The sequence below is a fragment of the Bacillus sp. IS1 genome (assembly GCF_032461585.1).
Taxonomy (GTDB): domain Bacteria; phylum Bacillota; class Bacilli; order Bacillales; family Bacillaceae; genus Bacillus; species Bacillus velezensis.
Genome location: NZ_JAWCWR010000005.1, coordinates 1 through 110,154, shown reverse-complemented (window position 1 = coordinate 110,154; position 110,154 = coordinate 1). Strand labels below are relative to the sequence as shown.

Annotated in this window: 145 protein-coding genes, 2 tRNA genes, 4 pseudogenes and 2 other annotated features (1 of these 153 only partly in view); of the genes and pseudogenes, 136 read left to right on the top strand and 15 right to left on the bottom strand. The window is 44.7% G+C overall.

Features of this window, described 5'->3' with window-relative positions; translation table 11 throughout:
• Positions 1-356, top strand: the end of a protein-coding gene (locus RUW00_RS17435) for an aspartate kinase (RefSeq protein ID WP_032873773.1). It extends 874 nt beyond the left edge of the window; only the last 356 of its 1,230 coding nucleotides appear in the window; the start codon falls outside the window, past its left edge; it ends in the stop codon at positions 354-356.
• A 46-nt stretch (positions 357-402) separates the two neighbouring features.
• Here the strand turns inward: RUW00_RS17435 and RUW00_RS17430 are convergent, their stop codons facing one another.
• Entirely contained in the window at positions 403-849 is a 447-nt protein-coding gene (locus tag RUW00_RS17430; RefSeq protein WP_007612940.1) for a YslB family protein, read from the bottom strand.
• A 296-nt stretch (positions 850-1,145) separates the two neighbouring features.
• Here RUW00_RS17430 and sdhC point away from each other — a divergent pair, with 296 nt between their 5' ends.
• The 5 genes from sdhC to RUW00_RS17405 all read left to right on the top strand — a co-directional run bounded on the left by sdhC (position 1,146) and on the right by RUW00_RS17405 (position 5,106).
• Entirely contained in the window at positions 1,146-1,754 is a 609-nt protein-coding gene (gene sdhC, locus RUW00_RS17425; protein ID WP_003152571.1) for a succinate dehydrogenase cytochrome B558, read from the top strand.
• A gap of 33 nt (positions 1,755-1,787) precedes the next feature.
• Entirely contained in the window at positions 1,788-3,548 is a 1,761-nt protein-coding gene (gene sdhA, locus RUW00_RS17420; protein ID WP_003152573.1) for a succinate dehydrogenase flavoprotein subunit, read from the top strand.
• Between the two features lie 2 nt (positions 3,549-3,550).
• Complete coding sequence (sdhB, locus tag RUW00_RS17415) at positions 3,551-4,309, top strand: succinate dehydrogenase iron-sulfur subunit (protein ID WP_003152575.1); 759 nt, start codon at positions 3,551-3,553, stop codon at positions 4,307-4,309.
• A gap of 59 nt (positions 4,310-4,368) precedes the next feature.
• Positions 4,369-4,806 (top strand): acyl-CoA thioesterase, encoded by a 438-nt coding sequence (locus RUW00_RS17410; RefSeq protein ID WP_012118126.1) that lies wholly within the window; start codon positions 4,369-4,371, stop codon positions 4,804-4,806.
• 120 nt (positions 4,807-4,926) lie between these two features.
• A complete protein-coding gene (locus tag RUW00_RS17405) occupies positions 4,927-5,106 on the top strand; it encodes a helix-turn-helix domain-containing protein (protein ID WP_016938666.1) in 180 nt (59 codons plus the stop codon).
• A gap of 11 nt (positions 5,107-5,117) precedes the next feature.
• On the opposite strand, the gene RUW00_RS17400 is transcribed toward RUW00_RS17405, so the two are convergent.
• From RUW00_RS17400 to RUW00_RS17390, 3 genes are all read right to left on the bottom strand, one after another.
• Positions 5,118-5,594: an ImmA/IrrE family metallo-endopeptidase gene (locus tag RUW00_RS17400; RefSeq protein ID WP_016938667.1), complete on the bottom strand. Its 477-nt coding sequence runs from the start codon at positions 5,592-5,594 to the stop codon at positions 5,118-5,120.
• A gap of 144 nt (positions 5,595-5,738) precedes the next feature.
• Positions 5,739-6,776 carry a hypothetical protein gene (locus RUW00_RS17395; protein WP_315956712.1) on the bottom strand — a complete coding sequence of 346 codons (1,038 nt, stop codon included), beginning with the start codon at positions 6,774-6,776 and terminating at the stop codon, positions 5,739-5,741.
• Positions 6,777-7,217: 441 nt separating this feature from the next.
• The gene (locus RUW00_RS17390; RefSeq protein WP_315956711.1) at positions 7,218-7,622 is read right to left on the bottom strand and encodes a helix-turn-helix domain-containing protein; all 405 of its coding nucleotides are present in this window, start codon (positions 7,620-7,622) and stop codon (positions 7,218-7,220) included.
• Between the two features lie 270 nt (positions 7,623-7,892).
• On the opposite strand from RUW00_RS17390, the gene RUW00_RS17385 reads away from it, so the two are divergent.
• From RUW00_RS17385 to RUW00_RS17050, 68 genes are all read left to right on the top strand, one after another.
• Positions 7,893-8,123, top strand: coding sequence for a helix-turn-helix transcriptional regulator (locus RUW00_RS17385; protein WP_315956710.1), 231 nt, complete (start codon positions 7,893-7,895; stop codon positions 8,121-8,123).
• A 54-nt stretch (positions 8,124-8,177) separates the two neighbouring features.
• A complete protein-coding gene (locus RUW00_RS17380; RefSeq protein WP_016938671.1) occupies positions 8,178-8,318 on the top strand; it encodes a hypothetical protein in 141 nt (46 codons plus the stop codon).
• 52 nt (positions 8,319-8,370) lie between these two features.
• Positions 8,371-9,069: a BRO family protein gene (locus RUW00_RS17375; protein ID WP_127010347.1), complete on the top strand. Its 699-nt coding sequence runs from the start codon at positions 8,371-8,373 to the stop codon at positions 9,067-9,069.
• Between the two features lie 68 nt (positions 9,070-9,137).
• On the top strand, positions 9,138-9,710 hold the full coding sequence (locus RUW00_RS17370; RefSeq protein WP_127010345.1) for a helix-turn-helix domain-containing protein: 573 nt from the start codon (positions 9,138-9,140) through the stop codon (positions 9,708-9,710).
• Positions 9,707-9,985, top strand: coding sequence for a hypothetical protein (locus tag RUW00_RS17365; RefSeq protein ID WP_315956709.1), 279 nt, complete (start codon positions 9,707-9,709; stop codon positions 9,983-9,985). Before RUW00_RS17370 ends, RUW00_RS17365 begins: the two co-directional genes overlap by 4 nt.
• Complete coding sequence (locus tag RUW00_RS17360; RefSeq protein WP_315956708.1) at positions 9,972-10,172, top strand: YqaI family protein; 201 nt, start codon at positions 9,972-9,974, stop codon at positions 10,170-10,172. Before RUW00_RS17365 ends, RUW00_RS17360 begins: the two co-directional genes overlap by 14 nt.
• A 111-nt stretch (positions 10,173-10,283) precedes the next feature.
• Positions 10,284-10,901: a hypothetical protein gene (locus RUW00_RS17355; protein ID WP_315956707.1), complete on the top strand. Its 618-nt coding sequence runs from the start codon at positions 10,284-10,286 to the stop codon at positions 10,899-10,901.
• On the top strand, positions 10,894-11,079 hold the full coding sequence (locus tag RUW00_RS17350; RefSeq protein WP_103041985.1) for a hypothetical protein: 186 nt from the start codon (positions 10,894-10,896) through the stop codon (positions 11,077-11,079). Before RUW00_RS17355 ends, RUW00_RS17350 begins: the two co-directional genes overlap by 8 nt.
• On the top strand, positions 11,079-12,029 hold the full coding sequence (locus tag RUW00_RS17345) for a YqaJ viral recombinase family nuclease (RefSeq protein WP_315956706.1): 951 nt from the start codon (positions 11,079-11,081) through the stop codon (positions 12,027-12,029). Before RUW00_RS17350 ends, RUW00_RS17345 begins: the two co-directional genes overlap by 1 nt.
• 2 nt (positions 12,030-12,031) lie before the next feature.
• Positions 12,032-12,871 (top strand): recombinase RecT, encoded by an 840-nt coding sequence (locus RUW00_RS17340; protein WP_315956705.1) that lies wholly within the window; start codon positions 12,032-12,034, stop codon positions 12,869-12,871.
• 166 nt (positions 12,872-13,037) lie between these two features.
• A complete protein-coding gene (locus tag RUW00_RS17335) occupies positions 13,038-14,012 on the top strand; it encodes a hypothetical protein (protein WP_315956704.1) in 975 nt (324 codons plus the stop codon).
• Positions 14,002-14,784, top strand: a complete 783-nt coding sequence (locus RUW00_RS17330; RefSeq protein ID WP_175291452.1) for an ATP-binding protein — start codon at positions 14,002-14,004, stop codon at positions 14,782-14,784. The genes RUW00_RS17335 and RUW00_RS17330 overlap by 11 nt, the downstream gene beginning before the upstream one ends.
• Before the next feature lie 9 nt (positions 14,785-14,793).
• Entirely contained in the window at positions 14,794-14,937 is a 144-nt protein-coding gene (locus RUW00_RS17325; protein ID WP_185855137.1) for a hypothetical protein, read from the top strand.
• A 145-nt stretch (positions 14,938-15,082) separates the two neighbouring features.
• A complete protein-coding gene (locus tag RUW00_RS17320) occupies positions 15,083-15,535 on the top strand; it encodes a YopX family protein (RefSeq protein WP_013351201.1) in 453 nt (150 codons plus the stop codon).
• Positions 15,522-15,980 carry a DUF1064 domain-containing protein gene (locus RUW00_RS17315; protein WP_161512396.1) on the top strand — a complete coding sequence of 153 codons (459 nt, stop codon included), beginning with the start codon at positions 15,522-15,524 and terminating at the stop codon, positions 15,978-15,980. The genes RUW00_RS17320 and RUW00_RS17315 overlap by 14 nt, the downstream gene beginning before the upstream one ends.
• A gap of 119 nt (positions 15,981-16,099) precedes the next feature.
• Entirely contained in the window at positions 16,100-16,252 is a 153-nt protein-coding gene (locus RUW00_RS17310; RefSeq protein WP_315956703.1) for a hypothetical protein, read from the top strand.
• An 80-nt stretch (positions 16,253-16,332) separates the two neighbouring features.
• Positions 16,333-16,536, top strand: coding sequence for an XtrA/YqaO family protein (locus tag RUW00_RS17305; RefSeq protein ID WP_003155894.1), 204 nt, complete (start codon positions 16,333-16,335; stop codon positions 16,534-16,536).
• Between the two features lie 31 nt (positions 16,537-16,567).
• Complete coding sequence (locus tag RUW00_RS17300) at positions 16,568-16,954, top strand: hypothetical protein (protein ID WP_315956702.1); 387 nt, start codon at positions 16,568-16,570, stop codon at positions 16,952-16,954.
• Entirely contained in the window at positions 16,951-17,211 is a 261-nt protein-coding gene (locus tag RUW00_RS17295; protein WP_017417489.1) for a hypothetical protein, read from the top strand. Before RUW00_RS17300 ends, RUW00_RS17295 begins: the two co-directional genes overlap by 4 nt.
• A gap of 3 nt (positions 17,212-17,214) precedes the next feature.
• On the top strand, positions 17,215-18,591 hold the full coding sequence (locus RUW00_RS17290) for a DNA cytosine methyltransferase (RefSeq protein WP_315956701.1): 1,377 nt from the start codon (positions 17,215-17,217) through the stop codon (positions 18,589-18,591).
• Between the two features lie 11 nt (positions 18,592-18,602).
• Positions 18,603-18,740, top strand: coding sequence for a hypothetical protein (locus tag RUW00_RS17285; RefSeq protein ID WP_016938691.1), 138 nt, complete (start codon positions 18,603-18,605; stop codon positions 18,738-18,740).
• 250 nt (positions 18,741-18,990) lie between these two features.
• Positions 18,991-19,674 (top strand): dUTP diphosphatase, encoded by a 684-nt coding sequence (locus RUW00_RS17280; protein WP_315956700.1) that lies wholly within the window; start codon positions 18,991-18,993, stop codon positions 19,672-19,674.
• Positions 19,674-19,991 carry a hypothetical protein gene (locus tag RUW00_RS17275; protein ID WP_315956699.1) on the top strand — a complete coding sequence of 106 codons (318 nt, stop codon included), beginning with the start codon at positions 19,674-19,676 and terminating at the stop codon, positions 19,989-19,991. Before RUW00_RS17280 ends, RUW00_RS17275 begins: the two co-directional genes overlap by 1 nt.
• Positions 19,991-20,353 (top strand): hypothetical protein, encoded by a 363-nt coding sequence (locus RUW00_RS17270; protein WP_315956698.1) that lies wholly within the window; start codon positions 19,991-19,993, stop codon positions 20,351-20,353. Before RUW00_RS17275 ends, RUW00_RS17270 begins: the two co-directional genes overlap by 1 nt.
• Positions 20,350-20,625: a hypothetical protein gene (locus RUW00_RS17265; RefSeq protein ID WP_216119332.1), complete on the top strand. Its 276-nt coding sequence runs from the start codon at positions 20,350-20,352 to the stop codon at positions 20,623-20,625. Before RUW00_RS17270 ends, RUW00_RS17265 begins: the two co-directional genes overlap by 4 nt.
• Positions 20,622-21,056 (top strand): YopX family protein, encoded by a 435-nt coding sequence (locus RUW00_RS17260; protein ID WP_315956697.1) that lies wholly within the window; start codon positions 20,622-20,624, stop codon positions 21,054-21,056. The genes RUW00_RS17265 and RUW00_RS17260 overlap by 4 nt, the downstream gene beginning before the upstream one ends.
• Complete coding sequence (locus RUW00_RS17255) at positions 21,056-21,274, top strand: hypothetical protein (RefSeq protein WP_017417270.1); 219 nt, start codon at positions 21,056-21,058, stop codon at positions 21,272-21,274. The genes RUW00_RS17260 and RUW00_RS17255 overlap by 1 nt, the downstream gene beginning before the upstream one ends.
• A complete protein-coding gene (locus tag RUW00_RS17250) occupies positions 21,262-21,447 on the top strand; it encodes a hypothetical protein (protein WP_315956696.1) in 186 nt (61 codons plus the stop codon). Before RUW00_RS17255 ends, RUW00_RS17250 begins: the two co-directional genes overlap by 13 nt.
• Entirely contained in the window at positions 21,444-21,647 is a 204-nt protein-coding gene (locus tag RUW00_RS17245) for a coiled-coil domain-containing protein (protein ID WP_315956695.1), read from the top strand. The genes RUW00_RS17250 and RUW00_RS17245 overlap by 4 nt, the downstream gene beginning before the upstream one ends.
• Before the next feature lie 189 nt (positions 21,648-21,836).
• Positions 21,837-22,205, top strand: a complete 369-nt coding sequence (locus tag RUW00_RS17240) for a hypothetical protein (protein WP_315956694.1) — start codon at positions 21,837-21,839, stop codon at positions 22,203-22,205.
• A complete protein-coding gene (locus RUW00_RS17235) occupies positions 22,202-22,576 on the top strand; it encodes a hypothetical protein (RefSeq protein WP_223257598.1) in 375 nt (124 codons plus the stop codon). Before RUW00_RS17240 ends, RUW00_RS17235 begins: the two co-directional genes overlap by 4 nt.
• Positions 22,573-22,791 carry a hypothetical protein gene (locus RUW00_RS17230; protein ID WP_110085342.1) on the top strand — a complete coding sequence of 73 codons (219 nt, stop codon included), beginning with the start codon at positions 22,573-22,575 and terminating at the stop codon, positions 22,789-22,791. The genes RUW00_RS17235 and RUW00_RS17230 overlap by 4 nt, the downstream gene beginning before the upstream one ends.
• A gap of 5 nt (positions 22,792-22,796) precedes the next feature.
• Positions 22,797-23,231, top strand: coding sequence for a hypothetical protein (locus RUW00_RS17225; protein WP_110085341.1), 435 nt, complete (start codon positions 22,797-22,799; stop codon positions 23,229-23,231).
• Positions 23,232-23,264: 33 nt separating this feature from the next.
• Positions 23,265-23,555: an alpha/beta hydrolase family protein gene (locus RUW00_RS17220; RefSeq protein WP_103041999.1), complete on the top strand. Its 291-nt coding sequence runs from the start codon at positions 23,265-23,267 to the stop codon at positions 23,553-23,555.
• A 200-nt stretch (positions 23,556-23,755) separates the two neighbouring features.
• Positions 23,756-23,884 carry a hypothetical protein gene (locus RUW00_RS17215; protein ID WP_014470571.1) on the top strand — a complete coding sequence of 43 codons (129 nt, stop codon included), beginning with the start codon at positions 23,756-23,758 and terminating at the stop codon, positions 23,882-23,884.
• A 14-nt stretch (positions 23,885-23,898) separates the two neighbouring features.
• The gene (locus RUW00_RS17210) at positions 23,899-24,105 is read left to right on the top strand and encodes a hypothetical protein (RefSeq protein WP_315956693.1); all 207 of its coding nucleotides are present in this window, start codon (positions 23,899-23,901) and stop codon (positions 24,103-24,105) included.
• Entirely contained in the window at positions 24,105-24,566 is a 462-nt protein-coding gene (locus tag RUW00_RS17205; protein WP_315956692.1) for a sigma factor-like helix-turn-helix DNA-binding protein, read from the top strand. Before RUW00_RS17210 ends, RUW00_RS17205 begins: the two co-directional genes overlap by 1 nt.
• A 225-nt stretch (positions 24,567-24,791) precedes the next feature.
• On the top strand, positions 24,792-24,983 hold the full coding sequence (locus tag RUW00_RS17200) for a hypothetical protein (protein ID WP_315956691.1): 192 nt from the start codon (positions 24,792-24,794) through the stop codon (positions 24,981-24,983).
• Positions 24,984-25,050: 67 nt separating this feature from the next.
• On the top strand, positions 25,051-25,806 hold the full coding sequence (gene terS, locus RUW00_RS17195; RefSeq protein WP_315956690.1) for a phage terminase small subunit: 756 nt from the start codon (positions 25,051-25,053) through the stop codon (positions 25,804-25,806).
• On the top strand, positions 25,793-26,998 hold the full coding sequence (locus tag RUW00_RS17190; protein WP_315956689.1) for a PBSX family phage terminase large subunit: 1,206 nt from the start codon (positions 25,793-25,795) through the stop codon (positions 26,996-26,998). Before terS ends, RUW00_RS17190 begins: the two co-directional genes overlap by 14 nt.
• 3 nt (positions 26,999-27,001) lie before the next feature.
• Positions 27,002-28,414 carry a phage portal protein gene (locus tag RUW00_RS17185; RefSeq protein WP_315956688.1) on the top strand — a complete coding sequence of 471 codons (1,413 nt, stop codon included), beginning with the start codon at positions 27,002-27,004 and terminating at the stop codon, positions 28,412-28,414.
• A complete protein-coding gene (locus RUW00_RS17180) occupies positions 28,386-28,865 on the top strand; it encodes a hypothetical protein (RefSeq protein WP_073982188.1) in 480 nt (159 codons plus the stop codon). Before RUW00_RS17185 ends, RUW00_RS17180 begins: the two co-directional genes overlap by 29 nt.
• A gap of 48 nt (positions 28,866-28,913) precedes the next feature.
• Positions 28,914-29,186, top strand: coding sequence for a DUF2829 domain-containing protein (locus tag RUW00_RS17175; protein ID WP_127010303.1), 273 nt, complete (start codon positions 28,914-28,916; stop codon positions 29,184-29,186).
• 122 nt (positions 29,187-29,308) lie between these two features.
• Positions 29,309-30,028, top strand: coding sequence for a DUF4355 domain-containing protein (locus tag RUW00_RS17170; RefSeq protein ID WP_103042004.1), 720 nt, complete (start codon positions 29,309-29,311; stop codon positions 30,026-30,028).
• Positions 30,029-30,042: 14 nt separating this feature from the next.
• Positions 30,043-30,903, top strand: a complete 861-nt coding sequence (locus tag RUW00_RS17165; RefSeq protein ID WP_014470561.1) for a phage capsid protein — start codon at positions 30,043-30,045, stop codon at positions 30,901-30,903.
• A 13-nt stretch (positions 30,904-30,916) separates the two neighbouring features.
• Complete coding sequence (locus RUW00_RS17160; protein ID WP_014470560.1) at positions 30,917-31,120, top strand: DUF7302 family protein; 204 nt, start codon at positions 30,917-30,919, stop codon at positions 31,118-31,120.
• Positions 31,121-31,131: 11 nt separating this feature from the next.
• Positions 31,132-32,001, top strand: a complete 870-nt coding sequence (locus RUW00_RS17155) for a phage minor head protein (protein WP_315956687.1) — start codon at positions 31,132-31,134, stop codon at positions 31,999-32,001.
• Between the two features lie 14 nt (positions 32,002-32,015).
• Positions 32,016-32,351, top strand: coding sequence for a phage head-tail connector protein (locus tag RUW00_RS17150; RefSeq protein WP_029575357.1), 336 nt, complete (start codon positions 32,016-32,018; stop codon positions 32,349-32,351).
• A gap of 4 nt (positions 32,352-32,355) precedes the next feature.
• Complete coding sequence (locus RUW00_RS17145; protein WP_016938715.1) at positions 32,356-32,859, top strand: hypothetical protein; 504 nt, start codon at positions 32,356-32,358, stop codon at positions 32,857-32,859.
• Positions 32,859-33,248, top strand: coding sequence for a hypothetical protein (locus tag RUW00_RS17140; RefSeq protein ID WP_014470556.1), 390 nt, complete (start codon positions 32,859-32,861; stop codon positions 33,246-33,248). The genes RUW00_RS17145 and RUW00_RS17140 overlap by 1 nt, the downstream gene beginning before the upstream one ends.
• Complete coding sequence (locus tag RUW00_RS17135; protein ID WP_073982182.1) at positions 33,205-33,675, top strand: phage neck terminator protein; 471 nt, start codon at positions 33,205-33,207, stop codon at positions 33,673-33,675. The genes RUW00_RS17140 and RUW00_RS17135 overlap by 44 nt, the downstream gene beginning before the upstream one ends.
• A gap of 4 nt (positions 33,676-33,679) precedes the next feature.
• Complete coding sequence (locus RUW00_RS17130; protein WP_073982181.1) at positions 33,680-34,714, top strand: DUF3383 family protein; 1,035 nt, start codon at positions 33,680-33,682, stop codon at positions 34,712-34,714.
• A gap of 16 nt (positions 34,715-34,730) precedes the next feature.
• Positions 34,731-35,126, top strand: coding sequence for a phage structural protein (locus RUW00_RS17125; RefSeq protein WP_315956686.1), 396 nt, complete (start codon positions 34,731-34,733; stop codon positions 35,124-35,126).
• 100 nt (positions 35,127-35,226) lie between these two features.
• On the top strand, positions 35,227-35,526 hold the full coding sequence (locus tag RUW00_RS17120) for a hypothetical protein (protein ID WP_014470552.1): 300 nt from the start codon (positions 35,227-35,229) through the stop codon (positions 35,524-35,526).
• Positions 35,527-35,684: 158 nt separating this feature from the next.
• Positions 35,685-40,340, top strand: a complete 4,656-nt coding sequence (locus tag RUW00_RS17115) for a transglycosylase SLT domain-containing protein (RefSeq protein ID WP_073982180.1) — start codon at positions 35,685-35,687, stop codon at positions 40,338-40,340.
• Entirely contained in the window at positions 40,341-40,898 is a 558-nt protein-coding gene (locus tag RUW00_RS17110; RefSeq protein ID WP_073982179.1) for a LysM peptidoglycan-binding domain-containing protein, read from the top strand. It abuts the gene before it with no gap.
• Between the two features lie 14 nt (positions 40,899-40,912).
• On the top strand, positions 40,913-41,272 hold the full coding sequence (locus tag RUW00_RS17105; protein ID WP_014470549.1) for a phage baseplate plug family protein: 360 nt from the start codon (positions 40,913-40,915) through the stop codon (positions 41,270-41,272).
• Complete coding sequence (locus RUW00_RS17100) at positions 41,256-42,224, top strand: phage protein (RefSeq protein ID WP_073982178.1); 969 nt, start codon at positions 41,256-41,258, stop codon at positions 42,222-42,224. Before RUW00_RS17105 ends, RUW00_RS17100 begins: the two co-directional genes overlap by 17 nt.
• Positions 42,224-42,571: a Gp138 family membrane-puncturing spike protein gene (locus RUW00_RS17095; protein ID WP_073982193.1), complete on the top strand. Its 348-nt coding sequence runs from the start codon at positions 42,224-42,226 to the stop codon at positions 42,569-42,571. Before RUW00_RS17100 ends, RUW00_RS17095 begins: the two co-directional genes overlap by 1 nt.
• Positions 42,568-42,924, top strand: a complete 357-nt coding sequence (locus RUW00_RS17090; RefSeq protein WP_073982177.1) for a DUF2634 domain-containing protein — start codon at positions 42,568-42,570, stop codon at positions 42,922-42,924. Before RUW00_RS17095 ends, RUW00_RS17090 begins: the two co-directional genes overlap by 4 nt.
• Positions 42,908-44,092 (top strand): baseplate J/gp47 family protein, encoded by a 1,185-nt coding sequence (locus RUW00_RS17085; RefSeq protein ID WP_254654634.1) that lies wholly within the window; start codon positions 42,908-42,910, stop codon positions 44,090-44,092. The genes RUW00_RS17090 and RUW00_RS17085 overlap by 17 nt, the downstream gene beginning before the upstream one ends.
• Entirely contained in the window at positions 44,089-44,718 is a 630-nt protein-coding gene (locus RUW00_RS17080) for a hypothetical protein (RefSeq protein WP_073982175.1), read from the top strand. Before RUW00_RS17085 ends, RUW00_RS17080 begins: the two co-directional genes overlap by 4 nt.
• 14 nt (positions 44,719-44,732) lie before the next feature.
• Positions 44,733-45,953, top strand: a complete 1,221-nt coding sequence (locus RUW00_RS17075) for a hypothetical protein (protein ID WP_073982174.1) — start codon at positions 44,733-44,735, stop codon at positions 45,951-45,953.
• An 18-nt stretch (positions 45,954-45,971) separates the two neighbouring features.
• Positions 45,972-46,436 (top strand): hypothetical protein, encoded by a 465-nt coding sequence (locus RUW00_RS17070; RefSeq protein ID WP_073982173.1) that lies wholly within the window; start codon positions 45,972-45,974, stop codon positions 46,434-46,436.
• The gene (locus tag RUW00_RS17065) at positions 46,426-46,620 is read left to right on the top strand and encodes an XkdX family protein (RefSeq protein WP_014470541.1); all 195 of its coding nucleotides are present in this window, start codon (positions 46,426-46,428) and stop codon (positions 46,618-46,620) included. The genes RUW00_RS17070 and RUW00_RS17065 overlap by 11 nt, the downstream gene beginning before the upstream one ends.
• Before the next feature lie 72 nt (positions 46,621-46,692).
• Positions 46,693-46,962 (top strand): hemolysin XhlA family protein, encoded by a 270-nt coding sequence (locus tag RUW00_RS17060; RefSeq protein ID WP_014470540.1) that lies wholly within the window; start codon positions 46,693-46,695, stop codon positions 46,960-46,962.
• A gap of 15 nt (positions 46,963-46,977) precedes the next feature.
• Positions 46,978-47,241 carry a phage holin gene (locus RUW00_RS17055; RefSeq protein ID WP_017417521.1) on the top strand — a complete coding sequence of 88 codons (264 nt, stop codon included), beginning with the start codon at positions 46,978-46,980 and terminating at the stop codon, positions 47,239-47,241.
• A 54-nt stretch (positions 47,242-47,295) separates the two neighbouring features.
• Positions 47,296-48,453 carry a peptidoglycan-binding protein gene (locus RUW00_RS17050; protein WP_315956685.1) on the top strand — a complete coding sequence of 386 codons (1,158 nt, stop codon included), beginning with the start codon at positions 47,296-47,298 and terminating at the stop codon, positions 48,451-48,453.
• 13 nt (positions 48,454-48,466) lie between these two features.
• Here the strand turns inward: RUW00_RS17050 and RUW00_RS17045 are convergent, their stop codons facing one another.
• Positions 48,467-48,682, bottom strand: a complete 216-nt coding sequence (locus tag RUW00_RS17045) for a hypothetical protein (protein ID WP_017417298.1) — start codon at positions 48,680-48,682, stop codon at positions 48,467-48,469.
• Between the two features lie 81 nt (positions 48,683-48,763).
• Here RUW00_RS17045 and RUW00_RS17040 point away from each other — a divergent pair, with 81 nt between their 5' ends.
• The 3 genes and pseudogenes from RUW00_RS17040 to RUW00_RS17030 all read left to right on the top strand — a co-directional run bounded on the left by RUW00_RS17040 (position 48,764) and on the right by RUW00_RS17030 (position 50,389).
• Positions 48,764-49,264 (top strand): hypothetical protein, encoded by a 501-nt coding sequence (locus tag RUW00_RS17040; protein WP_073982311.1) that lies wholly within the window; start codon positions 48,764-48,766, stop codon positions 49,262-49,264.
• A 127-nt stretch (positions 49,265-49,391) separates the two neighbouring features.
• Positions 49,392-49,472 (top strand): annotated as a pseudogene (locus tag RUW00_RS17035) (peptidoglycan-binding domain-containing protein); the annotation flags it as partial.
• Between the two features lie 194 nt (positions 49,473-49,666).
• Positions 49,667-50,389, top strand: a complete 723-nt coding sequence (locus RUW00_RS17030) for an NPP1 family protein (RefSeq protein WP_073982310.1) — start codon at positions 49,667-49,669, stop codon at positions 50,387-50,389.
• Between the two features lie 157 nt (positions 50,390-50,546).
• On the opposite strand, the gene RUW00_RS17025 is transcribed toward RUW00_RS17030, so the two are convergent.
• Together RUW00_RS17025 and RUW00_RS17020 are read right to left on the bottom strand one after the other, a co-directional pair.
• On the bottom strand, positions 50,547-50,987 hold the full coding sequence (locus RUW00_RS17025) for an SMI1/KNR4 family protein (protein ID WP_073982309.1): 441 nt from the start codon (positions 50,985-50,987) through the stop codon (positions 50,547-50,549).
• Positions 50,988-50,999: 12 nt separating this feature from the next.
• Positions 51,000-52,820, bottom strand: a complete 1,821-nt coding sequence (locus tag RUW00_RS17020; RefSeq protein WP_315956719.1) for a T7SS effector LXG polymorphic toxin — start codon at positions 52,818-52,820, stop codon at positions 51,000-51,002.
• 272 nt (positions 52,821-53,092) lie between these two features.
• Here RUW00_RS17020 and RUW00_RS17015 point away from each other — a divergent pair, with 272 nt between their 5' ends.
• From RUW00_RS17015 to RUW00_RS17000, 4 genes are all read left to right on the top strand, one after another.
• Positions 53,093-53,227, top strand: coding sequence for a hypothetical protein (locus RUW00_RS17015; protein WP_262975063.1), 135 nt, complete (start codon positions 53,093-53,095; stop codon positions 53,225-53,227).
• A 676-nt stretch (positions 53,228-53,903) separates the two neighbouring features.
• On the top strand, positions 53,904-54,986 hold the full coding sequence (locus RUW00_RS17010; protein ID WP_073982292.1) for a hypothetical protein: 1,083 nt from the start codon (positions 53,904-53,906) through the stop codon (positions 54,984-54,986).
• Between the two features lie 40 nt (positions 54,987-55,026).
• On the top strand, positions 55,027-55,440 hold the full coding sequence (locus tag RUW00_RS17005; protein WP_073982291.1) for a hypothetical protein: 414 nt from the start codon (positions 55,027-55,029) through the stop codon (positions 55,438-55,440).
• A 119-nt stretch (positions 55,441-55,559) separates the two neighbouring features.
• Positions 55,560-55,883, top strand: a complete 324-nt coding sequence (locus RUW00_RS17000; RefSeq protein WP_073982290.1) for a hypothetical protein — start codon at positions 55,560-55,562, stop codon at positions 55,881-55,883.
• Positions 55,884-55,900: 17 nt separating this feature from the next.
• Here RUW00_RS17000 and RUW00_RS16995 read toward each other — a convergent pair whose 3' ends face one another.
• A complete protein-coding gene (locus RUW00_RS16995; protein WP_073982289.1) occupies positions 55,901-56,089 on the bottom strand; it encodes a hypothetical protein in 189 nt (62 codons plus the stop codon).
• Between the two features lie 107 nt (positions 56,090-56,196).
• On the opposite strand from RUW00_RS16995, the gene RUW00_RS16990 reads away from it, so the two are divergent.
• The 13 genes and pseudogenes from RUW00_RS16990 (at position 56,197) to RUW00_RS16930 (ending at position 63,859) form a co-directional block, all read left to right on the top strand.
• A complete protein-coding gene (locus RUW00_RS16990) occupies positions 56,197-56,424 on the top strand; it encodes a WYL domain-containing protein (RefSeq protein WP_069013557.1) in 228 nt (75 codons plus the stop codon).
• The gene (locus RUW00_RS16985; protein ID WP_073982288.1) at positions 56,417-56,644 is read left to right on the top strand and encodes a LexA family protein; all 228 of its coding nucleotides are present in this window, start codon (positions 56,417-56,419) and stop codon (positions 56,642-56,644) included. Before RUW00_RS16990 ends, RUW00_RS16985 begins: the two co-directional genes overlap by 8 nt.
• Positions 56,645-56,783: 139 nt before the next feature.
• Complete coding sequence (locus tag RUW00_RS16980) at positions 56,784-58,310, top strand: recombinase family protein (protein WP_315956684.1); 1,527 nt, start codon at positions 56,784-56,786, stop codon at positions 58,308-58,310.
• A 31-nt stretch (positions 58,311-58,341) separates the two neighbouring features.
• Positions 58,342-58,428, top strand: a pseudogene (gerE, locus tag RUW00_RS16975) (spore germination transcription factor GerE); the annotation flags it as partial.
• Positions 58,429-58,614: 186 nt separating this feature from the next.
• On the top strand, positions 58,615-59,055 hold the full coding sequence (locus RUW00_RS16970) for a MarR family winged helix-turn-helix transcriptional regulator (protein ID WP_014418574.1): 441 nt from the start codon (positions 58,615-58,617) through the stop codon (positions 59,053-59,055).
• A 7-nt stretch (positions 59,056-59,062) separates the two neighbouring features.
• Complete coding sequence (gene racE / locus RUW00_RS16965) at positions 59,063-59,881, top strand: glutamate racemase (protein WP_012118125.1); 819 nt, start codon at positions 59,063-59,065, stop codon at positions 59,879-59,881.
• 105 nt (positions 59,882-59,986) lie between these two features.
• Positions 59,987-61,072 (top strand): GerMN domain-containing protein, encoded by a 1,086-nt coding sequence (locus tag RUW00_RS16960; RefSeq protein ID WP_014418573.1) that lies wholly within the window; start codon positions 59,987-59,989, stop codon positions 61,070-61,072.
• Positions 61,073-61,181: 109 nt separating this feature from the next.
• Entirely contained in the window at positions 61,182-61,919 is a 738-nt protein-coding gene (rph, locus tag RUW00_RS16955) for a ribonuclease PH (protein ID WP_007612934.1), read from the top strand.
• A gap of 11 nt (positions 61,920-61,930) precedes the next feature.
• Positions 61,931-62,527, top strand: coding sequence for an XTP/dITP diphosphatase (locus RUW00_RS16950; RefSeq protein ID WP_087920775.1), 597 nt, complete (start codon positions 61,931-61,933; stop codon positions 62,525-62,527).
• Positions 62,528-62,542: 15 nt separating this feature from the next.
• Positions 62,543-63,052, top strand: coding sequence for a YfcE family phosphodiesterase (locus RUW00_RS16945; protein ID WP_101670113.1), 510 nt, complete (start codon positions 62,543-62,545; stop codon positions 63,050-63,052).
• A gap of 113 nt (positions 63,053-63,165) precedes the next feature.
• Positions 63,166-63,239 (top strand) — tRNA-Arg (locus RUW00_RS16940).
• Positions 63,240-63,349: 110 nt separating this feature from the next.
• Positions 63,350-63,423 (top strand) — tRNA-Arg (locus RUW00_RS16935).
• 250 nt (positions 63,424-63,673) lie between these two features.
• Positions 63,674-63,859 carry a hypothetical protein gene (locus RUW00_RS16930; protein WP_007408136.1) on the top strand — a complete coding sequence of 62 codons (186 nt, stop codon included), beginning with the start codon at positions 63,674-63,676 and terminating at the stop codon, positions 63,857-63,859.
• Positions 63,860-63,898: 39 nt separating this feature from the next.
• Here the strand turns inward: RUW00_RS16930 and RUW00_RS16925 are convergent, their stop codons facing one another.
• The gene (locus RUW00_RS16925) at positions 63,899-64,249 is read right to left on the bottom strand and encodes a hypothetical protein (protein ID WP_061862445.1); all 351 of its coding nucleotides are present in this window, start codon (positions 64,247-64,249) and stop codon (positions 63,899-63,901) included.
• A 422-nt stretch (positions 64,250-64,671) separates the two neighbouring features.
• Positions 64,672-64,923, top strand: a binding site (T-box leader).
• A 119-nt stretch (positions 64,924-65,042) separates the two neighbouring features.
• Between RUW00_RS16925 and ilvB the strand changes: the two genes are divergently transcribed.
• The 13 genes from ilvB to yihA all read left to right on the top strand — a co-directional run bounded on the left by ilvB (position 65,043) and on the right by yihA (position 82,141).
• Complete coding sequence (gene ilvB, locus RUW00_RS16920; RefSeq protein ID WP_159354435.1) at positions 65,043-66,767, top strand: acetolactate synthase large subunit; 1,725 nt, start codon at positions 65,043-65,045, stop codon at positions 66,765-66,767.
• Entirely contained in the window at positions 66,764-67,282 is a 519-nt protein-coding gene (ilvN, locus tag RUW00_RS16915; RefSeq protein WP_003152598.1) for an acetolactate synthase small subunit, read from the top strand. The genes ilvB and ilvN overlap by 4 nt, the downstream gene beginning before the upstream one ends.
• A gap of 22 nt (positions 67,283-67,304) precedes the next feature.
• Positions 67,305-68,333: a ketol-acid reductoisomerase gene (ilvC, locus tag RUW00_RS16910; RefSeq protein WP_003152600.1), complete on the top strand. Its 1,029-nt coding sequence runs from the start codon at positions 67,305-67,307 to the stop codon at positions 68,331-68,333.
• On the top strand, positions 68,320-69,876 hold the full coding sequence (locus tag RUW00_RS16905) for a 2-isopropylmalate synthase (RefSeq protein ID WP_280145357.1): 1,557 nt from the start codon (positions 68,320-68,322) through the stop codon (positions 69,874-69,876). Before ilvC ends, RUW00_RS16905 begins: the two co-directional genes overlap by 14 nt.
• A gap of 20 nt (positions 69,877-69,896) precedes the next feature.
• On the top strand, positions 69,897-70,994 hold the full coding sequence (leuB, locus tag RUW00_RS16900; RefSeq protein ID WP_014418560.1) for a 3-isopropylmalate dehydrogenase: 1,098 nt from the start codon (positions 69,897-69,899) through the stop codon (positions 70,992-70,994).
• A gap of 49 nt (positions 70,995-71,043) precedes the next feature.
• Positions 71,044-72,462 (top strand): 3-isopropylmalate dehydratase large subunit, encoded by a 1,419-nt coding sequence (gene leuC, locus RUW00_RS16895; RefSeq protein ID WP_014418559.1) that lies wholly within the window; start codon positions 71,044-71,046, stop codon positions 72,460-72,462.
• A gap of 15 nt (positions 72,463-72,477) precedes the next feature.
• Positions 72,478-73,077: a 3-isopropylmalate dehydratase small subunit gene (leuD, locus tag RUW00_RS16890; RefSeq protein WP_007408146.1), complete on the top strand. Its 600-nt coding sequence runs from the start codon at positions 72,478-72,480 to the stop codon at positions 73,075-73,077.
• 118 nt (positions 73,078-73,195) lie between these two features.
• Complete coding sequence (gene ddcA / locus RUW00_RS16885) at positions 73,196-74,200, top strand: DNA damage checkpoint antagonist DdcA (RefSeq protein WP_021494396.1); 1,005 nt, start codon at positions 73,196-73,198, stop codon at positions 74,198-74,200.
• Positions 74,201-74,416: 216 nt separating this feature from the next.
• Positions 74,417-75,691, top strand: a complete 1,275-nt coding sequence (gene tig, locus RUW00_RS16880) for a trigger factor (protein WP_003152618.1) — start codon at positions 74,417-74,419, stop codon at positions 75,689-75,691.
• A 271-nt stretch (positions 75,692-75,962) separates the two neighbouring features.
• Entirely contained in the window at positions 75,963-77,225 is a 1,263-nt protein-coding gene (gene clpX, locus RUW00_RS16875; RefSeq protein ID WP_007408149.1) for an ATP-dependent protease ATP-binding subunit ClpX, read from the top strand.
• Positions 77,226-77,375: 150 nt separating this feature from the next.
• Positions 77,376-79,034, top strand: a complete 1,659-nt coding sequence (gene lonB / locus RUW00_RS16870) for an ATP-dependent protease LonB (RefSeq protein ID WP_095272550.1) — start codon at positions 77,376-77,378, stop codon at positions 79,032-79,034.
• Between the two features lie 198 nt (positions 79,035-79,232).
• A complete protein-coding gene (lon, locus tag RUW00_RS16865; protein ID WP_007612896.1) occupies positions 79,233-81,557 on the top strand; it encodes an endopeptidase La in 2,325 nt (774 codons plus the stop codon).
• Complete coding sequence (gene yihA, locus RUW00_RS16860) at positions 81,554-82,141, top strand: ribosome biogenesis GTP-binding protein YihA/YsxC (protein WP_003152626.1); 588 nt, start codon at positions 81,554-81,556, stop codon at positions 82,139-82,141. The genes lon and yihA overlap by 4 nt, the downstream gene beginning before the upstream one ends.
• Positions 82,142-82,173: 32 nt before the next feature.
• On the opposite strand, the gene RUW00_RS16855 is transcribed toward yihA, so the two are convergent.
• Positions 82,174-82,665, bottom strand: a complete 492-nt coding sequence (locus RUW00_RS16855; RefSeq protein WP_015240316.1) for a hypothetical protein — start codon at positions 82,663-82,665, stop codon at positions 82,174-82,176.
• 193 nt (positions 82,666-82,858) lie between these two features.
• Between RUW00_RS16855 and hemA the strand changes: the two genes are divergently transcribed.
• The 8 genes from hemA (at position 82,859) to ysxE (ending at position 92,182) form a co-directional block, all read left to right on the top strand.
• Positions 82,859-84,226, top strand: coding sequence for a glutamyl-tRNA reductase (gene hemA, locus RUW00_RS16850; protein WP_280145449.1), 1,368 nt, complete (start codon positions 82,859-82,861; stop codon positions 84,224-84,226).
• Between the two features lie 7 nt (positions 84,227-84,233).
• Positions 84,234-85,064 carry a cytochrome c biogenesis protein gene (locus RUW00_RS16845; protein WP_007408154.1) on the top strand — a complete coding sequence of 277 codons (831 nt, stop codon included), beginning with the start codon at positions 84,234-84,236 and terminating at the stop codon, positions 85,062-85,064.
• A 34-nt stretch (positions 85,065-85,098) separates the two neighbouring features.
• Complete coding sequence (gene hemC, locus RUW00_RS16840) at positions 85,099-86,040, top strand: hydroxymethylbilane synthase (protein WP_012118114.1); 942 nt, start codon at positions 85,099-85,101, stop codon at positions 86,038-86,040.
• Entirely contained in the window at positions 86,030-86,809 is a 780-nt protein-coding gene (locus tag RUW00_RS16835; protein WP_280145356.1) for a uroporphyrinogen-III synthase, read from the top strand. The genes hemC and RUW00_RS16835 overlap by 11 nt, the downstream gene beginning before the upstream one ends.
• 5 nt (positions 86,810-86,814) lie before the next feature.
• Positions 86,815-87,789 carry a porphobilinogen synthase gene (gene hemB / locus RUW00_RS16830; protein WP_029326045.1) on the top strand — a complete coding sequence of 325 codons (975 nt, stop codon included), beginning with the start codon at positions 86,815-86,817 and terminating at the stop codon, positions 87,787-87,789.
• Positions 87,790-87,817: 28 nt separating this feature from the next.
• Positions 87,818-89,107 carry a glutamate-1-semialdehyde 2,1-aminomutase gene (gene hemL / locus RUW00_RS16825; protein ID WP_014418553.1) on the top strand — a complete coding sequence of 430 codons (1,290 nt, stop codon included), beginning with the start codon at positions 87,818-87,820 and terminating at the stop codon, positions 89,105-89,107.
• Between the two features lie 132 nt (positions 89,108-89,239).
• Complete coding sequence (locus RUW00_RS16820; RefSeq protein WP_280145355.1) at positions 89,240-91,126, top strand: LysM peptidoglycan-binding domain-containing protein; 1,887 nt, start codon at positions 89,240-89,242, stop codon at positions 91,124-91,126.
• Positions 91,127-91,159: 33 nt separating this feature from the next.
• Positions 91,160-92,182, top strand: a complete 1,023-nt coding sequence (gene ysxE / locus RUW00_RS16815; protein WP_029973368.1) for a spore coat protein YsxE — start codon at positions 91,160-91,162, stop codon at positions 92,180-92,182.
• A gap of 14 nt (positions 92,183-92,196) precedes the next feature.
• Here ysxE and RUW00_RS16810 read toward each other — a convergent pair whose 3' ends face one another.
• Positions 92,197-92,388 carry a hypothetical protein gene (locus tag RUW00_RS16810; RefSeq protein WP_007612879.1) on the bottom strand — a complete coding sequence of 64 codons (192 nt, stop codon included), beginning with the start codon at positions 92,386-92,388 and terminating at the stop codon, positions 92,197-92,199.
• A gap of 172 nt (positions 92,389-92,560) precedes the next feature.
• Positions 92,561-92,782, top strand: a binding site (T-box leader).
• A 58-nt stretch (positions 92,783-92,840) separates the two neighbouring features.
• Here RUW00_RS16810 and RUW00_RS16805 point away from each other — a divergent pair.
• The 6 genes and pseudogenes from RUW00_RS16805 to RUW00_RS16780 form a co-directional block, all read left to right on the top strand.
• Positions 92,841-95,483, top strand: coding sequence for a valine--tRNA ligase (locus RUW00_RS16805; protein ID WP_014418550.1), 2,643 nt, complete (start codon positions 92,841-92,843; stop codon positions 95,481-95,483).
• Between the two features lie 58 nt (positions 95,484-95,541).
• Complete coding sequence (locus RUW00_RS16800) at positions 95,542-96,834, top strand: bifunctional folylpolyglutamate synthase/dihydrofolate synthase (RefSeq protein ID WP_014418549.1); 1,293 nt, start codon at positions 95,542-95,544, stop codon at positions 96,832-96,834.
• A gap of 139 nt (positions 96,835-96,973) precedes the next feature.
• A complete protein-coding gene (locus RUW00_RS16795; RefSeq protein ID WP_017418284.1) occupies positions 96,974-97,726 on the top strand; it encodes a prepilin peptidase in 753 nt (250 codons plus the stop codon).
• Positions 97,727-97,852: 126 nt separating this feature from the next.
• Positions 97,853-98,854, top strand: a complete 1,002-nt coding sequence (locus RUW00_RS16790) for an SPOR domain-containing protein (RefSeq protein ID WP_095272527.1) — start codon at positions 97,853-97,855, stop codon at positions 98,852-98,854.
• Between the two features lie 140 nt (positions 98,855-98,994).
• Complete coding sequence (locus tag RUW00_RS16785) at positions 98,995-99,564, top strand: Maf family protein (RefSeq protein ID WP_280145354.1); 570 nt, start codon at positions 98,995-98,997, stop codon at positions 99,562-99,564.
• Between the two features lie 31 nt (positions 99,565-99,595).
• Positions 99,596-100,003 (top strand): annotated as a pseudogene (locus RUW00_RS16780) (UPF0758 domain-containing protein); the annotation flags it as partial.
• A gap of 12 nt (positions 100,004-100,015) precedes the next feature.
• On the opposite strand, the gene RUW00_RS16775 reads toward RUW00_RS16780, so the two are convergent.
• Genes RUW00_RS16775 through RUW00_RS16765 form a run of 3 tightly spaced genes read right to left on the bottom strand, consistent with a single transcriptional unit; the run spans position 100,016 to position 102,380 of the window.
• A complete protein-coding gene (locus RUW00_RS16775; protein ID WP_172870003.1) occupies positions 100,016-101,440 on the bottom strand; it encodes a recombinase family protein in 1,425 nt (474 codons plus the stop codon).
• Between the two features lie 45 nt (positions 101,441-101,485).
• Entirely contained in the window at positions 101,486-101,932 is a 447-nt protein-coding gene (locus RUW00_RS16770; RefSeq protein ID WP_015968241.1) for an ImmA/IrrE family metallo-endopeptidase, read from the bottom strand.
• Between the two features lie 13 nt (positions 101,933-101,945).
• Positions 101,946-102,380 (bottom strand): helix-turn-helix domain-containing protein, encoded by a 435-nt coding sequence (locus RUW00_RS16765; RefSeq protein ID WP_046559964.1) that lies wholly within the window; start codon positions 102,378-102,380, stop codon positions 101,946-101,948.
• A 261-nt stretch (positions 102,381-102,641) separates the two neighbouring features.
• Here RUW00_RS16765 and RUW00_RS16760 point away from each other — a divergent pair, with 261 nt between their 5' ends.
• The 15 genes from RUW00_RS16760 to RUW00_RS16690 all read left to right on the top strand — a co-directional run bounded on the left by RUW00_RS16760 (position 102,642) and on the right by RUW00_RS16690 (position 110,029).
• On the top strand, positions 102,642-102,914 hold the full coding sequence (locus tag RUW00_RS16760) for a helix-turn-helix transcriptional regulator (RefSeq protein WP_265987833.1): 273 nt from the start codon (positions 102,642-102,644) through the stop codon (positions 102,912-102,914).
• Between the two features lie 225 nt (positions 102,915-103,139).
• Entirely contained in the window at positions 103,140-103,421 is a 282-nt protein-coding gene (locus tag RUW00_RS16755; protein WP_265987832.1) for a YqaH family protein, read from the top strand.
• Positions 103,408-103,716, top strand: coding sequence for a hypothetical protein (locus RUW00_RS16750; RefSeq protein ID WP_104679009.1), 309 nt, complete (start codon positions 103,408-103,410; stop codon positions 103,714-103,716). Before RUW00_RS16755 ends, RUW00_RS16750 begins: the two co-directional genes overlap by 14 nt.
• Complete coding sequence (locus RUW00_RS16745) at positions 103,707-104,354, top strand: Rha family transcriptional regulator (RefSeq protein ID WP_104679008.1); 648 nt, start codon at positions 103,707-103,709, stop codon at positions 104,352-104,354. Before RUW00_RS16750 ends, RUW00_RS16745 begins: the two co-directional genes overlap by 10 nt.
• A 12-nt stretch (positions 104,355-104,366) precedes the next feature.
• Positions 104,367-105,212, top strand: a complete 846-nt coding sequence (locus tag RUW00_RS16740) for a hypothetical protein (RefSeq protein ID WP_315956683.1) — start codon at positions 104,367-104,369, stop codon at positions 105,210-105,212.
• 134 nt (positions 105,213-105,346) lie between these two features.
• Positions 105,347-105,742: a DUF6809 family protein gene (locus tag RUW00_RS16735; RefSeq protein WP_048367380.1), complete on the top strand. Its 396-nt coding sequence runs from the start codon at positions 105,347-105,349 to the stop codon at positions 105,740-105,742.
• 11 nt (positions 105,743-105,753) lie between these two features.
• On the top strand, positions 105,754-106,527 hold the full coding sequence (locus RUW00_RS16730; RefSeq protein WP_045510156.1) for a hypothetical protein: 774 nt from the start codon (positions 105,754-105,756) through the stop codon (positions 106,525-106,527).
• Positions 106,520-106,876 (top strand): replicative helicase loader/inhibitor, encoded by a 357-nt coding sequence (locus RUW00_RS16725; protein WP_104679006.1) that lies wholly within the window; start codon positions 106,520-106,522, stop codon positions 106,874-106,876. Before RUW00_RS16730 ends, RUW00_RS16725 begins: the two co-directional genes overlap by 8 nt.
• A 1-nt stretch (position 106,877) precedes the next feature.
• Entirely contained in the window at positions 106,878-108,206 is a 1,329-nt protein-coding gene (dnaB, locus tag RUW00_RS16720; RefSeq protein ID WP_315956682.1) for a replicative DNA helicase, read from the top strand.
• Complete coding sequence (locus tag RUW00_RS16715) at positions 108,196-108,408, top strand: hypothetical protein (RefSeq protein ID WP_104679004.1); 213 nt, start codon at positions 108,196-108,198, stop codon at positions 108,406-108,408. The genes dnaB and RUW00_RS16715 overlap by 11 nt, the downstream gene beginning before the upstream one ends.
• Positions 108,409-108,557: 149 nt before the next feature.
• Entirely contained in the window at positions 108,558-108,686 is a 129-nt protein-coding gene (locus RUW00_RS16710; RefSeq protein WP_257791813.1) for a hypothetical protein, read from the top strand.
• Positions 108,683-108,883: a hypothetical protein gene (locus tag RUW00_RS16705; protein ID WP_032867706.1), complete on the top strand. Its 201-nt coding sequence runs from the start codon at positions 108,683-108,685 to the stop codon at positions 108,881-108,883. Before RUW00_RS16710 ends, RUW00_RS16705 begins: the two co-directional genes overlap by 4 nt.
• Positions 108,880-109,107 carry a hypothetical protein gene (locus tag RUW00_RS16700; protein ID WP_013351461.1) on the top strand — a complete coding sequence of 76 codons (228 nt, stop codon included), beginning with the start codon at positions 108,880-108,882 and terminating at the stop codon, positions 109,105-109,107. Before RUW00_RS16705 ends, RUW00_RS16700 begins: the two co-directional genes overlap by 4 nt.
• Positions 109,094-109,294, top strand: coding sequence for an XtrA/YqaO family protein (locus RUW00_RS16695; protein WP_013351462.1), 201 nt, complete (start codon positions 109,094-109,096; stop codon positions 109,292-109,294). Before RUW00_RS16700 ends, RUW00_RS16695 begins: the two co-directional genes overlap by 14 nt.
• Before the next feature lie 219 nt (positions 109,295-109,513).
• Positions 109,514-110,029 (top strand): sigma-70 family RNA polymerase sigma factor, encoded by a 516-nt coding sequence (locus tag RUW00_RS16690; protein WP_095272619.1) that lies wholly within the window; start codon positions 109,514-109,516, stop codon positions 110,027-110,029.
• 14 nt (positions 110,030-110,043) lie between these two features.
• Here RUW00_RS16690 and RUW00_RS16685 read toward each other — a convergent pair.
• Positions 110,044-110,154: pseudogene (locus RUW00_RS16685) on the bottom strand (type II toxin-antitoxin system HicB family antitoxin); the annotation flags it as partial.

Below are 110,154 nucleotides of genomic sequence, written 5' to 3'. Positions count from 1 at the left end.
TTATTATTCAGACTCAGTCGGACGATGGGGAAGCGGATATTTCTTTCTCAGTGAAAACGGAAGATGCCGCGCAAACGGTCGCCGTGCTTGAAGAATATAAAAACGCGCTTGACTATGAAAAAATTGAAACCGAAAGAAAACTGGCGAAAGTCTCTATTGTCGGGTCGGGCATGGTTTCAAATCCCGGCGTCGCCGCGGACATGTTTGCCGTACTGGCGGAAAAAAATGTACAAGTCAAAATGGTGAGCACATCTGAAATAAAAGTATCAGCGGTTGTCAGTGAAAATGATATGGTGAAAGCGGTCGAAGCGCTTCATGATGCGTTTGAGCTTTCTAAACAGCCGTCTGCCGTATAAACAGGCAGGCAAAAAGGCGGGACTTGGAGTCACCGCCTTTTTTCAATTATACAGGGTCCTTCATATCCCATTTTACGGTCAGGACGACTTTATCCGCTCTCTTTTTTACCTGTTCATAAGATTCTGCAATCTGATCGTTCATCAATTGAATCTGTTCGGCTATAAAACCGGCTTCAAGCTGAAAACAAGGCTCTTTCTGATGTTTGAGCCTGCTGGATACGAGCGGTCCTTCCAGTTCAAATTCCAGTTCTTGTTTTTTTGATCCTGCGTTTGTCAAAGTTCCCCAGCCGGCTTTTTCAAAAAAGGCGGGGATTTCTTCCCACGATTGAAGAGGAAATTTGCGGGCGAGGCGTTTTCCCGCCCAATACATCATGGATGAATGTTCCGGGCCGAGGATATCCGGAAGCACGATTTCCCGGATTAATTCGTAGCCGTATGCGCTGACGTCGAGTTCAGTTAAAGGTTCTAAAGCTGCTTCATAATTATTCTTCATATTATGTATTCCCCTCTCTCCTTCGTTTATTATAGCTTAAACAGGGGGGAGGATTACAGGATGATCCTATAAAACACGCGAAAAAATGTGAGAAAGATATCGCAGGAAAATAAAATTTTCCCTCCAGATAATCAATTCCGAAAATTATAATTTATGTACACGTTTTCTTGACGCCCTTTTGAGGGAGGAGTAAAATGAAATTGTCAATAAATTTTAATAAAGTGCTTACAATTGAAACGAAGTGGGGGCAGAGATTTTAGTACATTTCGCACTTAAATCAAACAGGGGGTAAAGTAATGTCTGGGAACAGAGAGTTTTATTTTCGAAGATTGCATTCCTTGCTCGGTGTTATTCCGGTCGGCATCTTTTTGATCCAGCATTTAGTCGTCAACCAATTTGCCGCAAGGGGAGCGGATGCGTTTAACAAGGCGGCCGGCTTTATGGACAGTCTGCCGTTCAGGTATGCGTTAGAAATTTTTATTATTTTCTTACCTTTAATTTATCATGCGGTTTACGGTGTGTACATAGCATTTACTGCGAAAAACAACGCTGGCCACTACAGTTATTTCAGAAACTGGATGTTTGTGCTTCAGCGTGTCACTGGTATTCTCACCCTTATTTTCGTCAGCTGGCATGTGTGGCAGACGCGGATTGCCGCGCAGATGGGCGCTGAAGTCAACTTCGATATGATGGCGAATATTTTGAGCTCGCCGTTTATGCTCGGCTTTTACATTGTAGGCGTTTTATCGGTCATTTTTCACTTTTCAAACGGCTTATGGTCTTTTGCGGTCACATGGGGGATCACGGTCACGCCGCGTTCTCAAAGAATTTCGACTTACGTGACGCTGATTATATTTTTAGCGCTTTCATACGTAGGTTTAAAAGCGATTTTTGCGTTTGTGTAAGAGAACTAGATTACTAGAGGGAGAGGGGCTATCATGAGTCAATCAAGCATTATCGTAGTCGGCGGGGGTCTTGCCGGCCTCATGGCGACAATTAAAGCAGCGGAATCAGGCACGGCCGTTAAATTGTTTTCCATCGTTCCGGTCAAACGCTCTCACTCGGTCTGCGCGCAGGGCGGGATAAACGGAGCTGTCAACACAAAAGGGGAAGGAGACTCTCCGTTTGAGCATTTTGATGACACGGTATACGGAGGCGACTTTTTGGCAAACCAGCCTCCTGTAAAAGCGATGTGTGAAGCGGCGCCGTCCATTATCCACTTATTGGACCGCATGGGGGTTATGTTTAACAGAACGCCGGAAGGGCTCTTGGACTTCCGCCGTTTCGGGGGTACACAGCATCACAGAACCGCATACGCGGGAGCGACGACGGGTCAGCAGCTTCTTTACGCACTGGACGAGCAGGTGCGCAGATATGAAGTGGCGGGTCTCGTCACAAAATACGAAGGCTGGGAATTCCTCGGCGCCGTTCTTGACGATGAGCGCACGTGCCGCGGTATCGTAGCCCAAAATCTGACCAATATGCAAATCGAGTCATTCCGTTCTGACGCCGTTATTATGGCGACGGGAGGACCCGGAATCGTATTCGGAAAATCAACAAACAGCATGATCAACACGGGATCTGCCGCATCAATCGTTTATCAGCAGGGCGCTTATTATGCAAACGGCGAATTTATCCAAATTCACCCGACAGCAATCCCGGGGGACGATAAACTGCGTCTGATGAGTGAATCGGCGCGCGGCGAGGGCGGAAGAGTCTGGACGTACAAAGACGGAAAACCTTGGTACTTCCTTGAGGAAAAATATCCGGCATACGGAAACCTCGTGCCGCGGGATATTGCGACACGTGAAATCTTTGACGTGTGCGTGAATCAGAAACTCGGCATCAACGGTGAAAACATGGTGTATCTCGATCTGTCGCACAAAGATCCGAAAGAGCTTGACGTTAAGCTTGGCGGCATTATCGAAATCTATGAAAAATTCATGGGCGATGACCCGCGCAAGCTTCCGATGAAAATTTTCCCTGCCGTTCACTATTCAATGGGCGGACTGTGGGTTGATTATGATCAGATGACAAGCATCCGCGGACTGTTCGCGGCGGGAGAATGTGATTATTCAATGCACGGAGGAAACCGTTTAGGGGCGAACTCTCTGCTTTCCGCCATCTACGGAGGAATGGTGGCCGGACCGAATGCGGTGAAATATGTTTCCGGACTTGAAACATCAGCGGAAGACCTGTCTTCTTCATTATTTGATTCCTATGTGAAAAAAGAAGAAGAAAAATGGGCCGATATCATGAAGATGGACGGCGACGAAAATGCCTACGTGCTTCACCGTGAGCTCGGAGAATGGATGACGGCCAACGTCACGGTGGTCCGCCACAACGACAAGCTTTTGAAAACGGATGACAAAATCCAAGAGCTGATGGAACGCTTTAAGAAAATCAATATCAACGATACGACAAAATGGAGCAACCAAGGGGCGATGTTCACCCGCCAGTTCTCCAATATGCTTCAGCTTGCCAGAGTCATCACGCTCGGCGCATATAACCGAAATGAAAGCCGGGGAGCGCACTATAAACCGGATTTCCCTGAAAGAAATGACGATGAGTGGCTCAAAACGACGATGGCTAAACATGCCGGTCCGTTTGAAGCTCCGGAATTTGAATATCAGGATGTCGATGTATCACTGATTGCGCCCCGTAAACGCGACTACTCGAAGAAGAAGGTGGCGAAATAATCATGAGTGAGAAAAAGATACGGTTTATCATTACACGTCAGGATACGCCCGAAAGCGCGCCATACGATGAAGAATTCGAAATCAATTACCGCCCGAATCTGAACGTGATTTCCGCCCTGATGGAAATCCGCAGAAATCCCGTGAATGCAAAAGGAGAGAAAACCACTCCGGTCGCATGGGACATGAACTGTCTTGAAGAAGTATGCGGCGCCTGCTCCATGGTCATCAACGGGAGACCGCGCCAGTCATGTACGGCGCTGATTGATAAGCTGGAACAGCCGATCCGTCTGAAGCCGATGAAAACATTCCCGGTTGTCCGTGACCTTCAGGTTGACCGCAGCAGAATGTTTGATTCACTGAAAAAAGTGAAAGCATGGGTGCCGATTGACGGAACTTACGATTTGGGGCCGGGGCCGAGAATGCCGGAAAAACGCCGCCAGTGGGCATATGAATTGTCTAAATGCATGACATGCGGCGTCTGCCTCGAAGCCTGCCCGAACGTCAACAGCAAGTCGAAATTCATGGGGCCTGCCCCGATGTCACAAGTGCGTCTGTTTAACGCCCATCCGACCGGCGCGATGAACAAAGCAGAACGTTTAGAAGCGTTAATGACAGACGGCGGCCTCGGAGATTGCGGGAATTCACAAAACTGTGTGCAATCCTGCCCGAAAGGCATTCCGCTTACGACTTCAATCGCTGCTTTGAACAGAGATACCAATTTACAAGCATTCCGTAATTTCTTCGGAAGCGACAGAGTATAAGAAAGAGAAAAAGAGCCTCTTCCGTACGGGAGAGGTTTTTTTATAAGGAGCTGAAGATGATGAAACAACCGCAATATATTGATATTCCGTTTGAAGAATGGAGACAGTCGTTTTCTTTCTTTACTGAAGTATCGGTTCGTTTTTCAGAAACGGATATGTTCGGCCATATGAATAATGTAACCCCTTTCATCTATTTTGAAGAAGCACGGATCGCTTATTTTAAACAGCGAGGCATAACGGCGCAAAACTCGGAAACGATGACGGTCGTCGCAAGCCAGCAGTGCGACTATATGCGTCAGGTGATGCCGTATGAAAATCTGCGGATTTATGTGAAAGCAAGCGCTGCCGGAAATGCGTCCGTCACCCTTCATTACCTTGGAGAAAATGAGTCGGGCCTGCCGTGCTTTACAGGTTCCGTCGTTATGGTTCAAGTGTCGAAGAAAAGCGGCAAAGCGGTCAGCTGGACGGAGCGGGAGAAAGGCATTCTGCTCGCCTGAACGGATAACTATTTCTCTAAGAGACGTCACCTCCGAAGCGCCCTTTACATATGATATCTTGACTATATAAACCCATTCGTTTCAGATTCGCTCTCACCTTAGCAAGGAGGGTTACAATACTTGAAGGAGAAAGATTTTCAATCAAAGCCGCTGCTGACCAAAAGAGAAAGAGAAGTATTCGAATTGCTCGTTCAAGACAAGACAACAAAGGAAATTGCAAGCGAGCTATTTATCAGTGAAAAAACTGTACGGAATCACATTTCAAATGAGATGCATACCTGTTGCAAACAAAGAGCCTGAAAAGGCTCTTTTTATATGATCAGCCTGGCTTTGTTTAAGTACATATTTAAGCGGAGATACGCAAATGATTCAGGCACTTTGAATATGTCGGCAATGACTTGCGCCGCGAAGTATTGATTATGAGGGATTTCAATTTGCCGGAGCATAAATGTAGGAATGCAGAAATGATATGCAAAATAATTCGCCTGACACTCTAAGTATTCTTTCCAATAAATCGGCATGATCTTATCATTATTTTCATGTCTGAACTCGTGGCAGACCTCATGTGAAAAATCAAGCCATTGTTCTTTTCTGGACTTTCGGGAATCTAAAGAAATGGTGAACATTCCCTTGAAGCGCAGCGCAAAACTGGTTACCGGATTGTATACGATTAAAATATCCAGCGCATGAGCGATATGATCAAAATTAATGTCAGATGGATGGAGAATGTTTATTTCCCTATACAGCCTTTCAATCCAATCTTCCAGATGACTTTTTGTGTATACCAAGATGAACGCCCCCTTAAATGTGTGGAAATTAAAATGTGTACAATCTTCCTATGGTAAATGTGTCCAATAGCCTATTGAAAATTATGGATCAAACATATGTTCTATTTTAAGCGAAAAAGAAATGCCCCCGCAAGAGGGCAATTATTATTTTTCGTCCTTTTTCTTCGCATCCTCAAAACTAAGAATGTTGAAATCGATCCTTTTTTCTGTCCCGAGCTCATCAAATGTTTTGGAATCGGTCGGAGCTGGAATAATCATTTTAATATTTTTAATATCCTTTGAATTATCCTTTAAAACCCACCATGTCTGATCTTCTTTCTTTACTTTTCCTAAAAAGTCTCCGCCTACTTCGCCCATTAAGCCCATATCAGTTTCGACTTGTTCGCCTGTGTTTGTTACAATGACAGATTGATTCGGATGGAATGTAATATCCTTTGAAGAAGTGTTTTCGGCCTTCAATTCCATTACAACTGATCGTACCTTGTCTTGATCATTAAAATAAAGGGACTTGGCGTCTTCCGTTGGCGTAATCTCCAAGACTCTGACGCTTTCGATATACAGTTTCATATCACCCATTTTAACAGGCTTCAGTGGTGTGTCTTTTCCGTCAATACCTACTTCATCGCTGTACCCGATGCCAATAGTCTTTACATGTCCTAATCCTTCAATATCGCCTTCGCCTGTTTTTTGGAATTTGTCTTTAATTGCAGCGTCTTTTTTTGCTTGCTCTTTTTTCTTATCGACTTTTTCCACTACAACGGCTTTGACTTTAGGCATGGAGGTGCCTGATTCACGCCCCTCGTATGTACCATAGATTTTAACAGTATCTTGCAGTTTGAATTTGTCAGAGCTTTTATTGCTGACAGTGTAAGCCTCTGAACCATCACTGTTTTTGCTCACAGTGAACGCTACATTCTTTGAAACTGTCTTCCCGTCATCATCCACGTTATCTGCATATGTTACGTCACCTTCAATTACAATCTTGGTGCCCTTTTTTATTCCAGCGCTATTAACTTGAGCGTAATCATATGACTTTGCATCTTTTTTTAACTGGTCTTCTAAAGAAAGTGACTTTGTTTTATTCGAAGAGTCATCCCCTTTATAAGATGTTGAGTCAGAATTGCATGCAGCTAATGAAAAACTTAATGTTAAAGCCCCAATACCTAACAACCATTTTTTCAAAGCAATTTCCCCTTTTTATAGAAATGAATACACTTTATTTATATCGGCAGAAGCCAGGATTTTTTATTGTTTTCTCTGTATAAAAGCGGCAATTTTCTCTCTATATAAGCGCTTTTTAATGCGATTTAAGACCGTATTTTCCTCTGATTTTTTTGGTACTACTCTGGTATACCATTGGGACACGGGAGGGACACGATTGGGATACGGGATATTTCGCGAACCCTTGATAAACGTAAGTTTACACGCTTGTAATATTTAACATTGGGACACGGATTGGATTACATTAGTTTCCATTCGTTTTTGTTGGGTTTCTTCTATTAGATAACTAAATAACTAAAGATAACTAAAATAACAAAGACGTCGTTTTTTGATAAACAAAAGATCGGTTTATCAAGGTGATGAAATTATGTAATTATTTGTATCACTACAGACTAAAAAAAATCAACTTTCATCAGTTGGCTTGTCCGGCTTATATTTGTTGTTCCGAATATCCCCCGGTTTGCGGCCTGCCTCTAATTGCTGCGCAATAATCTTCTGTGCTGCCTTTAGGATAGAATCAGTGATCTTACCATCAGCAGCGGCAATTAATGTGTCGGGGTCTTCAAGGATTTTTCTTGCCTGCTCATTGAAGATTAAATCCTGAGTTTCCTTGCTTTCTCCCTTCAAGAGATAATCAGTAGTGACGCCATAATATTCAGCAAGCTTTATTAAAGTGTCATAATCAGGCTTTCTTTTATTTATTTCGTAATGAGCGTATGTGCCCCGTGAAATATCAAGGATTTCAGCTAACTTTCCCTGAGTAAGTTTTCTGGATTCCCTGAGCACTCTTAAACGATCACCTAGCATTTTCTTCCCTACTTTCTTTATGAACATTTGGAAAAGGTGCCTTCCACATATTCTTTTGTTTTCTTGAAACAATCCATGTAGGCACACGCAGGCACGTGCAGGCACGTGCAGGCACACACAGGCACACGCAGGCACATCCGTATTATAACGTAGCAAATTGCTACAATAAAAAAATGTAGCGAAAAAGTACAAAAAACACTTGATTGTAGCGAATGGCTACAGTATACTGTACATATCAAGTAGCAAAACGCTACAAAAGGAGGTGCGAAGATGAATCAACGGACTTGGTTGCTGCATATTCGAACCCAAGCTGAAATGACTCAAGAAGAAGTTGCTATGAAGGCAGATATAAAAAGGCCATACTATAGCCAAATTGAATCTGGAGCGAGAAGACCCAGTGTTCAGGTAGCGAAGAAGATATCCAAAGTTTTAAAGTTCGATTGGGCTCTTTTTTTTGAAAATGAATGTAGCGAAAAGCTACAAAGTGCTCATTCTGCTTAATTCCTTGGGTAGTCCATCTGTCCAACATGAATACACTGTCGTGAGGTGAGCGCAATGGCTAAACAAACAAAGACTAAAACAACGAACATCAAAATCGGCAAAGAGTATTACGGAACAATGGACAGAGAAGAATGCTTCCGTAAAGCTCTGGAACCGTATTTCACTTCAAAAAAAGACCTGAAGTTAAACGCTTAAAATTTTCTGCTTCACCTTTTTTTGGTGGACAAGCAAAGGAGGCCACAACAACATGAATCAACTGCAAAACTTCTCCCATAAGCAGTTTGGAGAGCTGCCAATCATTCAAATTAACAACAAAGACTATTTCGGCGCAACTGAAGCTGCTGAGGCACTCGGCTACGCAAATCCACATGACGCCATATCAAAACATTGCTTGGTAAGTGGGGTCGCGTTTCACGAGGTCACCGATTCAATGGATCGGACACAACAGAAAAAATTTATCAACGAAGGAAATTTGTATCGGCTGATCGTAAAATCAAGGCTTCCCGCCGCAACTCAGTTCGAATCATGGGTGTTTGATGACTTGTTACCAACATTACGCAAAACAGGCCAGTACGGCGGACCGAGAGTATTATCCGATGAAGAACAGCGAATCGAATCGCTAAAACTCACTTTAAGTACAGCAGAACAACAGCAAAAAATGCAAAAAGTGTTGTTCCATCATGAAAAACAGATCGGTGAGCTCAGTCAAAAAGTGGACGAGCAAATCACCCTGGATTCCGGAGAACAGCGCCGGTTTCAAAAAGTAGTCGCGCGCCGGGTTTATAGCATCACGGAAGGTAAGGAAGAAGCGGCCAGGCTTTTCAGAGAAATACACCGTGAGATAAAAGACCGGTTCGGCGTTGCAAGCTACAAAGACATAAAGCGCCGGGAGCTGTTATCCGCAATCAAATATATAGAAAATTGGATTCCTCGGAAGGTTTCCTAAATCCTTTCGAGTTCCTTCATTAATTAAATTTTACCAGTGAACAACTGGATATATCAGGAGGCAAACATATGGAGAACAACCCATACAATTTGCATAATCTACCCCGGATCATGCGTAGTGTTCGCAAAGCGGCAGGGCTTGCACAATACCAGATCGGTAATTTGATAGGCGGGAAGGATCAGCGGTATGTTTCAGACGTTGAAAATGGATTCAGCAAGCTTACTCCGGAATTATGCATCAAGTGGTTTGAAGCGTGCGGCGCATACGAACATATTGATCTCGTACATTACCTCTTCAAACTGCATCCGACAGCGGCGGCGCCAATTGACCCGGCTCTTAACGAGAGCGCAAGCGCGGCGGTAATTAACATGATCCATCAGCTTGAAGAAGCATTGCAAGCAACACGGCAGTTATCGCGCTGGCTGGCGAACGATAGGCCGGGCCGACAGTCGGAAGAACTGCCAATGGCTGATATTAAGCAGATTTTCGATCTTATCCCGGCAAACAAAACGTTGATATATTCGCTGGTCCGCAGTCATGGTTTGAATATGAAGGACCTGGCCGACAGGTGGACGCGTAAGGCGCTAATGAGTCAGGTTGCAATGGCAAAACAAGAGGGAAGGCAGGCGGTGCTGGTGTGATTGATGACAAAGTGCTGGTTAAGCGGCGTAACGCGGCCAAATTAGAAATGATAGTGATTGAAGAATATTCGAAAATTCTCAGCAAATCTTTAATAAGCGGTGACCTTGAACAAGCAGATAAAGCATATGCGAGGATGCAACAAGCAAGCGCGAGACTGGAAGATTATAAGGCCGAAAAAAGAGAGTTTCTTCGGATGGTACAACCAGTTAAGTATATGAGTCCTGCAACTGCTCAGGAATTTCAAAGGAGGTTTTTGGTTGATGCAGCATATTGAAAATCCGATGGTTCTGAACAACTGGCATGACAAGGCGACTGAACTGGAAACAAAAAAGGACTTTTTCGGGGACGAAGTAACGTCAGCAGATAATTATGTAATCGACTGCGGCGAGATAATTCTACAAGACAATCTCAAACGCTACTTAAAGGAGCAACTTGGATTTAAATTTCATTCAGCACAATAAAAAAAGCCCACTTTGCAGAGTGGACTTCAAAAGGTCTTTTGGTAAAGAAATGTTCCTTTAATTATACCAAATTACCTGTCTAAAAACAATTAGAAATCGGGGGAAATAACAATGATCAAATTAAACCTTGAAAACAATATCGGTAAAAAAGCGAATTTTGAAGCTGACAGTTTAACAGCTCGGGAAGCAGGCTCAATTATCCATCAAATTATTACTTACATGAATGCCGATGAAATGCCTGGCCGCATCCGTCCCGAACAAATATCTACGGCAGCCCGTCAAACAGCAGAGTCTATTACTGCTATTCCTCAAAAGGATGACGTAGAAAAAAACACCGATAAGGCAGGCGCGGCAGATGCGAGAGAGGCAACAAATACAGTGACAAATCGGCTTGCTGAAAAAGCTGAACCTGCCGAAAAAATCAATTCAAGACCAAGACAGGTTCAATTGTTGAACAGTGAACGCCGTTTGGCGACGCCAATTGTTTTCCCTACAAACGACAAGGGGGAGCGTGAAAAGTGGAAAACAAGATTTTCGTGCCCTTCATGTGGATTAAGTGAAACAAAACACGTCCCCCAAGGATTCCGTTTTACACCATGTGATAACTGCGGAACGCGTGTTCAAATCAAACCTGCAAACGATGCGTGGGGGCAGGAAGATTCAGAGGGATTCGTATACAGAGCCAATAACTTCTACGAGGAAAAAAAGGAGGGAAGATACGATGCCTAAACCAGTAACAGCATCTTTCAGTGACCGGGTGGACGATCAGAAGCGCCTGAGAGAAGTCGGCGGCTCAATCATGTTCAGTAAGGGAAAACCGGTATTTTCCTTCCCATCAATGGACGCATACCGAGAATGGCAGCGGCTTGGTGCGGAAGCATACAAAAGAAAGGTAGGGATTATTTAATGCAAGCAGAGGTTTTCGCTTCGACAGCGGACATGAGTCGGGACGAATGGCTTCTTGAGCGACGGAAGGGCATCGGCGGTTCAGATGCCTCCGTAATCTTGGGGTTAAACAAATGGAGAACCGCATTTGAATTATGGCTGGACAAAACGGGACAAGTCCCGGTCAGTGAGTCAGCCAGTGAGGCGGCTTACTTCGGCTCAATCCTTGAGGACATTGTCGCAAAAGAATTTGAAGTACGGAGCGGGAAAAAAGTTAGGCGTAAAAAGTCCATGCTGAAGCATCCTGAACATGATTTCATTTTGGCGAATGTTGACCGAATGATCGTTGGCGAAAAAGCCATATTGGAGTGCAAAACCACGTCAGCATACAACTTGAAAGAATGGGAGAATGACGAGATCCCTGCTGACTATATTGTTCAGGTCCAGCACTATCTTGGCGTGCTTGGTCCCCAGTATAAAAAAGCATACTTTGCTGTTCTGATAGGCGGCAATAAATTCGTCTGGAAAGAAATTGAGCGGGATGATGAATTAATCGAAATGATATTCACTGCCGAAGTCGAGTTTTGGAATACTGCGGTGTTGGGTGGGGTTGCTCCCGCATTGGACGGATCAAGCGCAGCAGAAGAATATCTGAAAAAACGGTATGCGGAAACGGAAAGCAACAAGGTTATTGATCTTACCGCGGTAAACCGTGAACGGATAAAGCAGTATTTGCAATTAAAGGAAAGCATCGCTGAATTGCAATTGCAGGCGAAAGAATTAGAAAACCAAATCAAGCACGAAATGAAGGAAGCAGAATACGGATTCATTGGAAACTATCAGACTAGCTGGAAACCGGTTGTAACTAACCGGATCGACACTAATAAACTGAAAGAGCAGTTTCCAGATGTATATGAGAAAGTCACAAAAGAAGTGCAATACAGACGCTTTGGAATTAAGGAGGTTAGCTAAATATGGCTACAAATGAATCACTTAAAAATAACATTCAAAAACAAAATAACGTGCCAGGGCAGCCGCAGGGAACAACGATGAAGGGCCTGCTTTCTTCACCTGCTGTAATCAATCGGTTTGAAACGGTCTTAGGGAAAAGGGCGCCCCAGTTCACTGCATCCATTCTGAGTCTGTACACAAGCGAGAAGATGCTTCAGAAGGCAGAGCCAATGTCTGTTATCTCTGCGGCTATGGTGGCGGCTACGCTTGATCTACCGGTTGATAAAAATTTAGGCTATGCGTGGATAGTTCCGTATAGCGGCAAAGCGCAATTCCAGCTTGGATACAAAGGATATATCCAGCTTGCGTTGCGGACAGGTCAATACAAATCTATTAACTGCATAGCAATTCACGAGGGTGAGCTTCAGAAGTGGAATCCGTTAACAGAAGAAATCGAAATTGATTTTGAAAAGCGAGCATCTGAGAAAGTGGAGGGCTACGCCGCCTACTTCGAATTACTGAACGGTTTCAGCAAAACAGTCTACTGGACAAAAGCGCAAGTAGAGAAACACAAAAAGAAATTCAGTAAATCAGATTTTGGATGGGGTAAGGATTGGGATGCAATGGCGCTTAAAACCGTTCTGAAATCTATGCTTAGTAAATGGGGGATTCTCTCAGTTGAAATGCAGAAGGCAGTTATAGAGGATGACGAGGAACGTGAGCGGGTTGATATTACTGACGAAATGGCAGAGCCGGAAATCATTGATGTCGAAGTGTCAGAAGAAAAGCCAAGCGCGCAGGATGTCGATCCCTTTGACGGTAAGCCTGTAGACATTAGCGAAAATGACCTGCCATTTGATTGAGGTTAGCATACCCTTCTGTTACAAGTGGATGACAGAAGGGGCGCCTAATCGGGCGCAACTGTTCCGTGATTATGTTCAGGGTTATATCCGAACAAATGAACCGGGCTTGCGTTTAGTCCGCATCAGCGGCATGACAGCACTGTGTGAAAGGAAGTAGGTGAGCGGCTTGGAAATGAAAGGCATGGGGTATGTTATTCAGCCCCGCCAGCAGTTTGCAAATAGGCGCGAAAAGATTCTTTATATGTGTTTGCTCGAAGAGGCCGTTTTCGCTCCCGTTGGATCATTAAAAACAGGTGAAGCAATGATTAATGTGGCGGAGCTTGCGAGGGACCTATCTATTGATCTTAAAAAAATGCGGTACTCTCTCGGCAAACTTGAGACAGCAGGATTGATCAAAACAAGACGAATGAAGCAGAACAAAGCAACTATTATCACGATTGTTGATTATGAGAAGCTTCAAAACATAAAGAATTACGGAAAGAAAGCAGATTCATTTCCGCCAGTGGAAACCGGGGATTCGGAACAAGAACATAAAAAGGGTGAGGACATGCAAGACCAAGGTAAATTCAAAAACATTCCTGATTACGCTGATCACTTAATGCCGCAACAGATCAGCAACGAAGACACATTGAAGGACGCATTAAGTGCAGCAGAATTAAAAAATATGAATCTGGCGAGTGAAAAAGAAATTGAAAAATTCGCTGACATGGTTATTAAAATGGGCGCGCTTCCGGAAGGCATCAAAAAAGGCATACTCGTTCAATATCTTGACTGCATCCGGCTTACACGTTCACATTGCAAAATTTCCGCGAAGTTGCTTGCGAACCATATTGAAAAAATGAGTAAGTACAGCGTCGATCAGCTTCATTACGCTATGTGGGAGCATGCCGAGAAATACGACGACCGCAAAGAAGCGTACACACTCGGTATTCTGCGGGGAACGAGTGACCATAAAGCGCGGCAGGGACTTATGAAATTAATGAACCGGGGAGGACGAGGAAATCATGAACAGTTTAGCAACCGCCCTAAAGCAGTTGGAGAAAGCCAATCCACATCTAGCGCAGAAGTTGAAAGACTCGAAGCGCTTGCCCGTGAAAAGGGCCTCTCAGGAAAGATACGAGACACTCACTGTGATTTCTGAGGAAAACTGCATTTATAAACAATGCGACGGCTCAGGGCTCATATGGGTGAAGGATCACAAAGAAAACACTGAGTTTATGAAAGAGTGCCCTTGTAAAGCTGTTAAGGCGCTAGAAAATAAACTGCTCAGCGCCCGGCTGCCGGAAGAATTTAAGGATGTCACTTTAAACTCTTTTGAAATTGATGTTTACGATCAGGATATTTCTAAAGAGCGGGCAGCCAATGCCAAAAGGGCCTCAAAAAACTATGTGCTTAAATTCGATATGATGCGCGAGCAAGGAAAAGGACTTTATTTCCACAGTCATGAGAAGGGCAGCGGGAAGACGCGGCTTGCTGCAAGTATCCTACAGGCCATCATAAAAATGCATGATAAGCCGGAAAGCCCTATGAAGATTCTTTATTCGTCTACTGCTGATCTAATCGGTGAAATCAAAAAAACCTTTGATGGAGAATCAAAGGTGAAAAGCTCGGACATTATCGAGGCTGTCAAAACGGCTGATCTTGCCATTTTGGACGATATAGGCGTTGAGAAAGTCAGCGATTGGGTTGAGGAAACGTTCACACGCATTCTTGATTACAGACTGCAAAATAAGAAACCGACCATCTTCACAAGTAATCTGAGCATTGATGAATTAGACCTTAAATATCCTGAAGGGCGTATCAGCAGCCGGATTGAGAAAATGACATTTCCAATTCGTATGCCAGATGAAAAAATCAGGAGCAAAAAAGCCAAGCAGGAAAATGATCTACTGCTCCAATCACTATACGAATAGGAGATTGCTATGAAAGAGAAAACAAACGTTATGATATCCGGCGGTATGTATCTGTTCGGGCCCGCCGAGCAAACGGCCGGCCAGGACCTTACCCCGGCGATCCGGGTGCTTGAGGAAAAAATCAAACAAATGGAGCTGATGCACAGTGCTTAAAGCGGTTATTCTGCTTTCGGCCATCATCTTCACGGCGCCATACAAGGAAAAGCAGATTCAGCACTGGGAACAAATTGACGGTAGGTAACGAACGCACGCGGGAACGGGCCGATAAGGAAATAGTCAGAGATATGGAGGCGGAAGAATGAGAGAAGTTAAGTTTCGAGGAATGGGCATCAACGGAGAATGGTATTGCGGGAACCTATCAATCATTAAACAAAGAATTAAGAGCATGGGCATTGATCCTGGTTCTTATATCTCTAATAAAGCTGGGGTTCCATTCGCTTACAGTGTGAGGCAGGAAACAGTTGGGCAATTCACTGGATTAAAGGACAAAAACGGCCGGGAGATTTATGAGGGAGACATTGTAAGGAACCACCGTGATAATTCAAATGAGCTATTAGAAGTTTTATGGCAGGAAGAAGTGGCTGAACATGCTTCAGACGGGATCTATTGGACAAAAGAGGTGCCAGGTTTTAGATTCAAGCGAATAAAGCGAGGCTTGACTACTGTATTTGTAGCTCATGTTGATTTAGAAGTCATCGGCAATATTCACCAAAATCCTGAGCTTTTGGAGGCATCGCATGCCAGCAAATAAGTACGGCGCCAGAAAAACGCAGATGGACGGCATCACGTTCGATAGCCGGGCCGAAGCCAAATACTATGAGCAGCTGAAATGGCTCAAGATGAGCAAGCAGATCAAAGATTTCAAGCTGCAGCCGCGGTTCCTGCTTCAAGAAGCATTCAAAAAGAACGACAAGACTTTTCGGAAGATTGAATATATTGCAGATTTTGAGGTTCATAACTTGGATGGCAGCATCGAGATCATTGACATCAAGGGCGTTGAAACAAAGGAATTTGCCATCAAACGCAAGTTGTATGAGCGGCTTTACGATACGCCACTCAAGGTGCTGGCACTGGATAAGTCACTCGGCTTCATTGAGCTGGACGAGCTGAAAAAACTCAAAAGAAAGGCGGGGAAGACCACTGCAAAACGTGGTAATCGCAGACGATCGGCCGTTGTGGGTGCAGGAAGAAGATAAGCTCATGGCCTGCATGACGCTCTGTTCCAGTTACAAGCGATGCGCTAGCCGCATAGGAGCGGATTGCAAAAAGCTTGGAGGTTCAGAAATTCCCAAAATCAATTCAGGAGGTTATCGCTATGCAAGAAAAAATCGATCCATACAAGCCTGGTCCAGTTAAGGGGTGGAAAATGACGGCGGAGCAGTTGGCGGCATACGTCGAAAAGCATCCGATCATCTACCGCGAGGAATTAAAGCCATCTGCCGGTTTAACGATGCGCCTGCCGTCATAAAACGAAAAAAGCACCGAAGCCGAGGCCCCGGAGCTTTGATATGAACTGGTACTTCTATCATAGCACAGGGGGCGGCCAGAGTGAACAAGCCAACAGAAATAAAAAATCATGAAACAACTATTCAGCAAAGCATCGAGCCGGGGAAAGTCCGCATCATCGTTTTAGATGGCACCGAAGGGACTGCTCATCTAATGGACGCCCCGGAACATGGTAAAACAATCATTCAAACAATAAAAGGCGGCCTGGCTCGTTGTGATTACGAGATCGGCCATAAATTCAAATAGCAGGGGTTTCCCCTGCGGGGGAGGAACGGGCATGGATAAATTACAGGAAATTATAAGCGACTTGTCATTGTGGCATTTAGCTTCAAAAGAGGAATTGAAGCCACTCGATATAAATGCAGGACCTTGCTACATCATTGAGCAGAGTTATGTCAAAGACATAATGATCGGCTACATGAGAAAACAGCAGGCAATCATTGAGGAACACCAGCGCCAGCAGGATGTCACGGTCATTCAGTTTCGGCAGGCGCAGGAAGAGATTCAGCGGCTTACAAAAGAGAATGACAGGTTCAGAAAAGCCTTTCATCAGTTCGCAAATATGAAAATAGAGAGAACGGCGCCTGAATTGGTAATTCAAAGGTATTCCCGATATGCGAAGGAGCTTCTTGAAGGCAGAGGATTGGAGGGTGATGCGGAATGATGCCATTACAAGTAGAACTCCAGCGGAACGTGAAGGCCACGAAGGACGAAGCAATGACCGTCGAGCAGGCGGCCGAGCTTTTAAAGGTTCACCCGGACTACATCCCGACGCTTGTCGCTCGGTCTGACGATCTGAAAATGATTGGCGATCATACCATTATCGCTAAACGGGATAAAACAAATATCTGGCTTGTCGGGGCATGCGTGGGACTCATCTTCTTCACTATCTCCGTGCTGCCGAATTTGATCGGGGGTTAAGGGATGATTAAACAGCAACTGGGACTTTTCAGAGAAATCATTGTCGATAACTTCGCGGGCGGAGGCGGGGCCAGTACCGGAATTGAATTGGCTACCGGGCTTTCGGTGGACATTGCGATTAACCATGATCCGGCGGCCATCGCCATGCACCAAGTAAACCACCCTGATACAGAACATTATTGTGAGTCTGTTTGGGAAGTAGACCCGAGGGAAGCAGCCAAGGGGCGGCCGATTGGTTTAGCCTGGTTCTCCCCGGACTGCAAGCATTTTTCAAAAGCCAAGGGCGGCAAACCCGTCGAGAAGAGCATCCGGGGGCTTGCATGGGTAGCGGTCAGGTGGGCGGCAACGGTAAGCCCGCGGGTAATCATTCTTGAAAACGTCGAGGAATTTCAGACGTGGGGGCCTCTTGGGAAAGACGGAAGGCCGGACCCGGACAAAAAGGGGTATACGTTCCGTTCTTTTGTCAGAGCGTTAAACAGACACGGATACAAAGTCGAATGGAAAGAGCTGAAGGCGTGCGACTACGGCGCCCCAACAATTCGGAAAAGGCTGTTCTTAATCGCACGGCGGGACGGGCGGCCGATCATATGGCCCGAGCCGACACATGGCGACCCAAAAAGCGCAGCAGTGAAATCCGGAAAGCTTAAACCGTGGCGGACTGCCTCCGAGATCATGGACTGGTCATTGGAAACACCGTCGATTTTCAACAGGAAAAAGCCTCTTTCTGAAAATACAATGCGGCGCATCGCCCGAGGCATACAACGTTTTGTCGTTGACAGTAAAAAACCTTTTGTTATAGGGGAGCGCGGTAATTCACTCATTCAAATGGGATACGGCGATCCGGAAGGCCGGCGGGTACTCGATCTGAAAAAACCACTCGGCACCATAACGGCCGGCGGCAATAAATTCGCCATTGCCACAAGTCACTTGATCAAGCTCCGCGGCACATGCAGAGACGGCCAAACGGTGACGAACCCAATGCCTACAATAACGGCGGGCGGCTTGCACGTTGGCGAAGTCAGGGCTTTCCTGACGAAATATTACGGGTCAGATACGGGGCAGGCTCTCAGTGACCCTCTGCATACAGTCACCACAAAAGACAGATTCGGCCTGGTCACGATTAAAGGCGAAAACTATCAGATCGCTGACATCGGAATGCGGATGCTTCAGCCTCATGAATTATTTGCGGCTCAGGGATTCCCGACTAATTACGTGATTGATAGAGATATAAACGGCGTAGCGTATTCGAAAAAGAAACAGATTGAGCGATGTGGCAACGCAGTTCCGCCGCCCTTCGCCGAGCAGCTTGTCAGGGCAAACCTTCCTGAATTCTGCGTAAGTGAACATATGACCAAGTTTACAAGACTAAAGGCTAATTAGGAGGGAAGGCCATGAAACAGGATTACAGGCAGGCTTTCGAACAAGCATTGGCTGTCTTCCGTGAAAAGCACGGACCGGAAACAGGCGGCATGCTACTTATGTGTCATGTGCATGAATTTCTACAAAATACCGTCGGCGGGCGGAAATAAGGGAGCGAAAAATCATTATGGAAAGCTTATGTTGTGAAACGTGCGGATTAGATACCCATGAAAATACTGCACCTATCTTTGAAAAGCCTTTAAGGTTTGCTCTGCGATCAGACATTAAAAAGCTAAAACAAAACACTGGCGATCATCGAAAACAAGAAAATATTTGTCTTGACTGTTTCACTGCTGAATTGCAACAGGTCAGCAAGGATTGTAAAACACGGCTCACAATTAAATCAAAGGAGAGCGGACAATGAATCTACAAAAAATGTTTGAAATGCAAAAGGTGCTTGATGATCGGATCATCAAAGAAAAGGGGCTTGAGGGACAGGACTTGCTACCGAACCTCATTCTTGCTCTACAAGTGGAACTGGCCGAGTGTGCGAATGAATGGCGCGGCTTTAAGCATTGGAGTAATAATCAAAAGCCAAGAACAAAATTATCAACAACTGTTGGAGCGACTCCTGAAAATGCATCCTTTTTCCGATGTGAAAATCACTATTGCGGAAAATATTTAAACAAAGATGATTTTAAACACTTATTAGATCCGGATTATGAAATATGTCCTGTTTGCAATGCGGCTTATGTAACGGCTTTTCGTGATAAAAATCCATTGCTTGAGGAATACGTGGACTGCCTGCATTTTATCTTGAGCATCGGGAACCGGCTTGGCTGGAATGACACTGACACCATAGATGATGTAGTCGTGCAGCATTTAATTTCTGAAAAAGGGTTTGATACAGCAAAAACATTCTCTTGCTTGCTATCCATTGCTTATGGATTCCATTTCAGCAATGTAGAAAAGCGGACATATATCAGTTTATTCACGACTTTCTTTGAATTAGGCAACAAGCTCGGTTTTAAATGGGAGCAAATCGAAGCGGCTTACATGGACAAGAACGCCGTCAATCATCAGCGGCAGCAGGAGGGGTATTGATGGATATTCAAAAAATCCAATCAGCGGCAATCAAAGTAATCAATAGCATTCGTAATCGAGGTTTAGAGGTGGATGTCATTCAGTTTAGGGATGATGTATGGGATGCGATTGTTGAGGATAACAAGCGTATCGGTTTCCGGAACGAGCCTAATCCGAAATTCGCAGGGTGTAAAGCTGAAAGGCAGGAGTTATTAACGGTGTTTGCATTCCGAATCATAGCAGCAGGGGCATATAAAGGCGGAATTCATGAAATTGACATCATTGATGGAACAGATGATCTTTATTCAGTCGTCACACCAATAGGAGGGGTTATCTGATGAACCACACCGACAACCCGATCATTTCAGCCGTCATCAGCAAACTAAACGCACAACAGGAAAAGGGGCTTGCCAAGTACGGCCAGCCCGTCCAAGTTAATGCCTATGACCTGCGCGGCTGGTTGCAGCATGCACTTGAAGAAACTCTTGACCAGGCAGTCTATCTGGAAGCGGCTATCCAAACGCTGAACGACAATCAAAGTATTAAAGAAGTCATCAAAGGGTTCAATGAAATGGAAGCAGGTAGGGAAGACATCAAGAGACTAAATCGTCCCTGTCATTACGACGGTTGGGACCATGCAATGTCACATTTTAAACAGATTCTCAAATCAGCTCAATTATTGAAGGGGGAAGAACAATGAAATTCTATGAAATCCATGATCCATATTACGCGCTTATCAAAGCGAAAGACGAGGCGGATGCTGAAAGGATTTACAACGAGTATATTTCTGACACGGACGATTACGAAAATTTTCAAGACGATGAAATCCGAGAAGTGGAACGAGACTATGCGCTCATTATGTATTCGCAAGTAAAGGGTGAAGATGGAGAGCTGATGTCTTACACCTATATCTCAGGGACTTTCAACAATCCGGACATTGAAGTCCTTATCATGGACGGTTCGCTCCTATGAACAAAGCATGCAGAGTTTGGGACGGCGAGCAGATGTGTTATTGCGGTGATGAAGGCATATGCCTTTCCATCGGTGAATTGGGTTCAATTGAAGGAAAAGTTTTCGGATGGTCCGTATGGTTAAGAGGTTATGGTGTGATCGCACACAGCGGAGACGGAAAATCCGTTCTCATGAATGGAACTGATCAGTTTCAAACACACTCGAGACTGAAGCGAATTTATGCGGGCGATATCGTTAAACAGGAGGAAACAGCGCCCGGCGGTTTGTATGACCCGCAGCCATTCATAGGCGAAGTGAAAATGATTGACGGCTCATGGTGCATCGTCAATGAGAAAAAAGAAGAGTGCAGACCGTTGTTTTCTGAGACGGCGACAAATAAAGTCATCGGAGACATTTACCAAGATCCTGAGTTATTGGAGGGCGCGGAGTGATGGCATACAAAGATAAATCAATTCAACTTTTCAATCTGTTTGATGAATTGAGCGAACAGGTTAACAACGTCATGCATGACGCGGTGATTTATAGAAAGCGAAACAGACTCAATGTGATAGATCAAGGCGCAAAAGAGGCCGAGCGGATCACAAGAGAGATTCAAACGCTTGTCAATTCGATGCGGCGGAAGAAGGTGGACACGGAATGCCAAAAGTGAATGGAACATTAATCGGATACTATTGCGACGACTGCGAGGAATGGACATTCTTAGAAAGGCCTGCCAGCACGTCCGAAATTTATTGCCCTTTTTGTGGAGAACAAACTCTTGCGATAGATTCTGATGATTTAAGTTTACTGGAAGAGACGATGAAGGAGGGCGCGGAACAATGACAGAAAACGAAGAACTGCAAGCGGAAAACGAAGAATTACAAGAAAGATGCATCGAACTGGAAACGCGTAATGAGGATTTAGCGCGGACAATTAAGGAACAAAACAAAATGATCCGGGGGCAGAACTGGCGAATCTTGTTTTTCGCCCTTTCTTGGATCGTGTACGGCGCTGTGATTGCCGTGAATTATTTATGGGGGTGACGGAATGAAGTTTGCATTTAGAGTGTTGATAATTCTCATAATGTCGGCCGTTGCCGATTCCATAGGAATAATTCTGGCGTATTATTTCGACAATCAGAGTTTGAGATTAAATTGTGTGTCAGTTACCGCGGCGATCAGTGGGTACTTGGTTCGTGGATGGTGGCCGCCGGAAGAGAAGGAGGACGCGGTGTGAAGCTTAAATTGACAGAAAAACAATATAAGGCATTCACTAATTTATTGCAGATTGCTGGCGGAAATAAAGATTCGGTTATTTCTGAAATCATTCATTTTCACGGAATATGGGGAGACGCCGGAAATATGGAATATTCCCCTTTAAACAATATTCCTCGCTATTCATTAGTTGAAGCGGTAGTGAAGGGGGATTTCGAAAAGCTGAAGACACCATTAGAAGAAGTTGAAAGGCTGATAAGTGTATATGAGAGAAGAGCAGGTGCCATATCGCGGAAGGAAAATCCGTTGCACGAGGCTTTCAATGATTTTGTCGTTGAATTGAATGATCTGAAAGAGATCATTTTGAATCAGGAGGGTGCGGAATGAAGACTACATTATTCCCTAAGCCGTACAGCTCCATGATGGCTATAACAGCCAAAAAGCCGAATGATGAACCTTTGACGGCAGCTGTTCTTTTTAAATCAATGGACCAAGTATTTGCGGAATTAGAACCTGAAGCGCAACCGGAAATATTTGCCGACCCAATAATTCAGAGGGAATACGAAAGAAAAATGAGCAAAGACATTAAAATCTGGCGCGGCTCGGAAATAATATGGGCTTTTGACAGAGAGGATATAGCGGCCATCAAAGAAATTCCCGGTGGCTCTCGGTTGGAATTGAAGAACGGCGACTGGTTCAATAGCATGAATTCGGTCAAAAAAATGAAAGAGATTCTGGGATTGGGGGAAACAAAATGAAGAAAAATGAATCAGTTTCAGTGATTGACGCAATCAAATGCCCGCATTGCGAGTATTTAATGGACTATGACTCTTATCTTGATGAATACGAGATGTCAGGCGAATTCGAAATGGATTGTGAGAAGTGCCGCAAGCCTTTCCATGTCAATTTTTGCAGTTCGTTTCATTTCACTTCTGAAAAACTAAATGGAGTATCCGAAAGGACGGAGGATTAATAACTATGAAAAAGCTATTCAAATCAATCATTCTATCAGCAGCATTACTTCTGGGAGCCGCGGCCGTTGCGCCGTCTGCTTCTGCCGCATGGTCCGGTTGGCAAAACGAATCCGGGTACAGCGGCCGGGTGTTTACGGATGCCGCGACCTACACGGCCGGCGCCTCAACGGTGGACTGGAAAGCCGAGAAAAAAGGCTCAAGAACACTTTATTACACGGCCGGCGTATACAAGAAGCGCAGCGGCGGCGGGCTGACTGATACGAATCTGGTACAGCGGGGCAGCTTCAAAACGGCAACGCCTCTGAAATCATTCAACGTGAAAACGATCCGGAATAAGACCGGAAAGGGAACCTATGTCATCCAGCTTGACTGCTACTCTGATTCCGGCAAGCGGAACTACATCGGAACATTTGAATCAGCAAAATTCATTGTGAAGTAAGATAAATTCAAAGAAGAATCGGAGGAAAGTACAATGTTACAATTAACAAAAGAGCAGGCTGCGGCTTTTGAGAGCCTACGGAAAAGTGTTAGCTTAGGGAATTGGCAGGGAGAATGGGCCCCGTTAAACAGTCTTGATCCTGTCGCTCTTGCGACTGCCCTCGCTACCAACGAATACCAGATATTAAAGACGCCTGCCGATGAATTCGAAGAGGCTTTTGACGCAATTCGAGAAGAGGCTGAAACCAAAAGCTCCGAGGCCACAAGGTACTTGGATGAAGTGAACGGCTTTTGGGAGCAATATAAAGAGAAAGCCGGTCTTTAATGGTTTGGTAACCCTATTAAACCCGGATTATGGTAAAATATAAGCATATGAAGAGTTAAAAATGAGCCTGCTGGCATTACGCAGCCAATGAGCTTAGAAATAAATACGTCCAAGACGGAAAGCCTGCGGACACTGATCATTGCACAGAATTTTTTCTGCGCTCTGGTTGGTGTCCGTTTTTTGTTATCAGGAGGGATGACATGAAGCGGAAGAAAAAGGAGCCAGATAAAAACGTTTCTGAACGATCAGATCGCTTTTGGCAGCGGATGATGGGACAAAATATGCAAACTCTTAAAAGAGGCAAGGGTGGCGCTTTGAGACGCAAATAAAGGGAGTGTTTGGTGTGAAGTATGGATTCGCCTATCAAAATGGGAAAATCGTGAATCTTTTGTGCGGAAAAGAAGATTTATTCGAGAATATGAAAAGTTTCTTGATGGAAAAGTGCGGCCTAACAATTCAGGAAGTATCTAAAACTGAATATCTGGCAGAACAAAAAAAGAACGGTTGGAATGAGAAATATTCTATTTACGGGCAAAAGGAGAGTTTATAATGTCTGATCAAATGATGGCTTGGGAAATCGAAGAATGGATTCGTGATTATAATTTTATGCTGCGGGAGATCAGTCGATTAAGCCGCATTCTCAACAAAGTGGAGTTTACCGGGCAGAAGCTTGTGGCTACTTACGGTGACGAAGCAGGAATGCCGAGAGGATCAGCCGGAATAAGCCAGGCGGAATTACGTCAGATGGATCGTCGGGAAAAGCGGCTCCGTAAATACGAAACTATCGTTGATTTTCTTGAGCGCTCTACTGAAGAAATAGAGGACGAAAAAAACCGGATTGTCTTTGATTGCATGTTAGAAGGGATGAAGTTTCGTGAAATCGCGCTGCATCTTGGCGTTTCCCGCGAAACAGTCAGACGCATTAAAAATGATATTGTGTGCCATTTGTGCCAAATGTGCGAAACGTGTCAGCTTTTGCAATTATTGAATCAGATTAAATCCGCAGTGTAAACTGGAAGGCAGGACGGGGAGGCGAAATATTCCTGCGTCCCCACCAATTTCATATAGTGATCATTAAGCTCTATGCCCTTATTGGGTTTGGGGCTTTTTATGTTCTCTGTAAACCGATTCCGGTAAATCTCAGAAAAACTATCGGCGGTTAACGGTCTGAGTGCGGCGTCGGTTTAGAGAGAATATACAGCGCTGAGAGAAAATATGAAACGAGGTGATTTTCTTATGACTTACGGTGAAATATATATGTTATTTATGGCGAGGCATCCTCATTTAAAGCCATTCTATGTTGACTATAGGCCACATGGCCATATGAGTATAATCATTTGGTTTAAAGAAGGCATGGCATTAACCATCAAATATAATCAGGACAATGATGTTTTTGAATTGGTTAAAGATGCCGTACCATCGTCGTAAATCGGCTTGGCAGAAATATCTTTTTTCCAAAACAACTCAATTCAAAAGGAGGCGGCGGTGGATGTAGATGGCTGAAAAGCACATTCAGGCGTATAAGGATTACGCCAAAGGCATGAAATACAAGGACCTTGCCGAAAAATACGGGGTGTCAATGAACACCATTAAATCGTGGAAGCAGCGGCATGGTTGGGAACGAAAAAAGGGTGCACCCTCTGAAAAAAGTGTGCACACAAAAAAGGCAGGCGCCCCACCCGGTAATAAAAATGCATTGGGGAACAACGGCGGCGCCCCGGAGAGAAATCGAAACGCGGTTTCGCATGGGTTTTTCTCAAAGTATCTGCCAGAAGAAACGCTTGAAATCATGGAAGAGATTCAGGAGCGTTCCCCTGCTGATATGATATGGGATCAAATTCAGATTCAATACGCGGCCATTCTGCGGGCACAACGCATTATGTTTGTGCAGGATAAAAACGATACTACGAAAATTGTCTCTAAAATAAAAGGTGACCTCAGCATAAATGAGGACGGCAGTCTTTCAAAAGCTCACTTTGTGGAAGAGCTGCAGCACGATATACAATTCGCATGGGATAAGCAGGCGGCATTCCTGAATGCTCAATCTCGGGCAATGGGGGAGCTCCGGAGCTTGATCAAGCAATTTGACCAGCTGGCGCATGAGCAAGATGAGCGGCGCCTTAAATTGGAACAAATGCGCTTGAATATCGAGAAGACCAAGAAGGCTATTAACGGCGGCGACGAAAACACCAAAGAAAATGAGATTGCTACAATGTTAAGAAAAATGGTGGATGCCGATGGAACTGAATAAAAAGCAAAAGGAAGTTTGGGACAGCTTCATAAAAGAGCAGCCCAAAATTTTAATTTGTAGCGGCGCAAAGAGGGCAGGAAAAACATTCGTGCTCCTTTTGGCGTTTCTTGCTCACGTCAGCAAGTATCAAAACATGGGATTGAATTTTGTTATTGGCGGGGCGAACCTGGGGACTATCAGGCGGAACGTTCTGAATGATTTAGAACAGATTCTCGGCAAGGAATTGAAACTCAATAAGTCGAGCGCCGTTGAGATATTCGGTAATCAGGTATATTGCTTTGACGGAGCAAACGCAAATTCATGGAAAAAGGCGCGGGGGTTTACGTCAGCCGGCGCGTTTCTGAATGAGGCGACCGCCCTGCATGATTCATTTGTAAAAGAAGTCATTTCCCGGTGCTCTTATAAAGGCGCTGTGGTCATGATGGATACAAACCCCGAAAACCCGATGCACACCGTCAAAACCGATTATATCGACAAAGACGGGCAAAAGTTGAAGAGCGGCCGGCTGAACATCCGATCATTTCATTTCTCGCTGTTCGATAACAATTTTCTTGATCCGGAGTATGTGGAGAGTATCGTGGCATCGACGCCCAGCGGCATGTTTACCGATCGAGATATAAACGGATATTGGGTGGCGTCTGAAGGAGTCATTTACCGGGACTTCAATAAGGACATTCACTATATCAGTTCTGAGGAATTGGAGAACAGGCGCGTCAACTTCAAGAAGTATTTCGCCGGTGTTGACTGGGGATATGAGCACCCGGGTTCTATTGTCGTAATCGGGCAAGATGACCAAGGGTGTTTTTATTTGCTCGAAGAACACACCAAGCAACATGAAGAAATTGATTACTGGGTGAAAGTAGCAAAAGGCGTAAAGAAGCGGTACGGCAATATTAATTTTTACTGCGATTCTGCGCGGCCGGAGCATGTGCAGCGCTTCAGGCGGGAGAAGTTGCGAGCTCTGAACGCTGATAAGGCGATCGTATCCGGTATTGAAGAAGTGGCCCGGCTGTTTAAGCGAAATGAATTATTCATCGTGAAAGACAAGGTTGAGCGCTTCAAAAAAGAAATTTTCATGTATGTATGGAATCCCAAGACCGGCGACCCTGTGAAGGAATGGGACGACGTGCTGGATGCTCTCCGGTACGCTCTGTATACCCACAACAAGCCGAAACACAGAAAGGGGGAGTGACCAATGAAGGAATATATAAATCTAATTCGCCAGAGTGGAATCAACGGTGACATTATCAAGATGATGATTAATGAACACGTCCCTGTTCGTGAAAAATTGATGAAGCTATATGCAAGATATAAGGCTGATCCGGCAGGCGTTCCCATATTAACACGTTCCATCATTGATTATGGCAGCGCGGGAACCGATAAGGTGCAGCGTATTGATGACAAGGTAAACAATAAGCTGAACAACTCATTTGACTCTGAAATCATTGATACTAAGACAGGCTATATGTTTGGACATCCCATTTCTTATGAAACTGAAGATAAGCAATTGAAAGACCAAGTGAGTATTTTCAATACGAGAAATAACATTGAGGACGCCGATTCCGAACTCGGGAAAATGGCTTCCATCTGCGGTTACGGCGCCCGCCTGCTGTTTGTTAATGAAGACGGAAACGAATGCCTGCGAAACGTTGATCCGTGGGAATGCATTATTCTCGCTTTAGACGATATAACAGAGCCCACATATGCTTTGCGGTATTATTCAGTGTTTGAGTGGGTGAGCGGCAAAAAAGTCGAGTCATATCGGGCTGATTTCTACGATGAAACGTTCATTTATTCGTTTAAGTCGTCTGATAAAGCGAAGTACGATCTTATTGAGACGAAGCCGCATCTTTTCAATGGATGCCCGTTGTTTGGTGTTCCGAACAATAAAGAAATGAAAGGCGACACTGAAAAAGTCATTTCTTTAATTGATGCATACGACAGAACTTTGTCAGACGCATCGAACGAAATCGAACAGTTCCGGCTTGCATACTTGATTGTAAAAGGGGCTTCACTCGATGATGAGGATATGGAAAAGTTGAAAAAGAATGGCGTGTTTGAAGTCTTCGACGATAACGGCGACGTGAAGTTTTTAACCAAGGAAATAAACGACGCCATGATCGAAAATCATTTGAACCGGCTGGAAGAAAATATTTTACGTTTTGCGAAGACGGTCAATTTTTCTGACGGCTCTTTCGGGGGCACTATTACAGGCGTTGCCATGCGGTATAAACTTATGGCGCTGGAACACAAGGCAATTACTATGGAACGCAAAATGACCGCGGCATTCCGGTATCAGTATAAGATACTCTGTTCGGCATGGTCCAAAAGGATACTGGCCGACAAAGACGCGTATTTGAAGCTGTGGTTTCAATTCAAGCGGAATCTTCCAGCAAACATTCTCGAAGAGGCTCAAGCATCTGCGGAACTCAAAGGGCTGGTAAGCGAAGAAACGCGGCTTGCTCTACTATCGTTCATTGATGATGTGCGTTTTGAGATTGAAAGAATGAGAGCGGAAGCAGATGCCTACACCATTGACGATAATCATGATGACGACGAAGAACAGGAGGCGAATGAAAATGACAAGGTACAGGGAGAAGTCGACTGAATTTGAAGCGTTTAAAATAGGTGACACATGGCCGGATTGGTTCCGCATTGGCGTAGATAGCAAAGACATTACCATTATTACTCACTCTGATTTAAAAACAGGGGTATGGTACGAAATCAGAACATCAAGCGGGACAATTGCTGCTATGCCGAAAGACTACATTACACGCGGCAGTAAAGGCGAGATATATTCGTGCAATCCAATATGTTTTGAAAAGACATATGAAAGGGTGGATACAGAAATGAAAACTTCTGATCTTGCCGAAGAAGTTAGAATCAATGGATTATTGACGATGCTCGGAATTACTGCAAATCATGAGCTCACTGAATTTGAAGAGGTGTATGCTGAGCTTAAAGCGACTCTTTTCAAGAGGGATGAATCTCATATGAAAAAGACTTCAGCGAAAGGAGAACCAGCGATTTTCCCCAAGACATATACACAAGGCAAGTAAACGCGCAACTCATTCATGAGGGGCTTTTTTTATTTTAGGAGGGACAATATGAAATTTGGTCAAGCTTTGGATTTGATGAAGCAAGGTGAAAAAGCGTTTCGCTCGGGTTGGAATGGTAAAGGGATGTTTGCTGTTTATCAAAAAGGTTATCCAGAAGGTATTCCTTGTAACAAGCAAACGGCTGAAGCATGGGGGATGAATGAGGGGGATTTATTTAAAGTCCGTCCATATCTTCAGTTAAAAACCGCACAGGGTGACCATGCTATGTGGGTTCCGAGTGTTTCTGACATTCTTGCAGAGGATTGGGAGATCATTAAGTAAAGTCGCTAACGCGGCTTTTTTTATGCCTTTTTTTCGCGTTGTAGGCGTTAAAGAGCAACCGAAATACTTTTGAACTTGTTAGGGGCTTCGACAACTGATAAGGGCAAGGAGGACACACAGAAATGAAACGATTAAACACGGATAAGTCAGTCAGTCCGTCAATGAATTTCATGAAAAAAGAAAGGCTGCCACTGCGCATTAACCTTCAGCATTTTTCCGAACCTGGGGGCGCGGCTGATCCAACACCGGGAGCCCAGCCAGCAGGTGGAACCGGTACCGATCCGGCACCGCAGCCGAGCGGCGGAGAACTCTCGCTGGATGCAGTACGAGCTTTCCTAGAAACAAATGACGAGGGAAAGAAGCTGCTTCAATCAACATCTGATGCAAGGGTGACAGAGGCGATCAAGACGTATGAGAAAAATACGTTGCCGAAGAAACTTGAGGAAGAGATTTCAAAGCGGTTTCCTCCTGAAACAGAGGAACAAAAGCAATTACGTGAGTTGCAGGAAAAATTCCAGAACCTTGAGCAAGAGAAAACGCGGGAGTCGTTGAGAAATACGGCCCTTTCAATTGCAACTGAAAAGGGTTTGCCTACTAATCTTGTGGACTTTTTTATCGGTCAGGACGATGCGACCACAGAACAAAATTTGAATACCTTGGCCGAAGCCTTCAAGACTTTCGAACAAAGCATCGTAAACGATCATTTCAAAAAGAACGGCAGCACGCCGACACCATCAGGCGGAGCATCAGCCCCGTTAACAGAAGAAGACATTAAAAAGATGAGTACCGAGGAAGTCAATCAAAACTGGGATCGCATCCAAGCTCTTTATAAGAATCAATAGGAGGATAAAAACACATGGCATTAGATAATTTTATTCCGGTATTATGGAGTGCAAGACTGCTGAGCAATTTACAAAGAACTTTGGTTTATGGTCAAACGGGAGTCATTAACAGAGATTACGAGGGAGAAATCACTGCTGCTGGTGACTCTGTGACAATCAACAATATGGGGCGCGTTAGTGTGGGCGACTACACTAAAAATCAAGACATGGATAACGCGCAAACACTTGATTCTACAAGCCGTAAGCTTCTCATTGACCAGTCAAAATATTTCAACTTTCAGATTGATGACGTTGATAAAATTCAACAAAATCCAAAGTTGATGGACGCGGCTATGCAAGAGGCAGCATACGCTCTGAAAAATACTGCTGATTCATATATTGCTTCTCATTATGTGGATGCAGCTCATACGATCGGCAGCGATACAAAAGTTGTTTCACCAACAAAAAACGACGCGTACGAATATCTGGTTGATCTTTCGGTGAAATTGGATGAAGCAGACGTGCCGGAACAGGGGCGCTGGGTAGTTGTAACGCCTTGGTATGAAGGATTAATGCTAAAAGATGACCGTTTTGTGAAAGCTGGAAACATGTCTTCAGAACAACGCCTTTTAAATGGTGTTATCGGACAAGCTGCCGGATTCACGGTATTAAAATCAAACAATGCTCCACTTTCTAAACCAGAGGGTGGCACAGAAAATCATAAGATTATTGCTGGTCATGGCATGGCGTGGTCTTATGCAGACCAAGCAACCCAAGTCGAGGCGTATCGCCCTGAGAAACGTTTTGCTGATGCAGTTAAAGGGCTTCACTTGTACGGCGCCAAAGTAACAAGACCGGAAGCGCTCGCGGTATTAAGCGCAGCCCGTCCACAATAGGAGGGGCTTTTTTATGTGGATTCAAAATACTGATACCGGTTCAACTTGGTTTGTTGAGGATGAACACGGTAATAAGCTTTTGAAAGAGGACAGATACAAAAAAGTACAGTCGCCCATTAAAAAAGCTGAAAAAAACAGCAAAAAGGCAGCGGACAAAACAACAGATGAAGAGAATCAAGAATCTGCTGACGCTGGTGAAAAAGCATCTGACGAATAGGAGGGATAGCGGTGGATAAAGAACAAACTGAAAAAGAGCTTTTGAAGCCGTTAACCCGTAAGATGCAGGAGTTTTTACGGAAGCTGAAGCGGCTTTTTCGTGGTACTTCCGAAAAAATACTTTCCAAGTTGACTGCCCTGTTTGTCAGGCTTGATAAAGGGCGCGAAATCAGCCTTGCTGACGCGAATCGGAGTAATGATCTTTCTCAGATTAAGAAGGATATAGCATCATTGATTACTGCCCTTTCTGCAAAGGTTAAAACGGCTGTTCTTGATTTTCTGACTGAAACCTATGAGTCATCGTATAACTGGCTCATGCTTGGTATCTTATCGGCCGTCGGCTTTAAATTGTCCCGTTCATCGAAAGGGAAATTGCCTGTCGCATGGGCGGCGCCCGCGTCAATCTCGCAGACTATCACAAGCAAAAATATGCTCAAAGCAATCGAAACGGACCGTAAAAAGACAGTTCAGAAGATCAATCATACAATTGAACGCGGCTTTATTGAGCGGAAACGCTTTGTTCAGGTAGCGAAGGAGCTGGAAGCTGATGTGGGCGTCAGTTATAACCGTGCGCAGCGCATTGCCAGAACAGAAATGCATCGAGTGCGGGAGAAAGCGACACTGGACGCAGCTACGAAAGCTGATTCCAATGGTATTGCCATGAAAAAGATATGGCACAACATGGGTGACGAGCGGGTTCGTGAGGGAAGAAACGCGGATCATGTTCATTTAGAAGGCCAGGCTAGGTTTGTAAATGAGCTGTTTGATCTCGGTCAAGATAAAAACGGCAAATCTGTGAGGGCGCCGGCACCGGGACAAAGCGGAGATCCCTCAAATGATATAAATTGCAGGTGCTTCGCGACATATGAACCCGTGCTTTGAAAGGACTGAGAGAAATGGACCTGTCAGAATTAAAAATACGGTTGGGAATCCCCGAGGATGACACCTCGCAGGATGCGAAGCTACAAATTGACCTTGAAGACGCAATTTCTTTCGTTAAGGAAGAGTGTAATAACTCTTTTGTTGGACCAGACGGGGTTGAATCATTACCAGGTCCTGTGAAGAAAGGAATTGCTCTCATGATTGAAATAGACCGGGATAGCCCGAAAGGCGTCCAGGCTGAATCAATTGGCGGAATGAGCAAGACATACACGGCGGATGACGTAAGGTATAAACCCGCGTTTGATCTTTTTCGGCCATACAAAAAAATTCGTTTTAAACCATTGAGGTGATCAGATGGGGCGCCGAAATATCCGGGTGCGGGATACAAACCGTATACCGGAATTACTGAGGAACCTTGAGCCAAAAGGGAAAATGAAAGTCGGTGTTCTGGACGGCGACCGCCAAATGATCGCGGCTGTTCATGAATTCGGCTGCCGTATTGCTGTAACTGATCGCATGCGGAATTATCTTGCTGCCAAAGGTCTTTATCTCAAGAAGGATACACAATTTATTAATATCCCTGAACGGTCATTCTTACGGGCTGGCTGGGATGAAAATGAAGCTGAGATTGTTCAAAAGGTAGAGGAACTGGTCAATAGAGCCATAGAGAACGGCGATTCTATTAATGACATCATGAACGCGGTCGGATTACTGGCAAAAGGCCGGCTGCAGACTTATGCAAGAGACTTGCGGAGTCCTGCCAATCATCCTTTTACAACGGAGGAAAAAGGCTCTTCAAATCCGTTAGTAGATACCGGGGAAATGATCGGTTCTATGGATTACGAGGTTGAAAGCTAATGAAAAATCACTTTCAGTTCGGTGATCTGATTGAGAAATACAGCGTTGATTTTACATTGTTGCTCCCGGCGTCTGAGGGGTTTTATGACGATCTCGGAAAATGGGTAGAGGGCAAGCCGGTGGAATCGGAAGAAAAAGGCGCTATTGTCCCATTGCAGGCGCAATTAATTTATCAATCCGGCGGACGGCTTACACAGATGGACAGGCAACTGTACTTCCAGAAGAAAATCCCTTTCAAAGCTCAAGTGGTTTTTGATGGAGTAACCTTTTTGGTGGAAGCAATGACGCCATACGGGACATACGCCGATTTCAATTCCTATATCTTAAAGGCGGTGAGCAATTCAGATGGATTACAACAGCATAATCAGAACGGTTCTCAGAATGATTAAAGAGAAAACCGGCCATGTCGTTATCGAAGCAAACGGGACAGGTAAACAGCCTGAATACCCTTTTTGCACGTATACCGTTACTTCTCCGTATTTGCCGCAACACAGGGGTGTTGAGGAACAAGGAGTGTTAACGGAAGACATTGAGCTGGTTTTTTCTTTTACATGGATTTCAAACAGTCACATTGAAGTCATTTCTCTTGCTCAAGAAACAGCTTCTTACTTCAAAACTGCTGACGCGCGCCAGACGCTTCATGACAACGGCTTGGCGTGGGTGAGAAACGACGGTTTCGGTAATCGGGATACATTTATCACGATAGACACAGAACGTCGTCACGGCTTTGATATGCGTCTTAGAACGCGAGCGGCTTATGGCGAGACACAAGCGGATTTTTTTGATTCCGCGCAAATAGAAACCATAGGAGGTTAAACACATGCCACTTAGTGATGTAACGGTCAAAATCGACCTGGTGAAACCGTCGAATCTTAAAGGGTTAGGAACACCCCTAATTCTTGCGAAGGTTGCCGGACACAACACCTATAAAGAATATGGCTCAATAGAAGCTGTCAAAGCGGATTACCCAGAAGGAACACCCGCATATAAAAAGGCTGCTGCTATTTATGCACAGGGCGACAATGCTCCATCAAAAGTAGCCATCGGTACTTACGGAGGTAACCCGGAGAACGGGGAGAGCGACGGAGCGGGAGCGGCTGCCACATTTACGATTCGGAATGCTTTTGACGAGTATTTTGATAATGATTGGCACTTCCTCATTCTTGCTGATGCGACGGCAGACGAGAAGCTGGAAGCAGCAAAGGCGATGGAAGAAAAATCATACAAATTCCTCGTTCTGCAAGTAACAGATCGGGAAGAAGTCACTTCCTATACTGGGAAGGACCGGACAATCGTTTTTTATCATCCGATAACAAGCGAGCATCCGGACGCCGGGCTGGTTGGTGCCGTCGGCTCCCTGACAGTGGGTTCAGTTACTTGGAAGTTCAAAAACATTGTGGGAGTCACCCCGCAAGACCTGAAAGCGGACGAGCTGCAAAAGCTCCACAAAGAGGGAGCTATCGCTTATGTGACCAAAGCGGGCCACAGCGAGACGTCAGAGGGAATTACTGCTTCAGGTGAGTACATTGACGTCCTGCACGGCAAGGACTGGGTGAAATTAAATATTGAAACATCCATTCAATCGGCATTCTCAAATAACGGTAAAATCCCGTTCTCGAATGCCGGTTTTTCATTGTTGGGTGTTCAGGTTACGAATGTACTTCAAAAAGCCTTTTCAAATGGGATTGTCGCTTCTGATGAAGACGGTTTGCCCGTTTATACCATCAGCACAAAAAAACGCTCTGAAGTATCAGACGAGAACAGAAAAAATCGCGTGTATGACGGCCTTTCTTTCACGTTCGAATTAGCTGGCGCGGTTCATTCCGCCTCAATTACAGGCGAAATTTCAATCTAAAGGGGGAGAATAGTCAATGGCTGCTTATGTTTACGATGCGAACGAGGTCAACACGAATATCGACGGGAAAATCGTTACTGGTTATTCAGAGGGTACCATGGTTTCGTGTGCTAAAGACGAAGAAAAGTTTTCGACAAAAGTCAGCGCTAAAGGTGATGTGAGCGTTGCAACAAAAAACAATCCGTTAGGCACAATTACGCTTACTCTTTCCATGGGTTCGCCGTTTGTGCCTTATTTAAATGGATTGGCAAACACGGACAAAACCTTTCCGATCTGGGTTACCGGCGGACAAGAGAAAATCGGCGGCACTGAAGCCATGGTGAAAAAGCCTGCTGATGCAGAATTCAGTGACGAAATCGGGGATCGTGAATTTGAAATTCAAGTTTTCGATTATACAGTTTTAGAGCAGTAAGGTATTAATCATGTCGAAAAGAAAAAAATCAAATGCAAAAAAGCAGTCCACTCGGGCTGCTTTTCAATATATGCAAACCAAACAATCGGAGGGAAAACCTATGTCAAAATTCGGTAAACAAAAAACAGTTAAAATCCAAGGAATCGAGTACACTCTTCAGCACCCAGGAACAAGACGGATGGTAGAAATTCAAGATGAAGCAATTAACATTAACACAGGCCGCCCAACTTCTTCACAATTGTATGAGCTGTACATGAAAGAAGTTGTGGTAAATCCAAAAGTAAACTTCGAATACTTCGATGAACATGCTGGATTCAATGAATTAATGTATGAGGTTTCTACCTTTCTTAGCGATGAAACCGTCGAAACCAAAGCAGTTTTACAAAAAGAGGGCGAGTGACAACTGGCCTATGTATCGGCTTGTGATGTCTGAGAAGTTTTCTTTCACGGAGGTTTCAGCAATGGACCTCGATACGTTACTCGAAGCCAATGCGGCTTTGGACATTCATCTGGCCGAAGAAAACAAACGAAACAAAAAGAAATAAGGGGGGTTAAACGTTGACAGACGCATTACGGAGTACGCATATTGATGTGGAATTAAACGTTGATACCTCCCCTCTTGAACGAGCAAATCGCCAGATTGATAGACTTGTTAATCATACGGATAATGCGGCCGGCCATTTTTCTCAAATGCGAACGCAAATGTCCAACATGCACAGGGAGCAGAGAAGGTTCAGGAACATGAGCATGATTCTTGACAGTTCTTCGCTACAAACTGCTGTGCGGACAATTGAAAATCTTGGCCCCGCATTTGACCTTATGACGTCTCATGTGGAAAGTCTAAACCAGACCATTCAACAAACGAACAGATTAGTGCAAAATATACCGTCACGCGTGAGCATCGACGTTGACCAATCATCATTAAACAATGCAAATGATCAAGTTGATAGGCTGCGAAACAATTTGCATAATGTGGACATGCGCCGGGTTAACGGGGGATCATCACAAAGCGCGGCGGCCATGCCTGCACCTGATTACAGGGGTATGCGATATTACGGGCGGGAAATGGACTTTTTGCGCGGCTCAACACGCGGACTTGAAGCAGATACTATTCAAATGGTCAATGAAATGCGGCAGGCTTGGAATGAGGAAAGATACGGAATGAACGGTTTCCGTAACGAGCTGATACGGGCAAGATATGGCTTCTTTCAGTTAGGGCAAGAAATGGACAACTGGACCGGGACAAATGAACAGTTCATGGATGAAGTGTACAGGCTAGGCCGGGAGCATAAAGCGGTTACTGACAACATGATCAAGAATAATAAAATGATGCGCATGAGCATGTTGCAGTCCATCGGAACGATTATGGCAATGTCAACCCAATCGGAAAAGATTGCTGCCAATTATGACAGGATGGCGAACCCGTTATACCAAGTCAACAAAGCGGGGCTTGCCGTCTCAAATACCCTTGAAAATATGGCGAAGCAGGGAACTGCGGCACACTTGGCCTTGAAGATGCTCGGGCCTACTGCAAATATGAAACAGCTTCAAGATATGACAGCCATGATAACACAGGGGTATATGCGCTTTCAGATGGTAGCGCTTGGCGCAGCCTTCACAAACTTTTTCCTATTCCAAGGGTTACACAAGGCGGCCACACAGACCGTTCCCGGTTATTCAAAGGCTTGGGAACAGATGTGCAGCACTCTTTTAAAAGCCATTCAGCCAGCCCTTGAAGTGTTCGGAACCGTTGCCATGTCAATTTATAAAGGCGTTACCGCGATCGGAAAAATGATTATTCAGTTCAACAAAGCTCATCCGGTGCTGGCGAAAATGATCCAAGGATTTTTATTGCTCATCCCTGTTTTAACCCTGCTTTTATCGCCTTTGGCAATAGGAGTAGGGTTATTTAATGGGTTTCTCGGGGCTCTGAGCAGTCTTTGGATGTTCATTGGCCCGGTAGTAACGGGGCTTGCTGCCATGTCCGGAACAGTCTATGTAGTCGCCGGCTCAATTGTCTTGCTTGTAACAGGCATTTATATGCTTTACAAGAATTTTGACAAGCTTCAAGAGCGATTCAAACCGGCTACGGATGCCATGAAGCGCTTTGCGGATACCGGAAAAACTGCGGTAGTCAGTGCCTTCCATACCATGATTAAAGAGGTACAGGGGCTTAAACCTGCATTTATGAAAGGATTTGAGGATTCACAAAAGGTTGCTGTATCCGCAATTCATAAGATGCAAGCCGAATCCTTAAAATTATGGGATCGGTTGGGCGAGTCACACCCTCATTTAGTCGCAGGGATTGAGGCTGCTTACAAAACGGCAGTTGATACTGTTTCCTCATTTGTTCAGAATGCAGGAAAACGAGTAACCGACTTTTTCGGAAAGGGAATAACCGAAGGGTTGAACAGCTTTATTAAAGGCTTCATGAATCAACTCAAGATTGGTTTATCAAGCTTTCAAGGGATTGTGTCAATAATTGCGCCTATAATTGCGTCGATTGGCCTTTCTTTCTTGGGAGTATCCGGACCGGTAGGAATAGCAATTGGGGCGATCCTCAGTTTTGTAGGGTATTTGTATCGTTTGAAAGATGCAAACCAAGCGGTCAGCAGTGCAATTCATTCGGCGTGGGCGACTGTTCAATCTGTGCTGACAACGGTATTCACGGCCATTCAGCCGATTATCACGACAGTACAGCAGGTTTTCAGTCAACTGGTAGCACAACTGACACCGCAATTTCAGCAATTAGCTGGTCAAATGCAACAGACGTTCATTCAGCTTGCAGGAAATCTTGTTCTTTTAGCCGCAGCCGTTTCACAAACACTTTCAACGATCGGCCCACAATTGATTCCATTGATCCAGCAGCTATTAACTGCATGGATGCAGGTATCAGGGCAATTAATGACGAGTGTATTGCAAATTGTCAGTTCGATTTTGCCATTACTTGTTCAAGGATTTCAGACTGTTTTTCCGGTCATTCTCAGCGTGATAAATGCGGTCTTACCTATCATCATTCAATTAGTCAGCAGTTTTTCAGGGGTTATCGTTACGATCATCCAGACTGTTCTGCCTATCCTGGTTCAGACAATTCAGATGGTCTTTCCTTTGATTATGAATATCATCCAGCAGGCTCTGCCGATTGTGGTTCAACTGATTCAATTACTCGGATCAACGATCGGACAAATTGCCATGCAAATTCTGCCGTTGATTTTAACGGCGGTGCAACAGGTGTTTCCGATCATAGGGCAGGTCATTCTGGCGGTCCTCCCGGTTGTCGCCCAGCTTCTTACTTTAGCAGCAAATATTATTTTGCAGCTTGCGCAGGCGGCTTTACCAATTTTAATTCAGGTGGTCCAGCAGGTCTTTCCGCAAATTGTGCAGATCATTCAGATGGTGCTACCTATTGTCGTTTCACTACTGCAAGCCTTGGCAAATATCATCACCACTGTTGTAATTCCAGCAATTCGTTTTATTCTGAACATCATAAATGCAGTTTTTCCAGTAGTGCTTATTATTGTGCAGACTGCCCTTACAAACATCATTGCCATTATCAATGGAGCGATAGGGATAATAATGGGGATTGTGAAAATCTTCAAGGGTCTTTTCACTGGAAATTTCAGTATGATGTGGGACGGCGTGAAACAGATTTTTTCTAGCGCGGTCGGAATGGTTACAAAACTAGTATCCAATTCAGCAGATGGAATCATCAAAGGATGGCACTATATTAGAGATAAGGTTGGTGATTTGGCTCACAGTCTATGGAAGAAAGTCACAGACAAATTTTCTGATATAGTCGAGGGAGCCAAGGCGTTACCGGGCAAGATGGGTGACGGAATCAAGAGCATGGCAAAACATGCATTGAGTGGAATTATCTCGCTCAGTAACTCAATGACCGATAAAATGGCGGATGCAGTAAACGGAGTAATTGGCGGAGTGAACTGGGTCCTTGAGAAGGTCGGTGTACCTACAATTCCTGAATGGAAGCCGGCACATTTCAAAGTGCCAAAATATGCACACGGTACAGGCTCCCATCCGGGAGGCCCGGCCATTCTTGGGGATGGCACAGGATCAAATGCGGGCCCTGAGCTTTATCGAACACCATCCGGACAAATGGGCTTGAGCCCAGCGAGGGATACCATGATGAACCTTCCAAAAGGAACGGAGGTTCTTTCTGCGAAACAGACAAGAGCTGCATTAGCGGCCCTTCCTGCTTACAGTAAGGGGAATGTCGGCGGTGGTATTTCGGGTGCGCTTGGATGGGTTAAAGATAAAGCAACCTCAGCAGTGGAAGGCGTAAAACATGTTGTTAGCAAGGCGAAAGATATTGCATTAGATGTATTTGATTATGTAGGTCATCCATCAAAGCTGCTTAATAAAGTTCTGAAACAGTTGGGTGTGTCAGCGCCTACTATGGGCGGGGCCTTTGGTGATGTAGCAAAAGGCGCTTTTACATTCATCAAGGATAAGGCCGTGGGCTTTGTGAAGGGTAAGTTGTCCAGTTATGCTGAAAGTTTCTCGGGCGGCGGAAGCAAAGCGGTGAAAAAATGGGTTGCTCAAGCTCTGAATATTAAAGGATTGGGCCCTGAATATGCCGGAGCACTCGAAACAATCGCAATGAAAGAATCCGGCGGAAACCCCAATGTTGTTAACAATTGGGATTCCAATGCAAAAGCCGGCCACCCGTCACAGGGGTTAATGCAGTTCATCCCAAGCACCTTTAACGCCCATAAAGAACCAGGACACGGAAATATTAAAAATCCGGTTGATCAAATTCTAGCGTCTATTAACTATCTGAACAGCAGATACGGCGGCATCATGAAACATCCCGGCTTGGTATCAATGGCGCACGGCGGGCCGTACAGAGGGTATGCGACAGGCGGCGTAATCAATAGCCCGCAGGTTGCGGCACTCGGGGAAAACGGCTGGCGGGAATATGTCATCACGACTGAACCGCGTTACCGGAATCAATCACTGGGAATGTATGCTGCGCTCGGCAAAGAGCTTGGGGCTGAAACTGGATATACACCAGAAAAAGCAGCAAGCAGCAGCGGTGGAACGTCTGTAAATATTACATTCAGCCCGTCTATCAATGTAAAAGTTGAGGGCGGAAGTGCAAAAGTTGAAACTGATATTTCAAAGGCTATCACCCAATCACTGGAAGACTCTTACGACAGCCTGGCGGCTCTTTTTCAAGCGGAGGGGGTTTATTAATTGGCGAAGCTTGGGAAGATCAATCTTGTTAACGAAAAAGAATCAGACGGGGCGGATGTGGAAGTCACATCTTATCCCGTTGAAAAAGGCGTGCCGATTACCGACCATGTGCAGAGAAAACCGGAAACCACAAGTGTTTCCGGTTATTTGCTTGGGAAGACGGCAAACAGCGACTATGAATATTTAAAAAAGCAAGCATATGCAGGCAATCTCCTAACCTATACCGGGCGAAAGGTCGCAAAAGACGTGATCATTACGAAAATCGACCGCGATACAGGGGAATTTTCAAACGGGTTTGCGATAACAATCTCTTTACAAGAAATCCGTATTGCAAAAAGCCCGTGGGTTAAGAAGAAGGTGAAAACAGCCGGGAAAAAGAAAAAGGCCAACAAGAAAAAAACCACAAAAAAATCCAATAAGGTTTATCACAAGGTGAAAAAGGGTGATACGTATTGGGGCTGCGCCCGCAAATACGGAACTACTGTCAGCGCATTGAGGCGGCTCAATCCATGGCCTGACAGAAGAATACCTATCGGGGTAAAGATGCGGATTAAATAGGGAGGGTACGGGAAATGGCTACGAGGGACTATATTCCTTTTGATAAAGAGGATATTCCGCAGCAGTTCGAATTTGATTTAGCGGATGACACGTTTATTCTGCGTATAAATTACAATCAATCCGATGATAGTTTTTCACTGGATTTATATGAGCAGGATATGACGCCTATCGTTCTGGGCGAGAAGCTTATACTCAATGTTCCTTTGTGGGATGACATTGTAAATGAAAATCTGCCGGCTCCCGCCCTTATCCCTTTAGATGAATCAAATTCAGAAACACGGGTTACATATAAGAATTTCATGGAAACCGTGTTTCTTTATATTGATGATGTAGCTGACGGATCGGAGGGGGATGACATTGGCGACGACGAATAAAAAACTGTTTGGCCGTGTCGTCAAGATAACCATTGATAACGGCAGTTCGCAGATCACATTTGATTACAAGGATTTAGAAATTCATTTTGAAGTGCCCTTTGATGATGATTTCAAACCCAATGAAACAAAAGTTGAGATTTATAATCTTAGCAAAGATTCGATCAACAAGATAAAAAAAGGCAGCACGATAACGGTTCAGGCCGGTTATCGGGACGACTACGGCGTTTTGACGATTGGCAAAGTGACAAAGGTTCTGAATAATTGGAGCGGCTTGGACAAGGTGACGTCGATCTATTCAAAAGACGGTGACGATTATACCCATATGAAAGTGACAACCGCCAATGCTGATCCTGCTGAGAAATATTATGTCAAAAAAAGATATAAGCTTGCAAAACCGGTTGTTACTGTCAGGAAAGACAAAAACGGCCGAACGTACAAGACTGTCAGGAATTACGGGACGCGGGAAGAGGTTAGGTATCGCAAACGATACATGAAGATTACTTTTAAAGCAGGAACTACATCGAGGCAAATTGTAGATAAACTGCTGCGCGTTCTCGGAATTAAAGTGAAAAACATTATCCTGCCGAAAAATAAGGTGTACAAAAAGGGTTACCGGGTGACTGGCTTAATAGAAAATAATTTAGAAGAAGTCATACATGATGCCGGAGCCGTTATGTACTATCGACGAGGGAAACCGGTTATTCGCCCACTTAATCAGGGCGATGATGAGCGTTTCAAATTAGAAGAGGCCACTGGGCTAATTGAGACACCTGAGCAGGTTGAGGAAGATAATTTCAAAGGTTATAAGGTGAAGTGTCTTCTTCAGCACCGTATCGCTGTTGCTTCAATTATTGAAATCAACAGCAAAACAGCAAAAGGAAAATATCGAGTGAAAGAAGGCACCCATTCGTTTGATGGAAGAGACTTTTTCACAGAATGCAAGGTGATGTAATGAGTAAAGCGACGAGGTTTTTCGATGTTTTTGAGAAAAGAATCAAACTATCTATCCATACACTGGCCCCGGCTCGCGTTGTGAAATACAATGCGGAAAAGCATACTGCTGATCTGCAATTGTTGTTCCTTATGAATGATGGTGAATACCTTCATGAATACCCGTTGATCGAACATGCACCAGTTTTAAAGCATGTTGAGCCTGATATAAAGGTTGGTTCCTCGGTCTTTGTTTCATTCGCTGAAAGATCCCTTGATAACTTGGATGGAAACAAAACGTTTGATCCTGATTCTCGACGAACGCACAGTATCAATGATCCGGTAGTCATAGGAGTGTGGGAAGGATGAAAACGCTCAAGCTTGTAGACGGTGATCTATGTTTTGAAAACGGCACTCTTCAGATGGTCGAGGGGAACGAGGAAATTGCTCAATCAGTCGAATTAACCTTGAAAACACGGTTAGGGGAATTTACTCTGGATGAACATTTCGGCTTGGATCGGAGTAACATTCTCGGGAAAGGCTTTGACCAAGAAGAGGCGCAATACGACATTATTAATGCTGTGACACAAGACGAGCGCATTGCGAGCGTTGAATCGGTTGAGTTTTCTCATGATAAAGAGACTCGAAACCTATCTGTCCACTTGAAAATGAAGAAAGAGGATGACCAAACAATCGAACTGGGGGGTGTTGATCTTGCTTGATGAAACAGGATTCCAACGGCAGACCTATTCGGAGCTTCTTGACGGCATGGAGGACAAAGCGAAGGAGCTGTTTGGCGAAGATATAAATACGTCAAGCAAAACGCCATTAGGCATTATCCTACGTATTTTTGCTTGGTTTTTGGCGGGAATTTGGGACATTGCAGAGCGAGTTTATAATAGCGGCTTTGTCAGTAAATCGGAGGGCGTTCAGTTGGACAGGTTGGGAAGTAATTTCGGTATAAGCCGGGAGCCGGCAGCCGAGGCGGTCACTACTCTGTTTTTTACTGGGGAACCCGGTTTCGTCATAGAAGAACAAACCCAATATACAACGGAATCCGGTATTTATTTCGAACTAATCGAGGATGTTGTAATCGGGGATGATGGGACGGGAACAGGTGCGGCTGTGTCGCTGTCTAAAGGGATTATTAACAATGTCGCGGCCAATACCATTACTGAACAGGCCGAGACGTTAGAAGGCGTTTATTCAGTGAATAATCCGGAAGCTGCTTCCGGCGGTACTGACGAGGAATCTGATCCGGAATTCCGGGCACGGATTAAAAAGTCTGTTGAGGGCAGTTCTGCTTCTACGAATGGCGGCATTATTTCGGCATTGCTTGCCGTTTCGGGCGTTCGTTCAGCGAATATAGTCGCGAACAATACCATGCAAACGGATGCTGACGGAAATCCACCGAAAAGCATTCATGCTTATGTTCTTGGGGGAACAAAAGTAGACGTGGCCCAAGCTCTGTTTGACAGCGTGGCGGCTGGTATTGAAACAGTCGGAGAACAATCAGTTGTCATTACGGATGCAAGTGGTTTGGATCATGATGTCAAATTTGATTTTGCAAAAGAAGTAAAGATTTATGTGCAGCTTGATTTAAAAACAAACGCTTCATTTCCTGCTGACGGCGTGAATCAGATCAAAAAGAATCTCGTATATAAAATTGGTGGGATTGATGAAAATGGTTCATCTTTTACCGGCTCGCAGATGGGTGATGACGTTATTCTTTCGCAACTTTTTAACGCTGTATATCAGGTGAATGGGGTTTCAGATGTAACTATAGAAATCGGGAAGGATGCGGCGGCTCTCAGTCAGTCAAATATTACAATTGAACCGAGAGAAGTTGCGCAAGTTCACTTCTCTGAAATAGTGGTGAATCTGATATGATCAAAGATTTAATAGGAAAGCTGACTGATGCGTTCTTGAAAGACGAAAAGAGCAATATCGGGAAGCTTTTTTTAATTGTTGATGAACAATTGACAGCATTAAAAAATTCACTGACAACGGCGGAACAATGGCGGGATATTGACGCGGCGCGCGGGAAATCGCTGGACCTTCTTGGGGATAACGTTGCTCAGAATCGGGGCCGGGCCACTGATGAAATATACCGCGTGCTCATTCGTGGAAAGGTAGCCCGGAATGCCTCAGACGGGACAACGAACCGGATTATTGAAGCGCTGGCGAAAACATTGAACTGCAAGCCGAGTGAAATAAATATTGTGAGCAGCAAGGAGAACAATCAAGATGAACCAGCTGCAATCATTGTGAAAAAGGCGCCGATCGAGGCATTAAGTAAGGTAGGAATGAGCGAAACGCAATTTTCTAACATCGTTCAAAAAACGGTGGCTGCGGGGGTTCGAGTTGCTTATGTGGATTTAAACGGCACTTTCTGTTTTTCATCATCAGCCAGCACCAAAGAAACAAGCGAATATGGGTTTTCTTCTGATGGAAAAGACGGCGGGACCCTGGGGGGCATCTTCCGGCCAGAAGATGATTACCCGTTACCAATTTAAGGAGTGTGAAGCATATGCCTTTTACAAAAGAATTACCAGAATGGGGGAACCCCGGTCAGCGGCCGCCGCAAACGTCCATTGATCAAGGGTATAAGCCGATGGACCACCCGCCGGCAGACTGGTTTAACTGGTATCAATATACAGCGTATCAGGCTCTGAAAGAGTTGCAAACGATCGGAGCAACGAAGGAAGATGTTTCTTCTGCTGTATCTGATGCCAAAGCTTATACTGACAAGCACGAAAAACGAATTGACAACCCACACAAGACAACCAAAGCACAAGTAGGACTCGGTAACGTTGACAATGTACTGCAGGCTTCCAAAGCCGATTTTGACGCCCATACAAAGGATAATGACCGGCATATTACAGCCACAGAGCGTACTAACTGGAATGCGAAGGAAACGACAACAGGAGCCCAAAACAAAGCTGATGCTGCTGAAGAAAACGCTAAAGCATATACTGATGAACTGGCTGCCCGGAGAGATAATCCACATGAGGTTACAAAGGAGCAGATCGGGCTTAGCAACGTTGATAATGTGAAACAGGCCGACTATTATGCGTTTCGCCAACACGATAACAACGGCATTCGCCATATTTCTCAAGTGGAAAGGGACAAATGGAATGGCGGGCAACTCTATCCCCTGACAACACAAGACGGGCAACGAATAAAAATAATGAAAGGGCAGAATCTTTTTGATTATCCGACAGGCTTTTATTTTGGTGCCGGCGTTGTAAACCATCCTGGTGATGATGATGCAGCTTGGTATTATTATGATATATCGGATGTGCCTGCTGACTTGGCTCCGCCACAAGGATTAAAAAAAATAGTAGCCACACGCTCTTATGATAACCGTACATGGATTTCAACAATTCACAAGGAAGGTGAGTTTACGGGTTGGCGGGAGCTTATTACTGACATTGATATTCCTTGGTTAGATGTGACGTACAAAAACGGTGCCAAAACAGGGGATCGACCTGTTCAATATCGAAAAGTAGGGAATACGCTTCACTTAAATGGTCATGTTCTTACTGACAGGGAAATTGTCTTCGGCAGCATACCCACTTCCTGCGCTCCAAGTAAAGGTGTGGTGAAATTGGTTGCAACCAGCGGAACAACTGGGTACAGCAAGATAATTGTATACGCTTCAGGCGACATGAAAATTACTGGTATTATGGCAACAACCGAATCAAAGGCCAACGGTTACTATATCGACATAAATATTCCACTAACTTAAAGAAAGGAAGGTGATTTCATGAAACTGATATTCCCTTACGGAAGCGACAATATTTATATTGGAAAGCCGGCTGAATTATCACTCGATCCGGAAACCGGAGAGTATAAGATGCCTGATAACGCTACGGACATCCCACCATTATCGGCTGATGGTGTGGGAATGTGGCGGCCTAAATTTGATAAAGAAAAGAATACTTGGATCGAAACGGCTGATCAAGAATATAAAGACAGCTTGAAAAAAGAGATAGTTACCGATCCCGATCCAGTTAAAGATCAGCTTTACAAGATCGGGCAACAACTTTCGGTCGAAGAGCTTGCAAGAAAGCAAGCTGAAGAAGGCCAGCAAGCTCTTGGGATGCAGCTTACAAATGAAATCATAGCACGAAAGCAGGCTGAAGCAGTAAATGTTTCAATGGGTAAACAGCTTGCTGCCTTAAAGCTTAAAGTATTGGAATTGGAAGGAGGGGTGACCAGTGAATCTTAATTTCTGGGTTTATGCCTTGTTCTACAAGTGGGCGACAACCGCAATGGTAAAGCAGGCAATGGGTTTTAACGATTGTACCATCGACGATATGAAAGAGGGTGTGGCTGCTGCGTATGTTACACCGGATCAGTTTCAGGAAGTAACAGGGCAACCATACGAGGAACAAACAGAAGCCAATAAATAAGGCTTTTTTATTTTGCCTCGAAGGAGGTGAAACGTATGAGATAGATAAAAGGGGGGCGTACTAATGTCACAAATGACGGAGGTACCGGAAGTGAATGCTTTACAAAAAGAAATTACAGAGGTTAAAGCCGGGCAAAAGACTCTTGAACAGCGGGTAAGTGTCCTTGAACGTTCTTCAGACAGGCATGATCAGCAAATCATTTCATTAAACGAAAAGCTGAACAAAATTGATGAAAATACGACTTGGATCAAGCGGACCATCACAGGGGCTATAATAACGGCAGTTAGCACCGGTTTTATCGGCGGGGCTATCGCGATCATGTATAACCTGTTGCAAAAATAAGGAGGAAAATAACATATGGAAAAATTCGACAAAGGTACAGTCGTCCGGACTGTGCTTCTTTTTATTGCTCTGGTAAACCAAGTTTTAGTGATGTTTGGTAAGGACGTGCTACCGATTGCAGATGACCAAGTCAATGACCTTGCGGACGCGGTTTATTTAGGCGGCTCCATCGGGTTTACGATCATCATGTCGCTGGTCGCATGGTTCAAAAACAACTATGTGACTGAAAAAGGCCATAAGCAAAAAGCCGTTTTAAAACAGCACGATTTGACCAAGTGAGGGCTGCCATTCGGCGGCCTTTTTATATTTCAAAACAGAATAGGAGAGATTTTTATGTCAGCATACAGAAACCAATATATTGATATTAATAAATGGACGCGGCCAGGAATTAAAAACAACGGTGTGAAGAAACTGGCCGTGCATTACACGGCAAACCCCGGCGCGCCTGCTGCCAATCATTATAGATATTTTGGTCAAACGCTCCCTGCACAGAACAGGAATCTATCTGAGAAAAAACAGACCTTTGCATCTGCACATATCTTTGTCGATCGTACAGAGGCTATTTGCATCATTCCGTTGAATGAGGTGGCCTATCATGCGAATGACGTTCAGCAATTCGTTAACGGGCAGCCTTACCGGGGTGTCGCGGCGCTGAAACCGAATGCGAATTTCTTATCTGTAGGCGTGGAGCTTTGCATTGAAAAGAACGGCACTTTCCATCCGGATACCATTGCTCGTGCAGAACAAGTTTGTGCCGAGCTGTGCAAAATGTATAAACTTGACCCAACCAATGATATTGTTCGACATTACGATATTACACATAAAATCTGCCCGGCGCCGTGGGTAAGCAACTCTCAAGGGTTTGCCGATTTTAAGACCCGTGTTAAAAAGCGAATGGCCGGCGTGGTTGTAACGGTGCCAGTTGTATCAAATCCAGATGTTACCCATACAGATAAAGGAAGATTCATCAAAAACACGGTGGTTTCAAGTGATGGCCTTGTTCTACGTACACAACGGAGCGCCTCTTCTTCCATGGTGCTTAACCTGCCGAATGGCACGGTTGTAAAATATCAGCTTGGATCAACTGTCAACGGATGGGGGTATGTTGAGTACACAAATTCTAAAGGCCAGACATTTCACGGATATGTGAATGTCTCCTATATTAAGAGTGATAATGAGCTGAAAAGCGGCGGACAAAAGAAGGCTGCAGCAAAGCCCAAAACAAAGAATAAATCAAAATTCAGCTTGCCTGCTGGCATTTTTAAAGTCACAAGCCCATTGACCCGAGGGGAGGCTGTAAAACAGATTCAGACAGCGCTGGCGGCTCTTCATTATTACCCCGATAAGACCGCAAAGAATTTCGGGATTGATGGCGCATATGGCGCGAAAACAGCAAACGCGGTCAAACGATTCCAATCTATGTACGGGTTAACTGCTGACGGCATCTATGGGCCGAAGACAAAAGCGAAGATCGAAGCGCTTTTGAAATGAAAATGAGCAGGCATTAGGCCTGCTCATTTTGTTTTAAGTCATTTGTTAGGTATTCTATATCTTGTATGTACCGTTGTATAGTTTCCTCAATTGCATCTCTTACAACCCGAGGGTAACCCTTTTCACCTTCCTGTTTCTGCTCCTTCTTCAGTTCTTCTAAATCCTCTTTAAACAATTTAATAGCAGTCTTTTTTTGGTCAACATTCATATGATTGTAAATTTTTCTCATGATAAGTCTCCTTTTTTAACTAATTTTAAACAAAAATTATAAATTTTAGTATATAATACTATATTGGAAGGAGGTGGTAAAATGAAAAGGATTATGTCAAGCGTAATTATTCTGTCTCTCACAGGCCTACTTTTAGTATCAACACTATTACCAAGCGTTGCAAGTGCCGCAACTCCTAATAGTCAAACTGAGACTAAAGGAACAACACAGAGTGTTAATGTTCAAACTAACACTGTGAACAATTTGGCTGAGGAACAGAGTGAGGAGCCAGTGTTCCACACTACCGGCATTAAAGGCTTTCTAGTCAAATTAGCTGCAAATACAGTCTCCTTAGGAATTAGACATGGCGGAGCAGCGGTTGGCCAAATATTAAAACATGCCGACGCTAAAGCAGCAAAAGCATTTAAAAAGAATTCAGGCTACATAGCAGATAAGATAGATGAAATAGCTGAACTTCCCGATGTTACTGCACATATGATTTCGGACAAGCTATTTAAGGCTTTGAAGGGTAAGATTGGCGGGGGATCGGCCAAAATAATTGCTGATGGTGTTTATTATGCTATTAATCTATTGTTGTTCTAAAAGCAGGTAAATGCCTGATTTTCCTCTTGGTGAATGTATAAGCTCTGAAAAAAAGATCCAGAGCGTTAAGAAGTATCGTCCGTATAATGAATGAATCCCTTCTTATGACGAGAAGGGTTTTTTGTTTTTTAAGTCAATGTATGGCCTGACTGCTGATGGCATTTACGGGCCTGCTACAAAAGCCAAGCTGGAAAAGTTACTAAAATGACAAAAAGCTCTGTACCTAATGGATGGGGCTTGTGAACGTTTTTGAAGTGAATATTATTTACCGAATTTAAAGACATGAGAAAATTCAAATAATACTTTCGTAGCAAATATTGTAAAACTTTAAATTTTATATTGAATTTATTTCAAAATGATGATAGTTAATAATTATCTAAATTTTGAAAAGGGGTTGGTAAAGTGAACAAGTTTTTCTTGGCTCTGTTTTTAACTGTATTCACTTCTATTAGCATTGTTTCAACAGCAAATGCAGCAGTACTCGATCATGACAAGGTTGTTGGCTTTAGAGAGGTGACGCCTACAACTGTTGGTCAAAAAGCGGCGAAACGTTTTCAACCATATTTAAAGGTTTATAGCGGTTGTGTTCCTTTTCCTGCAGTAGATGCGCAAGGTAATACAAGTGGCGGTTTAGAGCCTACTGGAGCGCCTGAAGGACATTGCAGCAAAAATACTGGACAAGTATATTCACGCTCTGCATGGTACAATGGGGTTTGGGCAATTATGTATTCTTGGTATTTTCCTAAAGATGAAGCCTCTCCAAGCTTAGGTCACAGACATGACTGGGAAGGAATCGTTGTATGGGTTGATAATCCAGCAAATCAAAATCCAAAAGTTTTATCCATTGCATATTCTGGACATGGAAAATTCACAAATGTAGCACCAAGCGGAACCAACATGAAAGATGGTACTCATCCTTTGATTGCCTATGACAGCACGTGGCCACTCAACCACGAATTGATGATGAGCGATCGTGTTGTAGGTGGCACTCAACCGTTAATCGGTTGGGAAGATTTAACTCCTGCCGCAAGGAATGCATTAAATACAGCAGATTTCGGTAAAGCAAATGTTCCTTTTAATGATAGTAATTTCACCAACAATTTAAAGAAAGCTTGGTTTAAATAAAAATTGATAATTCTAAATTGAGAAGAGTCCTTACTTAAAGAAGGGCTCTTTTTTCTACTGAAATTAAGAGGCAGTTACGGACCGAAAACGAAAGCCCAACTTGAATCCCCACTAAAATAAAAGAATCCCTTCTCGTTATGAGAAGGGATTTATCCGTTTATTCCTTGTATAGCTTATTAACCAACTCGCTAAATGAATCACATATATGACTCAAAGCTCCATCAGGATCTTCATATGCAATTTCATGATCCCAGAATACCACGGAGGGGTTCTCTTTATTCTGACGATAATCGAAACAGATTTCGTTACCGAAAGGATCACAGGCGAAAGGAACTATTCCTGAAAGCATTCTTCCATCCTGGTAATCTTCAAAGATCTCTAAAATAAAACTTGAACTATCCTCAGTTAAACCATGTAATCGATTAAAAACCGCACCTTTTGTATTTTCAAAGTCAAATATCTTTTTACTTGGGCGTGCCCCATTGTTGTTTAATATAGTTGTAATGTAGTCGTTAGGGAACTTAACATCTAATGCCTTTTCGATTTTTTTAACAGTTGTTTCCCCAATAGGTTTTTCGGCAAATCTCCACTCTGTCATATTGTCCAACTCCTATCTGTTCTTACTTCCTCCACCCCAAAGGTGTCGGCCTCCTGTATGGCCTGTTTTCCGATGCACCTTTTGGTCAACTAATTGCATCCTCCCTGGTTCTTGGTGATGATGCCAAGTATAACCGTCCGGTGTTTCGCCTGCTTTAATCATCTCGATTTGAAGGTCATTGAATTGATTTCTAATTAAAGGATCCGTTTCAATTTCTTCTTTTAATTTTAAGGTTGCATCTTTAAATTGTAAATAATCGCTTTCCTTATAAAGATTTGAGTCAATCTTCGTATCAAATTTTGCTTTGAAAATTGGGAAACCGTCTTTATCATATGGAACTCCAGTTTTAGGATGTTTTTCGTTTTTAAGATGACCCATTTTTAAGTTAACTGTTTTGAGGTTTCCGTATTCATCTGTGTAAGTATAAGGTGCGGCTTTAGTAAACAAATCATCCTTTGATTGAACTAATCTCTTTAAAAGCGGTGTATTTTTAACGTTAATAGTATTCCCGGCGTCTTGTAGAATCCCTTCTAATGCAGGAGTATATCGATTAACATAAGGTTTGCCAGATGGATTGCTATTCTTAATCTTTTCACTAGCTGCTTTCCCAACTTTAGCAAGATCTTTCGAACCTGTTGAGACAGAGGACTTTCCGCCTTTCAATAACAGAAGACTTCCGCCCAAGTAAGTAACATAGTGCATCCGTGTATATGCATCGCCATGAATCATCTTTTTATCCCAATCATCCTTCAATGTGTCAACCATACTTTGAAAGACACCTAGATAGTCGTATTCCAGAACAGTATCCAGAACTTTTTGAGGATCTTTGTTTAAGTTGTCAATTGTCCAACCGATATTCTGTCCGAGTTGAAGTGCTCCTTCACCGGTATCCTTGGCAAGATCGTATACACCAACAAGCAGACCTTTGGCGCCATCACCTATGATTTGCAATGCTTCTTTTCCATTATCCATGAAAGCTTTACGCTGTTCCAGAAATGAAACAAATTCAAGCTGTTCAGGGGTGAGATTCTCATAGCCAACCTTTTTGGCGATTTCTAAGTATTCATCCGGGTCGGTTACACCATCAGCCAGCTTTTTCTTCAGATCCTTGATTTCACGCTCTTTCGCCTCTTCCTTTTTAATCGTCAAATAAGCATCCGAATGTCTTGCGATATCGCCTTTTTTCTTATGGATGTCGCTTTCGCGGTACGCCTTGGCATTGTAGTGAAGCGGCGTGGCGTTTTTTCCTTTACCTGTGGCGTTTTGGAGCTGCTCAAAGTCGGCTTGGATGAACTGTTCGTTCGCTTCGGTTTCTGCGTATTCTTTCATTAGATCGTGATCGAGCTTGCCGAGCTTATGTATTGTTTCGCTTCTTTTTTTGTCAGCTGAAGAGAGCTTCTGATCCGTGTTTTCGGTTGAAAACAATTCGAGCGAGATGATGTCTTCAATCTCTCCGAGGATGGAGCGCATGTCCTTTTTCTGCTCTTCCATAATCGCCTTTGATTTACTGAGGGCGTGGGTGAGCTCATGCTCCAGAAATGATTCCTCCACATGCGAATTGGCAAGTCCGGCATCTTCGACCTTACCGGGAAGGCTTGTGAGAAATGCGATTTTCATATCGATCAGATCAAGCCAGCTGTCTGTGACGCCGGCGTGGTCTTGGAAAAAGGCTTTGATATTGTCAGCGCCCCGGCCTGAAAAGTCGCTGTCACCGAGGTCAGCCATACCTTGAAACGCTTTTTTTAGATTGACCATCTGGCCGCGCAGTTCTTTGTATTCACTCGCACGCTGTTTGGCAGCGGTCAACAAGCTGTTTGCTTCAAAAACTTTCATGACCATATCCTTTCTTTTAAAAAGCTTCAACAAGATATTACCATGGAAGAATGAAGGAAATGGTCGCTGTACGATTGAAAAGGAAAAATGAATCATTTGGCCTGCGTCTTTATTCCTTGTGTTGCTCTTGAATAAAGTTGATAGAAAGCAGATTTTAAGTGGTTGGGTAAAAATGACTAGCGGAGCATCCGTCTCTTTAGAGTGGTTTTTTTATGAAATATATTGGTGTCTCGGATAAAAATGGTATAATTCTTGTGTTAGGAGGTGGTTAAGTGGATGAGTTTAGAAACTGGGTACTTTCGATTGCGGGAATTGTCACAATATGCAAACAGCTTTATGACATCTTCCAAAATGAAAAGAAGCAGCGAGGAGAGAAAAAGAAAAAGCGCTTCCGCCGGCAAAGCTAGAAGCGCAACTGCAGGTTTCAAGGTTTTCAAGGGGGGAAACCCCTGTTTCCTCGAATATACACTCAGTATACATTAAAAGTGATTGCGGTATGCCGCAAAAACGTATTGCGGTATACTGTAACTCATCCACTTTCGAATGAAAGATTATCTCAGCAAGTACAGCACATCAGAAATGGCCATGCTTCTAATAATGTTATTTGGCCTTGTCGCTATTGATTCTAAAAACTTGTCGCTTTCGGGAATGATAGCGAGTGTAATTTTATATTTGGCTGTGATCCTCACAATTTTTAAAGGTCTTATTATGATTTGTTCAGAAAAACGACATGAAAGAAAGCGCAAAAGTTAACTTTATCCAGGAAAAAGTTTTGACTGCAGCGGAAGAGCTGCCTGAAATCACTCGGTAGCCGTTGAGCACTCTTATGACTTTTGGAAAGCTCTAGCCGTTAAAAGGTTCGAAAAGTCACATTGTTTTTGTTTGGACATTACAAGCCCTAAAAAAGAATTAGAAGCCGGCCGGAAGTAATACCGACCGTATGATGAATGAAGCCCTTCTCGAGATGAGAAGGGTTTGTGTTTGTCGTACGTTTGCCACTTAACTAAAAAACCTTTAAAAAATATCCAAATTTTTCTTTGTTTTGGTGTATAATTGCATTAAAAACAAAAAAGAGGGGTATAATTGCAATCAATTCAGAATATATCACTTATAAAAGATATCGTAACATTACCGAAGGATTCATTAGTTGATATTTGTAAACAAGCTGGTTTGCCAACTGACGGAACTATAAACGACCTATCCAGTAGAATTTGGGAAAAAATAAAGGGAGATAGAGACGTTCAAGATGAGGCATTAAGCGTTGTAAAGTCAAGAATTCTTTCGGGAAAAACGACTGTAACATGGTATAAAGCTCAGGATTCCCTTGTAGGTGCAAGAAATCTTATAATCAAAAGTCTGAGTTTTAATCCATTTCATACAGTTAATTTACCTGATCGTAATGAACTTACAAATGAACCAGTTTTATTTGCTGCTGCTGATGGCAATAATGAGGGCGAATATTACTTAAGGTTTATTTATAAATCAGGAGACGTTAGGGACTACTATAGTGAGGTTGAAACAAGACCTTTAACTAAAATGTGCACAGTTTATGTGAATGAAGAAAAGGGAATTGTCGAAATAAGAACGGATCATAAAGCTGCAAAAGAAATCACTTCAGTACTTTTTAGAATGCTAAGACAAGAAAAATTCATGGAGCAACAACGTGTCTTAGCTCCTTTTGGTAATGATGTTGAAAAACTTGCAGACGCACTTAACGGAGCAGTAATTGATACAATATCTAAGCCTGAATATTTGTTGGAAGAATTTTCAGACGAGCAAGCAGAAGCGACAGTCAACATTTTAGCAGCTTTGGATGAATTTTTTGGAGAAAATGATTTAGAGCAATTAAGACAAAATTTAGAACAGGCCCAGAAAATTTTCGGAGAAAACTTATTGGAAACGCCTTTTACGGCAATAATCCTAACAGGACTTCAAAAGGTATCTATGGGGTCTCATAAAGAGTTAAGAGGTCAGCCCCTTTATGATTTTTTAAGACCTTATTTGCAACACCAGACTGGATTTATTCGCTTCCCTTTCAGAGAACCGGAAACTGGTACTGTTGAGGAATATACTATTAGGGTAGGCTTAAGAGTGAACAGCATTTATTTCGTTACACCGGCTACAGAAAATGTAATGAATTATGTGCGCGAAAGAATAATTATATGATATTATTAACACAGCTTTTAAACTGAAGGAGGGATCTGTTGTGTCGGATAAATGGGAAGTTGATTATTGGATTGAAGATAAAGCCAGATCAATGATAAAGAGCTTTTACCCCACTATTGTATCTAGGGACACAGATATACCCCTTTCAGTGGTTTTCGGTAGGCTATTAGAGTTATCGAGGGATAACAAGTTGAACTTAAAATGGGAAATAAGGTGCCCTGAATGCTATTATACGATAGCCACACTTGATGATTTCCCTGATTTAGTTAATGGAAAGACTGTTTATTGTAATGAACTTTGTCATGAAGAGCATGAAATAACAGCAGATTGCATTTTTCCGGTTTTTGAATTTTCTCCGGAATACAAAACATCGATAAAAAAAAAAGCAGTGGCACTAAAACCAAGGAAAGAAACAGAAATAGAGGACAAAGTTCTGGTCCCGTGTCTATCATAGATAATGGATTGTTTGATCAAGACGCAGTGAATATTCTTAAGGAAATGTCACCAAATTTTGAGAAGACTTTAGACAAAGGGCTATTGCCACACATTACTATGTATTTTGGAGGAAATCATATGAATGATCATAGAAATATCGGCGATGTTAGTGTTAACGGAGACAATGTAAATGTAATGGGAGATCATAACCAATTCAATAAAGTAACTATTACAGAAAAACAAGAGATTGATAAAGCATATGAAGAACTCTTAACTGAAGTCAAAAAAATTCAGGATGAGAACAAACGAGATACTATAGAGTTTATGACACAACAATTAAAAGAAGCAATCGATAAAAAGGATTCAGAAAAAGGAAAGAAGATAATTCCGTTAATACAAGGAGCTATTGGGACAATTGGGTCGCTAACAACCATTGCAAAGTTTTTTGGTGTAACAATTTAAAGCCCTTTAGGGCTTTTTTATATTATCCACTTTTTCTTTAGCTTATCCCACTTCAAAATGCGCTGCCTCATCAAATTTTTCACCGCATCACGGATCGTCTGTTCATCTTTCCCGGTTTTCCTTTTCAATTGTTCCATGGAGGGATTTTTTCCAAAGCGGGTCATGTTTAAGATGATCCTATATACTTTCCTCTCAAAGTCATTCATTTGAATTACCTCCTGAAGAGAATAATACCAGAACAAACATTCCCTTTTCAACTTAAAATAGAACAAAAGTTCGTATATGATGATAGTAAATAAGGAGGGGCAGCAGCATGAAAGCATTGTTAAATCGTTCGTTAAATGAAAAGTCAGCACTGGACATGATCTATATAAAAGCTGATGGGACAGTCTCGAAAAGAACCATCATAGTGCATCAGGTAAAACAGAATTTTATCCGGGCATTTTGTTTTAAGAGTAGGCAGACAAAAACATTTAGGATAGACAATATTCTTGCCGTTGCCCCGGTCAACTATAAAAAAGGGGTAAGGAATCATGCGTGATATGACGAAAAGGCAATCCGAAACATTGCAAGCGATTATTCATTTCATTAATGAACACGGTGTGGCTCCGACTTATAGGGAGTTAATGAAACACCTTGGTTTAAGCTCTACGAGCACAGTGAAGGGGCATCTCGACAAATTAAAGGAGAAGAATTACATCACGTGGCAGAATGGTTGCCCGCGTACGCTGAAATTAGAAAAAAGAGCTCAGCAATTTTGAAGCTCTTTTTCTATTGACTGCACTTTTTCCGCGCCAGCATAAAATTGGACAAGAACTGACGTTCGTGAAAGTTGTAGGCTGCCCGCAACCATTATGATATAATTTTGAAAAATGTACCTTTTGCAAACGGGGTGATATTTTGTTTTTTGAGGAAAAAAACACAGAGGAATTGATCAGATATGAAGATTATCCCTACGCGGTTTATGCCAGGGTTTCGTCTGAAAAGGATAGCCAAACAACATCCATACAAAACCAGATAGACATATGCCATCACTGGATTGAAAAAAACAACTATGAATGGAAAGACGAGGCTATCCAGCTGGACGATGGTATAAGTGGAACAATTCTTCTCGACCGTAAAGCCATGCAGTTAATTTTAAACAAGGCCAAGAATCACAAATTGAAAATGGTTGTATTTAAATCCATCAGCCGGCTTGCAAGGGATCTGAAGGATGCGCTAGATATAAAAGAGGTTTTGCTGGCGCACGGCGTTCGTGTAGTTACGCTGGAAGAGGGATATGACAGTTTATATGAAGGAAAAAACTCAATGAAGTTCGAAATGTTTTCCATGTTTGCTGCTCAATACCCACAGACAATATCGGTTTCAGCAAGTAGCGCACTCGCAGCGAAAGCAAGGCGCGGGGAACATTCAGGCCGGGTTCCGTATGGGTATAAGAAAAACGGCAAGTTTCTTGAAATTTACGAAGAACAAGCAAAAGTGATTCGCATGATTTTTGATTTATACAATAATCACGGTTACGGCCAAAAGAGAGTTGTGCACAAATTAAATGAAGAATTGCTGCTCGGCAATATTCCCAAGCCTCAGCAGAATGAGCGATGGCAACTATCAACTGTTCAAAGGATTTTACAAAATCCGATCTATTGCGGTGTGTTCATTGCAAACCGGTATACTCAAGTGAAAATCGGGGGGCGAAAAAAATTCATCCGTAACCCAGAGGAAAAATGGACGATTTATAAAGATTGGGCGCCGAAGATCATTACACTGGAAGATTACGAAAAGGCGAATAATAAAAAGCATGTGCTGAAAAAACGGCGTTTCAATCCGAAAAACGAACTTCGCGGCTTAATGAAGTGCGGTGTTTGCGGCGCGAACATGGTCATTCTGTTCAGTTATAGACGCAGGAAGAAAGACGGCGTAAAAGTGGAGCACAATTATGTGAAGTGCAGCGCCTACCGACGCGGAGGGAAAAACATGTGTATTTCTCACCCGCCCATCCAGTACAAAGACTTACGCGAAATAGTCATTGAAAAGCTCAAGGAGAAGGGCCGTAAGTTAAAACTGAATGTGAAATCAGATTATGAAGAGAAAAAGAAACGGCGGATCAGAGAAACAAAAGTTCAAATTGAAGCAGCTGAGAAAAAACATAAACGGCTGCTGGAATTATTTCTCGAAGACCAAATGATCTCAAAAGCCGAATTCCAATCCAAGCGGAAAGAGATCGAGGATCAATTGGAACAGTTAAATGATAAGCTGTTTCTGCTTGAGCGTGAAGAAGAAGAATCAATTGACATTACCAACATTAAAATCGCCTTCAGTCTCCTAAAGAAAAAGGAACAGGATTTGTATGAGGCGTTTCATGCGCTTATCGAAAAATTGGTCATTCATGAAGATGGAACCGTTGATTTTCATTATAAATTCCAGTGATCATTCTCATTTATGTTTGCAAAAGATATGCATAACAAATGCCATGCAGAAGTTAGGTGTGAAAGGGCGTTCGCAAGCTGTTGTCGAGCTTCTTAGAATGGGTGAGCTAGAGCTCTGATTCTTGCCGGTTTTCCTTCTTTTCGAGAAGGAGCCGGTTATTTGCGTTGGCGCCCGGGCTGTTGGGCATGCGGTGAAAATCCCGGTTTTTCCTTTTTCTCCGTCAGTCTTGCATTTTCTTAAAAAAAGAAGGAAAATAGACACGGAGCGCATAGCCCAGAAAGATCCTTGAGTGAGGGATGGACAAATGACATCAAAATCTGTAGAGCATGTTGCGGATATCGAAAAATCACTCCGCCATATCGCTGCGATCATTAAACAAAAAGGAAGAGAAATCCTTAACCAATATGCAATTACACCGCCGCAATTCGTGGGGCTTCAATGGCTTTATGAATTGGGGGATATGACAATAGGCGAATTATCAGCCAAAATGTATTTGGCTTGCAGCACGACGACGGATCTGATAGACCGCATGGAAAAAAATAAGCTTGTCGAGCGGGTCAAAGACCCGGCTGACAGACGGGTCGTCAGAATTCATCTTCTCGCTGAAGGAGAGCGCATTATCCAAGAAGTGATTTTGAAAAGACAGGCTTATTTGCGGGATATGTTTGCGACATTTTCCGAAGAAGAAACAGCCGCTTTCGAAAAATCATTATTGAAACTGCAGCATGAAATGAAAAGAAAATGAGGCGATTTTGTTGGAACAGCCGATAGGAGTCATTGATTCCGGGGTTGGCGGGTTAACCGTTGCTAAGGAAATCATGAGACAGCTACCGAAGGAAAATATCATCTATGTGGGAGATACAAAACGCTGCCCGTACGGCCCGCGTCCTGAAGAAGAAGTTCTTCAATACACGTGGGAAATGACCGATTACCTGCTGGAAAACCACCATATCAAAATGCTCGTGATCGCCTGTAATACGGCCACGGCCATTGCCTTGGAGGATATTCAGCGCAAAACGGATATTCCGGTTGTCGGAGTCATTCAGCCGGGTGCGAGAACGGCGATAAAGGTCACGAAAAACCAGCATATCGGCGTCATCGGCACGGTCAATACCATTAAAAGCAGAGCGTATGAGCAGGCGCTGCTCGGGTTAAACGCAGAACTTCAAGTTGAGAACACGGCTTGTCCGCTGCTCGTGCCGTTTGTGGAAAGCGGACGGTTTCTTCAGGAATCAGCGGAGGAAGCGGTTGAAGCATCGCTTGAGCCTTTAAAAGGTACATCAATTGACACCTTGATTTTAGGATGTACGCATTATCCGATTTTAAAAGATCCGATTCAGAACTATATGGGGGAGCATGTGAAAATCATTTCCTCCGGAGACGAGACGGCGAGAGAAGTGAGCACCATCTTGTCTTATAAAGGTTTGTTAAACCAATCGAAACATGCACCGGAGCATCAATTTCTTACAACGGGAGAGCGGAACGGCTTCGCAAAAATTGCCGAAGACTGGTTCGGCCACGAAATCGGCCATGTCGAGTGCATCTCCCTTCAAGAGCCGGTCAGAAAATAAATCAAAAAACCCGCTGTTTACGGCGGGTTTTTTTGCGCTTCCCGGTCTATTTCCCGGACAGGGCTCGTATACATCATAGTACAAACAGCCTTAGGAGGGAAAAGTATGCTGAAAAAAGGACCTGCAGTCATTGCTGCAACATGTCTTACTTCGGCTTTTGTGTTATCTGGATGCGGTTTGTTTCAATCCGATAAAACAGCCGGGGAAATTGACCCGCCTCAAGACATTTCATATGTAAAGGATGAAGCGGGAATTCAGGCAAAACCAAAGCAGTCAGAGAAAAACGGCACTTCTAAAGCCGACCAGCCGGCCAATACAGTCATGCGAGAGCTGTATCTGATTGATAAAAACGGCTATGTCGCAGCACAGACACTGCCTCTTCCGAACAGTGAGGGAACCGCAAAGCAGGCCCTTGAGTATTTGGTTCAGGGAGGGCCTGTGTCAGAAATCCTGCCGAACGGCTTCAGAGCGGTGCTCCCTGCGGATACGACGGTAAATGTCGATATTAAAAAAGACGGCACTGCCGTCGCTGATTTTTCGAAGGAATTTAAAAACTATAAAAAAGAAGACGAACAAAAAATCCTGCAATCGATTACATGGACGCTTACCCAATTCAGCTCAATAGATAAAGTCAAAATCAGAATCAACGGGCACGAGCTGAAAGAAATGCCTGTGGGCGGCACGCCGATTACGGGCGACTTAAGCAGAAAAGACGGGATTAATATTGAAACGGCCGGAGTGAATGATCTGACAGACACCCATCCGCTGACTGTATATTATCTGGCGGAAACAGAGACAAGCGAATACTACGTGCCTGTCACAAAGCGGATTGACAATTCGGAAACAAATGACATCACCGCTGCCGTTGAACAGCTCGCTGACGGACCGGGCAAAGCAAGCGGGCTTTTGACGGACTTTAATAACGATGTTAAGCTTCTCAGCAAGCCGAAAGTGAAAGACGGCCAGGTTACACTGGACTTTAACAGCTCTATTTACGGAAGCGCCGACGAAAAAACAAAAATGGTATCATCGGGCGTACTGGACAGCATCGTTCTCACGTTAACCGAACAGCCGTCGATCAAAAGTGTTTCTATAAAAGTAAATGGAAAATCAGAACTGGTGAATGAAAAAGGAGAATCCCTTTCAAAACCTGTTTCGAGGCCGTCACAAGTGAATACGGGTAGTTTTTAATTTGCGATTTTTGATATACTAGTAAAAAAGAGGTTAGCGTTCCGGCTGCCTCTTTCTTTATTCACAATCCGGAACAAAAGGTTTATGTACATATAATCGGAGGTAAAATATGAGACACGACGGAAGACAGCACGATGAGCTGCGCCCTATCACATTTGATTTGGATTTTATCACTCACCCGGAAGGCTCTGTTTTAATTACAGCGGGAAATACGAAGGTCATCTGTAATGCATCTGTGGAAGACCGGGTGCCGCCATTTTTACGCGGCGGAGGAAAAGGCTGGATCACAGCGGAATACAGCATGCTTCCCCGCGCGACGAATCAAAGAACGATAAGAGAATCTTCAAAAGGAAAGGTCTCCGGCAGAACGATGGAAATTCAGCGGCTGATCGGGCGAGCGCTCCGGGCCGTCGTTGATTTGGAGAAGCTCGGCGAACGCACGATCTGGATCGACTGTGACGTCATTCAAGCTGACGGCGGAACAAGAACGGCTTCCATTACCGGCGCCTTCTTGGCAATGGCCATTGCGATCGGCAAACTCGTAAAAAGCGGCGTTATCAAAACCTCTCCTGTGACAGATTATCTCGCGGCCATTTCTGTCGGGATGGATAAAGAAGAAGGCCTTCTTTTGGATCTGAATTATGAAGAGGATTCGGCGGCTGAAGTCGACATGAATATTATCATGACGGGAAGCGGACGTTTTGTAGAGCTTCAAGGGACGGGCGAAGAAGCCACATTCTCCCGTGAAGATTTAAACGGACTGTTAAGTCTTGCCGAAAAAGGAATCCAGACGCTTATTCAAAAGCAAAAAGAAGTGCTGGGAGAAACATTGCCTGAACTGAAATAAGAAAGAGAGGCCTGATCACCGTGAAAGAAGCCATTATTGCGACACACAATCAGGGAAAAGTGAAAGAATTCAAGGAAATACTCGAACCGAAAGGCTACAGCGTCTCTTCTTTGGCGGAAATCGGATTTACGGAAGAAATTGAAGAAACCGGACATACCTTTGAAGAAAACGCCATCTTAAAAGCGGAAGCCGTGGCAAAAGCCGTAAACAAAATGGTCATTGCAGATGACTCCGGTTTATCGGTGGACAACCTTGGAGGCAGACCGGGCGTTTATTCAGCCCGTTATGCCGGAGAAGCAAAAGATGATAAGGCGAATATGGACAAGGTGCTGTCAGAATTAAAAGGCATCGAAAAAGAGCAGCGCACGGCCCGTTTCCGCTGCGCCCTTGCCGTCAGCATGCCGGGGCAGGAAACAAAAACGGTCGAAGGTCATGTTGAAGGGTATATTGCGGAAGGACCCGAGGGGGATAACGGGTTCGGCTATGATCCCATTTTTATTGTAAAAGATAAAGATAAAACCATGGCCCAGCTGACAAGCGCTGAGAAAAATAAAATCAGCCACAGGGCTGAGGCGCTCAAGAAACTGTCAAAGCTGCTTGATTCATAAGGGGGAGCGTATGCAATGAAAGTGCTGATAATAAGTGACAGTCACGGCCTTGAAGACGAGCTGGAGACGATTGCAAAGCGGCACGAAGACGAAGCGGATCTGATGATTCATTGCGGTGATTCAGAGCTTGACGCCGCACATCCGGCGCTCACGCCGTATCACACGGTAAAAGGCAATTGCGACTTTGGCGGCGGGTTTCAGGATGAACTCCTTCTGGACGCCGGTTCAAAGAAAATTCTGGCCGTTCACGGGCATCTTCACGGCATTAAACAGTCACTTTTAACTGTTTTTTACCGGGCGGAAGAGCTTGGGGCGGATATCGTCTGCTTCGGCCATTCACATATTGCCGGGAGTGAAGTGCTCCGGGGCAAGCTTTTGATTAATCCGGGCAGCATCCGTCTTCCGAGAGTCCGCAATGTGAAAAGCTATGCCATTCTTACTCTTACAGAAAGAGAAGGCGCCGTGACATTTTACGACGAAACGGGTCGGGAATTGAAGGACTTGGGGACTACAATCAGTTTTTAACAAGTGATGGGGGAGATTTCATTCTTCCCCATCAAAAGTTTTTAAAAAAATATTGACTTATGATTTGAACCTGTATATAATAAATCTTGTCGCTGATACATAAAGCAAAAGCTGTCCCAGTAGCTCAGCTGGATAGAGCAACGGCCTTCTAAGCCGTCGGTCGGGAGTTCGAATCTCTCCTGGGACGTACAAAAAAGAGCTGGAAAACTGATGCCGCTGGCCTTTTTTATCGGATGACTATATTGTCAATTCGCTGATATCATGGTAAAATGATCAGCAGAACAATTTGTTTTTCATGTCCCAGTAGCTCAGCCGGATAGAGCAACGGCCTTCTAAGCCGTCGGTCGGGAGTTCGAATCTCTCCTGGGACGTATAAAAAACCTCAAGCCCTGACAATGGGTTTGAGGTTTTTTTGTATTTTATTTTTTATTTTACGAAACAAAAGTTCCGTATTTGATGAAAATTGTAAAGTAATTTTAATATAAATGAAACTTAATGTAATATTTACCGTAATAAATATATGTATAAAGATACTTAAGGCGCCCTTGAGTGATAAATTATCTAATTTCTATCATGCGTTTTGTTGATTAATGATAGAAAGACAGCAGGAGGAATTAGCTTTTGAAGTACGCATTTGCATATAAAAATCACAATATAGAAACGATCTTTTGCGGAAAAGACGAGCTGTTTGAGGAACTGAAACAATTTTTAATCACTCAATGCGGTTTAATCATTGTTGAGGTTTCAAGGGCTGATTACTATACGGAGCAGGAAATGAATCAATGGAATGACCGTTATACTCTGTGAATATGAAAAGAAACCGGCCGTGTGAGACCGGTTTTTGTATCATCTGAATCCGCTCGGAGCACTGAAGCTTCCTGCATGGCCGCTGAAACCGCCTCCGAGCGCGCCGGGATGAGACCCTGCGCCGAGACTTCCGCCGACGTCACTGAAGGATTGGCCGTAGTACCCGGATGTATAAGGGTACGGAACGAATTGCTGCCCGGCGAATGACAGCGTGCTTTGCGGGGTCTGCTGTCCGTATCCGGATGACGGGAATCCCTGCTGAAAAGAAGGGCCGCCTTGATATGGTGCTGTATGCATCGGGGCCGGAGGATAATAAGACTGCGGCGGTAAGACCGGTAAAGGCGGAAATCCAGGAGGCAGGCCCTGCATGCCTGATAACATCTTATTCATGACATCACTCATTTCTTACGAGATAAGAACAGTGTATGCGTATGTCTGTATAAAGAGCCTGTTCAATCGAACGGAATATCTGACAAGCATGCCGGAAGAACAGAGAAAAATCGTGTAATAAAATGTGACATATCCGTATATGAACGGAAAAATTTCATGTAATCTTGAGAGATTAATAAAAAAATGATAAAAACTTTTAATATTTACAGATCCCTTTGTACCAGTAATGAAAGCGTATACAAAGTAGATTGATTAATCTAAATTGTCTAATAATTATAAAAATGCTGTTGACACTGCCTGCAAACGGGCGTAATATGAGTTCAAACAAAAATAAATAAATGATTCACGCTAAAAAGAAAAATCATAAAACACTGAAAAAACAAACAAATGAAGGTTCTTTTTTAATAAAAGAGCTGCCATAATAAAAAGCGCAGAAGAGGATAAGTAGCTTTGCTGAAGTTTTTCACAGAGAGCCGGTAACGCTGAGAGCCGGTAAAACAAATCAAAGTGAACTCCCCTCAGAGTGCCGGTCTGAAATGTAAAGAGTAGGACTCGGCCGAGTGAACACAATGTTTACTCGTTATCAAAACGGATAATCATTATCCATGAGACGGTCTGCATATGACCGTAAACAAGGGTGGTACCGCGGAGAGCAAAGCCTTTTCGCCCCTTTTGGCTATCGCATGAAATGCTTGGCTGAATGTGGGTGGGAAGGCTTTTTTATTTGCGTCAGCCGGCGCTGCGTTTTATGAATTGGATTTTAGAAGGGAACATTGAAAAGGAGGAACTGAAAATGGGCACAAATGTACAGGCGGATTCTTTGTCTGCTGAATGTACAAAAACAATGAACGGGGCTCTGATGCTGATTGAATCATTAAAGAAAGAAAATGTCGAGATGATCTTCGGCTATCCGGGAGGAGCCGTCCTTCCGATTTACGATAAGCTGTATCAGTCGGGATTGGTTCACATCCTGCCCCGCCATGAGCAAGGCGCGATTCATGCGGCTGAAGGGTATGCGAGAGTCTCCGGAAAGCCGGGGGTTGTGATTGCAACCTCAGGACCCGGCGCGACAAATTTAGTTACCGGTCTTGCAGATGCGATGATTGATTCATTGCCGCTCGTAGTGTTTACCGGTCAGGTGGCCACTTCGGTCATCGGCAGCGACGCTTTCCAGGAAGCCGACATTTTAGGAATTACGATGCCGATTACGAAACACAGCTACCAAGTCCGCCGTCCGGAAGATCTCCCCCGCGTGATTAAAGAGGCGTTCCATATCGCCACGACGGGAAGACCGGGCCCGGTATTAATTGATATACCGAAGGATGTCGCAGCATTTGAAGGGGAGTTCAGATATGATCACGAGATCAGCCTTCCGGGTTATCAGCCGGTAAAAGAGCCTAACTATCTGCAGATCCGAAAGCTCGTGGAAGCTGTCAGCAGTGCGAAAAAGCCGGTTATTTTAGCCGGAGCGGGTGTTTTGCACGGTAAAGCTTCAGAAGATTTAAAAAATTATGTCGAACAGCAGCAAATTCCGGTAGCGCACACGCTTCTCGGTTTGGGCGGTTTCCCGGCAGACCATCCTCTTTTTCTGGGAATGGCGGGGATGCACGGCACATACACAGCGAATATGGCGCTTTACCACTGTGACTTGTTGATCAGCATCGGAGCGCGGTTCGATGATCGCGTGACCGGAAATCTGAAGCATTTTGCAAAATCGGCCAAAGTAGCGCATATCGATATTGATCCTGCTGAAATCGGAAAAATTATTGAAACGCAGATTCCGGTGGTCGGCGACAGTAAAATCGTCCTTCAGGAATTATTGAAGCAAAACGGAAAACAGGGACAGACAGAGGAATGGAAACAGCAGCTTTCAGAATGGCAAGAAGAATATCCGCTTTGGTATACAGACAACAGAGAAGAGGGCTTGAAACCCCAAAAGCTGATTGAGTATATTCACCAATTCACAAACGGAGAGGCGATTGTGGCGACGGATGTCGGCCAGCACCAGATGTGGGCGGCTCAGTTTTATCCTTTCCGAAAGGCTGATAAGTGGGTGACCTCGGGGGGGCTCGGCACAATGGGCTTCGGCCTTCCGGCGGCTATCGGAGCGCAGCTGGCCGATCGTAACGCCACGGTCGTTGCCATCCTCGGAGACGGCGGTTTTCAGATGACCCTTCAGGAATTAGATGTCATCCGGCAGCTGAATCTTCCTGTCAAAGTGGTTATCTTGAACAACGAATGTCTGGGCATGGTCAGACAGTGGCAGGAAATCTTCTATGAAGAACGCTACTCTGAATCCAAATTCTCGGCGCAGCCTGACTTTGTCAAATTGTCAGAAGCCTACGGCATTAAAGGCGTCCGGATTTCATCGGAAGAAGAGGCGGAAGAAGAGCTTAAAAAGGCGCTTTCATCAAAAGAACCGGCCGTTATTGACGTCCGGGTCGCCAAAAGCGAGAAAGTATTCCCGATGATTGCGCCGGGTAAAGGACTTCATGAAATGGTGGGGGTGAAACCTTGAAACGCATTATCACATTAACGGTGGTCAACCGCTCGGGAGTATTAAACCGGATCACCGGCCTGTTTACAAAAAGACACTATAATATCGAAAGCATCACTGTAGGCCACACGGAAACAAGCGGTGTTTCAAGGATTACATTTGTCGTCCATGTGGAAGGCGAAAATGACGTAGAGCAGCTGACAAAGCAGCTTAACAAACAAATTGACGTCCTGAAAGTGACGGATATTACAAACCAATCAATTGTACAGCGTGAGCTGGCATTAATCAAAGTTGTTTCTGCACCGTCGGCCAGAACGGAAATCAATGGAATCATTGAGCCGTTCAGAGCTTCCGTCGTTGATGTCTCAAGAGACAGCATCGTCGTTCAGGTTACCGGCGAATCTAATAAAATCGAAGCGCTCATAGAGCTTCTCAAACCTTACGGAATTAAAGAAATCGCGAGAACGGGCACAACGGCTTTTGCGAGGGGAACCCAGCAGAAGGCGTCATCCAATAAAACAATTTCAATTGTATAACACAAAAAAGGGAGAGATTAAAATGGTAAAAGTATATTATAACGGTGATATCAAAGAGAACGTATTGGCGGGTAAAAAAGTAGCGATTATCGGTTACGGTTCACAAGGTCATGCACACGCGCTGAACTTAAAAGAAAGCGGAATTGATGTCATTGTCGGCGTCAGACAAGGCAAATCATTTACACAGGCCCAAGAAGACGGTCATAAAGTCTTTTCGGTAAGAGAAGCGGCTGCCCAGGCTGATATCATTATGGTTCTTCTTCCGGATGAACAGCAGCAAAAAGTATATGAAGCTGAAATCAAAGATGAATTGACGGCGGGCAAGTCATTGGTTTTCGCACACGGATTTAACGTCCATTTCCATCAGATCGTGCCTCCTGCTGATGTGGATGTATTCCTTGTCGCCCCTAAAGGACCTGGACACCTTGTCAGAAGAACATATGAACAAGGCGCGGGCGTACCGGCATTGTTTGCCATCTACCAGGATGTATCAGGCGAAGCGAAAGATACGGCTCTTGCTTATGCAAAAGGAATCGGCGGAGCGCGTGCGGGCGTTCTTGAAACAACATTTAAGGAAGAAACGGAAACGGATTTGTTCGGTGAGCAGGCTGTTCTGTGCGGAGGTTTAACGGCGCTTGTCAAAGCGGGTTTTGAAACGCTGACAGAAGCCGGATACCAGCCTGAACTCGCATACTTCGAGTGTCTGCACGAACTGAAGCTGATCGTAGACTTGATGTATGAAGAAGGATTGGCGGGCATGAGATACTCTATCTCCGATACGGCTCAATGGGGAGACTTTGTATCAGGACCGCGCGTAGTCGATGCGAAGGTAAAAGAATCTATGAAACAAGTATTAACGGATATTCAAAACGGTACATTCGCAAAAGAATGGATCGTGGAAAACCAAGTGAACCGTCCTCGTTTCAATGCGATCAATGCAAGTGAAAACGAGCATCAGATTGAAAAGGTCGGCAGACAGCTTCGTGAAATGATGCCGTTTGTCAAACAAGGCAAAAAGAAGGAAGCGGTGGTCTCCGTTGCGCAAAATTAATGTTTTCGACACGACCCTTCGTGACGGTGAACAATCCCCCGGGGTCAACCTCAATTCCCGGGAGAAACTGGCGATAGCCAAGCAGCTTGAAAGACTCGGGGTGGACATTATTGAAGCGGGATTTCCCGCTTCATCCCGAGGTGATTTTTTAGCCGTGCAGGAAATCGCAAGAACGATTAAAAATTGTTCGGTAACAGGGCTTGCCCGATCTGTCAAAGGTGACATCGACGCAGCCTGGGAAGCGCTGAAAGACGGGGCCAGCCCGCGGATTCACATCTTTATCGCCACCTCTGACATTCATCTGAAGCATAAGCTGAAAATGACGCGGGAAGAGGTTAAGGAAAAAGCGGTTGAAATGGTGAAGTATGCAAAAGAACGCTTTCCGATCGTTCAATGGTCAGCAGAAGACGCATGCCGCACCGAACTTCCGTTTCTGGCTGAAATCGTAGAAAAAGTGATTGATGCCGGCGCGAGCGTCATTAACCTGCCGGACACTGTAGGTTACCTGACGCCGGCTGAATACGGAAACATCTTTAAATATATGAAGGAACACGTTCCGAATATCGGCCGGGTAAAGCTTTCAGCCCATTGCCACGATGATCTCGGAATGGCGGTTGCCAACTCACTTTCGGCAATTGAGAACGGCGCTGATCAAATTGAATGCGCCATTAACGGCATAGGAGAAAGAGCCGGGAACGCCGCGCTAGAGGAAATCGCCGTTGCGCTTCATGTCAAAAATGACGCGCATCAAGCCGATTCATCTCTCAATCTTCATGAATTGAAGCGGACGAGTGATCTTGTCAGCAAACTGACGGGCATGGCCGTTCCCCGCAATAAAGCAATCGTCGGAGATAACGCTTTCGCACATGAGTCCGGCATTCACCAAGACGGTTTCCTGAAAGAAAAATCAACATATGAAATCATTTCACCGGAACTTGTCGGCGTGACTGCTGATGCGCTCGTACTCGGAAAGCATTCCGGACGCCATGCGTTCAAAGACCGCCTGAATGCGCTTGGATTCCAGTTTGATAGTGAGGAAATCAATAAATTTTTTACGATGTTTAAAGAACTGACCGAAAAGAAAAAAGAAATCACCGATGATGACTTGATTTCTCTTATTTTAGAAGAAAAAGTGACGGACAAAAAAATCGGCTATGAATTTTTGTCTCTGCAAGTGCATTACGGGACGTCTCAGGTGCCGACTGCAACAGTCTCTTTAAAAAATCAGGAAAACGAACAGCTGATTCAAGAGGCGGCAACAGGGGCGGGCAGCGTAGAAGCTGTTTATAATACGCTCGGGCGCTGCATCGATAAAAATATTGAACTGACAGACTACCGCATCCAATCCAACCGGAAAGGCGAAGACGCGCTGGCTCAAGTTTTTGTCAGAGTGACCGTGAACGGAAAAGAAACATCAGGGCGGGGAATCGCGCAGGATGTTCTGGAAGCTTCTGCTAAAGCTTATCTGAACGCCGTGAACCGGCAGTTGGTGCTGGATTGCAATTTAGACGGATTAAAGAGACAGACTGCGGTCGGCTCGTAATAGAAAGGAGAACGTTTGATTTGAAAAAACGCATTGCTTTGCTGCCCGGTGACGGAATCGGACCGGAAGTGGCGGAATCAGCGGCAGATGTATTGAAAAGCGTTGCCGAACAATTCGGACATGAATTTGAATTTGAAAACGGGCTGATCGGGGGAGCGGCTATTGACGCCCATCAAAACCCCCTTCCTGAGGAGACGGTGGCTCTTTGTGAAAGATCCGACGCCATCCTGCTCGGGGCAGTCGGCGGGCCGAAATGGGACCAAAATCCTCCAGAGCTCAGACCGGAAAAAGGCCTGCTTGGCATCAGAAAAAAACTCGGCCTGTTTGCCAATCTGCGTCCCGTGACCGTATTTGAAAGCCTGTCTGAGGCGTCTCCGCTGAAAAAAGAATATATCAGCGGCGTCGACTTTGTAATCGTCAGGGAACTGACGGGCGGCCTCTACTTCGGAGAACCGAGCAGACAGTATGTCAATGAAGCGGGAGAAAAGGAAGCGGTCGATACCCTTTTTTATAAGAAAGAAGAAATCGAACGCGTTGTAAGAGAAGCCTTTAAGATGGCTGCCGGCAGAAAAGGAAAAGTGACGTCCGTCGATAAGGCGAATGTGCTTTCTTCAAGCAGGCTGTGGCGGGAAACAGCGGATGAAATCGCAAAAGAATTTCCTGATGTGACGCTTGAACATATGCTTGTCGATAATGCCGCGATGCAGCTCATCTACGCTCCGAGCCAGTTTGACGTCATCGTAACTGAGAATATGTTCGGCGATATTTTAAGCGATGAAGCTTCCATGCTGACAGGTTCGCTCGGCATGCTGCCGTCAGCCAGTTTATCAAGTTCAGGTCTTCACTTGTTTGAACCCGTGCATGGATCTGCGCCTGACATCGCCGGTAAAGGGATGGCCAATCCGTTTGCGGCGATTTTATCAGCGGCGATGCTTTTGAGAACATCTTTCGGACTTGAAAACGAAGCTCAGGCGGTGGAAAAGGCGGTCGCAAAGGTGCTTGCAGACGGCAGCCGTACACGTGATATCGCCCGGGACGGCCAATATGCCGGAACGCATGACATTACTGAAAAAGTAAAAGCCGCATTAGCCGGCTCGAATACAAAATCTATAGTGTGACGCTTTAAAGAAAGCGGTCTTAGTTCATAGGTAGAGGGAGGAAACAAAGATGATGCCTCGAACAATCATCGAAAAGATTTGGGATCGGCATGTTGTAAAAAGCGGTGAAGGAAAACCCGACCTTCTCTATATTGATCTGCACCTAATTCATGAGGTGACGTCTCCTCAGGCGTTTGAAGGGTTAAGGCAGAAGGGGAGAAAGGTCAGACGGCCGCAGAACACATTCGCGACGATGGACCACAATATTCCGACCGTCAACCGTTTTGACATTAAAGATGAAGTCGCAAAGCGCCAAGTAACCGCGCTTGAACGGAATTGTGAGGAGTTCGGCGTCCGTCTTGCGGATCTTCACAGCGCAGACCAGGGAATCGTTCACGTGGTCGGGCCTGAGCTTGGTCTGACACTTCCGGGAAAAACGATCGTTTGCGGAGACAGCCATACATCGACTCACGGCGCGTTCGGAGCGCTTGCCTTCGGTATCGGCACAAGTGAGGTGGAACATGTTCTTTCCACACAGACATTATGGCAGCAGCGGCCGAAAACGCTTGAAATCCGCGTTGACGGAACGCTCCAAAAAGGAGTGACCGCGAAGGATGTCATCTTGTCGGTCATCGGAAAATACGGGGTGAAATTCGGTACCGGATATGTCATTGAATACACCGGGGAAGTATTCAGAAACATGTCTATGGACGAACGCATGACGGTCTGCAATATGTCAATAGAAGCGGGAGCACGGGCGGGACTGATCGCTCCAGATGACACGACGATTGAATATTGTAAAAACCGTAAATACGCGCCAAAAGGCGAGGAATTTGAAAAAGCCGCCGCAGAATGGAAAGCGTTACAAACCGATCCGGGCGCCGTATACGATCATTCCATCGTGTTAGACGGCAGCGAGATTTCTCCAATGGTAACATGGGGCGTCAATCCCGGCATGGTTCTTCCGGTCGATGCCCAAATACCGGCGCCGGAAACCATTGATTCTGAAGACGGTAAAAAAGAAGCCATCCGTGCGTACGAATACATGGGAATCGCACCGAATCAAAAAATTGAAGATATTAAAGTCGAGCATGTGTTTATCGGCTCCTGTACAAATTCGCGGATGACCGATCTTCGCCAGGCTGCGGATATGATCAAAGGCCGAAAAGTCGCTGACAGCGTCAGAGCCATTGTGGTGCCGGGTTCTCAAAGCGTGAAACAGCAGGCCGAGGAAGAAGGGCTGCACCGCGTGTTTCTCGAGGCCGGCTTTGAATGGAGAGAATCAGGCTGCAGCATGTGCCTCAGTATGAACAATGATGTCGTGCCTGAAGGGGAACGATGCGCTTCCACTTCCAACCGCAACTTCGAAGGCAGACAGGGAAAAGGCGCGAGAACACACCTTGTCAGTCCGGCGATGGCGGCAATGGCAGCCATTCACGGGCATTTCGTCGATGTAAGAAAGTTTTATCAAGAAAAAACAGTTGTGTAAGGAGTGCGCGAAAAGATGGAACCTTTAAAAACGCATACGGGAAAAGCGGCCGTCTTAAACCGGATCAACGTCGATACGGACCAGATTATTCCGAAACAGTTTTTGAAAAGAATTGAAAGAACCGGATACGGCAGATTCGCGTTTTTTGATTGGAGATACCTTGAGAACGGTGAGCCTGATCCTGAATTTGAATTAAATCGCAAAGTCTATGAAGGCGCGTCCATATTAATTGCAGGAGAAAATTTCGGCTGCGGATCATCTCGTGAGCACGCTCCTTGGGCGCTGGATGATTACGGCTTCAAAATCATCATTGCTCCGTCATTTGCCGATATTTTTCATCAAAACTGTTTTAAAAACGGTATGCTTCCCATCCGTATGCCGTATGATCAGTGGAAAAAACTCGCCGGTCAATATGAAAATCAGTCTCTTAACATGACGGTTGATTTGGAAAACCAGCTCATTCACGACAGTGAAGGAAAAGAGATTTCATTTGAAGTCGATCCGCACTGGAAGGAAATGCTGATTAACGGTTATGATGAAATTTCATTAACGCTTCTGCTGGAGGACGACATTCAGCAGTTTGAATCGAAAAGAAGTTCATGGCTTCAAGCCTGAAAAGAGCCGCCCGGCATCTGTCCGGCGGCTTTTTTTACCGTGCGCACCATCCTTTCTTGTGTTTCCTGACGCGTGTTGATACACTTGAACAAAATAAGCGCCTGAAAGGAAATAAAGTATGACGCATGACAAGAAAAAAGCTGATATCATTCCTTTCCCCCGTCTGAAAGAACGCTTGGTTGATAAAGGGATGGCCGCCATGAAGGATAAACAGTATCAGGAGGCTCTCGAACTGTTTTCAGAGGCGGTAAGCCACGGTGATACCGAGTCCGACGTACATTTAGGCATGGCGATTTGTTTTCTGGAACTCGGGGAATTGGAAGAAGCAAAACAAGTTTGCGAGAAAATGCTGAATGAAGGATACGGCCATTATTTTACCGTACTGCAGGTGTACATGACCATTTTAATTCAGCTGAAACAATATGAAGAAGTCAAAAGCACAATTGAAGCTGTGCTGGAAGAAAATCAGCTGCCCGCAGAAAGTGCGGAGCAATTCTACCGGCTGCTCGAATTCAGCCGCAAAATGACCGATCCCGACCAGCAGGATGAAGCATGGGAGGAGGAATACGAGGACATTCTTGATGCGGAAAAAGTGCTGAACAGCCCCGCTGAACAAATGAATCTGATTCATTCTCTTAAAGACCGCAATATTGCAAAATACACGGGTCTCTTAAAAACGATTCTTCAAGATCCGGCCGCGCATCCGCTTATCAAGACGATGATTTTGACGCTGATGGCGGAGCATGACTACAGCAAGCCGGTCCATATTACAAAATTCGGCGATTCAATGACCGCGGTCCCGAGTGAAACGGTTCAGCCTGATGCGGCTCCGATTTTGCATCGCGTTCTCCGGGTGCTTGATGAAACGCTCGGCAATGAAAACCCTACATTATACGCTGCCGTCGAGGAGCTGTGGAGAAGGCATCTGTATGTCCTGCACCCTTTTATGCCGAAGTTTTTGAACGCAGATTTATGGGCGGCGGCGCTTCATAAGGTCGGTTACGAGATGCACGGCATTGACATTGAGCCGGAGGAACTTCATATGATGTACGAGTTTGACAGCCGCGAACTCGAAGAAGCCTGCACGATGATTAAGGATATTGAAGAAATTTCTTATTTGTAAATCACGCCATATAGTTGAAAGCGGTAGGCGTTATGTTATAATATAGTGGTTGTATTTATGTATAGCGGTTTAACTGAAATGAGAATTACGGTTGGACAGGCTGCCAGTTCATTACATAATGATTCTGATTCAAAGCGGTTTTTTCTTTGACAAAGCCGCGGATTGCTTTAGAATGGAAGACCGACACAACCTGAATAGATTTTTGGAGGGAAACACATGTCTGTAAAATGGGAAAAACAAGAAGGCAACGAAGGCGTATTAACGGTTGAAGTTGATGCGGATACGTTCAAAACAGCTCTTGATGATGCATTTAAAAAAGTAGTAAAACAGGTTTCTATTCCTGGATTCCGCAAAGGGAAAGTTCCCCGCGGTTTATTCGAACAGCGTTTCGGCGTTGAAGCTCTTTACCAGGATGCTTTAGATATTTTACTTCCTGTAGAATACCCTAAAGCGGTTGAAGAAGCCGGCATTGAGCCTGTAGACCGCCCTGAAATCGATGTTGAAAAAATCGAAAAAGGCGAAAGCTTGATTTTCACTGCAAAAGTGACTGTAAAACCGGAAGTGAAACTTGGCGACTACAAAGGCTTAGGAATCGAAAAAGATGACACTGCCGTTACTGACGAAGATGTGCAAAACGAACTTAAAGCGCTTCAAGAGCGTCAGGCTGAGCTTGTCGTGAAAGAAGAAGGCGCTGTTGAAAACGGCGATACAGTCGTTCTTGACTTCGAAGGTTTCGTTGACGGCGAAGCGTTTGAAGGCGGAAAAGCTGAGAACTACTCACTTGAAGTAGGATCAGGTTCATTCATCCCGGGCTTCGAAGAGCAGTTAACAGGCCTTGAAGCAGGCGCTGAAAAGGATGTTGAAGTAACATTCCCTGAAGAGTACCACGCTGAAGAGCTTGCCGGAAAACCAGCTGTTTTCAAAGTGAAAATTCATGAAATCAAAGCGAAAGAGCTTCCTGAGCTTAACGACGAATTCGCAAAAGACATTGACGAAGAAGTTGAAACGCTTGCTGAATTAACTGAGAAAACAAAAAAACGCCTTGAAGAAGCAAAAGAAAACGAAGCTGACGCTAAATTGCGTGAAGAGCTTGTTCTGAAAGCATCTGAAAACGCTGAAGCTGATGTTCCTCAAGCGATGATCGACACTGAGCTTGACCGCATGCTGAAAGAATTCGAACAGCGTCTGCAAATGCAAGGCATGAACCTTGAGCTTTACACTCAATTCTCAGGCCAAGACGAAAACGCGTTAAAAGAGCAAATGAAAGAAGATGCCGCAAAACGCGTAAAATCAAACCTGACTCTTGAAGCGATCGCTCAAGCAGAAAACCTTGAAGTAACGGACGAAGAAGTTGAAGCTGAGCTGACTAAAATGGCTGAAGCTTACAACATGCCGGTTGAAAACATCAAGCAGGCAATCGGTTCAACTGACGCGATGAAAGAAGATTTAAAAGTTCGAAAAGCAATTGATTTTCTTGTAGAAAACCGTTAATATGGTTCATAATAATAGACATAATAAAACAGGGCGCGATTAATTCGTGCCTTGTTTTGTACAATTATGATATAACTCTTTTTCTTGGGGCAAGATAGTCATTGCCGGGCTGTTTTTCGTCATACATATAGAATGTGCAAGTGCGAAACACATTGTTACCGTCTTACTGGAAAGTATGGTAAAATGCAATACATACTCGATCGTAGCAAGAACCGTTTTCTTTTGCCCTTCAGGTAAAAGAAAAAGTGAGACAAGATTAAGGGGTGAAAGAATGTTTAAATTCAACGAGGAAAAAGGACAATTGAAATGCTCGTTCTGCGGAAAAACGCAAGATCAGGTTCGTAAGCTGGTTGCAGGACCGGGTGTATATATATGCGACGAATGTATTGAGCTCTGTACAGAAATCGTAGAGGAAGAGCTTGGTACGGAAGAAGAAGTCGAATTTAAAGACGTTCCGAAGCCGCAGGAAATCCGTGAGATTCTGAATGAATATGTCATCGGACAGGATCAGGCGAAGAAATCACTTGCGGTTGCGGTATACAACCATTACAAACGCATCAATTCCAACAGTAAAGTGGATGATGTTGAGCTTTCTAAAAGTAATATTTCTTTAATCGGACCGACTGGAAGCGGGAAAACACTTCTTGCCCAGACGCTTGCGCGTATTCTGAACGTGCCGTTTGCGATCGCGGACGCTACATCTCTGACTGAAGCCGGATATGTCGGTGAGGACGTAGAAAACATCCTCCTCAAGCTGATTCAGGCAGCAGACTATGATGTGGAAAAAGCAGAAAAAGGCATTATTTATATCGATGAAATCGATAAAGTAGCGCGAAAATCTGAAAATCCGTCCATTACACGCGACGTATCAGGCGAAGGCGTTCAGCAGGCGCTGCTGAAAATTCTTGAAGGAACGGTTGCAAGCGTGCCGCCTCAAGGAGGACGCAAACATCCTCATCAGGAATTCATCCAGATCGATACGACGAACATCTTGTTCATTTGCGGCGGTGCATTTGACGGCATTGAACAAATCATCAAACGCCGCCTCGGACAAAAAGTCATCGGCTTCGGCTCAGATAATAAAGCGGCAGACCTGGAAAAAGAAGAACTGCTTTCTAAAGTTCTTCCGGAAGACTTGCTCCGTTTCGGGCTGATTCCTGAATTCATCGGCCGTCTTCCTGTCATTGCAAGCCTTGAGCAGCTTGACGAAACGGCACTGGTTGAAATTCTGACTAAACCGAAAAACGCACTCGTCAAACAATACAAGAAAATGTTAGAACTTGATGATGTCGAGCTTGAATTTGAAGACGAGGCATTATCTGAAATTGCGAAAAAAGCGATCGAGCGTAAAACAGGCGCACGCGGCCTGCGTTCTATCATTGAAGGCATCATGCTTGACGTCATGTTTGATCTGCCGTCCCGCGATGATATTGAAAAATGTGTCATTACCGGAGCGACAGTCGCAGACGGTGAAGCGCCGCGTCTTGTATTAAAAGACGGCACAGTTGTCGGCCAAGATAAAACATCAGCATAACATGACAAAACCTCCTGACTCGAATTGATCAGGAGGTTTTTTTTCTTGTCCTGACCCTTCTGAAAATGTTTATTCCGGGCTTTGCTGGGAGATACTAGCGGACAGAGGAATGAATTGGATACATAAATCGTTTTTTCAGGAGGGATCAGCATGAGTTGGACAGGGATCGCATTATTTGTACAGCTGTTTTTCGGGATAGTCATCGGATTATATTTTTGGAATCTGCTCAAAAACCAGCGTACACAAAAAGTGACGATAGATAAAGAATCAAAAAAAGAAATGGAACAGCTGCGCAAAATGCGCGCCATCAGTTTATCAGAACCTTTATCAGAAAAGGTGCGGCCGAAAAGCTTTCAAGACATTGTCGGCCAGGAAGACGGAATTAAAGCGTTAAAAGCAGCGCTTTGCGGACCGAACCCGCAGCATGTCATTATTTACGGTCCTCCGGGAGTCGGTAAAACGGCTGCGGCGCGGCTGGTATTGGAAGAAGCGAAAAAACATAAACAGTCACCGTTTCAAAAGCAGGCTGTTTTTGTTGAACTTGATGCGACGACCGCGCGATTTGATGAACGGGGGATTGCCGATCCGCTTATCGGTTCAGTGCATGATCCGATTTATCAGGGAGCGGGTGCGATGGGCCAAGCGGGCATTCCGCAGCCGAAACAGGGGGCTGTGACCCATGCTCACGGCGGGGTATTGTTTATTGATGAAATCGGCGAGCTTCATCCGATTCAGATGAATAAAATGCTGAAGGTGCTTGAAGATCGAAAAGTATTTTTAGACAGTGCGTATTACAGTGAAGAAAATACGCAAATACCGAATCACATTCATGATATTTTTCAAAATGGGCTTCCGGCAGATTTCCGTTTGATCGGAGCGACAACGAGAATGCCGAATGAAATTCCGCCGGCCATCCGTTCGCGCTGTCTTGAAGTATTTTTCCGCGAGTTGGAAAAGGATGAACTTAAAATCGTTGCGAAAAAAGCAGCCGACAAAATTCAGAAAGAGATTTCTGACGAAGCTCTCAGTGTGCTGACCGCATATACGAGAAACGGACGTGAAGCCGTCAATATGATCCAGATCGCCGCCGGCATGGCGGTGACTGAGGACAGAAAAGAAATTACGACAGAAGATATAGAATGGGTTGTTCATTCCAGTCAGCTTACACCTAAAAATGAGCAGAAAATCGCCGATGAACCGCAAGTCGGCATCGTGAACGGACTTGCTGTCTACGGGCCGAACAGCGGCGCATTGCTGGAAATTGAAGTGAATGTCACACCTGCGCAGGACAAAGGAAGCCTGAATATCACGGGAATTGCAGAGGAAGAAAGCATCGGCAGCCAATCGAAGTCGATCCGCCGCAAAAGCATGGCGAAGGGATCTGTGGAAAATGTTCTGACGGTTCTGCGCACAATGGGCATCAAACCTTCAGACTATGACATTCACGTCAATTTTCCGGGCGGAGGCCCGATTGACGGACCTTCAGCAGGTATCGCGATGGCCGCGGGGATTTTTTCCGCGATTCACCGCATCCCGATCGACCATACGGTGGCGATGACGGGAGAAATCAGCCTGACGGGGCTTGTCAAACCGATCGGCGGCGTCATTCCGAAAATTAAAGCCGCAAAACAGGCCGGAGCAAAAACGGTCATTATCCCATATGAAAATCAGCAGTCCATTCTGAAACGAATAGACGGAATCACCATTAAAGCGGTAAAAACGTTCCAGGAAGTGCTTGACGTCATATTGGTTGACCCTCCTTCAGAACAAAAACCGTTTGATATCCAAATGAATAAAGAATCCGTATAAACCCCATTTTTATAATGGGGTTTTTTTATGGAGGACATCTTTTCCTTTTTCAGAACAGAAAGAAAGGGTATACTACGAAGAGACTGTTTTATATACAGGGCAGGCGGATAAGCCGATTTTGCCCGATCCCGGAATTGTACAACGATGAAAAAGTTGTATTATAATGGTTCATACTAAAGTCACGGAGGTGTCAGTCACATGGCAGAAGATACAAAACGCAGCATCCCGCTCCTCCCTTTAAGAGGCTTATTGGTATACCCGACAATGGTTTTACATTTAGATGTAGGCCGTGACAAGTCGGTTCAGGCTCTTGAACAGGCAATGATGCATGATCATATGATTTTTTTAGCCACTCAGCAGGATATTTCGATAGACGAACCGGGTGAAGAGGATATTTTCGCCGTCGGCACTTATACAAAAATTAAACAGATGCTGAAGCTGCCCAACGGTACGATCAGAGTGCTTGTAGAAGGAATTCAGCGGGCGCAGATCCTTGAATACACCGAGCTCGAAGATTATACTTCGGTCGATATACAGCTGATGCATGAGGATGATTCAAAAGACGTGGAAGACGAAGCGCTTATGCGGACGCTGCTGGACCATTTTGACCAGTACATAAAAATTTCTAAAAAAATCTCCGCAGAAACGTATGCGGCTGTGACTGATATTGAAGAGCCCGGCAGAATGGCGGATATCGTCGCTTCTCATCTCCCGCTGAAATTAAAGGACAAGCAGGACATTTTAGAAACGGCGGATATTAAAGAACGTCTGAATAAGGTCATCCGTTCCATTCATAATGAAAAAGAAGTGCTGGAGATTGAGAAAAAAATCGGTCAGCGCGTCAAACGTTCGATGGAACGCACTCAAAAGGAATACTACTTGCGTGAACAGATGAAAGCCATTCAGAAGGAGCTTGGCGACAAAGAAGGAAAAACCGGCGAAGTTCAGTCGCTCACGGAAAAGATAGAAGAAGCAGGCATGCCTGAGCGTGTCAAAGAAACGGCGCTTAAGGAATTAAGCCGTTACGAAAAAGTGCCGTCAAGCTCAGCGGAAAGCTCTGTTATCCGCAACTATATTGACTGGCTCATCGCCCTTCCGTGGTCGGATGAAACAGAAGATAAACTTGACATTAAAAAAGCCGGGGAAATCTTAGATAAAGAGCACCACGGCTTAGAGAAAGTGAAAGAGCGGATTTTGGAGTATTTGGCCGTGAAACAGCTGACGAAAACGCTGAAAGGGCCGATTCTTTGTCTGGCCGGACCTCCGGGAGTCGGTAAAACATCTCTTGCAAAATCAATCAGTACGAGCATGGGGCGCCGTTTTGTGAGAATTTCACTGGGCGGAGTGCGCGATGAGTCTGAAATCCGCGGGCACCGGCGTACATACGTCGGAGCGATGCCGGGCCGTATTATACAGGGGATGAAAAAAGCCGGTAAACAAAATCCCGTCTTTCTCCTGGATGAGATCGACAAAATGTCGTCTGATTTCAGAGGCGATCCGTCTTCGGCGATGCTTGAGGTGCTGGATCCGGAACAAAACAGCACATTCAGCGACCACTATATTGAAGAGACGTTCGATTTATCGAAAGTGCTGTTTATCGCGACTGCGAATAACCTTGCTTCCATACCGGGCCCTCTCAGAGACAGAATGGAGATTATCAGCCTGTCAGGCTACACTGAAAACGAAAAGCTAGAGATCGTGAAAGACCACCTGCTTCCGAAACAAATCAAAGAGCACGGGCTCACAAAGAGCAACCTGCAGATTCGGGATCAGGCGATTACGGACATCATCCGCTACTACACGAGGGAAGCCGGCGTGAGAACGCTTGAACGCCAGATTGCCGCCATTTGCCGAAAGGCTGCGAAAGCCATTGTGTCTGAGGAGAGAAAACGCATTACCGTTACAGAGAAAAATCTGGCCGACTATCTCGGAAAACGGATATTCAGATACGGACAGGCGGAAACCGAAGATCAAATCGGGGTTGTCACGGGGCTCGCGTATACGACGGTCGGCGGAGATACGCTGTCAATCGAAGTGTCATTGTCACCGGGAAAAGGAAAGCTGATTCTGACCGGGAAGCTTGGAGATGTCATGCGGGAATCAGCGCAGGCCGCTTTCAGTTATGTCCGCTCGAAAGCGGAACAGTTCGGAATCGACCCGAAATTCCATGAGAAGTATGACATTCATATTCATGTCCCTGAAGGAGCGGTGCCGAAAGACGGCCCTTCTGCCGGAATTACGATGGCCACGGCGCTCGTTTCAGCATTAACGGACCGTGCGGTAAAACGCGAAGTCGGTATGACGGGAGAAATCACGCTGCGGGGCCGCGTGCTTCCGATCGGCGGACTGAAAGAAAAGGCGCTCGGCGCGCACAGAGCGGGCCTGACTACTATTATTGCGCCTAAAGATAACGAAAAAGATATAGAGGATATTCCAGAAAGCGTCAGAGAAGGACTGAAGTTTATATTCGTTTCTCACCTGGATGACGTTTTGGAACATGCCTTAGTAGGAGAGAAGAAATGAAAGTCACAAAGTCAGAAATCGTGATCAGCGCGGTCAAACCCGAACAGTACCCTGATGGGGGGCTTCCGGAAATCGCGCTGGCGGGAAGATCAAATGTAGGAAAGTCATCTTTTATCAATTCATTAATCAATCGGAAAAACTTGGCCAGAACGTCATCAAAACCGGGGAAAACACAGACCTTAAACTTTTACATCATCAATGATGAATTGCATTTTGTGGACGTTCCCGGGTACGGATTTGCGAAAGTTTCCAAAAGCGAGCGGGAAGCATGGGGGAGAATGATTGAAACCTATATGACGACCCGCGAAGAGCTGAAAGCCTGCGTGCAGATTGTCGACCTCAGGCACGCGCCGTCTGCTGAAGACGTTAACATGTATGAATTCCTGAAGTATTACGGCATTCCCGTCATCGTTATCGCGACAAAAGCGGATAAAATTCCAAAAGGAAAATGGGACAAGCACTTAAAGGTTGTCAAACAGACGCTTGATATGGATCCTGAAGATGAGCTGATTTTATTTTCCTCTGAAACGAAAAAAGGCAAAGATGAAGCATGGGGAGCCATTAAAAAAATGATCAGCCGGTAATGAAAAACCCAAAACGCAGTGCGTTTTGGGTTTTATCGTATAGTTTTGTTCCGCTTGATAAACAATAATAAAAGGCTGATTCCGATGAAAACATACGGCCAGTATGTTTTGAAGTGTTCCGTCGGAATATGGACGGACTCCAGCCACGCCGTAATTTGTTTAAAGAAGTATAAAAAGAGGGAAAAACCAATCATGGCAACCGCTTCGTATACATATTCTTTTCTGGCTGCCGCAAATAAGGAGAATCCGAAGACGAAGAGAATCATTTCAAAATCTCCCGGCCACCATGAGAGCTCAGGTTTGGCGAAAAAGTGTAAACCTATGCCGAAAAGAAGCATGCCGATCAGGACGTGAGGCCCGGCCGCTTCCTTTTTGCCCTGATACAAGAGCACGGCGCCCAAGAGCATAAGGAGCACCGGCCATTCCCCCTGATTCGCAAACAGGTGAACCTGTCCGCTCTGAAGCCATGCGAATAATGAAGCGGCAAGCAGAAGTCCCGGTAATAAAATTGATGTTTTTTTCATCCTGTCACCTACCCGCAGTAAATGATTTTTAGTATGATGATTAAGTGGAAACGAGCTTTTTATACTATAGCATAACATTTTTGAAATCTGTTCACATTTTCCCGAAGAAACTATGTTATAATTATTATAAATAATAAATTCTATGTTAGAATGATTATAAATAAATTGCGATGTACGGGGGTGCATGAAAGCGATGCATATTCTTGTTGTGGGAGTAGATTATAAATCCGCCCCTATTGAAATACGCGAAAAAATAAGTTTTCAGCCGGATGAGCTTGCAGAAGCGATGCTCCGTTTAAAAGAAGAAAAAAGCGTTCTTGAAAACATTATCGTGTCAACCTGCAACCGCACCGAAATATATGCGGTGGTCGATCAGCTTCATACCGGCCGTTATTATATAAAAACATTTTTATCCGAATGGTTCTCGCTGCCGAAAGAAGAGCTGTCTCCGTTTCTGAAATTTTATGAGAGCGACGCGGCGATCGAGCATTTATTCCGTGTGGCGTGCGGCTTGGATTCCATGGTCATCGGAGAAACGCAAATACTCGGCCAGGTCCGCTCGAGCTTTAAAACGGCGCAGGCAGAAAAGACGATCGGCACCATTTTCAATGAGCTGTTTAAACAGGCGGTGACCGTCGGCAAACGCACGCATGCCGAAACCGATATCGGCGCCAATGCCGTTTCCGTCAGTTACGCCGCCGTTGAACTCGCGAAAAAAATCTTCGGCTCATTGTCAAATAAGCACATTTTGATTCTCGGTGCGGGAAAAATGGGCGAGCTCGCCGCAGAAAACCTGCACGGTCAGGGTATCGGCAAAGTAACGGTCATCAACAGAACGTTTTTGAAGGCAAAAGCGCTTGCTGACCGTTTCTCCGGAGAAGCGCGCAGCTTAAACCAGCTTGAACATGCACTTGCTGAAGCTGATATTTTAATCAGTTCGACAGGCGCAAGTGATTTCGTCGTGTCTAAAGAAATGATGGAGAGAGCGGGCAGACAGCGCAAAGGCCGTCCGTTATTTATGGTGGATATCGCTGTGCCGCGAGACCTCGATCCGGCACTGAACGATCTTGAAGGTGTTTTTCTGTACGATATTGATGACCTTGAAGGAATCGTTGAAGCCAACTTACAAGAACGCCGTGAAACCGCTGAAAAAGTCGAGCTGTTTATTGAAGCGGCAATTGTTGAGTTTAAGCAGTGGCTTAATACGCTCGGCGTCGTGCCGGTCATTTCGGCGCTGCGTGAAAAGGCGCTGTCCATCCAGTCCGATACGATGCAGAGCATTGAGCGCAAGCTGCCTCATCTGACGATAAGAGAGAAAAAACTTCTCAGCAAACATACGAAAAGCATCATTAACCAAATGCTGCGCGACCCGATTCTGAAAGCGAAAGAGCTTGCGGCTGAAGCGGATTCAGATGAAAAGCTGAAGCTGTTTATGCAGATATTCGATATTGAGGAAGAGGCCGGCCGCCAGCTGGACAAAAGCCTGGATAACCGCCAGACGGTTCATTCGTTTCAAAAGGCAGAAGCAAAAACGGGCTTACGTCCGCTTGTAAGTGAGTGAGGGCTGTATGATTGATACAGCAATGGCAAGACTTAATGAAGCGACAATTGTTATTTATGCAGTAAGCGTCCTTTTTTACTTTATAGATTTTCTTCAACACAACCGGAAGGCTGGGAAAATGGCCTTCTGGTTGCTTTCTATTGTCTGGACTCTGCAAACCGTCTATCTTTCTTATTTCATGTGGCAGACGGGCAGATTTCCGGTCTTGAATATTACAGAGGCCCTTTACTTTTATGCGTGGGTGCTTGTCACGCTCTCACTTGTGGTCACGCAGATTCTGCGCGTTGATTTTATCGTGTTTTTCACGAATGTCATCGGTTTCTCGATGATTGCGATCCATACGTTTTCACCGACGGATCAGCATTCGGCCGCTTTTTCCGGCCAGCTGGTCTCAGAGCTTTTGGTCATTCATATTACAATGGCGATTCTGTCTTACGGCGCTTTTTCCCTTTCTTTTGTTTTTTCGCTTCTTTATCAGTTTCAATATTCTTTATTAAAGAAGAAAAAGTGGGGAAAATGGCTGTTGAGAATTGAAGATTTGTCAAAACTTGATTATATGGCTTACGTTTTAAATGTCATCGGGGTTCCGATGCTGCTGTTGAGCCTGATATTAGGCGTGATCTGGGCGTATGTGTCGCTGGAAACGCTGTACTGGTTTGATTCAAAAGTGCTCGGTTCGTTTATTGTGCTGCTTTTATACAGCTACTATTTATATATCAGAATGATTAAGGAACTGCAGGGAAAAGTGGCGGCGTTATGGAATTCAGCATGTTTTCTCGTGCTGATGATTAATTACTTCCTGCTCGGAAGCCTGTCGCAATTCCATTGGTTCAGTTAACGCACGCGCCCAAACAGATTCGGGAGGAAAGAAAATGAGAACGATTAAGGTAGGTTCCAGACGGAGCAAACTGGCTATGACCCAGACAAAATGGGTGATTAACAAACTGAAGGAATTGAACCCTTCCTATAACTTTGAAATCCGGGAGATTGTCACAAAAGGCGACCGCATCCTCGATGTTACGCTGTCAAAAGTGGGCGGCAAAGGTTTGTTTGTCAAAGAGATTGAACAGGCGCTGCTGCATCAGGAGATTGATATGGCGGTTCACAGCATGAAAGACATGCCCGCCGTTTTGCCTGAGGGTCTTGTCATAGGCTGCATACCGAAACGTGAGGACCCGCGTGATGCGCTGATTTCAAAGGGGCATCAAAAGCTGGACGGCATAAAAGAAGGGGGCATCATCGGCACCAGCAGTTTAAGAAGAAGCGCCCAGATTCTTGCTGAACGCCCTGACCTTACAATTAAGTGGATCAGAGGCAATATCGATACGAGACTTCAAAAGCTTGAAACGGAAGATTACGATGCTATTATTTTAGCGGCTGCGGGACTTTCGAGAATGGGCTGGAAAGATGATGTCGTATCTGAATTTCTCGAACCGGACCGCTGTCTGCCTGCGGTCGGCCAAGGCGCTCTTGCCATTGAATGCAGAGAGTCGGATGAGGAGCTTTTGAAGCTGTTTGCGCAATTTACCGATGAGTATACGCAGCGCACGGTGGCAGCCGAACGGGCTTTCTTACACGCGATGGAAGGCGGCTGCCAAGTGCCGATAGCCGGGTATGCGTCCGTCAATGACCGGGATGAGGTTGAATTGGTCGGTCTTGTCGCGTCTCCGGACGGAAAGACGATTTATAAAGAAACAGCGGCAGGACATGATCCGGAAGAAATCGGGAAACGCTGTGCGGCGATGATGTCTGAAAAAGGAGCCAAAGCATTAATCGACAGTGTAAAACAGGAGCTCGATCAGGATGGTAAATGACCTTCCTTTACAAGGAAAGACCGTGCTCGTCACCCGGAACAAAAGACAGGCCGCTCCGTTCCGAAAAAAAGTGGAGGCGCTCGGCGGAACGGCTGTTTCCGCTTCGCTGATCGCTTTTCAGGAAGCGCTCCCGGATGAATGTGCGGACAGTCTCCGGGAAGACCTTTCTGAGCCGGGATGGCTTGTGTTTACAAGCGTAAACGGTGTCCGGTTCTTTTTTTCCTATCTTGATCGGCACGGTCTTGCGCTTTCGGGACGGAAAAAAATCGCAGCCGTCGGTGAAAAGACTGCGCGCGCCCTGAAAGAGCGGGGAGCCCGGACGGATGCGATGCCTGACGAGTATGTGGCGGAATGTCTGGCTGATACTTTAAAACGGCACGCATCAGCTGCCGAACCCATTTCAGTGATAAAGGGCAATTTATCACGCGATGTCATAAAAGCGGAGCTTGAGCCGCTTGGCTATCAAATAAGGGAATGGGTGTTATACAATACCATTCAGGATGAAAAAGGCATGGACGAGCTGAGACGGGCTGCATCCCGCTCTCATTTTGATTTTATTACGTTTACCAGCTCATCGGCGGTGCATACGTTTATGCACGCGGTCGGAGACGGAGAAAAAGCGTGGGAAAACAGCGGTGCGAGCTATATCAGCATCGGCCCTTTGACAGAGAAAGCGCTCTTGGAATACGGGATCTCGTCCCATGTGCCTGACATTTATACGATTGAAGGCATGCTGGACGTCATGTGCAGCATGTCGGGAAAGGATTGATAATGATGAATCAAACATTTAACAGACACCGCCGTTTGCGCGCGAATGCTGCGATGAGAGATTTAGTAAAAGAAACACGTCTTCACCCTTCAGATTTTATTTACCCGTTATTTGTCGTTGAAGGACTCGAAGGAAAAAAAGAAGTTCCTTCCATGCCGGGGGTTTATCATGTATCACTCGATTTGTTAAAGGATGAAATGGCTGAGCTGATATCGCTCGGCATTAAGTCGGTCATCGTTTTCGGCGTGCCGGAAGAAAAAGACGCCTGCGGAACCCAGGCTTTTCATGATCACGGCATTGTGCAGAAAGGGATTGCTGAAATTAAAAAGCATTATCCTGAAATGATCGTAATCGCTGATACATGCCTCTGTGAATACACGGATCACGGCCATTGCGGCGTCGTGAGAGACGGAGAAATCCTCAATGACGAGTCGCTTGAACTGCTGGCGCAGACAGCCGTCAGCCAGGCCAAAGCAGGCGCTGACATCATCGCTCCTTCAAATATGATGGACGGTTTTGTCACAGTGATCAGAGAAGCGCTCGACAAAGAAGGATTCACGAATATTCCGATCATGTCTTATGCCGTGAAATATTCAAGTGAATTTTACGGTCCGTTCCGCGACGCGGCTGACAGCACGCCGCAGTTCGGAGACCGAAAAACATATCAGATGGATCCGGCCAACCGCTTGGAAGCGCTCCGTGAGGCTGAATCAGACGCGGCAGAAGGCGCTGACTTTTTAATCGTCAAACCGTCTATGTCATACTTAGATATTATGCGTGATGTGAAAAACCGCCATCACCTGCCGCTGGTCGCATATAATGTGAGCGGGGAGTATTCCATGGTGAAAGCGGCAGCCCAAAACGGCTGGATTAAGGAAAAAGAAATGGTGCTGGAAATTTTAACGAGCATGAAACGTGCAGGAGCCGATCTGATTATGACGTATCATGCAAAAGACGCAGCAAAATGGCTTGCTGAGTAACGATTTCATTTGACGGGAGCTGAGGCAGATGAGAAGCTATGAAAAATCAAAAGCCGCTTTTAAAGAAGCGCAGAAACTGATGCCGGGCGGAGTGAACAGCCCGGTGCGCGCGTTTAAATCAGTTGATATGGACCCGATCTTTATGCAGCGCGGAAAAGGATCGAAAATTTTTGATATTGACGGCAATGAATATATCGACTACGTCCTGAGCTGGGGCCCGCTCATTTTGGGTCACACGAACGACCGGGTCGTTGAAAGCCTGAAAAAAGTAGCCGAGAACGGGACAAGTTTCGGGGCATCTACTGAGGTGGAAAACGAACTGGCCAAATTGGTCATTGACCGTGTGCCGTCTGTTGAAATCGTGCGGATGGTCAGCTCCGGCACAGAGGCGACAATGAGCGCCCTGCGTCTGGCAAGAGGATATACCGGCCGCAACAAAATTTTGAAATTCGAAGGCTGTTACCACGGCCATGGTGATTCGCTGCTGATCAAAGCGGGATCCGGAGTGGCGACACTCGGCCTGCCGGACAGCCCGGGCGTGCCGGAAGGAATAGCAATGAATACGATTACCGTTCCATACAACGACTTGGAAAGCGTTGCACTCGCATTCCGGGAGTACGGTGAAGATATTGCCGGGGTCATTGTTGAACCGGTAGCAGGCAATATGGGCGTTGTTCCGCCGCAGGAAGGCTTTTTACAAGGACTTCGCGACATTACGGAACAGTATGGCGCGCTGCTCATTTTTGACGAGGTCATGACCGGTTTTCGCGTGGATTATAACTGTGCGCAAGGGTATTTCGGCGTGACGCCTGACTTAACGTGTCTCGGCAAAGTCATCGGCGGCGGTCTTCCTGTCGGTGCGTATGGCGGAAAAGCTGACATTATGGAACGAATCGCGCCGAGCGGTCCGATCTACCAGGCGGGAACATTGTCAGGAAATCCGCTTGCCATGACAGCGGGACTTGAGACGCTACAGCAGCTCACACCTGAATCTTACCAAGAATTTGTGAAAAAAGGCGATATGCTTGAAGAAGGCATTTCAAAAGCAGCTGCAGCACATGGCATTCCGCACACGTTTAACCGGGCGGGTTCCATGATCGGCTTCTTTTTCACAAATGAGCCTGTCATTAACTATGAAGCAGCCAAATCTTCTGATTTAAAGCTGTTCGCCAAATATTATAAAGGGATGGCCGACGCAGGCGTATTTCTGCCGCCGTCTCAATTTGAAGGATTGTTTCTCTCCACTGCGCATACAATGGAGGATATTGAAAAAACCATTCAAGCCGCTGAGAAAGTGTTCCAGGCGATCAGCCGCTGATACCGAAAAGCCGATGCAAGCAAGACTTGTATCGGCTTTTTTCAATGCCTCCATTATCATATTTTTCCGGATTGCGGCATACACCTTTAGTGACATCTAATTGTATGGATTAGATGAAAGGAGGATATGAACTTGCCGCATAATCACCGATTGCAATTTTCTGTTGAAGAATCAATCTGTTTCCAAAAAGGACAGGAAGTTTCTGAATTACTTTCGATTTCATTAGACCCTGACATCAGGGTGCAGGAAGTAAATGATTATGTCTCAATTAAAGGATCATTAGAACTTACTGGCGAGTACAACATAGATCACAGCAGTCATTTTGAAGAGCTTGATAGGGAGCTGAGGCATGTAGAGGAAGTGAGGGCGAGGGAGGATGGCACGGCCGAGCTCATTCATTGTTTCCCGGTGGACATCACGATTCCGAAAAATAAAGTGAGCCACCTCAATGATGTTTTCGTATTTATCGATGCCTTTGATTATCAGCTGACGGATTCAAGGATCTTAACCATTCAAGCTGATTTGGCAATTGAAGGGCTGCTTGAGGAATCCGAGCCAAAAGAGCCGGAGATCCCTTTGTACGTGGCGCCTGAATTTGCCAGAGAAGAAATGATCAATCTTGCCGGACATTATTCTGAGGACGAAAACGAACCAGAATTAATGATACGCCATGAGCCTGAAATACCTTTGACTGTATCAGAAGAAGCAGCACAAGAAACCGAGAAGAATGAGGAAGAAACTCCGCCTTTACTCAGGCAGGAGGAAGAAGAGCATGAGACTGCCCCGGTTCTGAGGGAGCGGGAAGAAGAAGAGCAGGAGACTGCCCCGATTCTGAGGGAGCGGGAAGAAGAAGAGCAGGAGACTGCCCCGATTTTGAGGGAGCGGGAAGAAGAAGAACAGGAGACTGCCCCGATTCTGAGGGAGCGGGAAGAAGAAGAGCCGGAGACTGCCCCGATTCTGAGGGAGCGGGAAGAAGAAGAGCAGGAAGCTGCCCCGATTCTGAGGGAGCGGGAAGAAGAAGAGCATGAGACTGCCCCGATTTTGAGGGAGCGGGAAGAAGAAGAGCAGGAAGCTGCCCCGATTCTGAGGGAGCGGGAAGAAGAAGAGCCGGAGACTGCCCCGATTTTGAGGGAGCGGGAAGAAGAGCAGGAAGCAGCTGCCCCGATTCTGAGGGAGCAGGAAGAGGTGCCGAAACCTGTTTCCTTTACTGAGCCTCCTCCTCCCGTTTCCTTTCAACACGAAGAAGAGCCGGAAGAAGCTGAGGAGCCTGCAATCATGTCGGCTGTGAGGAATGAACCTGTATTTGAGGATGATTCAGCAGAAGTGCAGGAAGAGTCAAAAGATGATAACGAGCCGGTTTTCCCTGCGTTCACTCTGACTCCGCATGCGGAAAAACCAAAAATTGCGGAACAGCCCTTCCTTCAAAAAGAAGAGCAGCCAGAGGCCGAGCCGCTTCTCCGTCAGAGCGATCATGAGGCGGCAGAAGACGAAGATGAGCCTGCGGTTTTTCAAGAAGAGCAGGCGCCCGTTTATCGCGAGTTCGTTCCGGAACAGCAGGAAGAGGAGTTTTACAGCGCTCCTAAGCTGCTTGAAGAAGAGGCTCATGATGAAGAAGGGTTTGAAATTGAGGTAAGGAAGATGGCGCAGCCGGAGGAGGAAACCGGGAAGCCTCTCGATTTGTCATTTCAGTTTTCCAAACTGCAGCCTGAGGAGCCGGCGCAAGCTGAACCGCCTGAGCCGCTTAAGTCTGAAAGAAAGAATGAAGAAGCGGCACCGGGAACCGAGCAGAAGGAAAATGACAACTCTCATTACTTGACAAAATTATTTACAAGGGAAGAAGAAAAGTTTTCAAGAATGAAAATTTGTATCGTACAGCAGCAAGATACTATCGACCGGGTGTGTGAACGATATGACATAACATCCCAGCAGCTCATCAGAACGAATGCTTTATCGTTTGATGACGAGCTTGAAGAAGGTCAGCTTCTGTATATACCTGAATATAATAACAGCCATGCGTAAGCACAAAGAGGCCGTAAAAATGTGGTGAATGGAATGGAAGCAGTCCAATCAGTGCTTCAGGAATACGGGCTGGCGGCAGAGTATATTGAGCCTGTCAGCCCGCATGTTTGGAAGGTCTACTCAAACTACGGCATTTTTGCTTTGAAACAGCTCAAGCCGGCCCGCAGCAGTGAATTTACGGATCTTATGATTGAGATTGAGGAGAAAGGCTACCGTTCGTTTGTGCCGATCTGCCGCACGTATGCCGGCGATTTTTTTGCGGGAAGACAGACGGAGAATTCTTATTATTTAATGCCTTGGCTTCAGTACGATCAGGAAGAAGAACGGGATCAAAAACATGTTTACCTTTTTAAAGAGGTCGCGAAGCTCCACTCCGCGACTGTGCGGGACATCCAAATCCGGACTGAAGATATCAGCGGCTTTTATGAAGCAACGAAAAGAGATTGGGAAAATGATAAGCTTGTCTATGAACAATTCGCCGACCGGGCGGAAAAAGAGTGGTACCTTTCACCTTTTGAACTGCAGGCTGTTACGTATCTTACAGAAACGGTTTCCGCCGTCAATTTTGCTCTGGAACGTCTGGAAGAATGGTTTGAGGCGGCAAAGGATCATGACAAGACGAGAGCGGTGATCAACCACGGCAGCTTATCGAGCCGCCACTTTCTGTATAATGATGCGGGATCGGGCTTTTTCACGAATTTCGAGAAAGCTGCGCTGGGCCCTCCGCAAAACGACCTGCTTGGCTTTTACTCCAGAATGTTCAGAAGCTATCCGAAAGCATGCCCGGAGTGTCTGGACTGGTTTTATACGTATCACAAATCATTCCCGCTCCGTGAAGCGGAAATCAGCCTGTTTCTCAGCTATATGGCTTATCCGTCCGCTATGTACAAAGTGCTGAAACGGTATCAGACCGGCCAAAGGGGCTCTGAAAAAGAAGAGTGTACGCAATTATTAAGAGCGTTTTGGCAGATGAAAAATGTTGAGCCTTTTCTCATGAAGGTTCATCAGATTGAGCGGGAGAAAAAAATAAAAGCGGAAAACGAGTCCTCTTCATAACGGGACTCGTTTTTTTATATCCATTCCAAATGCAGGGCGCACGCTAAAAACAGCAGGATGGCAAGCAGCAGGACATCAAAAGTCGTCGGAAAGAAAATCGTCCTGATCCCCTGAAAGATCGTAATCGGGATTATGACTTGCGCGGATACAAGGCGGACCTGTCTGGCCCACTGGGGGAGCGAATAAGAATTGAATTTTTTTCTCACGGGCAATTCCTCCTCACATTCGCCTTTCTTTGTATCGTATGTAAGGGAAAGGGCGGGGTGCATGCCCATTTATGTATGACGGCAGCGGTTTTTGGAAAAGATGATTGACGAATCAAAAACACTTTTACTATAATAAAGAACATAATAAATAAGATCATGAGCTGATATAAATACACCTGCTTTGAACGGGAAGAGTACAAGAAAGACGCATGAAGAGAGAGAAGCTACTGTGCTGAAAGGCTTCTTATGCCGTCTCATTGGAAGGTCGCCCGGGAGCATAATTTCTTGAACATACAGTAGAGAAATTCGGGCCGCACCCGTTATCCGTTTAAGTGCATGAACAAATCTGTTCATGAAAAAAGGTGGTACCGCGAAAGAGCTTTTCGTCCTTTATCAGGATGAAGGCTCTTTTTTAGTTGCTCAGCCATTTCTAAACATGCTGGAGGGTTATCATGGATACAAACGAACAAACAATGCCGACAAAATATGATCCGTCTGCGATTGAAAAAGGCCGCTATGATTTTTGGCTGAAAGGAAAATATTTTGAAGCGGGCGGCGATCAAACGAAACAGCCGTATTCTGTCGTCATTCCGCCGCCGAACGTGACGGGCAGGCTGCACCTCGGACATGCGTGGGATACGACGCTGCAAGATATCGTTACGCGTATGAAACGCATGCAGGGCTATGACGTGCTCTGGCTTCCGGGCATGGATCACGCCGGCATCGCCACTCAGGCAAAAGTCGAAGCGAAACTCCGCGAACAGGGCACAAGCCGTTATGACCTCGGCCGTGAAAAGTTTTTAGAAGAAACGTGGAAGTGGAAAGAAGAGTATGCTGATTTCATCCGCAGCCAATGGGCCAAGATGGGACTCGGACTCGATTATTCGCGCGAACGTTTCACTCTTGATGAAGGGCTGAACAAAGCCGTGCGGGAAGTATTCGTCAAGTTGTACGAGAAAGGCTTGATTTACAGAGGCGAATATATCATCAACTGGGACCCTGCCACAAAAACGGCTTTATCCGATATTGAAGTGATTTACAAAGACGTACAGGGCGCGTTTTATCATTTGCGCTATCCGTTAGCAGACGGTTCAGGCTCAATTGAAATCGCGACCACCCGTCCGGAAACGATGCTTGGCGACACGGCTGTCGCGGTTCATCCTGAAGATGAGCGCTACAAGCACTTAATCGGCAAAACGGTGATTCTGCCGATTACAAACCGCGAAATTCCGATCGTCGGCGATGATTATGTTGATATGGAATTCGGATCAGGCGCCGTTAAAATCACGCCTGCCCATGACCCGAATGACTTTGAACTCGGAAACCGCCACAATTTAGAGCGGATTCTCGTCATGAATGAAGACGGAACAATGAATGAAAAAGCGCTGCAATATAACGGCATGGACCGGTTTGAATGCCGCAAAAAACTCGTCAAAGATCTTCAGGAATCCGGCGTTCTCTTTAAAATCGAAGACCATATGCATTCTGTCGGCCACAGTGAGAGAAGCGGCGCCGTTGTTGAGCCGTACCTGTCCACACAATGGTTTGTCAAAATGCAGCCGCTGGCCGATGCTGCGGTTGACCTTCAGTCAAAAGAAGAGAAAGTTCACTTCGTTCCTGACCGGTTCGAGAAAACGTACCTGCACTGGATGGAAAATATCCGTGATTGGTGTATTTCCCGTCAGCTATGGTGGGGCCACCGCATCCCGGCTTGGTATCATAAAGAAACAAAAGAAGTGTACGTCGGCCTTGAGGCGCCTGAGGACAGTGAAAATTGGGAACAGGATTCAGACGTGCTTGATACATGGTTCAGCTCCGCGCTTTGGCCGTTTTCTACAATGGGCTGGCCTGATGAAAACGCTGAAGACTTTAAGCGGTATTACTCAACCGATGTTCTTGTAACGGGATATGACATCATTTTCTTCTGGGTATCCCGGATGATTTTCCAAGGTCTTGAGTTTACCGGCGAGCGTCCGTTCAAAGACGTGCTGATTCACGGCTTAATCCGTGACGAGCAGGGCAGAAAAATGAGTAAATCCCTTGGGAACGGCGTGGACCCGATGGATGTCATCGACAAGTACGGAGCGGATTCCCTGCGCTATTTCCTGGCAACCGGAAGTTCACCGGGACAGGATCTCCGTTTCAGCTATGAAAAAGTGGAATCCACATGGAATTTCGCAAATAAAATTTGGAACGCCTCCCGTTTTGCATTAATGAACATGGACGGCATGACGTATGACGAGCTTGATCTGTCCGGTGAAAAATCAGTTGCTGATAAGTGGATCCTCACAAGACTGAATGAAACGATAGAAGACGTAACACAGCTTGCGGATCGTTATGAATTCGGTGAAGTCGGACGCCACCTGTACAACTTTATCTGGGACGATGTGTGCGACTGGTATATCGAAATGGCGAAGCTTCCGCTGTACGGGGAAGATGAAGCGGCGAAGAAAACAACCCGTTCTGTTCTGGCATACGTGCTTGACCAGACGATGCGTCTTCTTCACCCGTTTATGCCATTCTTAACGGAGGAAATCTGGCAGCACCTTCCTCATGAAGGCGAGTCAATCACGATCAGCTCTTGGCCGGTTCCGGTGCCGGAACATACGGATAAAGAGGCAGCGGCGGATATGAAACTGCTCGTCGAATTAATCCGTTCTGTCCGCAATATCCGGAGCGAAGTCAACACGCCGATGAGCAAGCAGGTTGAGCTTTACATTAAAACATCTACGGAAGACATTGCCGGCCGCCTTGAGAAGAACCGTTCTTACGTTGAACGCTTTACGAATCCGAGCACGCTGAAAATCGGGACGGATATCACTGCGGCAGACAAAGCGATGACAGCGGTCGTCACCGGAGCGGAAGTCATTCTGCCGCTTGAAGGGCTGATTAACATTGATGAGGAGATCGCCCGTCTGCAAAAAGAATTCGACAAGCTGACAAAAGAAGTCGAACGCGTTCAGAAAAAACTCGGCAACGAAGGATTCATTAAAAAAGCTCCTGAACATGTCATTGAAGAAGAACGCGGAAAAGAGAAAGACTACACGGCAAAACGCGAAGCTGTCCGGCAGCGGATTGCAGAGCTGAAAGGCTGATAAAACAGCGGGGCGGTTTCCTAAGAAACCGCCTTGTCGTATAAAAGAGGGGATTTCATTGTTTAATACGTACAAAGAAGCGATCAGCTGGATTCACGGCAGACTCAAGTTCGGCGTTAAGCCGGGCCTTCTCCGTATGGAAAAGCTGATGGAAAAACTGGAACACCCGGAAAAGAACATTCGCGCCATTCATGTGGCGGGCACAAACGGCAAAGGATCGACCGTCGCTTTTATCCGTTCCGTGCTTCAAGAAGCCGGTTATACGGTCGGCACGTTCACATCGCCTTACATTATTACGTTTAATGAGCGTATCAGCGTCAACGGCACGCCGATTTCTGATGAGGAATGGAGAACGCTCGTTAATGACATAAAACCGATAGTCGATGAGCTTGATAAGACCGATGCCGGAACGGTGACAGAATTTGAAATCATTACAGCGTGTGCATTTTTATATTTTGCGAAGCGGGCTGATATCGATTTTGTCATTTTTGAAGCGGGGCTGGGCGGCACATTTGATTCAACCAATATTGTGAAACCGCTTCTGTCGGTCATTACAAGTATCGGACATGACCATATGGCGATCCTAGGCAATACCATCGAGGAGATCGCCGGGCAGAAAGCCGGTATCATTAAAAATTCCATTCCGGTCATTACGGGCGTCAATCAGCCGGAAGCACTCGGCGTTATTGAAGCGGAAGCCGAAAAAAAGCAGGCTCCGTATCAGTCACTATATAAAACGTGCAGACTGTTTAATGAAGCGGCGCTTCCGTCCGGTGAAAGCTTTTCGCTGGAAACGGAAACGAAATGCTATGAAAACATTCAAACGTCGCTGATCGGCATTCACCAAAGGCAGAATGCGGCATTGGCGATATTGGCCGCTGAATGGATGAATCGTCTGGGAGCCGCAGTCATTTCTGAAGAAGCAATGCGAAACGGTCTGGAAAAAGCTTCATGGCCGGGCCGGTTTGAACGTCTTCAAAGCCGCCCTTTAGTGTTTGCGGACGGCGCGCATAACGAAGAGGGCGTTGAAACGCTGACAGAAACGATCAGGCAGCGCTTTTCCGATAAAAACGTTCATGTCGTATTCAGCGCATTAAAAGACAAACCGTATCAGGAAATGATTAAAAAGCTTGAAACCGAAGCGGACTCTATTCACTTTGTATCATTTGACTTTCCGCGTGCTTCAAGCGCCGAAGCCCTTTACAATGCAAGCAGTCTTGCGGCTAAGAGCTTCGATGAGAACCCGGACAGTGTGAAAGAATGGATAGAACAAAAAGACGGGGCGGATGATGTCATCATCATTACCGGCTCCTTATATTTTATTTCAGAAATGAGAAAGCGGCTTATCTGACAGCCCCTCGGATGCCCGGCAGACCCTTTTCCGGTTTTGCCGGGTGTTTTTATGCTGAAAATATATTTTCAGCCATTTCAGTCATGGTGTTTTTCTTTGCTATAATCTGAGCCAGATTGATAGTAAAGGTGTGGTCTGAGTGCTTTTGATTCTGTTTTTTCTCGGCTTGATTTTCGGTTCTTTTTTTTATACAGCAGCGTGCCGTATCCCGCTTCGAATCTCGGTTATTTCGCCGCGTTCAGCCTGTTCGTTTTGCCGCTTGCCGCTCTCTTGGGGGGAACTTGTGCCCGTCGTTTCCTATATTCTGCAAAGAGGCAGATGCAGAAACTGCCGTGCGAAGCTGTCGGTTATGTATCCGGCGGCGGAATGCTGGACGGCGTGTTTATTCACGGCAGCAGGCATTCATTTCGGTTTCTCGAAAGAACTGTTAGTCGCGCTGTTATTTCTGTCTCTGCTCATGATTGTTACTATGACGGATCTGCAATATATGCTGATTCCTGACAAGGTTCTGCTGTTTTTTCTTCCGCTTTTCATCGCCGGCCGTATGTTTTCTCCGCTGGATACATGGTATGCAGGGTTTGCCGGAGCCGTTTGCGGATTTTTTCTGCTTGTTTTTATCATGTTTGTCAGTAAAGGAGGCATCGGCGCAGGTGATGTGAAACTGTTTGGGGTGATCGGCCTGCCGCTCGGCGTGAAGCTCGTGCTCATTGCATTCTTTCTTTCCGTTATGATCGGAACCGTATACGGTATGTGCGCCGCAGCCCGGGGCAGGCTTGGTAAAAAGCAGCCATTTCCGTTTGCGCCGGCCATCTCAGCCGGGAGCGCTTTGAGTTATTTATACGGTGAAGAGCTGTTTTCGTTTTACATCAAGCTCGCTTCAGGCGGGGCTTGAAAAATTTGGCGAACGTTTTTTGGACAAGACGACAAAAGTCTTGTTCTTTTTTTTTTCGCCTATGCTAAAGTGTGAACCATGATCAGTTCAAGGTACGGCCAAGACGAATGCAAGGGGGAAGAGACGTTGAAAAAAAGGAAGAGCAAAAAGCACAGCAAAGCCAAAAATAATGCCCTTAAAGTAACCATTAACGGACAAGAAGAAACGATGTATGGACAAGAAGATGTGAAAGAAGGCGGGGAGAAAACCGTCACATTTTCAAATTGGGAGGAAACAAAAAAGGCGGAGCAAGAGACTGCCGCATCCCATGAAGATCCGAAAGAAGAAGATTTCAATTGGGACCATGAGAAGAATTCTGAGGTATTTGAAGATGACCCGAAAGTCGTTCCGCCATACCAGAAGAAAAAAAACGGCCCTCATTTTCCGAAAAAAAAGCAGCCGTCTTCTCCAATTAAAAAAGCGGTCACGACAATTGCCGTTGCGGCTGTTTTAGGCACCGGGCTCGGCCTTGTCGCCTTAAATATGTCGGGAAGTAAAGAAGCCTCCGCTCCGGCATCAGCTGACAAAGGTTCACAAGGGCAGACGGCGAAAGCGGGAGATGTTTCTAAAGACAAATCTGAAACAGCCGGCACAGGAGATGCGGAATCTTCAGAGGGAAACTATAAAACATATGCGGTGCAGGCCGGAAAATTTTCATCAGAAAAAGGAGCGCAAACGCTTGTTGACCAGCTGACTGAAAAAGGATACTCGGCCGTCTCACTGGCAAAAGAAGACGGATACACATACGTGATCGCCGGGCTTGCAGCGGAAAAAAGCTTATCACAGCAATTGGGTCAGACACTGATAGACCATGATTTTGAGGCTTGGGGCGGAAAAGAGCTCAGCTTCGCTGTCGATTCAGGACTGGAAAACTCTTTTAAACAAGCATCTGAGCTCTCCGCCAAAGCGATTACCGGCAAAGATCTTTCAAAAACGGAAGTGGCTGAAGCGGCAAAAGCGGCATCCAGCGCAGACGCCGCTGACAAAAAGCAGAAAGAGGCCGTGCTTCAAGCGCTGAAAGAACTGGAAACGTCGGGTTCGGAATCAGGCTGGAAAGCCCAAAAAGAGCTTTTAAGTGTTGTAAAATAGTATCTCATTTCCCGTCATCCGGCGGGATTTTTTATTTTGTCATCAAAAAGTTATTTTTCTGAAATTGTGGTTGCCCGTTTGATTTGGTAGGATAGACAAGTATCTTTTTTTCTTAAGCAAACCCTGAAAGGATGACAATCATGACAAAACGCTTAATACTCGCATCACAATCTCCGCGAAGAAAAGAACTCCTTAATCTTCTTCAGATTTCTTACAGCATTATTGCAAGCCGCACAGAAGAAAAATTAAATCGAAACCTTTCGCCGGAAGAAAACGTCCAATGTTTGGCCGAGCAAAAAGCCGGTGCTGTATTGGCCGAAAATCCCGATGCAGTCGTTATCGGGGCTGACACGATGGTGTGCACAGACGGCGAGTGCCTCGGCAAACCGCGTGACAGGGAAGAAGCGGCACAGATGCTGCGGAGGCTTTCCGGCCGAAGCCATCAAGTCATTACGGCGGTCAGCATTCAGACGCATGACCGGAAAGAAACGTTCTGTGACACGACGGAAGTGACGTTTTGGCCGCTCAGTGAAGACGACATACAGCTCTACATTGAAACAAAAGAACCGATGGATAAAGCAGGTGCATACGGCATCCAAGGAAAAGGCGCGCTTTTAGTGAAAAAAATAGACGGTGATTTTTATTCTGTCGTCGGGCTTCCTGTCGCTAAAACAATGAGAGCCTTGAAAGAATTTAATATAAAAGCTTGATGTTCAAACCGGGAAGGGGAACAAGGAGGGGTTGATCATCCGTGATCTGCCGTTAAAATTAAGAGATTTCCCCGAAAAAGAAAAACCGAGAGAGCGGCTTCTGCACTTCGGAGCCGAACATCTCTCTAACAATGAATTGCTCGCCATCCTGCTGCGGACGGGAACGAAACATGAGTCCGTCATGAACCTCGCTCACCGGCTGCTGCGGACGTTTGACGGGCTGCGACTGTTAAAAGGCGCCTCTGCCCAGGAGCTTTCCAGCATTCCCGGAATCGGCACGGTGAAAGCCGTTCAGATTCTAGCCGCAATTGAGCTGGGGAGCCGCATTCATAAGACATCCGCCGGGGAGCATTGCGTCATCCGCTCTCCGGAAGACGGGGCGAAGTATGTGATGGAGGATATGCGCTTTTTATCCCAGGAGCATTTTGTCTGCTCATACTTTACATAAACACTAATAAAAATGTATGTCTAAAATCTTGGCCTTATTATCTTTCTTCTCAAACTCAATATGCTTTATAAGCTCTTGGACAGTTTGTCTTTTTTCCTCTCCTGTTAGAACAGACCAGTTTTCTCTGAACATTTTTGCTAGCTCTTTAGCCCGCTCAATATTCAAAGGTTTTTCTATGGGCTGTAAATCATTCTGCTCAAGTTTGGCCGTAGCTTTTTGCAGGGCCTCTTTTGTTTCTGCCATAAGCTGTTCAAATTCTTGATCAGTCATTAGCTCCATGGACCAGGCTTTTTGATATTTCTTTCTCTGCTTTTCAATACTAATTATTTTTTGATGGAGTTTATCGTAGTCCTGTTGCTTCTCTTGAGGTATTTTTGGCTCGCGCTTAAAGTTCGCATTCTGCATATATTCTATAAGTGCTTTTTCGAATTTTTTCTCACTTATTCCAATTGCCGGTTTTTTGTTTAGGGCGCACGCTTGGCATCTATAGTGATTACTTTCTACGTTCTTATTGTCTTTTTTCCTAAAATATATGGAGCGCTCGCACGTTAAGCGGTTGCCGCAATTGGGGCATAATATTTTTGCTTGGAAAATAAATATTGATGAGGTTTCCCTTCTTTTGAAATTTTGCCGATCGTGTAACATTTTTTGGAGCTGTTCGAATTCTTTTTTTGATATGTAGCCCTCAAATGCACCCTCTAATATTTCACCCGCCCAACGAAATCCGCCATATAATACCGGGTTTTTCAAGATAACCAGGATAGAAGCTATGTGCCACTTATACCCCCTTTTCGGAATAGCGTCAGATTCGTCAAGATAATCAGCCAGTTCTCTGAGCGAATAGCCTTTCTTGATCTTATCTATCATATCTAAAAGGACCTCACCCTCCTCTGGATTCTTGACCAGGCTCTCACCCTCCTTTGTGAATCCGAATGGTGCGGGCGCGCTAAATTGTCCCTGACGCGCTTTTTCAACTTGCCCCATTTTAACCCGCTCCCCTAAGTTCTCTCGCTCCCATTGCGCCATGGCGGCCACTAATGTAATAAATAGCCGGCCTGTTGCTGATCCTGTGTCATAAACTTCCGTAGCAGAACGAAAGACTGCCTGATATTTATCAAAGTAATCTAAAAGGGAATAGAGGTCGCGAACAGAGCGGGTCAGACGGTCGAGCCTGTAGACTAAAACTGTGTCAATAATGCCCTGTTCTATGTGCCTAAGCATCAGCTCCAACGACGGCCTATGTATGTCTTTTGCGGACTTGCCTTCATCAATATAAAATTTGTAACTATCCCATCCTTGAGAAATGCAATACGCTTTTAGCTTTTCCTTTTGGGCAGATATTGAGTACCCTTCTTTTGCTTGTTCTTCTGTTGAAACCCTAACGTATATCCCGACATTCTTTGGAGTGTTTTCATCCATCAAGTTCATGATAATCTATCCTCCCTTTTTAGAAACGTATGTTCTGTTTTAAGGCTAAAAATTTTTCAGCTCTGATAGGTCTTTTAGGTGGGCTAACTCTGCAGGAACCCCATTCATGACAGCTATATCATCAAGGGTGAATTCAGTATTTTTATATTGGCTTACTACCCAATCGGGAAGAAGGAGCTCAACCGCAAAGGTATTTGCTTCAACCTCATATTTATCAACTGAGAAAAGAGTACGCTCTTTCATAAATGGTGTATTTGCCCGTGGGTGTAACTGTGCATGCCCTAATTCATGGGAGCACACAAAAGTTCTTTCTGCCTGGTTTAAGTTGGAATTGATAACGATATATTTATTTCGCTTATCATACTTATAAAAACCCATTATTTCATGATGCAAGTTCCATGGAATAACATTTATATTTATGTATGATGCAAGCTCATAAGGATTACTGGTTTTATACTTTTTAATTAGTCTTTGCACAGCTGCTTTTATCAAAGTATAAGGCCCCCTATTCTTGATCGTCTTTTCTATATTTCTTTGGAGTGTACTTTTTATTTATTCTTTGCGTTTGACGAACTATGTGCTCCATCGCTTCCATGAGAGACTCAACAGCTTCTTGACTCATGGGCTCCCCAGAAAAGCTAAGACCGTCCGATTTTTCTAAGTCCTTTCTTATTTCCTCCATACGTTTTGCAATGTCCTTTTCTTCTTTTGAATTATATTCGGCCTGCTCTTCTTTAATAAGAGTTTCCTCGCCAACAATGGCAGAGACCTGAATGCCCAACGCGCCTGCAACTGCTTCTAATGTGGAAAGGCTTGGGTTGTATCTATCTCTTTCAATATCTGCAAGGTATGAACGTGAAAGATTGGCTTTTTCAGCCAGTTGCACTTGGGTTAATTTACGTTCCTTCCTAATGGCTTTGATTCTTTGCCCTACAGTCATTATGATCACCTATCTCCTTTACAACACATAGTGCCTCACTGTGCCACTGTGTCTTGTGGCATGACACAATTATAGTATCCGAATGTCGGAAATACAATACTAAAAAAGACGGAAATACAAGTATTTTTTAGCAAATTGACGGAAATACAAGATAAATACTCTCTGAATCTTTAAAATGCTTGAATTTCGTCAAATTTCGACTTTTACAAAATGTCGTGAATACCATACAATTTAGACATACCTTAACGGGAGGTGATAATCATGCTGGATGGGAAAAAGCTTGGGGCTTTAATTAAGGACAAAAGAAAAGAAAAGCACTTGAAACAGACAGAAATGGCGAAGGCACTGGGTATGTCCAGGACTTATCTTTCTGATATCGAAAACGGAAGGTATCTGCCAAGCACAAATACACTTTCCAGAATAGCTATTTTTATTAATCTGGACTTAAATATATTGAAAATGACGGAAATACAAGTATCTGAGGAGGATGGATATGATAGAGCTGCCCGCACATGTAGAAGACAGGCTTTATGAGATTTTTATGAAAATATCAGTTCCAAGGTTACTTGAGAAGGAAGCCCTGGAGAAAGGAGAGGAGTCGAATGCGGAAAGAAAAGGCGCTTGACCTCGCGGCCTTCTTCGCTGAATTTGAACAATTGATGATCAAAAAAAATCGGCCATTCATCGGCTGTTACTGTAGAAAACAAATGGTTAAATATTGTGCTGTTTATTTAAATGTGGAATGAAAGGAGCCAATCCATGAACTTAAACGAATTTTTAAAAACAGATCGCCAAAATGCGGAACGGAAAATCAAGTCAATTAAATTTCTTTTACAAGATTTGATCCCGGATGCCCTTCAGGATGGTGACTTTGACGGCTGTTTAGAAATGATTGAAACCTTAAAGCAACATTGCGAAGACCTTAATCGGATGCATCAACCAGCATTAGTCTCACAATTACATGAAATCGCGTCTCGTTTTTCTTTAAGAGGGATAGATGTTGCGGTTGTGCAAAGGGGGCTGACAAGTGAACATGTCTAATTCAGTTTCCCCGCAAATCACAAATATATGGCCGGAGGATGAAAAGTCGAGAGATTTCATATCACTTTTAAATGAAAATGGCCCGCTCTTCATTTTTCCAAAAGATGTTACAGACAACAGAGGAGAAAAGGTGGAGATCATCGAAAGGGCAAAATCAATTTCCGGTAAAGTCCTTATGGAATTTACCCAAGACGGAACTGATTATTGTATCCAGTGGTGCCGGGCTTCCGAGCAGGAAATTATAAAAGTTAGGCAACGCGAATTAAAGAGAATGGAGGAAGCAGCATGCAATTAAATTTAGTCGAATCAAACGGACAATATCTTGCCGATAGCCGGGATGTTGCGGAAATGGTGGGGAAAAATCATTTTCATCTTATGAGAGATATTGAGGGCTACATAAAGGTGATTGAGGAAAATCCAAAATTGGATTCTCAAACATTTTTCATCCCTAGCACATATCTGACAAAACAGAATAAGGCAGCCAAGCATTATTTAATTACAAAACTAGGGTGTGAATTGGTCGCCAACAAAATGACAGGGGAAAAAGGCATACTGTTTACCGCTGCTTACGTGGATCAATTCAATCAGATGGAGCGGCACTTGCAAAACGATTACTCACAGTTAAGCCCGCAACTTCAACAGATGATACGTTTTGAACAAAAGCAAAGTGAACATGATAAGCGATTGAACCAACTTGAAAACAATTGGCAAATTGATTCCTTTCAGCAAAATGTAATTCAAAAGCAGATACGTAAACGTGTTTATGAAATCCGTGACAATTACGACAACAGCGAGACAGGCACACGCCGTTTGTTTGCAGGCATTCACCGTAATTTTAGAGACGCGTTCGCCGTCCCGTCGTACAGAGATTTACGCAAACTTGATTTTGAGGACGCTAAAGCATGGATTAAATCATGGCGGCCACTATTTTAGGAGGAATGGAAAATGAATACATTTGAGTTTTATAGTCAAGTCAAAGCGTTAAAAGTGGAAGTGAACCATGTTTCTACAGAGTTTCATGCATTTATCCTGAATGCAAATAAAGCCCTTCAAGATGGCCTTGATCGTATAGCAGAATCAAATTTAACGCATCTGTTTGCTGGTGCATCAGAAAGGGATATTCCCGACGAGGTTCTTCAATCACTGAGTAAATTTTTCAACGTAGATAAAATTATGGCCGTTTCAAAATATAGCCCATATAACACTATGGTTTGGATTAAGCGACTGCAGCGCAAAATAAACGATTGGAACAAACTCACTTTAAAGTATCAAAAACGTCTGTGGGCCATATTGAACGAGGTTGAGGGCTTAGAAACCTATCAAGCCATAGGGCATAAATGGCGAACTGAGATCAACGAAATTAAGCAAGAAATTAATACAGCATTAAATTACAGAATCTCGTGCCAAGAGAAACTAGAACAATATCTAACTATGTCAGTAGGCTACTGGAAAATGAAAAAGAACGACTTTTTGTCTCTTATATCTGTAGATCACAGTAAAGCAAGAGCGTCTGAAATGAGAAAGATAATTGATGATCTGCCGGACGAAATTGATTCTGACAAACTTTTAGTTGAGGTTGTCAATAAAAATATAGAGGCCTCCGAAGACGATGTTTACTTTGATATTTTCTTTGCTGGTGTTATGGAACGTGTTAAAAGCGGGGAGATTGATACGTTAAGAATGTTTCAAGAGGTTATAAAAGAGCCGATCCCGGTGTATAAAGCCGTAAAAGATGAATACGGCCGAGTTGTATCAATTGAACGGGAGCGGCCCAACCTAAAACTAATGTAGAAGAAGGTATGCCATTTGGTCGAGAAAGAGTGCTGCCACACTTTTTCTTGACTGGCTTGAATAGAAAATACCACGCTTCTTTTAAAAAATCAATTCAATATTTCAAATATATACCATGAAAAGGGGAAGAAGTTATGAAATTAATGGGTACGCCATCTAAAATGATCGAGGTTGGAAATAAATGTGGGATTAAGCATGGAGCGGTCGAGCTGGGTTCACATTTCTATGACGCGGGAATGGTTGCAATTCTAAAGCTTGTCGCACGTACGGAGCTGCATGATTCGAACGAGGTGAAAATTGAAGTTTCGGAAAAAGCAAAGGCTGCTAATGAACAAGTAAACAAGCTTTTCGAAGCCTTAGTAAATAAGCTGTCAGGAGAGCAACTGGAGCTATTCAAAGCGTTTGATGAAGCATATTCTTGCAAGGCTTCATTTGATACAGAAGATGCATTCAGCGCGGGTTTTGTGGGCGGCTTCCGTTACTTAATGGGGGAAGCGGCTTACAGCAACGATATGAATTTTTACAAGTAAAGGTGAGTTAAATGATTGGTTGGATAAAGCTTCATAGGAGTGTTCAAGATCACTGGATATACCAAGAAAAAAGAAAGTTTTCTAAATATGAAGCTTGGCTCGATTTACTTATGATGGCCAGTCATAAAGATAATAAATTCGTGTTAGGAAATGAGCTTTATGATCTTAAAAGAGGGGAATTTATTTCATCCATTCGTAAACTTGGTGAACGTTGGTCATGGTCAAATACAAAAGTGACTCAGTTTCTTGATCTGTTAAAGAAAGATGAAATGATTGATTTTAAAAAAGACACTAAAAAAACGCTTATAACCATTGTCAATTATGGGGTTTACCATGATTCTGATGAAGAAAAAAAGACAGTGATCGAACACAAAAACGACACGAAAGCGACACAAAAACACACAATCAAGAATGAAAAGAATGTAAAGAATGAAAAGAATATAAAACCTTCTCGTCTCAAATATGAAATTTGCGACATGGAGAACGCAGAATATCTTTTTAAAGAAATCCAAAACAATAACCCGGATGCTAAAAAGCCGAATCTTGAAAAATGGGCCAATGAATTTAGGTTGATCCGCGAACGGGACAAGCGCACAGATCAGCAGATCAAATATTTAATCAATTGGTCACAACAAGATAGCTTTTGGAAAACCAATATACTTAGCCCGGCCAGTCTTAGAAAACAGTTTGATAGACTGGTCACCAAAATTAAAAGTGATAAAGAGCAAAAAAAGGCAAATAAGGCTCCGCGGTTAAACGTAGAGGAGTTTGATTTAGATGATTAAAAAACAAACCTTTGAAATCATGGCGCTCATAAAACAATACTTTGAGCATTTCGAGATAACGCAGGATAAAGTTGATTCGTGGCATGAGCTGTTACACGATGCTGATTTTGAACAAGTGCGTGGTAATCTCATTCGTTTTTGTAAACGGAGCAAGTTTCCGCCAAAAGTTGCTGACTTGCTAAACGAAAAAAATCTTATCGTTGATCGGATCAATGCGATCCCGTCCATAGAAGAGACAAAAAACTATCTTGCCAGCCTTTCCGCTCCCGTTGAGCAAACGGAAGAGGAACGGGCGTCAATTGAAAAGTCAAAAGCGGAAATTAGAAAAATCTTAGGAATCGGTGAATGACATGAACGCAACTGCTTTTCTATACAACACAGACGCGGAGCAAACCTTTTTAGGGGCGCTCCTTCTTAACCCTGATTTATTAAAAGACTGCAGAACAAAGCCGCTGCACTTATCCCAGGTCAAGCATAAAAACTTATTATCTGCGATGTTAGAACTGGACACAAAGGGGATACCCATTGATTTAGTTTCAATTACGGAATATATCGGCCGGGACAACCTGGGGAGCGTCGGGGGTCATCAGTATTTGGCGGCCTTGGCTTCCTCTGTTCCGACTACTGCAAATATCGGATTCTATGAAAAAATCATTTTTGAGCACTGGCAAAGGCGAGAAATGGGAAAAATAGCGGAAGAAATTAAGCAGAATTCATCAAATGACGATCCTTCCGCTGTCATTCAATCTACTATATCCGATTTAATGCGCTTAGAAGACGCCACAGGCGACGAAGAAGACGGGACAATACAAAATGACCTGTTAGAGATTTATGAAGAACTGGCGGAGCCTAAAGGGGAAATTACGGGCATGCGGAGCGGCTTCACGGAGTTAGATCGAATGACGTCAGGTTTTCAAAAACAAGAATTAGTGATTATTGCCGCTCGTCCGTCTGTAGGGAAAACCGCTTTTTGTCTAAACGTGGCTCAAAACTTTATGTCAAGCCCGCTTAATCAATATAAAGGCGGGGCAGTAGGGATTTTCTCCCTTGAAATGTCCCGAAAGCAACTTTTAAAAAGAATGGCGTCAAGCCTTGGAAATATTAACGCCCATGCAATGCGAACCGGCAATTTAACGGCGAATGACTGGAACAAACTTTCACAAGCAAACGGGGTTCTTGGCTCCGCCGATCTTAGGATTTTTGACCGCCCAGGCGTTACGGTGAATGAAATATGGTCAAAGGTCAGAAAAATGAAACGTGAATTTGCCGGAAAAGATATCTTGATCATTATTGATTATCTGCAGCTTATTTCAGGATCAGCAAAACACAGGGGCAACAGAACGCAAGAAATAAGCGAGATCAGCCTCATGTTAAAACACATGGCCCGCGAGTTGGATATTTGCGTTATTGCTCTCAGTCAGCTTTCACGGGGTGTTGAACAGCGGCAGGATAAACGACCGATGATGTCAGACATAAGAGAATCGGGACAAATTGAACAGGACGCGGATGTCATTGGGTTTCTTTATCGGGATGATTATTACGACAAAGAAAGCGAAAGCAAAAATATTATTGAGATCATTATAGGCAAGCAGCGAAACGGCCCGGTTGGAACTGTTTCACTGGCGTTCATCAAAGAATACGGGCTTTTTGTCAACCTGGAGCGGCGTTTTGACGATTAGAGATTGGTATGAGGCAGCGCTTCGACACAATTATTACTCACTTATCCTGCTGATCGAATTTTTGGTGTACGAGAAAAAAACGGTGCGGCTGCAGGATTCGGAAGAGGTGCTGAATTTTTATTTGCAAGAGAAATTTAGAGACAGGATGAACGCTTATTTGCTTGCTTTCGAGCAGGAAAGACAATATGGGAAACCGGTATGACAAATACTATCGCTTTCTGAATAAGGAGGCCCGGCCATGATTGAATATCATTGCCCGGACTGCGATTATACAAAATTTGATTTAGAAATCCGTGCAGATGCCCGCTGCCCGCATTGTGGGCGCGGCATGGGCGCCGAGGAGGAAATAGCGTGAATGAAATCGAGTATAACGATTGGATAGCAATGATCAAAAAGCTGAACGAGGGTCAGCCGAGTGTTTTGGAACTGGTTAACAATCAGATTGAGTCCTATGAGAAGGATAAGGAGGGCGCGGAATGAGTAAAAAAGAGACAGAAACAGCGGACATAATAAAATGTCCTCACTGTAATCATTTAATGGAATATGTTGACTATATCGTGTTTGGAGATATGTCGGGAGAATTTGAGATGGATTGTGAAAAATGCAAAAAGAGATTCAATGTCGAGTTTTATAGTATTTATTATTTTGCATCTAATAAATTGGAGATTGGCGAGTGAAAAATCCTTTTGAAGAATCAGTAAAGAAATTAGCAACCGAAGGGCTTTTCTTATTACTGGAAGATATTAAACACAGGATTAGGGATGCTCTTTTATCTGAAAATCAATCCTATTTACAGCAACAACAGCAAAGAGCGGGTATTGTCAAAAAAGAAATCGACAGCCGTTCCGTGTCCGGAAAGATAAATAACCAAAAAAGGGGGCAACCATTTGAGACTAATTAAATTAGATTCTATAATAGAGAAAGATAAACTTGTAATTGACATGGGAACGCATGAAAATTTTGCAGTCATTGTTTCAAATGGGGAAGCAAGAATGACGCCGCTTCCTGAGCATGGAGAAACAAAAATTGTCACGAGTAAAGGGAAAGTTACCCGCGTTAAGTGGGATGAAGGCGAATTATTCAACTGAATAAGTCCAAGACGGAAAGCCTGCGGACACTGATCATTGTACAGATTTACTGTGCTCTGATTGGTGTCCGTTTTTTGTTTCCCGGAAGCGGCAAAGAAATGCTCATATAAATGCGTAGGGTTCAATCTGAGGGCATTTCCCAAAAGGTAGGAAATGGGTTGGCAAAGGATGAAACGTGCCGGGAGCGGCTGATTTAAGGGGAAATAACAGGAGGAGCATATGCAAGATTTAATCATTGAATATAAAAGCGCATTGAAAGATGTTAAAAAGATGTACCGGCAGTTATCGGCGGTTGCTGACAGTCTCTTAACCGCTGAACAAAAAAACGATAAAAAGATAATTGGGGGCATGATAAACGACCTTGAATATACAATCGAATGGCTGCAGAATGGGAGACAACCCGGCGCCCGCCGTGGTGCTGATCGTAGGGATGTGTATAAAAGAACAATTCTGGCTGATCCGCGTTTAATTGATGCGCTGCCAGAAGAATACGCAATCGTTCAAGAAGCTGAGGGAGAAGTAAGTGAATGGGATAAGGAAAGAATCGCTGATGCCCTTTCCGTCCTCACAGAAAGAGAAAAAGACATATTCATGATGCACGCTGTGCAAAATATGTCTTTTGAAGAAATAGCCGCTTTACTCAATATAAAAAAAGGAACCGTCCAAAAGAATATTGAACGATCCCGCTTAAAAATGAAAAATAGAGCAAATGACAGCCTTTTTTGTTTAGCGTAACAGGCTGTCTTTTTTTATGATGATCTTTTATTAATGCCAAGCCGCTCACGTAATGCAAATTGAAGAAGCTGCGAAAAGTTTACACCTTCTTTTTCTGCTGCTTCCGCCAGCCATTTAGGTACAGT

Excerpts from the sequence above, each read along its gene's own strand:
- RUW00_RS17430 (WP_007612940.1), bottom strand. The coding sequence starts at position 849 with ATGAAGAATAATTATGAAGCAGCTTTAGAACCTTTAACTGAACTCGAC.
- sdhC (WP_003152571.1), top strand. The coding sequence starts at position 1,146 with ATGTCTGGGAACAGAGAGTTTTATTTTCGAAGATTGCATTCCTTGCTC.
- sdhA (WP_003152573.1), top strand. The coding sequence starts at position 1,788 with ATGAGTCAATCAAGCATTATCGTAGTCGGCGGGGGTCTTGCCGGCCTC.
- sdhB (WP_003152575.1), top strand. The coding sequence starts at position 3,551 with ATGAGTGAGAAAAAGATACGGTTTATCATTACACGTCAGGATACGCCC.
- RUW00_RS17410 (WP_012118126.1), top strand. The coding sequence starts at position 4,369 with ATGAAACAACCGCAATATATTGATATTCCGTTTGAAGAATGGAGACAG.
- RUW00_RS17390 (WP_315956711.1), bottom strand. The coding sequence starts at position 7,622 with ATGCTAGGTGATCGTTTAAGAGTGCTCAGGGAATCCAGAAAACTTACT.
- RUW00_RS17385 (WP_315956710.1), top strand. The coding sequence starts at position 7,893 with ATGAATCAACGGACTTGGTTGCTGCATATTCGAACCCAAGCTGAAATG.
- RUW00_RS17380 (WP_016938671.1), top strand. The coding sequence starts at position 8,178 with ATGGCTAAACAAACAAAGACTAAAACAACGAACATCAAAATCGGCAAA.
- RUW00_RS17375 (WP_127010347.1), top strand. The coding sequence starts at position 8,371 with ATGAATCAACTGCAAAACTTCTCCCATAAGCAGTTTGGAGAGCTGCCA.
- RUW00_RS17370 (WP_127010345.1), top strand. The coding sequence starts at position 9,138 with ATGGAGAACAACCCATACAATTTGCATAATCTACCCCGGATCATGCGT.
- RUW00_RS17360 (WP_315956708.1), top strand. The coding sequence starts at position 9,972 with ATGCAGCATATTGAAAATCCGATGGTTCTGAACAACTGGCATGACAAG.
- RUW00_RS17355 (WP_315956707.1), top strand. The coding sequence starts at position 10,284 with ATGATCAAATTAAACCTTGAAAACAATATCGGTAAAAAAGCGAATTTT.
- RUW00_RS17350 (WP_103041985.1), top strand. The coding sequence starts at position 10,894 with ATGCCTAAACCAGTAACAGCATCTTTCAGTGACCGGGTGGACGATCAG.
- RUW00_RS17345 (WP_315956706.1), top strand. The coding sequence starts at position 11,079 with ATGCAAGCAGAGGTTTTCGCTTCGACAGCGGACATGAGTCGGGACGAA.
- RUW00_RS17340 (WP_315956705.1), top strand. The coding sequence starts at position 12,032 with ATGGCTACAAATGAATCACTTAAAAATAACATTCAAAAACAAAATAAC.
- RUW00_RS17325 (WP_185855137.1), top strand. The coding sequence starts at position 14,794 with ATGAAAGAGAAAACAAACGTTATGATATCCGGCGGTATGTATCTGTTC.
- RUW00_RS17320 (WP_013351201.1), top strand. The coding sequence starts at position 15,083 with ATGAGAGAAGTTAAGTTTCGAGGAATGGGCATCAACGGAGAATGGTAT.
- RUW00_RS17315 (WP_161512396.1), top strand. The coding sequence starts at position 15,522 with ATGCCAGCAAATAAGTACGGCGCCAGAAAAACGCAGATGGACGGCATC.
- RUW00_RS17310 (WP_315956703.1), top strand. The coding sequence starts at position 16,100 with ATGCAAGAAAAAATCGATCCATACAAGCCTGGTCCAGTTAAGGGGTGG.
- RUW00_RS17300 (WP_315956702.1), top strand. The coding sequence starts at position 16,568 with ATGGATAAATTACAGGAAATTATAAGCGACTTGTCATTGTGGCATTTA.
- RUW00_RS17295 (WP_017417489.1), top strand. The coding sequence starts at position 16,951 with ATGATGCCATTACAAGTAGAACTCCAGCGGAACGTGAAGGCCACGAAG.
- RUW00_RS17290 (WP_315956701.1), top strand. The coding sequence starts at position 17,215 with ATGATTAAACAGCAACTGGGACTTTTCAGAGAAATCATTGTCGATAAC.
- RUW00_RS17285 (WP_016938691.1), top strand. The coding sequence starts at position 18,603 with ATGAAACAGGATTACAGGCAGGCTTTCGAACAAGCATTGGCTGTCTTC.
- RUW00_RS17280 (WP_315956700.1), top strand. The coding sequence starts at position 18,991 with ATGAATCTACAAAAAATGTTTGAAATGCAAAAGGTGCTTGATGATCGG.
- RUW00_RS17275 (WP_315956699.1), top strand. The coding sequence starts at position 19,674 with ATGGATATTCAAAAAATCCAATCAGCGGCAATCAAAGTAATCAATAGC.
- RUW00_RS17270 (WP_315956698.1), top strand. The coding sequence starts at position 19,991 with ATGAACCACACCGACAACCCGATCATTTCAGCCGTCATCAGCAAACTA.
- RUW00_RS17265 (WP_216119332.1), top strand. The coding sequence starts at position 20,350 with ATGAAATTCTATGAAATCCATGATCCATATTACGCGCTTATCAAAGCG.
- RUW00_RS17260 (WP_315956697.1), top strand. The coding sequence starts at position 20,622 with ATGAACAAAGCATGCAGAGTTTGGGACGGCGAGCAGATGTGTTATTGC.
- RUW00_RS17255 (WP_017417270.1), top strand. The coding sequence starts at position 21,056 with ATGGCATACAAAGATAAATCAATTCAACTTTTCAATCTGTTTGATGAA.
- RUW00_RS17250 (WP_315956696.1), top strand. The coding sequence starts at position 21,262 with ATGCCAAAAGTGAATGGAACATTAATCGGATACTATTGCGACGACTGC.
- RUW00_RS17245 (WP_315956695.1), top strand. The coding sequence starts at position 21,444 with ATGACAGAAAACGAAGAACTGCAAGCGGAAAACGAAGAATTACAAGAA.
- RUW00_RS17235 (WP_223257598.1), top strand. The coding sequence starts at position 22,202 with ATGAAGACTACATTATTCCCTAAGCCGTACAGCTCCATGATGGCTATA.
- RUW00_RS17230 (WP_110085342.1), top strand. The coding sequence starts at position 22,573 with ATGAAGAAAAATGAATCAGTTTCAGTGATTGACGCAATCAAATGCCCG.
- RUW00_RS17225 (WP_110085341.1), top strand. The coding sequence starts at position 22,797 with ATGAAAAAGCTATTCAAATCAATCATTCTATCAGCAGCATTACTTCTG.
- RUW00_RS17220 (WP_103041999.1), top strand. The coding sequence starts at position 23,265 with ATGTTACAATTAACAAAAGAGCAGGCTGCGGCTTTTGAGAGCCTACGG.
- RUW00_RS17215 (WP_014470571.1), top strand. The coding sequence starts at position 23,756 with ATGAAGCGGAAGAAAAAGGAGCCAGATAAAAACGTTTCTGAACGATCA.
- RUW00_RS17205 (WP_315956692.1), top strand. The coding sequence starts at position 24,105 with ATGTCTGATCAAATGATGGCTTGGGAAATCGAAGAATGGATTCGTGAT.
- RUW00_RS17200 (WP_315956691.1), top strand. The coding sequence starts at position 24,792 with ATGACTTACGGTGAAATATATATGTTATTTATGGCGAGGCATCCTCAT.
- terS (WP_315956690.1), top strand. The coding sequence starts at position 25,051 with ATGGCTGAAAAGCACATTCAGGCGTATAAGGATTACGCCAAAGGCATG.
- RUW00_RS17190 (WP_315956689.1), top strand. The coding sequence starts at position 25,793 with ATGGAACTGAATAAAAAGCAAAAGGAAGTTTGGGACAGCTTCATAAAA.
- RUW00_RS17185 (WP_315956688.1), top strand. The coding sequence starts at position 27,002 with ATGAAGGAATATATAAATCTAATTCGCCAGAGTGGAATCAACGGTGAC.
- RUW00_RS17180 (WP_073982188.1), top strand. The coding sequence starts at position 28,386 with ATGACAAGGTACAGGGAGAAGTCGACTGAATTTGAAGCGTTTAAAATA.
- RUW00_RS17175 (WP_127010303.1), top strand. The coding sequence starts at position 28,914 with ATGAAATTTGGTCAAGCTTTGGATTTGATGAAGCAAGGTGAAAAAGCG.
- RUW00_RS17170 (WP_103042004.1), top strand. The coding sequence starts at position 29,309 with ATGAAACGATTAAACACGGATAAGTCAGTCAGTCCGTCAATGAATTTC.
- RUW00_RS17165 (WP_014470561.1), top strand. The coding sequence starts at position 30,043 with ATGGCATTAGATAATTTTATTCCGGTATTATGGAGTGCAAGACTGCTG.
- RUW00_RS17160 (WP_014470560.1), top strand. The coding sequence starts at position 30,917 with ATGTGGATTCAAAATACTGATACCGGTTCAACTTGGTTTGTTGAGGAT.
- RUW00_RS17150 (WP_029575357.1), top strand. The coding sequence starts at position 32,016 with ATGGACCTGTCAGAATTAAAAATACGGTTGGGAATCCCCGAGGATGAC.
- RUW00_RS17145 (WP_016938715.1), top strand. The coding sequence starts at position 32,356 with ATGGGGCGCCGAAATATCCGGGTGCGGGATACAAACCGTATACCGGAA.
- RUW00_RS17140 (WP_014470556.1), top strand. The coding sequence starts at position 32,859 with ATGAAAAATCACTTTCAGTTCGGTGATCTGATTGAGAAATACAGCGTT.
- RUW00_RS17135 (WP_073982182.1), top strand. The coding sequence starts at position 33,205 with ATGGATTACAACAGCATAATCAGAACGGTTCTCAGAATGATTAAAGAG.
- RUW00_RS17130 (WP_073982181.1), top strand. The coding sequence starts at position 33,680 with ATGCCACTTAGTGATGTAACGGTCAAAATCGACCTGGTGAAACCGTCG.
- RUW00_RS17125 (WP_315956686.1), top strand. The coding sequence starts at position 34,731 with ATGGCTGCTTATGTTTACGATGCGAACGAGGTCAACACGAATATCGAC.
- RUW00_RS17120 (WP_014470552.1), top strand. The coding sequence starts at position 35,227 with ATGTCAAAATTCGGTAAACAAAAAACAGTTAAAATCCAAGGAATCGAG.
- RUW00_RS17105 (WP_014470549.1), top strand. The coding sequence starts at position 40,913 with ATGGCTACGAGGGACTATATTCCTTTTGATAAAGAGGATATTCCGCAG.
- RUW00_RS17095 (WP_073982193.1), top strand. The coding sequence starts at position 42,224 with ATGAGTAAAGCGACGAGGTTTTTCGATGTTTTTGAGAAAAGAATCAAA.
- RUW00_RS17090 (WP_073982177.1), top strand. The coding sequence starts at position 42,568 with ATGAAAACGCTCAAGCTTGTAGACGGTGATCTATGTTTTGAAAACGGC.
- RUW00_RS17080 (WP_073982175.1), top strand. The coding sequence starts at position 44,089 with ATGATCAAAGATTTAATAGGAAAGCTGACTGATGCGTTCTTGAAAGAC.
- RUW00_RS17075 (WP_073982174.1), top strand. The coding sequence starts at position 44,733 with ATGCCTTTTACAAAAGAATTACCAGAATGGGGGAACCCCGGTCAGCGG.
- RUW00_RS17070 (WP_073982173.1), top strand. The coding sequence starts at position 45,972 with ATGAAACTGATATTCCCTTACGGAAGCGACAATATTTATATTGGAAAG.
- RUW00_RS17060 (WP_014470540.1), top strand. The coding sequence starts at position 46,693 with ATGACGGAGGTACCGGAAGTGAATGCTTTACAAAAAGAAATTACAGAG.
- RUW00_RS17055 (WP_017417521.1), top strand. The coding sequence starts at position 46,978 with ATGGAAAAATTCGACAAAGGTACAGTCGTCCGGACTGTGCTTCTTTTT.
- RUW00_RS17050 (WP_315956685.1), top strand. The coding sequence starts at position 47,296 with ATGTCAGCATACAGAAACCAATATATTGATATTAATAAATGGACGCGG.
- RUW00_RS17045 (WP_017417298.1), bottom strand. The coding sequence starts at position 48,682 with ATGAGAAAAATTTACAATCATATGAATGTTGACCAAAAAAAGACTGCT.
- RUW00_RS17040 (WP_073982311.1), top strand. The coding sequence starts at position 48,764 with ATGAAAAGGATTATGTCAAGCGTAATTATTCTGTCTCTCACAGGCCTA.
- RUW00_RS17025 (WP_073982309.1), bottom strand. The coding sequence starts at position 50,987 with ATGACAGAGTGGAGATTTGCCGAAAAACCTATTGGGGAAACAACTGTT.
- RUW00_RS17020 (WP_315956719.1), bottom strand. The coding sequence starts at position 52,820 with ATGAAAGTTTTTGAAGCAAACAGCTTGTTGACCGCTGCCAAACAGCGT.
- RUW00_RS17000 (WP_073982290.1), top strand. The coding sequence starts at position 55,560 with ATGAATGATCATAGAAATATCGGCGATGTTAGTGTTAACGGAGACAAT.
- RUW00_RS16995 (WP_073982289.1), bottom strand. The coding sequence starts at position 56,089 with ATGAATGACTTTGAGAGGAAAGTATATAGGATCATCTTAAACATGACC.
- RUW00_RS16990 (WP_069013557.1), top strand. The coding sequence starts at position 56,197 with ATGAAAGCATTGTTAAATCGTTCGTTAAATGAAAAGTCAGCACTGGAC.
- RUW00_RS16985 (WP_073982288.1), top strand. The coding sequence starts at position 56,417 with ATGCGTGATATGACGAAAAGGCAATCCGAAACATTGCAAGCGATTATT.
- RUW00_RS16970 (WP_014418574.1), top strand. The coding sequence starts at position 58,615 with ATGACATCAAAATCTGTAGAGCATGTTGCGGATATCGAAAAATCACTC.
- RUW00_RS16960 (WP_014418573.1), top strand. The coding sequence starts at position 59,987 with ATGCTGAAAAAAGGACCTGCAGTCATTGCTGCAACATGTCTTACTTCG.
- rph (WP_007612934.1), top strand. The coding sequence starts at position 61,182 with ATGAGACACGACGGAAGACAGCACGATGAGCTGCGCCCTATCACATTT.
- RUW00_RS16945 (WP_101670113.1), top strand. The coding sequence starts at position 62,543 with ATGAAAGTGCTGATAATAAGTGACAGTCACGGCCTTGAAGACGAGCTG.
- RUW00_RS16925 (WP_061862445.1), bottom strand. The coding sequence starts at position 64,249 with ATGAATAAGATGTTATCAGGCATGCAGGGCCTGCCTCCTGGATTTCCG.
- ilvB (WP_159354435.1), top strand. The coding sequence starts at position 65,043 with ATGGGCACAAATGTACAGGCGGATTCTTTGTCTGCTGAATGTACAAAA.
- ilvC (WP_003152600.1), top strand. The coding sequence starts at position 67,305 with ATGGTAAAAGTATATTATAACGGTGATATCAAAGAGAACGTATTGGCG.
- leuC (WP_014418559.1), top strand. The coding sequence starts at position 71,044 with ATGATGCCTCGAACAATCATCGAAAAGATTTGGGATCGGCATGTTGTA.
- leuD (WP_007408146.1), top strand. The coding sequence starts at position 72,478 with ATGGAACCTTTAAAAACGCATACGGGAAAAGCGGCCGTCTTAAACCGG.
- ddcA (WP_021494396.1), top strand. The coding sequence starts at position 73,196 with ATGACGCATGACAAGAAAAAAGCTGATATCATTCCTTTCCCCCGTCTG.
- tig (WP_003152618.1), top strand. The coding sequence starts at position 74,417 with ATGTCTGTAAAATGGGAAAAACAAGAAGGCAACGAAGGCGTATTAACG.
- clpX (WP_007408149.1), top strand. The coding sequence starts at position 75,963 with ATGTTTAAATTCAACGAGGAAAAAGGACAATTGAAATGCTCGTTCTGC.
- lonB (WP_095272550.1), top strand. The coding sequence starts at position 77,376 with ATGAGTTGGACAGGGATCGCATTATTTGTACAGCTGTTTTTCGGGATA.
- lon (WP_007612896.1), top strand. The coding sequence starts at position 79,233 with ATGGCAGAAGATACAAAACGCAGCATCCCGCTCCTCCCTTTAAGAGGC.
- yihA (WP_003152626.1), top strand. The coding sequence starts at position 81,554 with ATGAAAGTCACAAAGTCAGAAATCGTGATCAGCGCGGTCAAACCCGAA.
- RUW00_RS16855 (WP_015240316.1), bottom strand. The coding sequence starts at position 82,665 with ATGAAAAAAACATCAATTTTATTACCGGGACTTCTGCTTGCCGCTTCA.
- hemA (WP_280145449.1), top strand. The coding sequence starts at position 82,859 with ATGCATATTCTTGTTGTGGGAGTAGATTATAAATCCGCCCCTATTGAA.
- RUW00_RS16845 (WP_007408154.1), top strand. The coding sequence starts at position 84,234 with ATGATTGATACAGCAATGGCAAGACTTAATGAAGCGACAATTGTTATT.
- hemC (WP_012118114.1), top strand. The coding sequence starts at position 85,099 with ATGAGAACGATTAAGGTAGGTTCCAGACGGAGCAAACTGGCTATGACC.
- RUW00_RS16835 (WP_280145356.1), top strand. The coding sequence starts at position 86,030 with ATGGTAAATGACCTTCCTTTACAAGGAAAGACCGTGCTCGTCACCCGG.
- hemB (WP_029326045.1), top strand. The coding sequence starts at position 86,815 with ATGAATCAAACATTTAACAGACACCGCCGTTTGCGCGCGAATGCTGCG.
- hemL (WP_014418553.1), top strand. The coding sequence starts at position 87,818 with ATGAGAAGCTATGAAAAATCAAAAGCCGCTTTTAAAGAAGCGCAGAAA.
- ysxE (WP_029973368.1), top strand. The coding sequence starts at position 91,160 with ATGGAAGCAGTCCAATCAGTGCTTCAGGAATACGGGCTGGCGGCAGAG.
- RUW00_RS16805 (WP_014418550.1), top strand. The coding sequence starts at position 92,841 with ATGGATACAAACGAACAAACAATGCCGACAAAATATGATCCGTCTGCG.
- RUW00_RS16785 (WP_280145354.1), top strand. The coding sequence starts at position 98,995 with ATGACAAAACGCTTAATACTCGCATCACAATCTCCGCGAAGAAAAGAA.
- RUW00_RS16775 (WP_172870003.1), bottom strand. The coding sequence starts at position 101,440 with ATGAACTTGATGGATGAAAACACTCCAAAGAATGTCGGGATATACGTT.
- RUW00_RS16765 (WP_046559964.1), bottom strand. The coding sequence starts at position 102,380 with ATGACTGTAGGGCAAAGAATCAAAGCCATTAGGAAGGAACGTAAATTA.
- RUW00_RS16760 (WP_265987833.1), top strand. The coding sequence starts at position 102,642 with ATGCTGGATGGGAAAAAGCTTGGGGCTTTAATTAAGGACAAAAGAAAA.
- RUW00_RS16755 (WP_265987832.1), top strand. The coding sequence starts at position 103,140 with ATGAACTTAAACGAATTTTTAAAAACAGATCGCCAAAATGCGGAACGG.
- RUW00_RS16745 (WP_104679008.1), top strand. The coding sequence starts at position 103,707 with ATGCAATTAAATTTAGTCGAATCAAACGGACAATATCTTGCCGATAGC.
- RUW00_RS16740 (WP_315956683.1), top strand. The coding sequence starts at position 104,367 with ATGAATACATTTGAGTTTTATAGTCAAGTCAAAGCGTTAAAAGTGGAA.
- RUW00_RS16735 (WP_048367380.1), top strand. The coding sequence starts at position 105,347 with ATGAAATTAATGGGTACGCCATCTAAAATGATCGAGGTTGGAAATAAA.
- RUW00_RS16730 (WP_045510156.1), top strand. The coding sequence starts at position 105,754 with ATGATTGGTTGGATAAAGCTTCATAGGAGTGTTCAAGATCACTGGATA.
- RUW00_RS16725 (WP_104679006.1), top strand. The coding sequence starts at position 106,520 with ATGATTAAAAAACAAACCTTTGAAATCATGGCGCTCATAAAACAATAC.
- dnaB (WP_315956682.1), top strand. The coding sequence starts at position 106,878 with ATGAACGCAACTGCTTTTCTATACAACACAGACGCGGAGCAAACCTTT.
- RUW00_RS16705 (WP_032867706.1), top strand. The coding sequence starts at position 108,683 with ATGAGTAAAAAAGAGACAGAAACAGCGGACATAATAAAATGTCCTCAC.
- RUW00_RS16690 (WP_095272619.1), top strand. The coding sequence starts at position 109,514 with ATGCAAGATTTAATCATTGAATATAAAAGCGCATTGAAAGATGTTAAA.